Source organism: Pseudomonas sp. 18175, from assembly GCF_050432925.1.
Taxonomy (GTDB): domain Bacteria; phylum Pseudomonadota; class Gammaproteobacteria; order Pseudomonadales; family Pseudomonadaceae; genus Aquipseudomonas.
This window is the reverse complement of sequence record NZ_JBKFTO010000014.1, coordinates 1-114,526: the sequence shown is the minus strand read 5'-3', so window position 1 is coordinate 114,526 and position 114,526 is coordinate 1. Positions and strand designations below refer to the sequence as shown.

Genomic DNA, 114,526 nt, shown 5'->3' with positions numbered 1-114,526 from the left:
TGCTTTTACCGCAGCCGCTGGGGCCGAGGATCACCACCACTTCGCCGCTTTGCACCTTCAGGTCGATGCTCTTGAGCACCTGCTGTTCGCCGAAGAATTTGTTGAAACCCTGAAACTCGATCAATGCGCTCATGCTTGGGCCCAGCGCCGTTCCAGCACCTTGGAGGCGGCCGACAACGGGTAGCAGATAAAGAAGAAAAACAGGAACAGCACGCCGTAAATCAACACGGATTCGTAGGTGCGTTCGATGATTTGCTGGCCGACCTTGATCACATCCACCACACCGATCAGCACCGCCAGCGAGCTGGTCTTGATGATGCGTGTGTAGACGTTGATGGTCGGCGGCGTCATGCGCTTGAGCGCCTGTGGCAGCAGCACGTAGCCGTACAGTTGCGGGTCGGACAGGCCAATCGACAAGCCCGCTTCACGCTGGCCACGGGGCAGCGAATGCAATGCCCCGCGTACCACTTCGCCGACTTCACTGGCGCCCCACAGCGACAGCACCAGCACCGCGCACCAGAAACTTGGGATGCTCAGCCCGAAGAAAATCGGCAGACCAAAAAACAGCAGGTACAACCACACCAACACCGGAATCGCCCGGAACAGCTCCAGATACACCCGCAAAACTGAGTTGATCAGCCGGTTGTTCAACGTGCGCAGCACGCCATACAGCACGCCACCGACGGTGCTGAAGGCGATGCTCAAGAATGAAATCGACAGGGTTTGCGCAGCGCCCTTGCCCAGTTGCGGCAACGACACCCACAACAACTCAAGACCCGAACTGGCCATGCTGGAGCCTCCTTTCCAGGCGGCTGAGCAGCAGCGACAGGGGCAAGAACAGCAGCACGCAGATCAGCGTGAGCACGGCGAGCATTTCGTAGGTCTTGTAGTAGAGGGCGATGTAGCTCTTGGTGGTGTAGAGAATCTCCGGCACCGCCACGGCAGAGACCACGGTGGTCTCCTTGAGCAGAAAAATGAAATTAGCGAACAGCGCCGGCAGGCTAAGGATGCCAGCCTGGGGCAGGATTACATGGCGCAGCAGCTGCCAGTCCGACAGGCCAATGGACTTGCCCGACTCGATCTGCGCCAGCGGCACCGCTTCCACCCCGGCGCGCAACACTTCAGTGAGGTAGGCGCCGCCCAGGAAGGTCATGGTGATGATCGCCGCCCAGAACCCGGAGATATTGAAGCCCAAGGCCGGCAGGGCGAAGTAGACGAAAAACAGTTGGATCAGTAGCGGCGTGTTACGCGCCAGCTCCACGTACAACGCCACCAGGCGCGACAGGTAGGGCGTGCGAAACACCAGCAGTGCCGCGTTGATCAGCGCCACCAACAGCGAGGTGGCAATGGCGATCAGGCCCACTTGCAGCGTCACCCCCACGGCTTTTAAAAACGCCGGCAAGGTGCTGAGGATAAAAGCGAAATCGAAGGTCATCGGCAGTCCAAAACGCCGCAGGGGTAAAGCGGCGTGCGCGGTTCGATCCGGCGTGGGTATCGTCGGGTAGCGCGAACTTTAAAGGTATAAAAAAGAAACTTTAAATACCCATATAGCATATCGATATCACGCAAAAACCTAACCGTTCCGAATCTGCGCAAATCCAATGTGGGAGCGGGCTTGCTCGCGAAGGCGGTGTGTCAGTCAGCTCATTCGGGCCTGACACACCGCCTTCGCGAGCAAGCCCGCTCCCACAGTTTTGACCGTATTCCAACCATAAAAAAACGCCGACGCTAAACAAGCCGCCGGCGTTGAAACCTTGAAGGGGGTTTTGGGTTACATCAGAACGCAGGCACAACCGCGCCGCTGTATTTCTTCTCGATGAAAGCTTTAACTTCCGGGCTGGTCAGGGCCTTGGACAGTTTCTGGATCGCGTCGCTGTCCTTGTTGTCCGGACGGGCGACCAGGAAGTTCACGTACGGTGAGTCCGAGCTTTCCAGAATCAGCGCGTCTTTGGCTGGGTTCAGGCCGGCTTCCAGGGCGTAGTTGGTGTTGATCAGGTCCAGGTCAACTTGGTCCAGCACGCGTGGCAGCAGGGCCGATTCCAGCTCTTTGAATTTCAGGTGTTTCGGGTTGCTGGCGATGTCTTTCGGCGTGGCCAGGGCGTTGGTCGGATCTTTCAGGGTGATCACGCCAGCCTTTTGCAGCAGCAACAGGGCACGGCCGCTGTTGGAGCCTTCGTTGGGGATGGCCACGGTGGCGCCGTCTTTCAGGTCTTCAATTTTCTTGATTTTTTTCGAGTAGCCGCCGAACGGTTCAACGTGAACGCCGACCACGGTCACCAGGTTGGTGCCCTTGCCCTTGTTGAAGTTTTCGAGGTACGGCAGGGTCTGGAAGTAGTTGGCGTCCAGGCGCTTTTCAGCCACTTGTACGTTGGGTTGTACGTAGTCAGTGAAGACCTTGATTTCCAGGTCCACGCCTTCTTTGGCCAGGGTTGGCTTGACCAGTTCGAGGATCTCCGCGTGCGGGATCGGGGTGGCGGCAACCACCAGCTTCTCGTTGGCTTGGGCCAGGCTTGCAGTCAGGGCAGCCGCCAGTGCGGTAAACAACAGAACCTTTTTCATGCAGTGTCCTTATCGGAATTCCGGGGCGTCTGTGACGACCGTTTTTATAGAGTGTGCCAGCGAAATGCTATCGCGGCGTGGGAGTGACAATACCTAGATTTTTTATTCCCGAACAATATCTTTTATTCACGTTGATATTCCATTTTGTTCATGCAGGAATTTTCTTAATGTTTCCTGCTCCGCCGGGCTCGCGCTGTTGAAGATTCGCTGCACTTGCTCCAGTGGCGAGCCAGCCACCGGCAGATTCAGGTGCTCGGGCAAAATCTCGTCGCCACTGCTCACCAGCAACGCAAAGTGAATAACGTTTTCCAGCTCGCGGGTATTCCCCGGCCAGCTGTGGTGCTCCAGCACCTGCTGGGCCGCATCGCTGATCAGCGGCACCGGCAGGTCCAGGCGCTGACTGTAGATACCCAGGAAATATTCGGCCAGGGACAGAATGTCGCCAACCCGCTCGCGCAGCGCGGGCAACTCCAGCTGGCCTTCGCTCAGGTAATGAAACAGCCGCTCATGAAACTTGCCCGCCGCCACGGCCTGGGCCAGGTCGATGCTGGTGGCCGCCACCAGGCGCACATCCACTGGGCTTGGCTGGTGGGCCCCAACGCGCGTGACCTCGTGGTTCTCCAGGGCGGAGAGCAACTTGACCTGGATCGGCAGCGGCAAATCGCCAATCTCATCCAGGTACAAGGTGCCGCCATTGGCCGAACCAAACCACCCGGCACGGCTGCTGGCCGCCCCGCTGTGGCTGCCAGCCGCGTAGCCGAACAACTCGGCATCGGCGTAAGTCGGGCTGATGGCACCGCAGTTGACCGACACAAACAAGCCGCCGCGATCACTGCCACGGTGGATGTGGCGCGCCAGCAGTTCTTTACCGCTGCCGGTCTCGCCACGAATCAACACGGGCAAGGCACGGGGAGCGAGGCTTTCGAGGTCTTCGCGCAGCTGGCGCGAACGCGGGTCGACAAACACCAGCGCCTTGGCGCGGATGCTCAGCGGGCTTTTATCGGCGTCGGGGAAGGTCAGCAATGGCTGGCCGTAGGTTTCATGCAGACTCATGGCAGGCTCCCGCCCCAAATCCACTTAAGGGACGGGGCGTTGAAAAATGTTCAGGCAGTGCGCCGGGCGTGATGCTCAAGGCGGCTTTGCAGGCGATAGAGGTAGGCGAAACCCTGTTCCCAGCGCTGGTGGCCGGACTTCACATTGATATGCCCGGCGCCCGACAAAATGCCGGCTTCGGCGCCCCAATTGCGCGCCAACTCCAAGGCCCGAGGGGCGCTGACGGCGGCGTCGTTGTCGGAACTGACCACTTGGCTGGGGAACGGCAACAGGTGGGTCGGGATCGGTGCGAAGTTACGCAAGGCAGGGGAGCACGCAGGTCGTTCCACATCGGCCGGAGCCACCAACAAGGCGCCGCGCACCTGACGCAGAAACTGCACCGGCGCAGTGGCGGCCCAATGCGCCACGGTGATGCAACCCAGGCTGTGGGCAATCAGAATCACCGGCGTGCTGTCCGCCGCGATAGCCTCGGCCAACGCCGCCACCCAGTCTTCGCGACGCGGCGTCAGCCAATCGGCCTGCTCCACACGGGCGCTGTTGGGCAGGCTGTTCTGCCAATGGGTTTGCCAATGATCTTCTGGCGATCCTTGCCAGCCCGGCACGATCAGGTAACGAATCGACTCGCTGTGCATGGGTGTGCCCTCCTGCAGCGTTTAACGTTGCTGACCAGTATAGGGACGAGGGTTATATTCGTTAAGGAATAAGAAGCTATTTATTAATAACCAAAATCTCAAAGCCAATGAAGATCAAAATGTGGGAGGGGGCTTGCTCCCGATAGCGGTCTATCAGCCAATACAACTGTGACTGAACCACCGCTATCGGGAGCAAGCCCCCTCCCACATTGATCGGATTTCACATTGGAATCGCAGCGTTTGTCAGGTCGTGTGATTGGGCTGCTGCATGCAGTCAATGGTGCGATCCACCACCGTCTTGGCCATTTCCAGCAAATGCCCCACCGCATGGATTTTCGCGCGGTCGTGGGGTTGCAGGTGCTCACAACAGTCCCACACCGTGGCCGAGGCGCTGTGGATCAGGTGAGCGATATAAAGTTGGGCGTCTTCGAAACTGAGGTTTTCGTTGGCGACGAGGCAGTCGAGAGGAGGATCGGGAAGTGCTTTGGTCATGGTGTAACTCCTATTGGGCAAGGGAGCGACCACTAACGCTGCTAAACGATAGGTGGCAGCTGTACGCGGGTTAGCAGACTGGCCAATAGGAACACCAGCGCACCCGAAGGTGCCCCACGCACAGCCGCCATAAACGCGGTTGTGAACCGTGTGCCTATTGAACTCAGGCTGCTAAACCCGATCGCTGAAAACCAGCGACGGGCCGAAGACTAGCCATCCATTCCAACAGCCACAAGGCGGCGGGGATTGTCTCGGAAACGTCCTGCAATTTAAAGGGACGTGACTTGCTGGCCCTTTACAAGCCATGACGGATTTTGATGGCAGCACTGACGAGCTTTCGCTTCTGGCCATCGCACCTGGCTGCGTTAAATAGCCGCCTTCATTTCCCCGCCCGCCTGAGCCCCATGGACAACTCCGACATCGCGATCACCCTCGTTTTGATCTCCGCCTTCATGCACGCCACCTGGAACGCGGTCGTTCGGGCGGGGAGCAGTCGCTTCATGACCTTGGCCATGGTCGATGGTACGGCGCTGCTGATCTGCCTGGCGGCGCTGCCACTGGTCAATGCGCCAAGCCCGCGGGTGTGGGGCTACGTGTTGGTTTCCGTGGTGCTCAACACGGCCTATCGGTTGTTTCTGATCAAGGCGTATGAGACCGGCGACTTTGGGCAGGTCTACCCGGTCATGCGCGGGGTGCCACCGGTTTTAGTCGCGCTGTTTTCCTATTTTCTGCTGCATGAGCAGCTATCGCCCTACGCAATGGCAGGGGTGTTGCTGATTTGTGTCGGCATTATCAGCCTGACATTCGTGCGCAGGATGACCGCGCGTATGTTCAAACCAATCCTGATGGCCGTGTGTGCGGGGGCATTTATCGCGTCGTATACGGTGGTGGATGCCAAAGGGGTAAGAGCCAGTGAGACGGTGCTGCAATACATCCTCTACCTGACGGTATGCCAAAGCATTCCGATTCCCGCGCTGGCATTTTGCAAAAAACGTTCGGCCTTCGCAGAGGCCATTCGCAACCATTGGAAAGTCGGCATCATGGGCGGCGTTTTTTACCTCACTTCCTACGGCCTGGTGTTGTTTGCGTTGTCGCTGGACGCGGTGGCCAAGGTCTCAGCGCTGCGGGAAACCAGTGTTATTATCGGCGCCATTATCGCCGCGCTGTTTTTTCACGAGCGGTTCGGCTGGCGGCGGATGCTTTCGGCGTTCGTCATTGTTTGCGGGATCATCCTGATCAAAGTGAGCACCTGATGGGCCAACGTCCGCCACCTACTCCCATGCTGCAAGCCTTTGTCAGTGCGGCGCAAACAGGAAGCTTTGCGCGCGCGGCCTCCCAGTTGAATCTCACCGCCAGTGCGATAAGCCATCAAATTGCGGGGCTGGAAGAGTGGTGGGGCGTGCAGTTGTTCGAGCGCCACTCAAGGGGCGTGAATCTCACGGCAGCGGGGCACGCTTTGTTGCCGGTTGCAGATGGTTTTTTCAAAGAACTTGAGGCGGTGTTGAACACACTTAACCCGAGCAAGTCACAGCCGCTTTACCTCTCGTGCACCTCTTCCCTGTGTTCCACCTGGCTTATCCCCAGAATGCATGGTTCCCACACCAACGCTTCATTCAACCTCGACCTGGTATTGACCAGTGCGGACATGAACAGCGCCAATCTCGGCGCTCATCAGTTCGATGTCGCCATTGTGATGGGGTACGGCGACTACCCAGATCATCATGCCGAACTACTGATGCGCGATGCTGTATTCCCGGTCTGCTCGCCAGAGTTTCAACGCATTAATGGCGATATTCCGCTGACGGATATCGCGCAGTATCCACTCATTCACCGTGTGGACGACCAGGTGTGTCCGGGATGGGAAAGCTGGTTTGCGTTTCAGGGCCTGGCGGCTGCGCCTTATCACCATGGGCCGCGCTTTCCGGACTCCAGCCTGGCAATCAGCCTGGCGGTGAAGGGTGGCGGGATTGCACTAGCGAGGACCGCGTTGGTGTATGACCAGTTGGAAGATGGCGCGTTGGTCACACTCGGCGGGCCGGTGATGATGTCGCCGGCGGCGTACTACGTTATTTGTCGCAATGGACGGCAATCGGAACCTGATATTGCTCGGTTGATTGACTGGCTTAAGGAGAGCGCTGAAAAATTTCAGCGAGAGGTTGAAATCCGGTATCCGCACATCGCCGGAACTGGTGCACTTTGAACCTCAGGTATTGCCCAAACGCAGGCAAAAAAAAGGCCGCACCCTGCCAAGGAGACGGCCAAAAAATTGTCGAGGCTTGTGCAATTAACGTGCGGTGATCACCGACAGCTTGGTAATGCCCGCCCGTTCGATCGACGCCATGGCTCGCGCCACTTCGCCGTAGTTCACTCCATCGTCAGCCTGCAATTGCACCCGCACATCGGGGTCCTTGGCCTTGGCCGATTGCAGGTTGAATTCCAGCAAGTCCGGCTGGATTTCGTCCTTGTTGATAAACACTTTACCGGCGCCGTCGATGCTCACCACCAGCGGGTCTTTCTGCTCGACCGGGGCTACGGACTCGGTCTTGGGCAGGTTGATCGGGATGGCGTTGGTCAACAGCGGCGCGGTGACGATAAACACCACCAGCAGTACCAGCATCACGTCCACCAGGGGCGTGACGTTGATCTCGCTCAGCACCTCATCGCTGTCTTGCGTGGAGAAGGCCATCTCAGGACGCCTCCTTCACTTTTTGCGGGTTACCGGCAGCGGTTTTGTTCAGCGCGGGGTGCAGCAGCACGCGGAACGAATTTTTCTGCGCCAGGCTGTAGAAGTCGTGGGCGAAGTCGTCCAGGTCGGCTGCGGTGAGCTTGAGACGGCGCAGGAAGTAGTTGTAGACCAGCACCGCAGGCACCGCGACGGCGATACCGACGCCGGTGGCAACCAGTGCGGCACCAATCGGGCCGGCCACGGTTTCGAGGCTGGCGGAGCCGGCGGCGCTAATGCCCTTGAGGGCTTCCATAATGCCCCACACGGTGCCGAACAGGCCGATGAACGGCGAGGTGCTGCCGATACTCGCGACCACGGCCAGGCCGGTTTCCAGGGAACGGCGCTCACGCACGATTTGCTGACGCAGGGCGCGTTCGAGGCGGTCCTGGTGGTTGATCGCCTGGCTCAGGTCGGCGGCGTGCGGAGCGTCACCTACCTGGATCGCGGCGTAACCGGCCTGGGCTACACGGGCGGCGGCGCCGGGTTGGGTTTCAGCCAGTTCGGCGGCAGAGTCGAGACTCGACGCCGCCCAGAACTGTTTGTGGAATTTGCGATCCTGCGCCTTGAGGCGACCGAACTGCACGCCCTTGAGCAGGGCCAGGCCCCAGGTGGCGACCGAAAAGACCACCAGCAGCCAGATCACCGCGCTTTCGATGGATTCAAGTGGAGATGCTAATGCCATGATGTGTTCCCTCTGTGCAGGTCGCGGCGTGTGCAACACACCGCAGCCGAATAGTTAGTGAATCTTGAAATCGATCGGTACGCTGACCCAGCCGTTCTGGGCCACATCACCTTGCTTGGCCGGTACAAAGCTCCAGCGCTTCACCGCAGCCAGTGCAGCGTCGTCGAGTTGCTGGCGACCGCTGCTTTTCTGGATCTGGATCTCACCCGGCTTGCCGCTGGCCAGCACTTGCACCCTGAGCAACACCGTGCCTTCCCAACCCCGGCGCTGAGCCAGTGACGGGTATTCAGGCGCCGGGTTCTTCAAGTACGCGGCGTTGGCTGAAGCCGGTGTGACCGGGGCCGGCGCAGGTGGAGCAGGTGGCGCGGGCGGTGCCGGTGTCGGTGGCGCAGGCGGTTGCTCGACCGGTTTGGGCGCGGGCTCAGGCTTGGGCACCGGCTTTGGCACGGGCTTGGGTTTTGGAATCGGTTTTTTCGGCGCAGGTTTTGCGGCCAACTCATCCACCACTGGCGGCGGCGGTTCGACCACCGGCGGCGGTGGTGGTGGCGGCACAGGCGGTGGAGGCTCAACCACTGGCGGCGCCGGTTGGGAAAACTCGATGGTCATCGGCGGAATTTCCGGCGGCACGATCGGCAGCACCGGGGTCGGCTTCTGGGCCACCCAATAAATCACCGCACCGTGCAGGGCCAACACCAACAAGCCCAGCAGAATCCCTTCGCGACGGCTAGAGAAACGCTTGGGGGTTTTCTGCGTTCGCAGTTGCCCCAACGGCGCGCGATGCGGCCGGCCAAGGTCGACCAACTCACCACTCGGTGCCTGGCGCCATTGCGCCTCTTGTGCACTGGCGGCGGTCTGGACATTGCCCATTGATTCACTCCCTACGGTTTTGAAACAAAAAAACCGACAGGCCTGCGTGGAAGGCCGTCGAGGGCTGAATCATCGGGGCCAGACGCTTATCTCTTAAAGTAATCTTTCCAGTTATACATAGATCTAAATTGAATAAATGAAATATTCAGACACGTCAAAGCCACGGTTTATAAGGGCTGTAGACGCGTCGGGATTTTTCAATGCTTTTCAGGCATACAAAATATTCAGTAAAGGCATGGCTAAACCGGGCTGTTCGCGCACAAATCGAACAACTCGCTGTGCAAACACTGCCCCGCCTCCCCCAAGCCGCTGCGGGCATAGAGCGCCAGCCGCACGCCTTGAACCACCGGCAAACCACTCTCCTCGCCCAGCACCACATGCCCTGCTTGCACCACGCGCAGCGGCAGCAAGCTGATACCCAAGCCCGCGGCCACGGCCGAACACACACTGGCCAGGCTTGCGCTGGAATACCCGATACGCCAACGCCAACCGCCCACTTCCAGGTGTTGCAGCATTTCGTTGCGGTACAACCCGCCCACCGGAAACGCCACCAACGGCAGCGGGTCGCGCTCCATGCACGGCGTGTTGCGGCTGTCGACCCAGCACAGTGGCTCTGGCCACGAGGCCAGGCAGTCGTCGCTGTCGCCCATCTGCTTGACCAGCAGTACATCGAACTCGCCGGCCCGGTACTGGCGCTGCAACTCCGGGCCCAGGCCGCTGGTGACCTCCAGCCGCACCCGTGGATAGGCCAGCACAAACGCCGACAACAACGGCATCAGGCGTTCGGACGCGAAGTCTTCCGGCACGCCCAGGCGCAATACGCCGTCGCTTTGCTGGTTGATCAACACATCGGCGGCTTCTTCATGCAGTGCCAGGATGCGCCGCGCATAGGCCAACAGGCGCTCGCCCTCGGCGGTGGCGACTACCTGGCGTTGGTCGCGGTCGAGCAACTGGCAACCGGCGACATCTTCCAGGCGGCGGATCTGCTGGCTCACCGTGGATTGGGTCAGGTGCAGGCGCTCGGCGGCGCGGGTGAAGTTGCCGCAGTCCACCACGGCGACAAAGCTGCGTAACAACACGGGATCGAACATGGCGCTCACCATTGCGTTTGCCACTGGTTGGCATGGTTATATTTAATTTCAGAATACCTCGGCGGCTACGCATACTTCACCCCTCATCGTGCCCCGGAGGCTTGCATGACCCAGGATCAACAGCACCTGCAACGCGCCATCGCCCTGGCCCACACCAATGTCGCCCAAGGCGGGCGCCCGTTCGGCGCGGTGCTGACACACCACGGTGAAGTGCTGGTGGAGGCCGTGAACGAAATCCACCTGACCCAAGACCCTACCGCGCACGCCGAGCTATTGGCCATTCGCGCAGCGAGCCGACAACTCGGCACACGCCTGGAGGGTTGTGTGATCTACGCCAGCGGCCAGCCCTGCCCGATGTGCCTAAGCGCCATGTACCTGTGCGGCGTGGAGCGGGTGGTGTTTGCCGCCAGCAACGCAATGGCCGAACCCTTCGGGCTCTCGACGGCCGCCATCGGCCAACAGGTCGGCTTGCCCCCAAGCGAACAACGCCTGCCGATCCAGCACCTGCCCGACGCCGCCATGACGGCTTTGTACCGCCAATGGAAAACCCAGCATGACCCTCAATAAATCCCTCGCCGGCTGGGGCCTGCTGGTGGTGCTGGGCCTGAATCTGCGGCCGATCCTCAGCTCCATCAGCCCCTTGCTCGGTGAAATCCGCCTGGCCACCGGCCTGAGCTTCCAGAGCAGTGCATTGCTCACCAGCCTGCCGGTGATTTGCATGGGCCTGGTTGCATTGGTGGGCGTGCGGGTTGAGGCGCAACTGGGCGAACGACGCGGCATCGCCCTGGGCCTGATGATGATTCTGCTGGCATGCCTGGCGCGCTGGCTGATGGGCCAGGGCTCGACACTGCTGATCACCGCCTTGCTGGGGGGCGCTGGCGTGGCGCTGATCCAGGCATTGGTGCCAGCGATGATCAAGCGCGAATTCCATCACCGCGTGCCGGTGGCGATGGGGGTGTACTCGGCTTCGTTGATGGCTGGCGGCGGCTTGGCTGCGTTGCTCAGCCCGGTGGTAGCCACGCATTTCCAGCAGTGGCAGGCAGGGTTGGGGGTGTGGTTGCTGCCCGCGTTAGGGGCGTTGCTGCTGTGGGCCTGGCTGCCGTTGGGCGCGGCCAAAAGCGCGAAAGAGATTCCCGCGTTCAAGGGCCTGCGCAACCGCCGTGCGTGGTTGCTGGCGCTGTACTTTGGTTTGGTGAATTGCGGCTACATGAGCATGGTGGCGTGGTTGCCGGCGTTTTATCAGCAACTAGGCTGGGGCGTATTGCCCAGCGGTTCGTTGCTGGCGTTCATGACTATCTTCCAGGTGATTGCCGCGCTGTTGATGCCGGTACTGGCCCAACGCGGTATCGACCGGCGTCCGCTGCTTGCCATCAGCTTATTGGCGCAGACCGTGGGCTACCTCGGCCTGATCATCGCGCCGTTGCAATTCCCACACCTGTGGGTGGCGTTGTGTGGCTTCGGCTTGGGCGCCTGCTTTGCCCTGAGCCTGCTGCTGACCCTGGACCACCACCGCGACCCGCGACAAGCCGGGCAACTGGCGGCGTTCGTGCAAGGCGTGGGCTTTTTGATCAACGCGGTTTCGCCGTGGATGACCGGCTGGCTGCGCGAACTCACTGGCAGTTTTGTCGGCGCCTGGGTGGTGCTGGCAGTGACCGCAGTGGCGATGCTGGTGGTGACGCGGGTATTCAGCCCGGCCACCTATCGCACGGCTGCGGTACCTACTTAGAAGTCGTAGCGCCCGGTCACGCCCAGGGTGCGCGGCGTGCCCAGCAGGCCTTCGTAGCCGCCGTTGCCGCCGGTCCACAGGGTGGTGTAGTAGGTTTTGTCGAAGGCGTTTTTCAGCCACAGCGACACGTCCCACTGCCCTTGCTGGTAGTTGCCACGCAGGCCGGTAGACAAGTTGACCACCGCGTACGCCGGGATCTGCCCGTAGTCGGAGTCTTCCACCGTACCCACCGCCTTGGAGCGGAACGCATAGCTGGCGGTGACGTAAGGCTCAAAGCCGTTATCCAGGTTCCACTTGTACTCGCCGTTGGCGTTGGCGATCCACTTCGAAGCGCCCACGACTTGATGCCCGGTGAGGTCGCAGGAGGCCGGTGCGCCGGGACGCAAGCTGACTTCCGGCGGGCACGGCGCATCCTTGTAAGACAGATAACTCACGTCGTTGAGCGAGCCATTCAGGTTCAGCGTGAGGCCCTTGATCGGCACCAGGGTGCTTTCCACTTCCACACCCCGTGAACGCACGGAGCCAGCGTTGGTCAGGTATTGCACACGGTTGTTCTGGTCGTAGGCGTTGGTCTGGTAACCGTTGACCTGGGTCCAGAACAGGTTGGCATTGAGTTGCAGGCGGCGGTCCCACAGCGTGCTCTTAAAGCCCAGCTCCGCATTGTTGGCGCGCTCGGTGCCCACCAACAGCGAGTCCGCCCCGGCTGTCGGTGCAGAACCCACCACCAGGTTGACCCCGCCGGACTTCTCGCCGTGGGACACCGTGGCGTAACCCAGCAGGTTGTCGTTGAATCGGTAGCTGAGGTTCAGCAGGCCGGAGGGGCTGGTGCTGTATTGGGTGAGGTCGCCGGAGTCATAGGCCCCGGCACGACCACGCCGGGCTGTGGCGGCGGCGCCGGTAACTGCCGCGCCACCCACTGGCGCATTGCGGGTCACCCAGGCGCTTTTCTCTTCGTAGGTGCCGCGCAGGCCGGCGGTGAAGTCCAGGCGCTCGGTGAGGTGCCAGGTGCCTTGGGCGAACAGCGCAAAGCTGTCGGTGCGGATATGCCCGTTGCCGATGCTGGTGACATTGGCCAACGCGCCGGTGGCCGTACCGTTCCAGATATCGGCCTGGGGCCCGTAATAGGAGAACGATTTGTTGTCCAGGGAGTTGCCGAAGTAATAGGCGCCGAGCACGTAATCGAAGAACCCGCCAGTGGGCGAAGCCAGGCGGAATTCCTGGGACCACTGTTTATCTTCCACCGACACCCCGCCGTTATAGGACGCGGGCACGTTGAGGCCATCGTCGTTGCGCGGGGTGAAGTTCCAGAAGCGGTAGGAGCTGACCGAGGTCAGGGTGAAGTCGCTCGGCAAGGTCCAGTTGGCCTCAAGGGACGTGCCACCCTGGAACACGGTGACGTGCTGGTCGCTGTCCAGGTTGACCTTGCGATGGGTGCCATCCACCAATGTCGCCCCGGCCGCAGCGGCGCGAGATTCGTAGAGGTTGGTGCCATTGATGGTCGGCCCCGTGCTGTAGAGCACACGGGTGCCGGCGCTGGAGTCTTCTTCGTTGTAATCGCCGATCCAGCGCAGGTTGAAGCTGTCGCTCGGCTTGTACAGCAGTTGCCCGCGAAAGCCCTGGCGGGAGCCGCCGTTGAGGTCATGGCCGTTGTATTCATTCTTGATGTCACCGTCGCTGCGCGTGCGGTACGCCGAGAAGCGCCCCGCCAGGTCATCGGTGAGCGGGCCGGAAATCGTGCCCTTGGTCTGGAAGTAACCGTCCTCGCCCAACGAGGTTTCGATGCTGCGCTCCGGGGTAAAGCTCGGCGCGCGGGTGCTGATGTTGATCACCCCGGCCGTGGTGTTCTTGCCGAACAAGGTGCCTTGAGGTCCACGCAATACCTCAAGCTGCTCGATGTCCATCAGGTCGAACACCGCCATCCCCGGCCGCCCGAGGTACACGTTGTCGATGTACAGCCCCACGCTGCCTTCCAGGCCGTCGCTGGCCGGGTTGTTGCCCAGGCCGCGAATCGACACGCTGGACTGGCGCGCATGCATGTAGGCGACGTTGACGCTGGGCACCAGTTGCTGCAAATCCTGAATCCGGTAGACCCGCTGGCTTTCCAGCGCCTGGCCGCCGATCACGCTCATGGGGGTGGGCACATCCTGGGCACTTTCGGTACGGCGGCGCGCCGTCACCGTGACGGTTTCCAGTTGGCCGCTGGCGCTTTCGCCCTCCGGTGCGGGTGGCGTCACCTCGGCCGCTTGGCTGGATGACCAACTGGCACTGCCAGCCAGCAGCAGCGCCAGGGGCAAGCGTTTTAGCCTCCAGGGAGAGCAAGGTACAGCGGGCGTCAACAGACTCATAAGCGGCTCCGGAACCAGGAAATATCCACCAACCCATATTCCCTTAGGTTATTTATTTATGTTTTTACGAACATTTACTGCATAAGAGATAGCCTTTATAAGGAGTCGAGCTAATGCATAGCCAATGCATTTCCCCGATATTTTTGATGTGAAAAATGCATATCGATTTGCGCCAGCTTCGCCACTTCATTGCCCTCGCCGAACAACGCAGTTTTGTCGCCGCAGCGTTGGCCGTGAACCTGTCGCAATCGGCGTTCAGCCGCAGCATCCAGGCGCTGGAACACGCCGCCGGCTGCCAGTTGGTAGACCGGGGCCGCAAGGACCTGGCGCCGACCAAGCAAGGCCAGGTGTTGCTCGAACACGCTCGGCGCCTGGTCAGCGGCGCCCAGCAACTGGCCAACGAGATCAGCCAGTTCAACGGGCTGGAGGCCGGTGAGCTGCGCTTTGGCTGCGGCCCGGCACCGGCGGCCGGGTTAGTGCCACGGGCCATCGGCAGTTTTATCGGGCGCTACCCCAAGGCGCGGGTGCAGTTCCAGGTGGATGACTGGCAGAGCCTGAGCAAGCGCCTGCTCAGCGAAGAGTTCGAGTTTTTCGTCGCCGACACCCGGCATTTCGAAGCGAACCCGGACTACCACACCCACCGCTTGCGCCCGCGTCGCTGGGATTTTTGCTGTCGCGCTGGCCACCCGCTGGCCCGCCGCGACAGCGTGAGCGCCGCCGAGCTGATGAGTTACCCACTGGCCGTGACCATCCGCCCGCCTAACCTGCGCAAGGTCATCGTCGACCTCAGCGGCCGCCCGGACTACCTGCCCAATGTGGAATGCGAGAACGGCTACAGCCTGATGGGCGTGGTGCTGCGTTCGGACGCCATCGGCATCGTCAGCGCCAACAGCGATGTGCTGCACATGGCCCGGGGTGAGTTGGTGTGCTTGAAGATCGACGGCCTGGCCGAGGATTTGGAGGAGCGGTATACCCGTTATGGGATCGTCAGCCGGGCGGGGTATCGGTTGTCACCGTTGGCGGAGGCGATGATCGAGCAGATCAAGCAGATTGATGAAGTGGATGAGGAGGTGTGTGGGCTGGAGAATATCGCCGTCTGAACGGGCGCTATCGCGGGCAAGCCGCTCCCACAGGGGAATACCCATGCATTCACTGCATCAAACCCAGTCCCCAAATGCACTTGCCAGCCCCCCACCCGAACGGCGAAAAAACCCGCCTGTCCTCCGTTCGGTGAAGCCCCATGTCCCAGCCCCAACCTGTGCGCAATGTGCTGTACATCATGTGCGACCAACTGCGCCGCGATTACCTGTCGTGCTATGGCCACGCCCATCTGCACACGCCGAATATCGACCGGCTCGCCGCCGCAGGCGTGCGTTTCAGCCGCGCCTATACCCAGGGCACCATTTGCGGGCCGTCGCGGATGTCGGCCTATACCGGCCGCTATGTGAGTAGCCACCAGGTGGCCTGGAACGGCGTACCGTTGCCCCTGGAAGAACTGACCCTCGGCGACTACCTGCGCCCCCACGGCATCCGCACCGCGCTGGTGGGCAAGACGCACGCCACGCCCAACCTGGATGCGTTGCAGCGTCTTAATATCGACCCCGACAGCGACCAGGCCGAGCCGTTGAACGAGGTCGGCTTCGACGCGTTTTTCCGCCACGACGGCATCTACCCCGACAGCCCGGTGTTCATTGATAAACGCGAGTCCGCACCCTACACCCATTACCTGCGGGGCTTGGGCTACAACGGCACCAACCCCTGGCACGAGTGGGCCAACGCCGCCGAAGGTGAAAACGGCGAGATCCTCAGCGGCTGGCACATGCGCAATGCCGGGCTGCCCGCACGAGTGGCCGAGGAACATTCGGAAACCGTCTACACCACCGACCGCGCCATCGACTTTATCCACGCGCAAGGCGAGCAACCGTGGTGCCTGCACTTGTCCTACATCAAGCCGCACTGGCCCTATATCGCGCCTGCACCGTACCACGCCTTGTATGGCGTCGAGCACATCCAGGCCCCGATCCAACCCGGCAACACCAGTGATCACCCGGTGTACCAGGCGTTTCGCCAACATCAGGAGAGCCTGAACTTTTCCCGGGATGAGGTGCGGCTGACGGTGATCCCCACCTACATGGGCCTGATCAAACAGGTCGATGACCAGTTGGGTCGGCTGTTCGATTTTATGCAAAGCAACGGGCGCTGGGATGACACGCTGATTGTGTTCACCAGCGACCACGGCGACTTCCTGGGCGATCACTTTCTCGGCGAAAAAGAGTTTTTGCTGGAGCCGGCAGTCGGCGTGCCGTTGATCGTGCGTGACCCGCGTACCAGCGCCGATATCACGCGGGGTTCGGTGGATGAACGCCTGGCGGAAACCATCGATGCACTGCCGACGTTTCTCGACGCCCTCGGCTTGCCTGCCGCCGACCATCGCCTGGAAGGCCGTTCGCTGATCCCGCTGCTGCAGGGCCAGGACACCGCTTGGCGCGGCTACGCCATCGCCGAATACGACTACGCCTTCCAGGCCCCGGCCCGCGAACGCCTGGCCCAGCCCATCGACCGTTGCCGCATGACCATGGTGCGCAGCGAGCGCTGGAAATACCTGGCGTATGACGGCTTTCGCCCACAGTTGTTTGACTTGGAAAACGACCCGCAGGAACTGCACGACCTGGGACAAGACCCGGCGTATGCCGGCGTGCGCGAAACCCATCTGGGCTATCTGTTTGACTGGCTGCGCGGCTTGAAGCGGCGCACCACCATCAGCCACACCGAGATCGATCTGCGTGGCCAACGGTTTCGCTACGGTGAGCCGGAAGCGGAGAAGGTGGTGCAGATCGGCGTCTGGTAGAACACCACAAGCCCCCTCCCACCTTCGGATATGTATTGGCTTAGAGGCCCTTGGTGGTCTGGCTACGCTGCCCTTGCACACCCACCGGCACGTCGCCCTTGAGGGTCACCCGGCGCACGATGCGCTCTTGGGTGCCGTAGTCGTCCACCGCGTAATGCTGGGTGGCGCGGTTGTCCCAGATTGCCACGTCGCCGGTGTTCCAGCGCCAGCGCACGGTATTTTCCAGGCGGGTGACGTAGCTTTGCAGCAGGTTGAACAGCTGCGTCGAGTCGGCCTGGGAGTAACCTTTTAGGCGTTTGACGAAGTGCCCGAGCAACAAGGTTTTCTCGCCGCTGACCGGGTGCACGCGCACCACCGGGTGCTCGGTTTCGTAAACGGTGGAGGTGAACACCTTGCGGTACGCCTCCAGCTTCTCTGCCGACACGTCGGGCTTGATGGCGGCGTAATCATATTCGTTGCTGTGCACGGCCCACAGGCTATCCGCCAATGCCCGCAGTTCAACGCTGAGGTCGTTGTAGGCGCTGGAGGTGTTGGCCCACACGGTGTCTCCACCGGACTTGGGCGCCAGCACCGAGCGCAGGATCGAGGCTTTGGGGTAGGCATCCACGAAGGTCACATCGGTGTGCCACGAATTGGCACGCTGGCCACGGCCGCCGTCCAGCTCCATCAAAAAGCGCGTGCCGTCACGTACCGGTACGGTGGGGTGGGCAATTGGTTCGCCGAGCAAGTGGGCGAAGGCTTCTTGGCTCTGGTCGTCGAGGTGGGTTTGCTCGCGAAAGAAGATCACCTTGTACTGCACCAGCGCCTGTTGGATGGCTTCGACGGTGGCGGCGTCCAGTTCGCCGGACAGTTGAATGCCACGGATCTCGGCGCCGATGCGCCCGCCAATAGGGTGGATGTCCAGCGCCTGGGCGATGGGTTGAACAGCTAACGCGGCATTGCTCATTGTGATGACCCTCAAGTGCCTGATGGTGGGGACGCTTTCCAGCAACGCTCTATTCATATGCTATTTAGGTCTAGCAAATGAACAAATGCTTCGTTGACGGAATAAGAGCTTGCATTTAAAACCTCAGCTCCCTCGGTCGCAAATGCCTTCGACCTATTTTTAAGATGCCGGGAAAGCATATGGATCTTCGCCAACTGCGCTACTTCATCGCCCTCAACGAACACCGCAGTTTTGTCCGCGCAGCGGACGCCATGGGCATCACCCAACCGGCCTTCAGCCGCAGTATCCAGGGGCTCGAACAGGAGTTCGGCTGCGTGCTGGTGGACCGGGGCAACAAAGACCTGCGCCCCACGCCCGAGGGCCAGGTGGTGCTGCAACATGCCCTGAGCCTGGTGCACGGCGCGGCGTTGTTGAGCAGTGAAGTCACGCGCATGACCAAGCTCGACGCCGGCGACCTGCGCTTCGGCACCGGCCCTGCGCCAGCGGTGAAACTGGTGCCCGATGCGGTGGCGCGTTTTATCACTGCCCACCCGAAAATCCGCACCAGTTTCCAGGTGGATAACTGGGAAAAACTCAGCCGTGCGCTGAGCCGTGAAGAGATAGAATTTTTTATCGCCGATATCCGCCAGTTCGAAAACGACCCGAACTTCCAGACCCGCGCACTGAGCCCCAAGCGCGGCGTGTTTTTCTGCCGCCCAGGGCACCCGCTGCTGGCCAAGGACAGCCTGTCGACCAACGACATGTTCGACTACCCGCTGGCCTCGCCGCTGATCTCCCAGGGCATTCGCAAATTGCTGGCGAACCTCAGCGGGCGCATGGACTTTTCGCCGAGTATCCAGACCGAGCACTTCCCGGCGCTGGTGAAGATCGTGTTGCAGTCCAACGCCATCGGCGTAGGCACCGAGGAAGCGTTTGCCGATGACATCGCCCAAGGCACGCTGGTGCTGCTGCACTGGCGCAACCTGCCGCAAAACATGGAGACCATGAGCGCGCGGTGCGGGGTGGTCAGCCGCACCGGCTCGCGCCTATCGCCGGCGGCGAAGGCGATGATCGAGACGTTGGTGGAGGTGGACAGGCAGGAAGTGAGTGTGGCGGTCTGAGCGCCCCATCGGCCCCCCCCCCTCCCACATTTGAAATGCGGTTCCCTGTGGGAGGGGGCTTGCCCCCGATAGCAATAGCCCAGACACCAAAGAACTTAAAGCCCCGCCGCCTGCAACCCAGGCGCCACCCAATCACTGACCTTGAACGGCTTGCGAATCAACCGCTCCTTGGCGGCCAGGTCGACCGAGTCCTGCAATTTGCCGAGGAACACCGGGTCGAGGGTCGAAGGGAACAGTTCGCTGAGCTTCTCGTTTTTCAGGTCATTGCCGAGGATTACCGGCGGGTAACTGGCCAGCCCCGACACCAGGTCGACGTAGGCCTGCTTGTTGTTGTCATCGGTCAACCACTGCACCGCCTGCTGCTGGGCCTTGAGCAATTGGGTGATGACTTCGGGGTGTGCATCGACGAACTTGCCGCTGCCCACCAACACTGCTTGGATGCTGCCTGCTCCGCCAAGATCCTTGGTGGTCAAGGGCAAGTCCGCCAGGCCCTTGGCCTGCAAGGCACTGAGGCTGGAGCTGCCCCAGGTGGCATCAATCTGCTTGGCGGCCAGGGCGGCACTCGCAGCGCTGTAGTCGAGGTTGATGACTTTGAAGTCTTTTTCACTCAAACCCTGGCTGGCCAAGGCGCTGTCAAACGAAAGCTGGCTGGCCGTGCCACGGAACACCGCGATGCGTTTGCCCTTGAGGTCCTGCAAGGTCTTGATGCCAGACCCCGGCACCACGCCCAAGTACTGCTTCACACCCCGCGCGGAGGCGCTGAGCAAGCGAGTATCCAGGCCATTGGAGCGACCGATGATCGCCGCCAGATCGCCCAGGTAAGCCAGGTCGACCTGGTCGTTGGCGAAGGCTTCGTTGATGACGGGGCCGGCGCCCTTGAAGTAATTCCACTGGATCTTGATGCCCTGGTCGGCGAAGGCCTTCTCGTAGATCTGCTGGGTGCGCAATACATCAGTGATCCCCCCACCACTGTGCTGGCTGCCCGCACTGAGGTCAGGCACGGCAATGCGGATTTCCTTGAGGTCGCCAGCGTGTACCAACCCGGCCAGCGCGGTCCCCGCGAGCAGGGTGATCAGACGTTTGAAGGGCAGTTTCATAAGCGCAGCTCCGTGTGGGCGAGGGTCGCCTGGGAGGAAGAAATTACGCACAACCCGATCAAAACTTTAAATACTATAAATTCACAATTTAATAGCTTTTAGATCTATGCGGGTTAAAACGCAGGCTCCAGAGGGCTATGCATAAACAGCATCGAAAATATTCTCCGAATGCATTGGATGCGTGCTTGGCAGAGGCTTTAAATGACTTTCCTTATCCCTTAATCATCTTGATTGCGTTTTTGTAAGATCAAAATCACATAACGCCATTGGCGACAACGGAGGTCCACCATGGCCCGAATCTCACTGTTGAGCCTGCCTCTCGCCGCTCCCAGCCAAGGCAGCACGCGCCGCTGGCCTCACCTGGGCGAGCGCCTGCTGCCGTGGCTGTTGCCGCTGGGGTTGTTCGCGCTGTGGTGGCTGGCCAGTCGCAATCAGTGGATGAGCGAGCAGATTCTGCCGCCGCCTTCGCTGGTATGGAGCAGCGCCGTGGAATTGGCCGGCGGCGAGTTGTGGAGCCACCTGGCGATCAGCTTGCAGCGCCTGTTCTGGGGGTTGCTGGCGGGCATCGGCGCCGGGGCGTTGTTGGGCGCGCTGCTGGGGTTCAGTGCGCAGGCCGAGCGCCTGGTGTTCCCGACATTCAGCGCGCTGTCGCAAGTGCCGACCCTGGCGTGGATCCCGCTGTTCATGGTGTTTTTCGGCATCGGCGAAACCCTGAAACTGGTGGTGCTGGTCAAGGCCATCGTGGTGCCCGTCACCCTGCATACCCTGGTGGGCGTGCGCGACGCCCAGCCCAACCTGCGCGAGGCCGCCCGCGTGCTGCGTTTGCCCACTCACCTGCTGGTTCGACGCTTGATCCTGCCCGCAGCACTCCCTGCATTCATGGCTGGAGTACGCTTGGCCCTGGCGGCGGGTTGGACATCGTTGCTCGCCGTTGAACTGTTGGCGTCCAGCGAAGGCATCGGCTACCTGATGGTGTGGGCTCGCCAGTTGTTCATGCTCGATATCGTCTTTGTGTGCATCGTGGTCATTGGCGTGCTGGGCGTGGTGATGGATCGCGGCATTGGTTGGCTGGACCGCAAGTGGGTGCACTGGCCGCACCCGGCCACCGCGCAGATTCGCCGTGGCCCGCGCTATGAAGGCTGGCAACGCCTGCAACCCTGGCTACTGCCACTGCTGTTGCTGGCGCTGTGGCAAGTGGCGACGCAACAGGCCTGGGTGGACGCCAACATTCTGATAAGCCCATGGGAAGTATTGCAGACCACCGTGGCAGGCGTGCTCGACGGCAGTCTGTCCGGCGCCCTGGGCAAGAGCCTGGGACGCACCTTGGGCGGCTTGATGCTTGGTGGCAGCCTGGGGTTTGCCATGGGCCTGTGGCTGGGTTTGTCCCACCGCAGTGAGCGGGTGCTCGGCCCAACGTTGTCGGCGCTGCGCCAGATCGCGATCTTCGCCTGGGTGCCACTGCTCACCGCCTGGTTTGGCCTGGGTGAGTTGGCCAAGTGGGTCTTTATCGGGCTCGCCGCATTCTTCCCGTTGTTTATCGCCACCCAACGCAGCGTGCTGAACCTGTCGCCCCAGCTGCGTGAGGCGGCGCAAGTGCTGCGCCTTAGCCTGTTCCAACGCCTGCGCCGGCTGATCTTGCCCGGTGCAGCGGCGGGGATTTTCGCCGGCCTGCGCCTGAGCCTGATCTACGCCTGGCTGGGCACCATCGGCGCGGAATATTTCATGCCGTCCAACGGCGGCATCGGCAGCCTGATGATCGGCGCCCAACAGCTGCTGCGCATGGACCTGATCATGAGCGGCATGCTCCTGGTCGGCCTCACCGGCGCGGCCCTCAACCTTATCGGCCAGCGCATCGAAACCCGCGCCACCCGCTGGAGACACGCATGAACGCCCCCCTCGTCAGCTTCAACCATGTGGGCAAGACCTTCGATGTGGACGGCTTCGAACTGGAAGCCATCCGCGAATTCAACCTGGACATTGCCGAAGGTGAATTCGTCGCGATTGTCGGCTCCAGCGGCTGTGGCAAATCCACGCTGCTGCGCCTGCTGATCGGGCTGGATACCCAGTTTCGCGGCGAGATCCAGGTAGACGGCAAGGCCGTGAGCGGCATCGGCAGCGAGCGCGGCATTGTGTTCCAGGAACACCGCTTGTTCCCCTGGCTGACCGTGGCCGAAAACATCGGCCTGGGCCTGGTCAACGAGCCGTTGAGCGAGACCGAGCGCAACCGGCGTATCCATGACTTCATTGAACTGGTAGGCCTTGGGGACTTCACCCGTGCCTACCCGCACCAACTGTCTGGCGGCATGGCGCAACGAGTGGCGATTGCCCGAGGCCTGGTGGCCAGCCCTCGCATCCTGTTGTTGGACGAACCCTTCGGCGCCCTCGATGCCCTGACCCGCCAGCAAATGCAGGACGAACTGTTGGCGATTCGCGCCCGCGCCAAGATCACCACGGTGCTGGTGACCCACGACGTGGAAGAGGCGATTTTCCTCGCCGACCGCGTGGTAGTCATGGAGCCAAGGCCGGGGCGGATCAAGCAGGTGGTCGATGTCGCCCTGCCCCACCCGCGCCAGCGCAGCAGTTTCGAGTTCCATCAACTGCGCGAAGAGCTGCTGCACGAATTGACCAACGACGACCATTACCAACCGCCGCTGCGCGAACAGATCCGCGACCTGCCCCTGGCGTTTATTGCCTGTTGAAAACGACCGTGAGCATCAGCGCAGCGCCGATTCAGCCGGGTTGAGCCCAGGGTTGTCGCGCGCCGGGGGCTCCAGCCGATTGGCCCGCGCAAACGTGCCGAAATCATTGAAACGCACGCCCATTTCAGCCATCACCTTATGCGCCACTTTGGCCGTCATCTGGCGGATGTAGAACGGCTCCTTCACCACAAAATGGTGGATACCGTGGGTGCTGCCGAAGTTGAAGCAGAACGCCTGCAACGGCCACATCCACCAAGGGTTCAGCACTTGGGTTTGCTGGATCACATTGCCCAGTTCCACATCGCCGTAGTAGTGCATGTTGGAGCTGACAAAGTGCAGGCAAAAGGTGCGCAGCACGTTGGGACCAATGATCACCACAGCGGCGATATCGATCACCTGCATCACCTGCAACGTCGTCGCTGACCATTCAATCGGCGCGCCCAACAGGCTGGCGATGCCATTGGCGGCATGAAAGCCGAGGAACACATACCATGCGCCCCAATGCAGCAGCGCCAGCGGTGCGTACACCAGCAGCGAGCGCTTGAGGATGGTCAGTTTGTGCTTCCAGGTCTTGGCCCGCAGCATGCGGATAAACGCCGACATCACGTTGTCGCCGACCATCAACAACCGCGCAAAGCCCCAGGGTTCGCCGTTGGTGATGGCGCGTTCTTCCATATCGGTTTCGGTGCCGGACACCTTGTGATGGTTGAGGTGCAGATGGCGGCGAATCCACGGGTTGATGGTGCTCGGCCGCGCCAGCCACACCAGGCCCATCATCAGGTTGTGGGGCAGGCGTTGCTTGCGAAAGTACATGCTGTGGATCAGGTCGTGTTCCAGCTCGTGGGTCAGCGAGGCGAGGAACGCGTTGAGCAAAAGGCACACCCACCAGGCCAGATGACCGCTGATGTAGAGCGCCGCCGAGCCCACCATACCCACCAGGGCAAAGGCCAGGATGCCCGCCCCCAGCGCGTCCTGATGCAACAGCCACGGGTGCTGCTGGCGCAAGCGCACGCCTTCGGCCAGTACCACTTCGCGGATCTTTGCCGAGCGTTGCTGTGCGTTCATCTGTTGGGGACTTGCAGAAGTACCGTCCATGCTCCCATCCTCTTGTGTATTGATGCGCCCATCCTGCCCCAAGCGATCTGGCAGGACGCTAGCCCCGGACGCCAACCTGTTGACCGCAAGCGCCAATCGTCATGACCGAACCCACCTCCCTCGCCAGTTGGACCCGCGCCCTGCGCAAGCAGCTCGACGCCCTGGGCCTGGACAGCGCCGCGCTGTGTGTGGCCGCAGGGCTCGACCCGCTGCAGATGGACGATCCCAACGCACGCTACCCGCTGTCGGCCACCACCCGTTTGTGGGAACTGGCGGTACAGGCCAGCGGCGACCCAGCGATTGGCTTGCGGGTGTCGCGGTTTGTCAGCCCCACTACCTTCCACGCGCTGGGGTATGCGCTGGTGGCCAGCGGCAGCCTGCGCGAAGTGTTCGAACGCATCGTGCGCTATCACCAAGTGGTCAGCGATGCCCTGACGCTTGAGCTCAGCGGCGATGGCGAACGCTACCGCTTTCGCCTGCTGCAACTGCCGGGCAGCCCGGCGCCGGCGTTTGAAGCCATCGATGCCTTTGCGGCGATCTATGTGCGCACTTGCCGCAATCGCCTGGGCCGTGAGTACGCGCCATTGGCGGTGTACCTGCGCAGGCCCGAGCCCGCCGACCCCAAGCCCTGGCACACGGTGTTTCGCGCGCCGGTGTTTTTCGGCGCCGAGGAAGACCGCCTGGAGTTCGCCGCCCAGGACTTCGACAGCCACCTGGACGACGCCAACCCGGAATTGGCTGAACACAACGAAACCGTGCTCAAACGCACCCTCGCCCAACTGCAACCGCTGACGTGGGAGCGCAAGGTACGCCGGGTGATCGAAGCGCAACTGCCCGATGGCGAGCCCAGTGCCGAACGCGTGGCGCAGGCGCTGCACTTGAGTTTGCGCAGCTTGCAGCGGCATTTGGCGGACGAGGGCTGCCGCTTTGATGCGCTACTCAATGAATGCCGGGAGAACCTGGCGTTGCTGCATTTGCGCGACCCGCAGTGCTCATTGGCCGAGATCAGTCATTTATTGGGGTTTGCCGATACCAGCAGTTTCAACCGGGCGTTCAAGCGGTGGACGGGGATGACGCCGGGGCAGTTTCGGGAGGGGTTGAGGTAGGAAGGCTTGTGGTGTTTTTGAGGGCCCTTTCGCGAGCAAGCCCGCTCCCACATTAGATCGAGTTCCAACTTTGGAATGCAGTTTAATGTGGGAGGGGGCTTGCCCCCGATGAGGCCCTACCAGTCCCGCCCACGCCGAAGCAGTTTCCTCACCCGCGCCACCAACGCCTTGTCCTCAAACGGCTTGAGCAAATAGTCGTCCTCGTGCAGCTCCAACCCCCGTAGCCGGTCTTCAATCCCATCCGGCGTGGTTAAAAACAACACCGGCATGTCGCCCTTTTGCCGAATCGCCTGCTGCAATTTCCAGGCGTTCAAACCAGGCAACATCACATCAAGGATCACCAGGTCGTAATCAGCGCTTTCAACAAAGCGCAACGCCGCCATGCCATTGGCTGCGAGTTCTACCGTGAAGCCGGCCTCACTCAGGCCCTGGGCCATGCGCTGCGCCAGTTGGGGCTGGTCTTCCACTAACAACACCTGCATGCCGTACCTCGTGGTTTGATTACAACTTTGTCATCAAATTGTGCGGATTCTGACCCCATGCGCTGACTAACGTGACGGCCTGCTTTATGGAGCCATCACCATGTATCGCACTGCCCTGTTCTTGAGCCTGGCCGTCTGCACCGCCGCCCAGGCTACGCCGCAACTGCCGCGCCATGCCGAGCTTGATCTGCGCACCGCGCGCCAACTGGCCGATGCCAGCCTGGCCCACTGCACCGCAGCCCTGACCGTGCTCGACCGCGGCGGCAACCTGCTGCTGGGCCTGCGAGCCGATGGCGTCGGCCCGCACAACAGTGTCGCCAGCCAACGCAAGGCGTACACCGCGCTGTCGACCAAAACCCCGACCCGCTTGTTTGCCGAGCGCGCCCGCAACAACCCCGAAGCGGCCAACCTTAACAGCTTGCCCGAGTTGCTGTTGCTCGGTGGCGGCGTGCCGCTGTTTGCCGATGCCGAATTGGTCGGCGCACTGGGCATCGCCGGTGCCGGCGGCGCTGCGCAGGATGAAGCCTGTGCCATGCAGGCAGCCGAGCAATTGGGCTTGAAAACCACCCGCTGAACCCTCCTCGAAAGGACCTCTGAATGAAAACCTTAAGCATGACCCTTGCCGCCCTCAGCCTGAGCGGCCTGTGCAACCTGGCACTGGCAGACGGTAACCCCCTGAGCGTCCACGTGCTCAACCTGGAGAACGGCCTGCCGTCTGCCGGTGTGAGTGTCACGCTCGAACAGCAGGTGGGCGATCAATGGCAATCGCTGTCTAAAGGCGTTACCAATCAGCAAGGGCGCATCGCCGAGCTGTTCCCCGCCAACCGCAGCATGCAGCCGGGTGAGTATCGCGTGGTGTTCAAGACCGGCGATTACTACAAAAAAGCGGGCCGCGAGACGTTCTTCCCAGAAGTGCCGGTGATTTTCCAGGTCAAGCAGGCCGACCAGCATTACCACATCCCACTGTTGCTCAGCCCTTATGGGTTTTCCACGTATCGCGGTTCATAGTTCAACCGCCGACGCCTGCGGCCTGCCGCAGGCGTTGCAGGTCCAGCACCTCAATCGCGGCGTAACTCAAGCCGATGATGCCCAGCTGTTCCAGCGCCTTGAGCAGACTGTTGGTGGTCTGGCGGGACAGCCCCAACATCGCCGCCAGGTCTTCCTGCGGCAACTGCAGGACGCGGCGCGCCTGGGCAATTTCCCCGTATCCTTCAGCGATCATCAGCAGCCGGTGGGCCAGGCGCTGCGACGTGCTCATCAGGCTGATCTGCTCGATATTGATCAACGACAAGCGCAGCTTGTGGCTCATCAACAGTGCCATGTCCCGCCAATACACCGGGTGCTCAGCCAGGATTTCAAGCATCTGCGCCTGCGCCACCTGCAATAGCGTACAAGGCCCCATCGCCAGCGCGTCGTGGGTGCGCGGCAGGTTGTCGAACAGGCAGATTTCACCGAACCAATAGGGTGCTTCGACCAGGCTCAATACCGCTTCCTTGCCCTGGGCGTTCACCGCGCTGACCCGCACCGCACCTTCCAGCACGGCATACAGGCCGCAAGGCGGGTCGCCGCGCTTGAACAGGTACTCCCCAGCCGTCAGCGAGCGCAACCGCGCCGCCGCCAACAGACTACGCTGTAGCTCGATGGGCAAGTGGCTGAACCAGTGGCCGGCGACCAACTGGGCGTGCCATTTCGACGCGATCATGAGAACTCCAAAGAGTGTCGCCCAGTTGACAGTTAGTCGAAGGCTGACAGGGCATGATCAAACATCCTACAGGAGGAATAACAATGAAAAGCCTCGTCGACCACCTTAGCCAATATGCTGCCTACCACCGTGACCCACGCAATATTGCCAGCCACTTTATCGGCATCCCGTTGATTGTCGTCGCGGTGGCGGTGTTGCTGTCGCGTCCCGAATGGGCGGTGGGCGGGTTGTGGCTATCGCCAGCGGTGTTGCTTGCGCTGTTTTCCGCGTGGTTTTACCTGCGTCTTGAACTGGCACTGGGCGCACTGATGACGCTGTTGATGGGTTTGTCGGTGTGGGCTGGGCATGTGTTGGCAGCACAGAGCACGCTGGTGTGGCTCAGCAGCGGCATCGGGATGTTTGTGGTGGGCTGGGTGATTCAGTTTGTCGGGCACTACTACGAAGGCAGGAAACCCGCGTTTGTGGATGATGTGTCGGGGTTGATCGTGGGGCCGTTGTTTGTGGTGGCGGAGTTGGCGTTTCTCGTAGGGCTGCGGCATGACCTCAAGCAGCAGATCGAAGATCGCTCGGGCCCGGTGGCGCGCCGTGATCTAAAGCCTAGAGGGATTTAAATGTGGGAGCGGGCTTGCTCGCGAATGCGGTGTATCAGTCGGTAAATCTGCTGACTGACACTCCGTATTCGCGAGCAAGCCCGCTCCCACAGTTTGATCCCATTCCACATTTGGCCTGGTGGTGGGTTCTTAAGCTTTTTGCCAAACCTTGGGCTTGAAGAACAAGGTCTCGCCACGGGCCAAACCGGTCAGGCTGTCGTGGTCTTTCACCACTTCGGCTTCGATCAGTTCGTTCTGGCCTTCGACCTTCAAGGTCACGCGGGTGGTCGCGCCCAACGGACGAATATCACGCACTTCGGCCGCATGGTGGTCTTCCAGTTCATGGCGCGACAGCGACACTTCGTGGGGACGGAACAGCACATGGTTGTCTTCACCCAGGTGCAGGCGGTTCGAGTCACCGAGGAAGTGGTAGACGAAATCGCTGGCCGGGTTTTCGTAGACTTCACCCGGTGAGCCGATCTGCTCGATCACGCCCTTGTTCATCACCACGATACGGTCGGCGACTTCCATGGCCTCTTCCTGGTCGTGGGTCACAAACACCGAGGTCAGGTTGATGTCTTCGTGCAGGCGTGCGAGCCAACGGCGCAGTTCTTTACGCACCTTGGCGTCAAGGGCGCCGAACGGTTCGTCGAGCAGCAGCACTTTCGGTTCCACCGCCAGGGCGCGGGCCAGGGCGATCCGTTGGCGCTGGCCACCGGAGAGTTGTTCCGGGTAGCGGTCGGACAGCCAATCGAGTTGCACCATGTTCAGCAGCTCGTGGACTTTGCTGGCGATCTGGCTTTCGTTCGGACGCTGGTTCTTGGGCTTCATGCGCAGGCCGAACGCGACGTTGTCGAACACGGTCATGTGGCGGAACAACGCGTAGTGCTGGAACACAAACCCGACGTTGCGATCACGTACATCGTGGCCGGAGACGTCTTCACCGTGGAACACGATGCTGCCGTCATCCGGGGTTTCCAGGCCTGCGATGATGCGCAGCAAGGTGGTCTTGCCACAGCCGGACGGGCCCAACAACGCCACCAGCTCGCCACTCTGGATATCCAGATTGATGCTGTTCAGGGCCTTGAAGGCGTTGAAGTTCTTGCTGACATTACGGACTTCGATCGACATGACTTATTCCTCACCGGCACTTTTGCGCAGGCGGTTGATACGGTTCTCGCTCCACTGCTTGAGCAGCAGGATAAAGAGCGCCAGGATCAGCAGCAGGCTGGCCACCGCAAACGCGGCGACGTGGTTATATTCGTTGTAGAGAATCTCGACGTGCAGCGGCAGGGTGTTGGTGACGCCACGGATGTGGCCGGACACCACCGACACCGCGCCGAACTCACCCATGGCCCGTGCGGTACACAGCACCACGCCGTAGATCAGGCCCCATTTGATATTCGGCACGGTCACATGCCAGAACATCTGCCAGCCATTGGCACCCAGCAGGCGTGCGGCTTCTTCTTCCTGGGTGCCCTGCTCTTGCATCAGCGGGATCAGCTCACGGGCCACGAACGGCACGGTGACGAAGATGGTCGCCAGCACGATGCCGGGCAAGGCGAACACGATCTGGATGTCATGGTCCTGCAACCACGGGCCAAAAAAACCCTGGGCGCCGAACATCAACACGTAGACCAGGCCTGCGATCACCGGCGATACCGAGAACGGCAGGTCGATCAGCGTCACCAGGATGCTCTTGCCACGGAACGAGTATTTGCTCACGCACCAGGCGGCGCTGACGCCGAACACCACGTTGAGCGGCACCGAAATCGCCACGGCGATTACCGTGAGTTTCAGCGCCGACAGTGCATCGGGTTCGAGGATCGCGGTGAAGAACGCGCCGAGGCCGTTCTTCAAGCCCTGGGTCACCACGATCAGCAGCGGCAACAGCAGGAACAGCACGAACACCAGCCAGCCGAGGCCGATCAGAATACGTCGCGAGGTCGCGCTGCCACGGCGGGCAGCGTTGGCCGAGGACGCGGCGGAAATAGACGATTGGGACATGTTCCGCGCCTCCTTATGGACGTTCGATGCGCCGCTGCAACAAGTTGATCAGCAGCAGCAAGACAAAGGAAACCACCAGCATCAGCACACCAATGGAGGTGGCGCCGCGGTAGTCGTATTGGTCGAGCTTGACCATGATCAGCAGCGGCAGGATCTCGGTTTTCATCGGCATGTTGCCGGCGATGAAAATCACCGAGCCGTACTCACCCACGCCTCGGGCAAACGCCAGGGCAAAACCGGTCAGCCAGGCTGGCAGCAACGCCGGCACCAGGATGTAGCGGAACACCTGCAGTGGCTTGGCCCCCAGGCAGGCGGCGGCCTCTTCAATTTCCCGGGGGATATCGGCCAATACCGGCTGCACCGTGCGCACCACGAACGGCAGCGTGACGAACGTCAGCGCCAGGGTGATGCCCAGCGGGGTGTAGGCGATCTTGAAGCCCAGGTCAGCGGCGAACTGGCCGACAAAACCGTTGGGCGTGTACAAGGCGGTCAGCGCGATACCGGCCACGGCGGTGGGCAGGGCGAAGGGCAGGTCGATCATCGCATCGATGACCTTGCGGCCGGGGAAGGTGTAGCGCACCAGCACCCAGGCCAGCAGCGTGCCGATCACGCCGTTGATCAGTGCCGCGTACAGCGCGGTGCTGAAGCTCAGCTTCAAGGCCGCCAGCACGCGCGGTGCGGAGATGATGTTCCAGAACTGATCCCAGGTGAGTTGAGCGGCGTGTACAAACATCGCCGCCAGCGGGATGAGTACGATCAGGCTGAGGTACACCACGGTGTAGCCCAGCGTCAGCCCGAAGCCGGGTATGACGGGGGAGATACGACGCGACATAAGAGTCCTTGGTTAGGGGAGCAGACATGCAAAACCCGCAAACGAATGCGGGCTCCTAATCCCTGTAGGAGCGGGCTTTATGTGGTGAGCGAGCTTGCTCGCGCTGGAGTGCGAAGCGCTCCCAAGCTTCTGGGCTGCTTCGCAGCCCAGCGGGAGCAAGCTCCCTCGCCACAACAAGCCGCTCTTACTGGGCGGTGTAGATCTGGTCGAACACGCCACCGTCGTTAAAGAATTTCGGTTGGGCAGTTTTCCAGCCGCCGAAGTCTTTGTCGATAGTCACCAGGTCCAGTTTCGGGAACTGCGGGGCGTATTTGGCGGCCACTTTTGCATCACGTGGGCGGTAGAAGTTTTTCGCCGCGATCTCTTGGCCAGCTGGGCTGTACAGGTGCTTCAGGTATTCGGTGGCGATTTCGGTGTTGCCCTTTTTCTCGGCGTTCTTGTCGACGACGGCCACTGGCGGCTCGGCCAGGATCGACAGGGAAGGCACGACGATATCGAACTTGTCGGCGCCGCCGTCTTCTTTCAGGGCCAGGAACGCCTCGTTTTCCCAGGCCAGCAACACATCACCCTGACCGTTGTTGACGAAGGTGATGGTCGAACCGCGAGCGCCGGTGTCCAGCACAGGCACGTGCTTGAACAGCTCTTTCACGTATTCCTGGGCCTTGGCTTCGCTGCCACCGGCTTTGAGGCCGTAGGCCCAGGCGGCGAGGAAGTTCCAGCGCGCACCGCCGGAGGTTTTCGGGTTCGGGGTGATCACGGAGACGTCTTTCTTGATCAGGTCGCCCCAGTCCTTGATGCCTTTAGGGTTGCCCTTGCGCACCAGGAACACGATGGTCGAGGTGTACGGGGTGCTGGCGTCCGGCAGGCGGGTCTGCCAGTTTTCCGGGAGGGTTTTGCCCAGCTTGGCGATTTCGTCGATGTCGCCGGCCAGGGCCAGGGTCACCACGTCGGCGCGCAGGCCGTCGATCACGGCGCGGCCTTGTTTGCCCGAACCACCGTGGGATTGCTGGATTTTTACGTTGTCACCGGGGTGGGACTGTTTCCAGAAGGTGGTGAACTCTGCGTTGTAGTCCTGGTACAGCTCACGGGTCGGGTCGTACGAGACGTTGAGCAACTCGTAGTCCTTGGCAACAGCGGAACCTGCAAACACGGCGCTGGCCAGGGCGGCCAGGGCGTAACGGCGAATCGACGACATAGAAGCTCCTGAAAATTCTGGGTGTTGGCTTTTTCTTATAAGTGCGGGTCTAGCATGCGAATCGCCGTTGCTGCTTACGCCGGTTTGTTGCCCGGGTTCTGCAGACGGAATTTTTCTTTGCGTTCAATCTGTACCACTTGGGCGTTATGCACAGTGATTTCCACCGCGCCAAACCGCAGATCGCGCAATGCGCTCTGGATCTCACGCAAAATGGCTGCTTCGTCCTGGCCGTCGACGCTACGTAGAGATGCGCTCATGGTCTCGCTCCTGAAATGAAATGTGCGTGCCGTGCAGTGGCGGCACTGCGTGTGGCGTGAGGGCGATAGTAGATAAGCGCGGATATTCTTAAAAATACTATTTAAGAATGTTTATATAACCAGAAAGAATTTTCTGGTGGGACGTGGGGTTGCGCGCGGGTTTAAGGCGATGACGCTGCAATTAAGCGTTGCATAGATTCAAATGTGGGAGCGGGCTTGCTCGCGAATGCGGTGGGTCAGTCGCCAAATGTGCTGACTGAACCACCCCATTCGCGAGCAAGCCCGCTCCCACATTTTGGCCACATTTCAATTCTGGATTGGGGGGGCTCGGTTCCAATCGATTTCACTCTCTGGCACCGGCCGCCCAAACCAATACCCCTGCCCCAGATCGCATTCCTGCTCCAACAGGAACCGCGCCTGCTCCACCTGCTCGATCCCTTCGGCGTGCACCTGCATACCCATGCTTTTGGCTAGGGCGATGACCACGCGCACAATCGCCGCATCGTCCTCATCCCACGGCAACCCGGCGACAAAGCCCTGGTCGATCTTGAGCTTCTGCACCGGCAGACGCTTGAGGCGCAGCAGTGAGGAATAGCCGGTGCCGAAGTCATCGATAGCCAGGCGCAAGCCCAGTTCGCGCAGGCGGTGCAGTTGCTCCAAGGCTTCCTCGGGGTCGTCCATCACTGCGCTTTCGGTGACTTCCAATTCAAGGTAGGCCGGGTCCAGGCCGGTGTTGTGCAGCACCTGGGCGACTTGCCCGTACAGCTCGCGCCGGGCGAACAGGCGGCTGGAGACATTCACCGCGATAAAACTCAGCGGCGCGCCCTGCGCCAGCCATTGGCACATCTGGCGGCACGCCTGGTCCAGCACCCAAGCGTCGATATCGGCGATCAAGCCGGTGCGCTCGGCGATGGGGATAAATTCCCCCGGCGGCACCAGCCCGCGCTCCGGGTGCTGCCAACGTACCAGCGCTTCGACGCCGACCAGGCGGCTGCCATGCAGGTCGTGCACCGGCTGGTAGTAGACACGCAGCTCTTGCTGCTCCAGGGCGCGACGCAGTTCGCTGGCGATCTCCACGCGGTTCTGGGCGTGGGCGGTGAGTTCTTCGGTGTACAAGGCGTAACCTTCGCGCCCGACGCTCTTGGCCTTGAACAGCGCAGAGTCGGCATTGCGCAGCAGTTGTTCGGCGCTCAGGGCATCGCTGGGGAACAGGCTGATGCCGATGCTGGCACTGATAAACAACTGATGGCCGTCAAAGATGAACGGCTGCTTCATCGCCTCCAATATCCGATGGGCCAACGCGGCGGCCTGCACCACCTGTGGACAACTTTCCGCCAGCACCGCGAACTCATCGCCCCCCAGGCGAGCCAGGGTCACTCCAGGGCCGAACAGAGCCTGGAGCCGCTCGCCCACCAACTTGAGCAACTGGTCGCCCACGTTATGGCCGAGGCTGTCGTTGATGATCTTGAAGTGGTCCAGGTCCAGCAACAGCAGGGCGCAACCGCGCTTGTGGGTTTGCGCAGAGGCCAGCGCCTGCTCGGCACGGTCGGTGAACAGCAGGCGGTTGGGTAGGTCGGTGAGCGGATCGTGGTGCGCCAGGTGGGCCAGTTCGTGCTCGGAATCCTTGATGGCGCTGATATCGGAAAAGACTGCAACGTAGTGGCTGACCTGGCCCTGGTCATCGTGAATCACGCGGATGGTTTGCCACTGTGGATAAATTTCGCCGCTTTTGCGTCGATTCCAGATTTCACCGCTCCATTCGCCGGTGCGCGCCAGGCTCTGGAACATCTGCTGGTAAAAATTCGACGAATGGCGCCCTGATTTGAACAGGCTGGGTAGCTGGCCCATGACATCTTCGCGACGGTAGCCGGTGATCTCCATAAAAGCCCGGTTCACATGCACGATCAGCCCCTTGGCGTCGGTGACCAGCACGCCTTCACGGGTGCAATCAAACACGGCGGCGGCTTGGCGCAGGCGTTCGCGGTTCTCCTTCAAGGGCTGTTGCAGCAGGTTGGCGCGGGCAAACCGCGCGCACAGCAGGTAAATGGCCAGGGCGCTCAGGGCCACCCATACGTAACCGCGCACCTGTAACCAGTGCCCCAACTCGCGCGGCTCATCGAGAAAGTTGATCAATACGTGGTTGCTGAGCTGGAGCCACACAATGGAAACCAGCAGGTATACCAGCCCCGCACGCAGGGCACCTCGGTATGAAAACAGCATATGGTCAGTAATCCTTACCAAAAAAACAGCATCGCCCTACAAAGGCTGCGGATTATAGAATAAGAAACATCCAGTCACTCCTATCTGAAAGGGCGGCTGGTTTTCTGTGCAGGCTTAGTGATAATGCGTGAGCTGTTTTTTTCTTTATCTGAGGGCCATACAGCCTATGTGGTACAACGGTTTTCTTGACCTGTCAGCCTGGCAACTGGTGGCGGTCACTCTGTTGATGACCCACGTGACCATCGTTGGGGTCACCGTCTATCTGCACCGCTATTCAGCCCATCGCTCCCTGGAGCTCAATGCCGGCCTGAAACACTTCTTCCGCTTCTGGCTGTGGCTGACCACGGCGCAGAACACCCGCGAGTGGACCGCTATCCACCGCAAACACCACGCTAAATGCGAAACCGTCGACGACCCCCACAGCCCAGTGATCAAGGGCCTGTCCACGGTACTGCGCAAAGGCGCCGAACTGTACCGCGCCGAAGCGGAAAACCCCGAGACCCTGCGCATCTACGGCAAAAACTGCCCGGACGACTGGATCGAGCGCAAAATCTACACCCCCTACCCGCTGCTGGGCGTGGCGATCATGGGCGTGATCGACCTGCTGCTGTTCGGCACCATTGGCATCACCATCTGGGCGATCCAGATGATGTGGATCCCGTTCTGGGCCGCCGGTGTGATCAACGGCCTGGGCCATGCCGTGGGCTATCGCAACTTCGAATGCCGTGATGCGGCGACCAACCTGGTGCCGTGGGGCATCATCGTCGGTGGCGAAGAGCTGCACAACAACCACCACACCTACCCGAACTCGGCCAAGCTGTCGGTGAAGAAGTGGGAATTCGACCTGGGCTGGGCCTGGATCAAGGTGTTCAGCTGGCTGCGCCTGGCCAAGGTGCAGCGTGTGGCGCCGATTGCCCACCGCGTCGAAGGCAAGGGCCACCTGGACATGGACACCGCCATGGCGATCCTCAACAACCGCTTCCAGATCATGGCCCAGTACCGCAAGTTGGTGATTGGCCCACTGGTCAAGCAAGAGCTGGAAAAGGTTGATCATTCGGTGCGCCACCAGTTCCATCGTGCCAAGCGCCTGCTGTCGCGGGAAACCAGCCTGCTGGATGACCGCCACCACCTGCGCATCCAGAGCATGCTGGAGCACAGCCATGCGCTGAAAGTGATCTACGAAAAGCGCCTGGCACTGCAACAGATCTGGCTCAAGACCAGTACCAATGGCCACGATATGCTGGCAGCCATCAAGGAATGGGTGCATGAAGCCGAGGCCAGCGGCATCCAGTCCCTGCGGGACTTTGCCCATCAACTGAAGACCTATTCGCTGCGTCCGGCAGCGGTCTGACGGTGCGGCGGGAGGGCTTGCCTTCCCGCCCATCAGCTTTTTGACGTCATTTCTCGGACATCGGCAATCGGTCCCGTTGACGGAACTTCACCGCAATTCCCCTCTCTCAATGAACACTTCGCCATCATGGTGGCCCTTGTAGTGACCGCTGCTCCATCCTGCGGCGCGCCCAGAGAGAGTTGTGCCGATGGCTTCCGAACAGCCCTACTTGACCGATCCCCCTACCGCCGAACATCCACGACCGGCAGCAGCTGCAACCCTGCTGGCGTTGATGCATGCCCAAGGTGAAGTCGAACGGCTAAGCGAGCGCGAACAGCTGCTCAGTTCGCTGCTGGTGAGTGTCAACGCGGTGCTGTGGGCCATTGATTGGGAAACCCGGCGCGTGCTGTACGTAAGCCCGGCCTATGAGCGCGTGTTCGGGCGGTCTGCCGGCCTGTTGCTGGCCGATCATCGGGAATGGCGCAACAGCATCCACCCCGAAGACCTCGACTACGCCGAACACAGTCTGGCCCGTGTGCTGGAGTACGGCAGCGTGGAAGACCGCGAATACCGCATCATTACCGCCGACGGGCAGATCCGCTGGCTGAGCGACAAGTGCTACGTCAACCAGCAAGTGGTGCCCGGCGAGCCAGTGATCGTCGTCGGCATGGCCGAGGACATCACCGAGAAGAAACAGCTGGAGCTCGAACTGCATCGCCTGGCCACCACTGACGTGCTGACCCAGACCAGCAACCGGCGACACTTCTTCGAATGCGCCAACCAAGCCTTCGACACAGCTTGCGTCCAAGGCACCCCGCTGGCCTTCCTGCTGCTGGATATTGATGACTTCAAGGACGTCAACGACACCTACGGCCACTTGGAGGGCGATCAGGTGCTGCGACGTATCGCCGAGAGCGGGCGCGGCGTATTGCGCCGTGGCGATCTGTTCGGGCGCATCGGCGGCGAAGAGTTCGCCGCCGTCTTGCCCGGTTGTGCACCGGAGATGGCATTGCAGGTCGCCGAGCGCCTGGGCAGGGAGATTCAGGACCTGCATTTCAGCTATGAGGGGCAGGACTTTACCGTGACCATCAGCCAGGGCCTGGCGAGCCTGCGCGAAGAAGACTCGACGCTGGACAGCTTGTTCGCCCGCGCCGATGCGGCCATGTACGAGGCTAAGCGCCAGGGCAAGAACCGGGTGGTTGCGGGCTAGGGCCGGTCACGTCCCGTTGGTTCAGCGCATATCCCATGTGGGAGCGGGCTTGCTCGCGAAAGCGGAGGGTCAGTTAGAACATCTTTGACTGACAGACCGCATTCGCGAGCAAGCCCGCTCCCACATTTGGATCTCTGCACCTTCCTAGGATTTTCGCACCCGAGTGAGCTCCGACAACCCCACTTTGAGCAGTCGCGCGGTCTTACCGGCGGCCAGTGTTTCAAGCCCCTCATGCTCGGTAAGTCGCGCCATCTGCGCCGCCAGGTTCACCACCAGCGCATCCCGGGCATACACCCCACCTTCCAACGAATAGATCGCCGCGATCAACTGACGCAACTCCAACGGCAAGCGCCAACGCGCCCGCAACGCCGAACCATAGGCCGCGCCGAAGGTGTAGAGCGACTCACCAATTACCTCGTCATCCAACGCCCCGCCGCCCTGGCGCCAGCCTTCAAGGCAGCGCAACAACGCCAGGTCCCCCAGCCTGTGCAGGATACCGGCGCTGTAGCAACGTTCATGGTCCAGCTCCAGCATGCGCGCCAAGCGCCGCGCGTAGTCGGCCGTGTCCTGGGACAACTGCCAATGCCGCTCGGCGTAGGCCACCAGCGCCGGATCACCCAGCACCACGTTGTGCTTGAGGGCCAGGCCCAGGATCAGGTTCATGCTCTGCCCGGCAGCCAGCTTGTGCAACGCCGCTGGCAAAGTTTGCACCGGCGTACCGTGATGACCGGCACTGTTGGCGGCGGCGATCAGCACTGCGGTGATCTGCGGGTCCATGCGTACCTGGTCTTCCAGGCGCTTGAGGTCCAGGCCTTCCGGCCCGAGGCTGCGTTGTACGGCGGCCTTCACGTCGACCCGCAGCGGCGCGCCATCAGAGGCCTCGCGGCGGCGCTCAAGGAACACCGGCAGGGTCGTGCCGGGCGCAAGCGGCGGTATCTCGCAGTACACGCTCTCGCCTTCGTTCAGCAGCAGGTCTTGCAGGCGCTGGGTCAGGCTTTCCATGTTCAGGGGTTTGGTCAGGTACGCCGTAGGCGCCAGGGGCAAGGCTTCACGCACGCTGGCGCTGTCATTGCGACTGCTCAGCAGAATGAACGGCAACGCGGGCGAGCGGCGCTTCTGGCGCACAGTGCGCAGCAGGTTCAGGCCATCGATGCCCGGCAGCTCCCAATCGGCCAGGATCAAATCGTAGGCCTTGTCCCGCAGCAACGTCGCCGCTTGTTGGCCGTCGGCACACACATCCAGCCGCGCATCGCAGCGCACGTTCAACAACACTTGCTTGAGCAGATCCCGCGACCAAGGGTCCGCCTCGGCAATCAGCACTCGGGGTACAGCGGGTAAATCAACAGCAGTCATCCAGCACGCTCCATCGGCAATGCTTGCACCTTAGTCAATGGAGCGGCCTACGTACAATGAACAGGGCCTGAATGTGCTGCATCGGGCACAAAAAAACCCGCCGAAGCGGGTTTTTTCTGTCGACCAGGTCAGCTTCGGCTTACAGCTCCGAGAAGCACTCTTCGATGATCGCCAAACCTTTGTCCAACTGCTCGTCCGGCGAGGTCAGCGGCACCAGTACGCGCAACACGTTGCCGTAGGTACCGCAGCTCAACAGGATCAGGCCCTTGTCACGCGCCTTGGCCACCACGGAGGCGACGGCAGCAGCGTTTGGCTTGTGGGTGTCGCCATCGTCGAACAGCTCGACCGCGATCATCGCGCCCAGGGCACGTACTTCGCCGATGATCGGGTACTTGGCCTGGATGGCTTTCAGGCCGGTGACCAGACGCTCGCCGACTGCCTTGCAGCGGTCCAGCAGGTGCTCTTCTTCGAACACTTCCATCACCGCCAGCGCCGCCGCACAGGCGATCGGGCTACCGGCGTAGGTGCCGCCCAGGCCACCTGGGGCGATGGCGTCCATGTATTCAGCCTTGCCGCACACACCGGCCAGCGGGAAGCCGCCAGCGATGGATTTGGCGAAGGTGGTCAGGTCGGCGGCAACGCCCATCTGTTCCATGGCGAAGAAGGTGCCGGTACGGCCGGCACCGGTTTGCACTTCGTCGGCGATCAGCAGGATGCCGTGCTTGTCGCACAGTTCGCGCAGGCGCTTCATGAACGGTTTAGGCGCGACGTAGAAACCGCCTTCGCCCTGCACGGGCTCGATGATGATCGCCGCGATATCACGGGGTTCGGCATCGTTTTTGAAGATGCGTTCGATGCTGGCGATGGAGTCGTCGTCGCTCACACCGTGCAGTTCGTTCGGGTACAGCGCGCGGAACACACCGCCTGGCATCAGGCCCATGCCTGCCGAGTACGGCACGACTTTACCGGTGAGGCCCAGGGTCATCATGGTACGGCCGTGGTAAGCGCCGGTGAAGGCGATTACGCCGGCACGGCCAGTGGCGGCACGGGCGATTTTCACGGCGTTTTCTACCGCTTCGGAACCGGTGGTGACCAGCAGGGTTTTCTTGGCGAAGTCGCCTGGCACCTTGGCGTTCACTTTTTCGCACACTTCAACGTAAGGCTCGTAGGCCAGTACCTGGAAGCAGGTGTGGGTCAGCTTGTTCAGCTGCTCGGTCACGGCCGCGATGATTTTCGGGTGCACGTGGCCGGTGTTCAGCACGGCGATGCCGCCGGCGAAGTCGATGAACTCGCGACCTTCAACGTCGGTCACGGTGGCGTTTTTTGCCGATTCAGCGAAGATCGGGTGGATCTGGCCAACACCGCGCGGTACAGCGGCTTCGCGGCGTTTCATCAGGGATGCGTTGGTCTTGCTCATAAAGTCCTCATTCGCCACTCATCGGGTGGCGTGGTCCAAGGCATACGTGGGGGGAGGAGGCGGCGGCAGCATGCGATGATCGACTGCCACGGCTTTCCCGGCCACTACGAATAACGGGGTGAAACACGCAAAGGGTCAGCGCTCTCGTGCCCTTTGCGTTTGTTGCAATCTCTTACAGAGCTTAGATGCCCAGGCAGAGGTATTTGATTTCCAGATAGTCCTCGATCCCGTACTTGGAACCTTCACGGCCCAGGCCCGAGGCCTTGATACCGCCGAACGGCGCCACTTCGTTGGAGATCAACCCCGTGTTAACGCCGACCATGCCGTATTCCAGGGCTTCAGCCACACGGAACACACGGCCCAGGTCGCGAGCATAGAAGTACGATGCCAGGCCGAACTCGGTGTCGTTGGACATCGCGATCACTTCGGCTTCGTCTTTGAAGCGGAACAGCGGCGCCAGTGGGCCGAAGGTTTCTTCCTTGGCAACGGCGGCGTTTTTCGGCACGTTGGTGAGGATGGTCGGTTCGAAGAAGTTGCCTTCCATGACCTTGCCGCCAGCCAGCAACGTGGCACCTTTGCTCAGGGCGTCGGCGATGTGTTCCTGCACCTTGGCCACGGCTTTTTCGTCGATCAGCGGGCCAGTGGTGGTGCCGTCTTCCAGACCGTTGCCGATCTTCAACTTGGCCACGGCCACTTTGAGTTTTTCGGCGAAGGCGTCGTACACCGAATCCTGGATGTACAGGCGGTTGGCGCAGACGCAGGTTTGGCCGTTGTTGCGGTACTTGGAGATGATCGCGCCTTCGACGGCCTTATCCAGGTCGGCATCGTCGAACACGATGAACGGTGCGTTACCGCCCAGTTCCAGGGAAACCTTCTTGATGTCCTTGGCGCATTCGGCCATCAGTTGGCGACCGATTTCGGTGGAGCCGGTGAAGGACAATTTACGCACGATCGGGTTGCTGGTCAGCTCGCCACCGATGTCGCCGGCGCTGCCGGTCACAACGCTCAGCACGCCCTTAGGGATGCCGGCGCGGTGCGCCAGTTCAACCAGGGCCAGGGCCGAGAATGGGGTTTGCGAAGCTGGCTTGATCACCATGGTGCAACCAGCGGCCAGGGCCGGGCCGGCTTTACGGGTGATCATCGCGGCCGGGAAGTTCCACGGAGTGATGGCAGCGGTCACACCGATTGGCTGCTTGATCACGATCAGGCGCTTGTCGGGTTGATGGCCAGGAATAACGTCGCCATAGATGCGCTTGGCTTCTTCGGCAAACCACTCGATAAAGGACGCGGCGTAGACAATTTCGCCCTTGGCTTCGGCCAGCGGCTTGCCTTGTTCGAGGGTCATCAGGCGCGCGAGGTCGTCCTGGTTTTCGATCAGCAGTTCGAACCAACGGCGCAACTTGTTGGCGCGCTCCTTGGCGGTCAGTGCACGCCAGGCCGGCAGGGCCTTGTCGGCGGCTTCGATGGCGCGGCGGGTTTCAGCGGCGCCCATCTTTGGCACGGTGCCGAGAATTTCGCCCGTGGCAGGGTTGTTGACCTTGATGGTTTGACCGTTGTCCGCGTCGACCCAAGCGCCATCGATAAAGGCTTGCTGGCGGAACAACTGGGCATCTTTAAGCTGCATGTCGGCTTTCCTTAACAGCACCGCGCGCACGCGGAGCGAATTAGAGTTGTTGAAAGGCGCCTTGTGGGCTGCCGTCAGGGAAATCAGCCCCAGCGCGCGAAGGAAGGAAATGGCGCACGGGACACGGAGCGTTTGAAATCTCAAACGAATCCTAGGATCAATGGGGGTACAGGGCAATAGTCTGTTCGAAAAAAAGAACGAAAACGCGACTTTCACCGAAACTTTCTGATCAACGCGTCTAAGCCCGGTTCCACCGCATTGACCAACGGCCCCCGACGCAGGGCCTTGGCGTGGCAAATTCCTACGTTGGAAGGCCCAAAGACCGGCATGGACGCCCAAGGTCGACATGGGTATGATGTCGCCCGCACAAGCATCCGTAGCTCAGCTGGATAGAGTACTGCCCTCCGAAGGCAGGGGTCGTGGGTTCGAATCCCGCCGGGTGCACCAGATACAGATGAAAAAGCCCCAGGTCGAAAGGCCTGGGGCTTTTTTGCGTTTGGATTAAGGCATCTTTGTCTCTGAATGCTTCCAATAAGGGTGAGGACCAACCCAACGAGGTACATTGCCCGCCGGTGGCGAGAGCAAAGATAGCGACCAAAAATTGAGGGTTACTAGCTCAACCTCAATAAAAAAATAATAAAATCTGCCATTCGGCAGCCAAGGTGATTTATCAATGGCACAGGGTTATCCAAAACCTTGGCAGAGCTATCGAGAACAACTCGATCTGGTCATCGCGCGCGGCATGTATGTTACTGACCAAGCGAAGGCCCTTGAGTACCTGGAACGTATCGGCTACTACCGTCTCAGCGGTTACTGGTTCGCCTTTCGCGAGCGCACAGAACTCTGCTGTCCGCTACTGCAGTACAAAAACCAAAAGCCTGCTAAAACGAAACCTGCGCGTATCCCCCTCGATACCTTCAAGGCGGGTACTACCTTCCAAAATGCAATCGATCTTTATGTCTTTGACAAAAAGCTTCGTCTCTTGACCCTGGATGCGCTGGAACGCATAGAGATAGCTCTACGAGTGGATATCTCCCATGCATTGGGCAAACACAACAAATTCGCTTACCTGATGCCAGAGCTATTCCATGAGAGTTTTTCCGTAGAACTGGATGGAAAGACCGGCCTAACAAAGCACCACGTATGGGTCGGTAAACACGCAGCATTGATCAACCGCTCGAACGAAGATTTCATCAGACATAACAAAGAAAAATACGGCTTACCTTTGGCAGTTTGGGTCGCGTGCGAAGTTTGGGACTTTGGAACTCTATCGACCCTTTACTCAGGCATGAGTGAAAACGATCAGGATCAGATTTCCAAGGCGTACGGGATCACAAATGGAAGAGTTTTCGCCACCTGGTTGCGCAGCCTGAACTACTTGCGAAATGTGTGCGCTCACCATAGTCGCCTCTGGAATCGCAACATCATCGACCAACCAAAACTACCGCCAGTAGAGCAAGTGCCTTCGCTGTCAGCGTTCCATGATGATGCGCACCGACGCGCTCGACCATTTATGTTGCTGTGCATGACTCACCATCTAATGCGAGCCATAAACCCATCGTGCACCTGGGGAAAGCGCTTACAGTTACTGATGGAAAAGGATTTCCCCGACTTGCACCATCTTGATTTGAATTTGGAAGGCATGGGCGCCGATCGTGATTGGCAGGAGCGCGACTGGTAAATGATAAATCACAGGCAATAAAAAACCCCTGAGCAGTCTCAGCGCCGAAGCGCATCAACCGACAGGGGCCGTGTTGCGTGGAATTATAAAGATTGATAAGCGCTCGTCAACTGACGCCGGAGAGCCTAATGATTACGCGCCTCTTCCAGCCGCGCGGGCAAATCTTCACCGGGAAAGCGCTCATGCAACGCCAGCAGTTTCTCATCCGCCGCCTTGGTCTCCCCTGCCTCACGCAACCTCAAAATCTCCTGCAACCCCTCCTCCAACGTAGGCAATACCACCGGCGCACGCTTATTCAGCTTGGCGCTCGACTCATCCGCCATCGATCCCATGACCTGTGCACGCTCGACCTTGGGCGCAGCCGCCATCCGGGCCACTGGCGCAGGAGCGGACATCACCGGAGGTGGCGGGCTGGCGGCCTCTTCGTGGAGGGCGGAGAAGGTCGCTGTGGATATCTCCTGTTGCGGTACAGGCTCGCGCATCACCACGCCAATCATCAACGCCACACCCGCCACCGTGGCAAATGCCATTTGCCACCGTGGCCGTTGGCAGGCGTGCAGCCAGCGTTGCCACAGGCTCGGTTGCGGGGCCGGGGCTTCCCGGCGGGCGGTGGTGAGGATGAAGGCGTCGAGGGACGCGGGCGGCTCGCCGCTGCTGTTTTGACGAAAGTGCTGTAGGAGCAGGTCGTCGGGGTCTGGGGTATGTCGAGAGTCGGTCATGCGGGTATCTCCTCGGCCAGCAGGCGGCGCAGTTTCTGCTGGGCGTAACGCAGGCGGCTTTTTACGGTTTCCAGCGGGGCGCCGGTAAGCGTGGCGATTTGCGGCACTTCGAGGTCGCCGTGCAGGCGCAGCAGGAAAACTTCGCGCTGGTCTTCGGGCAAGTCTTGCAGCGCGGCGTCGAGGCGAGCCTGGTCGCGGCTCAGGCTCAGTTGCTGCTCAGGCCCGGCGCTGTCGTCGGGCTGGGCGTGCAGTTGTTCGTCGTAGCTGTCATGCAAGGGGTTGTGGATACCATGCTTGCGCCAGTAATCGATCAAACGGTTGCGGGCAATCTGGAACAACCAAGTACGAAAACTCGCCCGACCCTGTGGCTGGGTGGCGCTGCGGATCAGGCTGAGCCAGGTTTCCTGGTAGATCTCCTCGGCCAGTTCGGCTTTGTTGCTCAGGGACACAAGGAAACGGTACAGGCCCTGGCGGTGCCGGGCGTACAGGGCTTCGAACGCGGCAGTGTCGCCGGTTCGGTAGCGAGCCAGCAGCGATTCGTCGCTGGATAGGTCGTCTGGAGCGGGCATATCGTTGGCTAACTCCCTTTATTCACGGTTTGGCCGCAGCCTTGAGGCTCTGGGCCAGCTCTACCAGTTGCACAAACTCATTGCGCAACCCGAACGGGTCATCACCCCGGGCCGAGCGGGCCAGTGCAGCGGTGTCCTGCAGGCTCATGTTGCCAGTGTAGCGGCCATCACCTTTGAGCTGTTGGGCGAAGGCAGCCACGGCGGCGGCAAAGCGCAGGTCTTCGCTGGGTTGGGCGGATGCGTTGCTGATCGGCCGCTCAATCAACTTGCTGCCGCCGCCCGCCGCAGGCTTGTAGCGCACCCGCAGCATCGCCAGCTCCGTAGATTTACTTTCCGCAGCGGGCGCAGCGGCATAACGCAACGGCTCCAGCCAACCCTTCTCTCCCTTAGGCACAATTTCGTACAGCGCGGTCACCGTATGCCCTGCGCCGACTTCGCCGGCATCGACCTTGTCGTTGTTGAAATCCTCACGCTTCAACGCGCGGTTTTCATAGCCAAGCAGGCGATACTCGCTGACCCGCGCCGGGTTGAACTCCACTTGCAACTTCACGTCCCGCGCCACCACCGCCAAGGTCGAGCTAAGTTGGTCCACCAGCACCTTGCGGGCTTCGCGCAGGTTGTCGATGTAGGCGTAGTTGCCGTCTCCAGCATCGGCCAGTTGCTCCATCAGGTGTTCGTTGTAGTTATCCACACCAAAGCCCAGGGTGGTCAGGGATACGCCACTTTTGCGCTGCTCGACGGCCATTTGCTTGAGGCTATCGAAGTCGCTGACACCCACGTTGAAGTCACCATCGGTGGCCAGCAAGATGCGGTTGATGCCCTTGTCGATAAAGCCTTCGCGGGCCATCTGGTAAGCCAGTTCGATACCGGACGCGCCTGCCGTGGAGCCGCCGGCGGTGAGTTGCTCGATGGCATTACGGATCTTGGCCTTGTCGCGGCCCGAGGTGGGCTTGAGTACCACACGGGATTCACCGGCGTAGACCACCAGGGACACACGGTCCTGGTCGCGCAGCTGGTCCACCAGCAATTTCAGGGTGCTTTTCACCAGCGGCAAACCTTCGCGGCGGTCCATGGAACCGGACACATCCACCAGGAACACCAGATTGGCTGGTGCCAGATCCGCTACGGCACGGTCGGAGGCCTTGATGCCGATACGCAGCAGTTGGGTGCGTGGGTTCCAGGGTGTGGCGGCGACTTCGGTGGTGACGCCAAACGGCGAGCCATCGGTGGGCAACGGGTAACTGTAGGGAAAGTAGTTGACCATTTCCTCCAGTCGCACAGCTCCCTCAGGCGGCAGGCTGCCCTGATTGAGGAAACGTCTTACGTTGGCGTAGCTGCCGGTGTCGACGTCGGCGCTGAAGGTGGACACCGGCGTCTCAACCACGCGATGCACCGGGTTGTCCGGCAGGTTTTCGTACTGTTCGCGGGGCTCGCTGCGGTAGTCCATCGCCGCCGACTCCTGCATCCTCATCGGCGCGGGCATTGCCATGCGTTTAGCCAAGGCCCCTTGTACCGGCGCGCTGTGCAGCTCGGTTGCCGGTACAACCACGGAAGGCGGCTTGGCCTCCTCATGGGAAGAAGGCAGCCCACAGCCGGCCAGCGTTACCAGCAAGGTGACGGTAAAGCCCTGGACGGCAGGACGCAGGAAGAGCAGAGGACGGGACATGGGCTGAACCTCGTGAATGAATGATCCGTTCACAAGGTCAGACGCAAGGTAGCCAGGATTCGGGTTAACCCCAATTCCGATAACACCACATTTGATGGGTGGTGTTGATCAGTCAGTGCCGTATTTCGGGTTGCGCGGGCCGTACAGAATGCCCGTGCGTTGCCCCGGCGACAGCAGGCGTGCACTGGTGATGCCGGCAATCGGGTGAGCCGCATCGGTGGAGCTGTTGATCACTTGCTTGACCGCTGCGGTGATCAGCATGCCCACCAGGCCGCCGCCGTTGTTGTTGCCTTCCTCGCTGGAGGCGCGGGCCGAACCGGTCCACAGGGTGGTGCCGGTGCGCAGGTCCACCAGTTTGGCCGAGGCCGTCACGGCGGTGTCGCTGGCGATCAGCATGTACTTGGTGCCGTACTCGGTCACAGTGATATACAGCGCCGCGTCCGCACCAAAAATGTCATGCAGCTTGGTCGGTGGCAGGGCCTGGATATCGTTGGCGGTGGTCAGACCGTTCTGGCGGAAGGTTTCGTCCACCAGGGCGATAGGCAGCACGTAGTAGCCGGCTTCGGCCAACGGGTAGGTGACTTGCGAGACCAGGCTGTAGGACGCCTGCACTTCCGGCGACTCATTGAGCGGCGGCAGTACCAGGATCGACTTGGGCCGTGCCTGTTTGTACGCCGTGTAGTCAACGGTCTTGGGTGCGGCGCAACCGCCAAGCAACGCCAGGGCCAGCAAGGCGCCGGTGATTTTCAACAGGCTCATTTAGTGGCGACTCCGGTCTTGGCGTTTTTCAGCAAAAAGTCCATGTACGCAGTGGACTCGGGGAACAACGCCTTCTCGGTGCGAAACTCCTGCACCATCTGGTCATCCTTGCCCATGCTCAGGTACAGCATGCCCAGGTGGGCGTGGTAGCCCGGCGGGGCCTTGCGGCCACTGGCGTTGATCTTTTGCAGATCCCGCTCCAGCGCCTCGACCTGCGCTTCCTTGGGCTCGCCCTTGAAGTACTCGTAAACCTGCGGCTGGTAGCTTTCCCACTGATACAGGGGTTGGGGCGCCGTATGGCACCCGGCGACTACTGCGCTTGCTGTCAGCATCAGCGCCAACTTGACTGCCTTGCTCATCCTTGTACTGCTCCTTGAGGTGCTGCTGATCAGTTGCGCGGGTTCCAGGCGCCGGCGTTGATGCCGTCGACGAGGCGGTTGATGGCTTCGCGCATGGCCAGGTCCAAGACCTTGCCATTGAGGGTGGAGTCGTAGCTGGCGGTGCCGCCGAAGCCGACCACTTCACGGTTGGACAGGGCGTACTCACCGGCGCCTTGGGTGGAATACACCACTTCGGAGGTGCTGATGTTGACGATATTCAACGCGACTTTGGCGTAAGCCACCTGGGTCTTGCCACGGCCGAGGATGCCGAACAGCTGGCGGTCGCCGGTTTCTTTGCGACCGAACTCGGTCACGTCGCCCGTCACCACATAGTCAGCGCCCTTGAGCTTCTGCGCGGTGCCTTTGATCGCAGCTTCCTGGGAGATTTCGCCCATGTTGTCGCGGTCCAGCACGCTGAAGCGGTTGGTCTGTTGCAGGTGGGTGATCAGGATGGTCTTGGCCTGGCCGCCGAGGCGGTCAACGCCGTCGGAGAAGATGCCGCGCATGTAGCTGGAGCGGTTATCGAACTTACCCACGGCAATCGGCACGCGCACGCCCGAATAGGCGACGCTGGCGCTGGCCACTTGCTCAACCGGCAGTGCGCGATTGCTCTCCGTGGCGCAACCGGCCACGGTCAACAGCGCGGCGCCGGTAAGGCCCGACAGCAGGATTTTGGACAGTGTTTTCACATGAAGCTCCTGGAGTGAAAGATCTGGTGCGGCCAATCAAACTGGCGGGATGACGTATGGCATGGAGGGTCGAGGATAAACGAAGAGAAATATGGCGGGCCCGCGCATATCTGGTGTCATCCCTGAGAAGTATCGTGTTTTAAACAATCGCGGCATTTTACGGAGTTGAGAGGGCTTCTCAAGCTGTTTTACACAGGCCCATGCGCTGGCGCACATTCCTCAAGTTCTGCACAACCCGGTCGAGACAGTAATTTGGTTCGTTCATTTATAGGGAAATAGTGTGTTGAAAACCCTCTTCCGGGCGACGGCGCTCGCCGCTGCATTGTCCATGACCGGCTGTGTGTCCTACACCGTCACCGGCCCCATCGGCGCCCCGTCCCACCCCGCTGCCACCACCAGCGCGCGCAGTGCGCAAATCGCCGATGTGGCGGTGACCGACACCGACGTTAACGACGCCAACAAGACCGCAATCAGCCGCTCTCTTACCGTGCAGCTCAATCAATACGTGCGCAGCGCCGGCTACTTCAAGCAGGTCACCGAATACCCCACGCGCCTGGGTGAAGACGATGTACTGCTCAAATTCAACATGACTTCCCTCAAGGGCCACCGTGGGCCGCACCCAGGCTACTTCCCCGGTGCGTTGCTGACGCTGACCATCTGGATCTGGGTCAACGGCCCGATCTACGTCGACACCTTCGACGTGGCCGGCAACCTGGTGATCGTCGACCGTAACGGCAAGGAACTGGCCAGCGCCAAGGAAGAGGTGAAGTTCGAACGCAACGTGGGCCTGTACGGCCGCGAATATTGGGCGCCGACCATGGGTGCCAAACAGCTCAATGAGCTGGTGACCCAATTGCTCGATTCCGCCACCGCCAAATTACCCAAGGAGTAACCCATGAAAGGATTGATCAAGCACAGCCTGGTGCTCGCCGCGGTCTTGCTGACCGGCTGCGTGTCCTACTCGCAACACGAATTGCCGGCCGTGCAAACCTGGCCGCCAACCGCCAACACAGCGGCGCAAAAACCGACGGCGTACGTACGCACCACCACGCTGAACCAAGCCAACGGCGGCCCGGCCAATGCTGCAGCCGGCAAACCGGCGGCGCTGTGGGAAAAAGCCGTGGCCGATTCGTTTCGCCAGTCCGAGCGCTTTTCGCGGGTAAGCACAGACAAGGTCGATTCGGACATCTACGCCGATGCCACCCTGTACAACAACGAACAGTTCAGCGTGGCCTCGGCGATCATCACCGGCGCGACGTTCTTCATCATCCCGACCACGGCGAAGAACGTCTTCACCCTGGAAACGGTGTTCAAAGACAAAGACGGCAAAGAGCTGGGCCGGGTCAAGAAGAGTGAATCGGTGCGCACCTGGATGCACCTGGTGCTGATCGTCGGCATCCCGTTCCAGACTGACGGCCGGGAAGTGGTGGAAGCGCTTACGCGCAGTACGCTGGATGAGGCCGTACAGCGCAAGCTCTTGTAAACCTGTGATGAGCGGGCCAAGCCCGCTCATCACAATCAGGGAAAGCGGGTGCCAATGCGCGGCCGCTCTTCGGAAAACCAGATCCCCGTTACCTTGCCCACCACATCCTCAACCGCTACCTGCCCCATGAAGCGGCTGTCATTGCTGTTGTAGCGGTTATCGCCCAACAGATAGACGTTCCCCGGCTCGACCTTGACCGGTGCCAGCGTCATCGACGCCGGGCCTTCGACCCGATCTGCCGGGGCATGGAACAAGCCGAGGTTGTCGCCGTTGTGAATCAACTCGCCGTTGACGATCGCCAAGGTGTCGCCGCCCACACCGGCCACGCGCTTGACCGCTTCGGTGCCGTTCCAGCGGTACACCACGATATCGCCGACCTTGGGTGCGCCCATCTTGAGATCGACCACGATGTAGTCACCCACTGACACTGTCGGCGCCATCGAACCGCTTGGGATGTAGTAGGTCTTGAACCCCATCAACGGCACCCGAAACACCTCCATCAACATGAAGGTGATCACGATCAGCACGCCCACATACAGCGCATGGAAACGCTTGCGCGGCACATCCGCTGGGCCGTTATAGCGACGGGCCAACCTCGCCGACACGATCGCCGAAGCGAGCTTGACCGCAACAATGAAGCCGAACAGCACATACAGCCCGACAGGTGAAGCACTCAGGCCAAACACACCGAGCAACACCACACCGGTGTACATAAATGCCGCGACCCAAATGGCCCATTTGATACGGCCGACGTAGACCAGCCCCCAGCCCGCCACCAGGCAAGACATCAGGAAGGCTAGAAGGGGAAATTTCCCAGGTTTCATGGATCATCCTTGTAAAGCGATTGGAAAAAACTGTGCATCGACGCAGCACGCTCAGATCAGCTGCTTTTCGATCTCTTGCCTTAAAAAACGTGGCTCCGGCGTCGTTGCATAACGCTGCGCTATTTCAAAGGGGTCAATGACTTCAGTGTTTGCCCCCTCACATGAAAAGTCGCCGACCACGTACCTGGCGAAGGATGGGGACAAGGGATCTAGATCCACCAGCCAGTAGCCGCCCAGCAGGGAAATCAGATACTCGCCGATGTAATAGCCGATACGGGTCACCAACCATGCCCGGTTTTCTTCGCTGATCACCGCGTGTTGAAGACCACGGTCCAGCAGCGGCAAAAACTTGTTGGGTTCAATCAAGACCTCGTGCGGCTGATCAAACCCGAGCGCTTTACAGAACTCATGCAGCACCGGCAAACGCTCGGCCCTGAAGGTCTCAAACTCAGTCATCCGTCGAGCCAGTAGCTCGTCTGCCTTTTCCACACCACACCTCGCCACTTATTTTTGAGCGCTCTGGTTAACCGCGCGACACTTCCACACAATCGCATAAGGCGGCTCATCGTCCACGTCGTCACGCGAACGAAAATGATAGGTCGCGTCGGCGTTTTCCAGGCTTCGATGAATAAAATCGCCGTCGGACATCACACGGTAGGAGGCGTGCTCCATCACCATCCCCACAGCCGCCAAGGCACGTTTTATTTGACCGTAGGTGGGCGCAGCGCCATTTGGCAGTAACTCAACCGGGGGCGCGCCGAGCGCCAAATCGTCAGCTTCGACGTCGAACGAATAGGCTCGTCGAAATGCCGCCTCACTGACCGCCCAAACACATGACACCAATACCAGCCGCTTTTGCCCGCTCTCGATATGGACATCAGCCAGGCAATATTGAGTCTCTGAAACTTTGTAGACGCCCTCGTCGATGAGGGATAGCGCCTGCTCGGACACGTCAACGTCACTGCCCGCTATAAGTGCACGCAACACAGACCATTGAATCATCATCCGCCCCCTGCGCCCGGCCTCATGGAATGCCCTTGATCAATTGCATCCAGTAATCGTAAGTCTGTCTAAGTCGACCGGCGGCCTTCGAGCCGTCGGCAATGCCGCTGGCAAAGGCCTGCGCAACCCGCACGGGATTGGTGGGCAGGTTGCCCGCGCTGGACACCACGGGCTGACCGTAATCGGCTTGCCGCTTGCTGCCGTTCAACGCGTGCCAACCCAGTGGCGGGTTATTTCTGACCGCCACTTCGCCGTAGTACATGCCCACTGCGACAGCCAAGGACGCTACGTCTTCGAACCCCGTTTCAACAGCAGGTGAGCGCTGCGCGCGCTCACGAACCCGCGCAGCAAACCATTCGCCCAAGGCATCCAGGGATTCTGGAGAAAAGTCCGCGCCCCACTGCTCATACCCGAGGGTTTGCCAAACCGACTGAATCAACTCGTCGAGGCAGTAGGGTTTATTGAGCATGAATGCATCAAAGAAAACCTTGAGTTCATTGGGCGTCGCCGCGGCAAACGCTGAAGTCAGCGGCGAATAGGCCGTAGGGTCCAATTGCCCATCTGTCAGGTCATTTTTCATAGGCGCTAGCAGTCCCTGCGCCCGGCCAAAAAATCTTTTACGTAGCTCCATTGGCTGACAGTCCAGTAGAGGGTCAACACCACAGACAGCGGCGCACCGATCCAGAAATACACCCAAGCGTCGGAGGTCTTTAACAGCACGCCGACAAAGCCGGAAACCAGCACGGCCACAAATAAACTAACGCCGTAAACAACGCTAAAAAGGCCTAACGCCAAAGCAAACTTTCGCAAGGGAATAACGCTCATCACGGTTTAGTACCCCCCCGCACTGACATCTGCCACCGACAACCAATAAGCCACAACCGCATCGAATCCTCGGTCGTCAGCCCGTGCCTGCAACGCGACTAGCGCTTGGCGTGCATCGGTGATCGACCAGCCGGTGGAGTTCAAGGTCAGCCACGCATAATCCAGGCGGCCGGCGCTCAGGTAGTCGTCGAACAGCGGCTTTTTCTCGCGATCCGGATCAAACCACGCAGGCAACTGCCCATGGGCGGCCATGGGCATCGGCCGGTCGAGGATTTCGAAGGAGCAACTGGTTTCCCACCAGTCCCGGCCTGAGTCGAGCGGGTTGGGGAAGTCGCCGGTGTAAGGCGCCGCGCCGTCGACGATGCTTTCCAGCGATGTCTTCTGGCTGAACAACGCAACGTTGGCAAAGCCCTGGGGGTCGTCGCCGGTTTTCAGCGACTGCGCCTCCAGCGCTGGCAGGCAATCAAGCCCTACCGCTTGGGCAAATTGCTCTAGCTCTGGGGTGACGCCGTCTTCCACGCCGATGGACATCATGGCCAGAACGCCCATCAATTGCGCAGGGGTGCGCGCGATCTCGACCGTCATGTGCTCGCAGGCCACGTACATCTTCACGAAGCAGGGCTCACGATCAATAAACCAGTGCTTCCAGTACCCGATATAGAACGGGCGAGATCCGCTACTCCATAACGCAATCAATGCAGGCGGGAAGCCGTACCACTGGGCAGGCGTATCCAGTGTGAAAATCGGCGGGCTGATGCGCCCTTCTGCACAAGCCAGCAGCGTATCGGGTAACGCCAGTGCTTCGAGTGCGGCTTTAACATTCATGGGGTTACCTGTGCACCTGGTCTTTCAACCACTAATTGGCAGCGCGCCATTCAACCAAGGCGTTGATATACGTCAACTTCTCCAGGATGAAGTCAGAGAAATTCGAGGCGACGGGTTCGATTTCGTCCAGTTCACAACTGATTTGCACCACCTGCCAACCCTTTTTTGAATTGAACGCGTAGAGCAGATCGCTCTGGTTACCGCCGAAAACATAAAGCCCGTCGCCACCTGCTATTTCACGACCCGAGAGCGTCGAATAGTGCTCGGGGCCGTCATCCAGATGAAAAGCGGCGTCCAGCTCACCAAAGCCGAAGGCTGAAAGAAAAGCCAAATAGTCGCTGGGGACAGCGGTGTGGTCTGGCTCATCAACGCGGCTTAACACAGCACTCGCATCGCCAATGGCGTAACCGAAGTTGCCCTCATACTGTTCAGAGGACTGGATAGCCTTAATCAAGGCTTCGAACACGTGCTTATTCTTCATCTTGACTGATTCAATTTGATGACTTAACTCAGAAGGTCTTTCAATCGTTCGCCCGCACGCATCAGTTCATCACTGGACAGTGGTCTGTCGCCAATAATGATCAAGACGCCCCGCTCGAATTCGGCAACGTTATCCACATGCCCGTCCAGGCATTCAACGATCTGCTGAGGCGTTTTCGCGAACGCGCGGGCGCACAACTCCTGATCGAAATAGTTAGCAGCGTCTATACGAAAAACGCCATCGCGCCCGTTCACGTCTTTACCTGTGGCGTCACACGCCTCAACGACCATGGGCCAGTCACGTCGGGTGACGCTCCAATCATGCAATGTCGCGCGGTAGGCGCCAAACGCTTTGATATAAGCGGGAAACACCCGCGCCAACAGGTCTGAGTAATCGAGTTTATTACCGAAAAACTCAATGAACAGCGTGTCATCAAACTGGGCATCGTCTTGCAGGTATTGCTGATTTCGCAAGGCGTAGGTCACTCGACCTTTAACGCCCGCAGGCAGTTGCTTGTCCAACGACACCGAGACCACCAGCTCGCCTCCAATATCCGGCACTTGCGGCGTACCCGCCAGATCCCACGGCGCCCCCAGACCAGACAACTGCGTGAGGAAATGGGTGTGTTTTTCTTGTATAGGTTCTGCACAGTTGGGCCTGTGTCGAAACCCCAGCCTGTAATGAGTCATGAATGCGCCACCTTTACTTCAATGCCTCTTCAAGCATTGAACTTATCGTCCGTTCACCCTAGAGCGGATCGCCCCAACGCTTATTTCCCGCTCAATTTAAATTCATCTAACGTCTTGTGTGCTTTTCGCAAAAAATCGCTGGCGAATTCGTGATCCACCTTGAGCAAAAGATTCAAAACATCATAAATCTTCCACCCATGCACACTGGGTGCTTGCGCGATCAAGCACAAATGCTCACGCAAGGCCGGAACATACTCAAAGAACTTCTTGTCCTCTACCAGCCAGAAAAACCCGGAGATTTCAAACGGACGACTATTCGATAACTGAATGATCTTTTTAATCGGTTCAACCATCTCGGCTCTTGCGGCCTCTCCCGCTCCCCTGTCCGATAAGCGAGCAAAGTACCCAACAAGCGCGGCCAATCCAAACTTGAATGTTTCGTCATAGCCATGCAGCCTATGGACTTCAATCCCCTCGAATTCGTGCGGAACGCAGAATGCTTCCGAGAGTGACTTCAACCCCTCTCTGTATCCCCAACTGGTCAGCAACCTTGATGCAGAAAATTTTATGTTGGGGTCGTCGCAACTCAATAACTCAAGGACACCTTCCACTCTACTAGCCGGTATATCCTCAGGGTCTAAATCCGTGGCATCAACCGCATAATCTGCATGCACAGGGACAAAATGCAGTCGTTCGTATACGTCCTTGTTCATTCCAGACACCTATCTCTTTTCAGGACCTAACCCTGCCTGACACTCCCGAGCCTTTACGTTTGCTTCACTGCGCGTTGAGCATTGAATTAATCGCCCCCTCAACATCACCGCCGCAAGAACCAGACATCAAACTCGCCAGCACGAACCCTATCTTTTCAAAAATTTGCTCACTCGATGAGACTTCGCCATAAGCAGCGTAAACCATCTCTAAACGGTCAACTTCTATTTCAACTCCGTTATTTGAAGCGCGTGTAAAACCAGCTCTCGCGGCCTCTTCATACAGTTTGGGCAAACCCACACAGACAGAATCAAAACCTGCAACCAAAAAATTTTCATCCATTAAAAAACGACGGGCGTTCTCTGTTAATGCATCAACGCCACACGTCACAGGCTCAGCAGCAGAATAATGTACGCCGAGCAATCCGTATAAAACGCGCGCACCACGAGGAATCATCACTTCCAGTACCAAGCCGTTAACGCCCGTGACGTCATCACCTGATACTTTGCAACCTGTGGTCTGGCACACATTGCGCCATAATCGAAACTTTCCGTATTTTCCAATGCTGCCACTGATCATTGTCGCTCGCTCCAAAACTTCAACCAGCTTCCATTGAACGACCCAGGCTCAGCCGTGTTGACGGCTTTAATCACTTCCGGATGATAAACACTAAAGGGTGACACTTGGTACTTTGAAAGCGCTCCTTGGTGGGCAGCGTCGTACTCTAATCCTATTTTCATCATCGTCGACTCTGAAACTTCATGAATATAGAAACTCGCATCTGCGCCACTCACGGGCTTGCCCTCGGTCAACGCGGTGCGAAGTCGTGTAATCATAAGATCATTTTCGGGAACATATCCGAATTGTTGTAAGTGGGTTTCGACAATATCCAGTCCTTTTGCCGAGACCTTGACCTGCCGATCTGCCAACTTACCAAACCCAGAACCTCCTTCTGCCCCCTCAAGAAACGCACCCGTGCCTTTCACACTGCCAGCCAGTGTTCCTGCTTGTGGGATCAATCGCCCCGCCACCCACTCAAGTGTCTTTCCTCCAATCGCACCGGTCACCGTGCCCAGCGTCGTATCAAACGCCATCTCACCCAATTGCTCAGGGGTGGAGAACACCAGCTTGTCTTCCGCTCGGGCAATGGCCTGCCCCGGAATCGGGCTGGTGAACCAATCGACGCCATCTTTGGCCGACTGCGCAATAGCACCCGGGATTTTGTCGTAGTTGTTGATCAGCCCCTCAAGCCCCGCCGTGAATCGCGACGGCAACTCGGAGGCGTAGTCCACCACATGACCACCGAGGGCATTGGCTTGGTAACCCAGTTCATTGGCAGGCGCATAGCCGGTGAACACCAAGTCCCTTGGGTCAACGCCATTGAAGTAGCCGACCAACCCCGCGCGGTACTCGTCCTGCGTCATGCCTTCACGGTAGGCCGTGGCCTGCAGTGAGCGCTCATAGTCGAACATCTCGAGGTTTCGGGACTTATCCAGCTCGTCCATGGCCTTGATGATTTTTTTCTCGCACTCACCCGCTCCCCCGCCGAGCGCACCACAACCGGCCCTGGCCTTGTCGGCGTCTTGGATTTCGCGGTGAGTCAGCCAGTTGAAGGTCGAGGCTTTAAGCGCGATTTGCGACCCCTTTTCCAGGTCTCCGTCGACGGCTGCCGCAGCAACCAAACCGGTCAACTGGGAGAGCATCAACGTCATGTCGTCATTGCCCCGTGCGGCCCAATCAAGCTGGTTGATCAGGGCCTCGTTCAGCCCTGCGGCCGCTGCGCCGGTCTTGAAGTCACTGCCGGTGGCTTCGGCCAACAAGCCTCCCATCAAGGCATGCGCGACGATTTTCTGAACGCTGCCATCCGGGAACTTGACGGTATCGCCCACCCAGTTAAAGCCCGTGGCCATTGCCACGTTGCCGGCTTCCCCGAGTAACGCGGCATTGAAGTTGTCGCCGAAGCTGCCGCCCTGGATGGATGTCGAAATGCCGCTGGAAATAACCGCCCGAGTGCCGGTGCGCAGGGCGATATCACCGGCAGCCGTCCAGGTGAAGATATCTTTGGAGGAGTTGGACACCGCCACGGTAGACCCCGCGCTCGGGCTCACACCCTGGACGGTGCTCGCACTGGCGCTGTCTGTGCCACCGAACCAGTTGGTGTCGGCGTATTCCAGGGCGCCTGCCGTAAAGCCTGCGACCGCCGCATTTTTTAGGCTATTGGCGCTGACCGTTTCTTTAAACGCCTTACCCAGGTTGCCTTTGTTGTTGATGGTGCTGGTGACGGCTGTCGTACTCAGGCTGGTCGATACCGCCAGCATGGGCCCCTGCAAGCCGAAACCCACCGGCCCCATAATCGCCGCCATCATGATCGCAATTGCAATCTTGGCACCGGCACCCAGCCCGGAGTTGTCGTACTTGAAGCTGTCGTGAATCTCCTTCACTTGGCGCCAATCAATATCCCCGCGCGCCTCGGCTTGTTTGAGCCACGCCAGGTTCGGATCAGCCTTGACCATCGCCTCCACGGTCTGGCTGACCGTCTGCTGGTCAACCTGTTTCACATCGATGCGAATGCCTTCGGCCGCCTTGATAACCAGTTGCCCTTGGGCAACAAGTTCGCTCTGGCGCAGGGTTTCATCGGTGTTGCCTTTGCCTTTGGCGCTGAACCACGAAAGGTCACTCTTGCTCTTGGTGTGACTCTCGTCGTGCAGGTCCTTGACCCCGGCGAAGGTAATCGCACCACCACTGTCGAGGATGATGTCGTTGCCACTGTTTAGCTTGGCGACTTCATACCGCTGATCACCGCCACTCTTGAGCGTCAGGTTGCCGCCGGTCTTGATCTCGGTGCCGATCTGGGTGGTGCGGGTAACGTCATCGGTCTGCGCTTTTTTCGCGCCCCAGCTGCCTTTCTGTTTCATGTCATACAGCGTGTGCGTGCTGTTCTCGGCCGCCAGCAGGTTCGTCTGCCCAGCGCTGTACAGATACGCCTCGTTGCCCGCGCTGATCTTGCTCGCGATCAGCGTGGTATCACGCCCAGCCTGGCTGGTGAAATTCGCACCGGCGGTCAACACGCTGGCGACTTGGGTGGTTTGCTCATCCTCGGTCTTGATGCGTTTTTTGCCGTGTTTTTCCTTGCCTTCGACGTTGTGGATATCGCTGACCGACGTCACGTTGAAATCGCGCCCGGCCTCGATGTTCAGGTCTTTTCCGGCAGTGGCGGTGCTGCCGATGACGGTGACGTCTTGCCCGGCCTTCATGTTGATATTGCCGCCCGCCGTAACCGTGGCAGCGATGTTTTTCACGTCGGTGGTGATGCTGGATTTATGCCCGCCGTCGCTGAACTCATGCTTGACGCTCGTATCGCTGACGGCCATCAAGTTGAGGTCACGGCCCGCCGTGAGATTGGCGTCATTGCCCGCCGCGAGCGCCCCCCGGTTGATCAGGTCGCGACCGGCTTCCATCGTGAGGTCTTGGCGCGCGCTGATGGTGCTGGTGCTGGCATCGGTAAGGGTGCGCATGCCGGCACCGTCACGCACTTGAATCGCGGTGCTGTCGTTGGTGATATCGCCCTCGACGGCGGCAAGATGAACCTGGGTGCCGCGAATCTCGCCAGCCATGGCATTGCGGATGCTGTCCTGGGCCAACAGGCCGAGGTTGTTGCCCGCCTCGACCAGGCCGCCGTTGTAAATATTGGCGTTGCTGACGGCCGTGAGGTTGTTGCTGGCCCGCAGGGTGCCGACGTTGAGCAAGTCGCCGCCGGTGACGAGGTTGAGGTCGCGCCCCTGGATCAGGCTGCTGCCACGCACGTTGCGCGATTCGGCTTGGGCCAGGTACAGCACCGGCACCAGTACGCTCTGGCCGTCGACCACGCGGTTTTCCATCCACACGATGTCGTGGGTCAACGCGCCCACTTGCTCGCCGGTGAGGGATACGCCGACGCTCAGGCTCAGGGCGTCTTTGCTGGCGAGGGCGTTGTCCATCAGGTAACGGAACTGGTCGGCGTCGCTTTGCAGGTCGCTGTCGAGGAAACGCTGGCCGGTTCGCGCCAGTACGGCGTCGCGAATCAGGCGGGTTTCGTATTGCCCGTCACCTAGGCGGCGCCAAGCGGTGTCCGCGCTGTAGCCGAGCTTGTCGAGCATGTAGTTGGAGCTGAAAAAGCCCGCCGCGCTGGCGAATGCCGGGTTGGTCTCGATCAGGTAATGGCTGGTGGGGTCGACGTTTTTGACGAACATCCCGTAATCGCCCTTGGGCAATTGGAAGTAGGGCGAGGTGGTGGGGTCGACCGCGGTGAACGCTGCGCCGGTGTCGTCGGCATGCTTGTTGAGGTTGATATCGATGCCGCCGGCGGGGATGCCGGTCTGGTCGTTGTCGAGGCTGCCAGTCAGTTGTTCTTTCTGGTTTTCCAGCAGCGTGCCGTTTTGCACCTTGTTGGCGACTTTGGAGAGGTCAACGGTGCCACCGGCTTGCAGGGTGGCGCTGTAGGCGAGGCCATCGTTGACGGTCCATGCCGTGACATTGCTTTGCTCTTCGAAACGGCTGTCGGAGGACCTGGCCTTGAGGGCGGCAAACTTCGCCGCATCGAACGCGCCGAGGGCATTGAAGGCCGGGATGTCGACGGACTCCATCTGGTCCCATTCCGTGCGCGCGATCTTGCCGGGTGTGCCGATAACGATGCTGTTTTGCCCGGTGCGAGTGCCGGCGCCCTGGTTGAGCAGGTTATTGGCGACAATGGCAAGGTTGCCGTTGGCCGCCAGCAGGCTGTAGCGGTTCTGCACGGTGTCGCCCTGGATCAACAGGTCTTTGCCCGCGAGAAGACGCGCCGGTGCCGAGTCCTTGATCGCGGATTCCAGGAACGTCTGGTGGATATTCACCTGCCCACGCTTGAACCAGTCATGGCCGCCGCAATGCTGGCCGCAGCGCCATTCCACGGTGCCGGCGGTCACGGTTTTCACCAGCTCGAACTCGGCCTTGCCGTTCTCCACAAAGGCGGCGTTGATGCCGATAGCGCCTTCGGCTTCGACCGTACCGGACAGGTTGCTGAACACCGCCGCCTGCCCGCCGTCCTGCGCAGCAAACGTCAGGTTGCCTTGGGTGTAGACGTCGCCATAAGCGTTACTGAAACTGTTGCCGCGCAGGGTCAGGTCGCCACCGCTGAACAGCAGCGAATCGGCGCCATTGGTGATGCCTTGGGTGGCGGTGAGGTTCACCGGCCCCAGGGCGCCCAGGGTGCCGCGGTTGTTGATCTGCGCCGCGGCGATGTCCAACTGCTGGCGCGCCGTGAGGAAGCCGAGGTTGTCGAGGGTGCCGCTCAGGTTGAGCTGAGTGTTGATGGCCGCCATGCGCCCGCCATTCTGGCTGACGTTATTGGCTACCACCGAGAGCTTCTGCAGGGCCGACACATGACCACTGTTGGTCATGTCGCCACTCAGGGTGATGTCCAGGTCGCCACCGCTGACCACTTCACCGCCGTTATCGAGGCGGGTGGCGTTGATGCTATTGCCCGTCGCGCCCAGGCCGCGCAATTGCCCGCCCGCGCTGTTATCCACATGGCCACCGGCAAGGGCAAAACGCTCGCTGGCTTCAACCAGGCCGCCTTGGTTGGTGAAGGTGTCGCGGGCGGTCAGGTTTAGGCGCTTGCCGCTGATCTGGCCGTCGGCGCTGTTATCGAGGGTATTGCCGGTGAGGGTCAGTTGTTCCTGGCCGTGCAAGGCGCCGCCACGGTTGTTGATCGCGTCGGCAGTGACGGTCAGGTCGCTGGCGACGATTTGCCCGCCACGGTTATCCACCGACACGCTGTCGAGGGTGGCGACCTGGCCTTCACCGAAACGAATCAACCCGCCCATATTGACGATGGCCGGCGCGTTGATCGTCAGGTTTTGCAGGCCGTACAACCGGGCGGTCTCGCCCTGATTGATCAGCTTGGCGGTATTCACACTGACGGTCGTGCCCTGGATCACCGCGCCTTGGTTGGTCAGCGCCTGCGCGGCGGTGATCGCCAGGTTGCGGCTGGCCAGGAGGTTGCAACGGGTATTCACCGTTTGCGCATTCACCACCAGATCGCCGCTGGCGTTGCGGCTGTTGTCCGCCTGTACACCCGCCTCGATGATGCCCGCGTTGGTGACCGTGGCCGCGTTGAGTTCAATGCGCTGGCCAGCCGCCACGCTCTTCTGGTTGACCAGGGTTTGGGCGCTGGTCAGCTCTACATTGCGGGCGGCGTAGACCTTGTCGGTCAGCTCGATATGCTGCGCGGTGGCGTTGATATTCCCGGTGGTGGTGGTGGCCTGCGCCATGCTCAGGCGGCCGTTGGCGTCGAGTTGAATATCACCGCCACTGGCTGCCAGCGTGCCGTCGAGTTTCACGCCAACGCCCGCCTCGGTGCCAACCAGTTTGATCGCGCCAGCGTACATGCCGCCCAGCGCCGAGGAGTCAATGGCCAGTTCAGGTTTGGTGCTGCCGTCATCGGCGCGCACAGTGGTTTTCAGGCTTTGGGCATCGACGTCGTTGCGCCCGGCGATCACCGTCAGTTCCCGCGCATTGATCTGCGCATTGATCTTGGCCGAACGGGTGATGATCTCGAAGCGGTCGACGTTGCTGGCGTTCAAGCCCTGGCCGTCGATGGTCACCACGCCGCCATCCACTTGGTAGTGGTCCAGGCGACCCACCTTGTCGATAACCGGCTTGCCGGTGGTCAACGTGGCGCTTGGCGTATTGATGAACCCGCAGCCGTTGCAGGTCACGCCATAGGGGTTGGCGACGATGACTTTGGCTGACTGCCCGGCCACTTCGGTGAAGCCGCGCAACTGGCTGGGGCTGCCGCCGTTGACTTCGTTGAGGATGACGTTGGCGGCGCCGCCCTTGAGGTTGGGGTTGCCGATGATGTAGCCGCCCAACTGCGTGTTGGTCGCCGCACCGGTGGCGTTGTTGAGGATCACGCCATTGGGGCCGACGTTGTAGTCCTTGAACTGGTTATGGGACAGCCCGCTGCCGTTGGGGGTCGCGATGTTCACCACCGGCACGCCGTTGCCCGCCTGGCCCACCGTGGTGCCTGGGGCGCTGACCACAATGCCTTCGGCCTGGGCCAGCAGCGGCTGCCAGAACAGCGCGTTGGCCAGGATCAGCGCGATGCCGCGCCGGCATAGGGTTTTCAGGGCAACTACGGGGCGAACGTCCATATTCAAACTCTCAAGGCGGGGCGTTGAATTACAGGTAGAAATCCATGCGGAAATAGATCGGCGCTTCGCGCTCACTCATCACGGCCGGGCGCTCCAGGGAGTGGGCAAAGGTCACGCTGGTGCTGACGTGCTTGCCGCGGGCGAACAGCTCCAGGGAGTTGCTCGATACCCGCCCATGCACTTCGTCGTTGTAGCGGCCATGGCTGATCACGCCCTGGTCATAGCCGACGCTTGCGCCGTACTCGAAAAACGCCGGGCGCAACCAGTCCACGGTGACCGGGCGGGCCCAGCGCAGGTCATTGCGCCAGTAGCCACCGCTGTCGCCTGTCAGTTGCTGGTCCTTGAACCCGCGCACCGACGCCGAGCCACCCAGGCTCATGCGTTGCGGGCTGAACAGGATGTCTTCACTGCGTTGGCCGGTGGCCAGGCTGGTGAAACTGAATGACTCACCCCACAGGGTGAATGGCTGCAAGTAGCTGACGGTGGCGGTGTATTTGCGGTAGCGCGAATTTGCCTGGCGGTTGCCGTACTGGTCGCGTTCGTCCTGGGCTTGGGCATCCAGCAAGCCGATACCGTTCTGCATGCCCAAGTCGAGGTTGACGAACGCATTGGCGATGCGACGGCCATGGTTGATGCCCACCTGGAACTCACTCAGCCGGTTGCTGCTCACTTCGGTGCGCGTATCCAGGATGTAGTTGTTGGTGCGCAGGTGCGTGACGCCGACGTTCACCGATGTCTTGCTGAGGTCGTCGCGATGAATCACCCGCTCGGCGCGCAGTTGGTGGGTCTGGTTGTCACCGTTCTGCTTGTATTTGAAGTCGTCGGTCACACCGAAGGTGCGGTAATCGCTCTCGCTGTAGAGGTAACTGAAGTTCCACCAGCCCCACGGCACGTTGTAGTAGAACATGCTGTTTTTCGAGGTTTTCTGGTGGTCGCTGACGGCGTCGTGGCCACCGCGCAGTATCAGTTGATCGGCCAGGCCCAAGGGGCTGTCCCACTCCAGGCCCGCGCCCCATTGTTGTTCGCCGGTGCTTTTCTGGCCGTCGTTGTTACGCGACAGGCTGGCGCGCCAGGGCTTTTGCGGCACGTTCTTGACCACCACCTCACTGCCGCCGATCTGGCTGCCGGGAGTCAGCGCCATCTGGGCCTGACGGGACGGCAAACGGCTCAGCTGATCCACCAATTGCTCGACTTCCCGCAGGTTCAGCGCCTCGCCCACCTTGCCGGGAAACGCCATGGCCAACTCGCGGTCGGTGACCGTGCTGCCCTCGGCGCCTTTCAAGCCTTCGAGCTTGCCCTCTACCACCAGCACCTGAAGGTGGCCGCTGGACAGGTCTTGTTGCGGCAAGTACGCACGGCTGGTCACGCGACCGTTGTCGATGTAGTCATCAGTGATGGCCTTGAGCAGTTGATTGAGCTGCACAACGCCCAGGCACTGGCCGATATAGGGTTTGAGCAGGCGCGCACGGTCGGCGGCAGACAGGCTGTCGGCGCCCTTGAGCTCGATGTCTTGGATGGGAAAGCAACGGGTGTCCACGGGGGCCGCAGGGGCCTGGGGCTTGGCGCCTTTGCCGGGCAGGTCTTGCAGCTCTTCGAGGCGCCGACGCTGTTCTTCGAGCAGGCGGTTCTGGCGGTCGCGAATCAGGTCTTGATCCCCCGGCGTAGGGGCCGCCGCGGCACTGTTCAAGCTCAAGTAAGCGAGCAGCAAAGTGCACAGAAAATACCGAGTCCGTGGCAATAACAAAGACATGTTCGATCCATCGAAAATCAAGGGGCGGCAAACTAACATCGAACTTCCCACAACCCAAGCAACTGAGTTAGTTGGACTTTCGTGCTAGCTACTCACGTAAATACCTGATTAATAACAATAAAAAATTATCAAAAAGGTACGCAGCCTGTCAGCTGGAATATTATTCCGACAAGCGGCAAGTCTTTTGATAGCGATTCGTCGGAGAACTTAAAAGTTGCCATTAGTTGGCCATCAAGTTCGTGCCGAGATAAGTTAGTACCGGAAAATGCAGAAAAGTTCGCGGGGGTTTTGTGAATTGGATCCCATTTATGGAATCACAAACGGTGGTGAGCGGGCTTGTTGTGGTGAGCGGGCTTGCCCCGCGCTGGAGTGCGAAGCGCTCCCAAGATTTTTGGGGCTGCTTCGCAACCCAGCGCGGGGCAAGCCCGCTCACCACAGACAACAGCAGACCAGATCAACTGGCGTCTTTGTTTTGATCCTTGCCGGGCACCAACGTCAGCCCCGGCTTCTCCACATCACGGGAGACGTGGGACTTCACTTCGGCCACGCCGCCGTCCTCGTCGTTGTGGATCACCAACACGCCAGGCCGGCGCAGCTGCTCAAGATCGCCTTCGCCCAAGCTGAAACTCTCGCTCAGGTTCTTGTCACTCAATGCATTGGCTTGCGCACGGCGCTGGGCAAACTTGCGCCCTTTACGTTGCTGGTAACGTGCCCAGCTGACGAGGATTACGGCGTTGAACAACGCGATCCACATGTAGACCTGCAAGGTGTTGAGCGCAGCAAAGATCGGCGCCTCGATGCGCGGCCCACCATGGGTTTCCAGCATCGAGGTGATTCCGCGCACCAACAGCCAGACCAACCCGGCCCAGGCCAGCAAGGTCAACAGCACATCGATGATCCACATGATGGAACGTTGGCGAGTTCTGACCAGTTTCATGATCACGCCTCCTCTTCAACAGGTTTGATACCACGATCCGGGCTGACCCAGCGCGCACGCTTCTGATGCTGGTTGAACAGCACCTTGGGGAAACTGACCAGGGTGGTAAAGAGGCTGACCAGCCAGAACACCATCGGGTACCACACGGTCCAGAACAGGGTTTTCCACAGGTCCTTCTCGTAGCGCCGGTCGATCAGGATGCTCACGGCAAACTGCACCAGGCACACCATCGCGAGAACCAGGCCAGTAAACGCTGGCGGTACCAGAGAGTCCACGGCAATGGCCGGTGGCAGCACCATGAATTTACCCAGGCCCCAAAAGATCACCGACAGCAAGAAGGTAAACGCCCAACCGGTGGACAGGCAGTATTCGAACAGCAGCGGCCACAGGTAGCGGTGACGCCATTGCCAGATGCCGCGGATGTTCTTGAACAGCACCTCGGCACCGCCTTGGGCCCAGCGCAGGCGTTGTTTCCACAGGCCGCCGACGGTTTCCGGCATCAGGATCCAGCACAGGGCACGGGGCTCGTAGAAGATGCTCCAGTGATCGAGCTGCAGCTTCCAACTGACATCGATGTCCTCGGTGATCATGTCGGTGCTCCAGTAGTCGATGCGGTCCAGCGCCTTTTTACGGAACGCTACCACCACACCCGACACCGTGAAGATCCGGCCGAACACCCGTTGCGTACGCTTGATCAAACCGATGATCGAGGAGAACTCGCCCACCTGCACCCGGCCGATCAACGTCGAGCGTGTGCGGATGCGTGGGTTGCCGGTAACGGCGCCCAGACGCGGGTTGTCGAGCATCGGCGCGACCATGTAGGCCGCCGCGTTTTTGTCCAGCAATGCATCACCATCGATGCACACCAGGTATTCGCTGCGCGCTGCCACCGCACCCATGCGCAAGGCCACGGCCTTGCCTTGGTTCTGCGCCAGGTGCAGCACCCGCAGGCGTGGGTGTTCCAGGGCCAAGGCATCGAGAACGGCAGCGGTGTTGTCTTTGGAGCCGTCGTTGACCGCGATCACTTCGATGTTGGTGTACACCTGGTCCAACGCCGCATGAATGGTGTCGGCAGCGTTATCGCCTTCGTTGTAGCAAGGGATGATGATCGAGATCAGCGGGTTGCCGGCCAGGGTCGGCGCCGGGGTGTCCTCTTCCCAAGGCCAATGGCGCTCCCAGTGCAGCCAGAAGTACAGGCCGCCAGCGATCCACAGCGCCGACATGAACAGCGGGTAGAAAAACACGAAGTCCATCAGGAACTGCCCGGTGACCAGGAAGATCAGGCCCAGGGGCACACCCAATACCAATGCCAGCACGAATAAAGCCAGGATTCTATCGAACATGGTCAAGGGTTCCATTGGTTGGAAAGGGCCGGACGCACTGTCTTCAAGTCCGGGGAGTTTTCCAGGAAGTTATCCGGGTAGTAGCCAAAGCTCGTGACCCCCTGGCGTTTGAGCACACCCATCCATTCGGCCATTTGCTTGCCGTTGATATCGGGGGCCTCTTTGGTGCGCCAGTCTTTGGCTTGCAGTTCAAACACGGTTTTTTGCAGCGCGCCGGGGCGTGCCTTGACCGTGGCCACCAGTTTTTCCAGCCAGGCGTTGGAGGTCTTGTACTCCTGCCCTTCCATCAATGGCATGGCCATGGGTGCGGTCCAGTCGTAGGTCTGGAGGAAGTCATCGAGGTTCTGCGCAAACCAGGCTTCGCTTTGCGGGTTGAGCATCGGCTCGGCGAAGATATTGCGCGCGGTCAGCAGCTGGGGCCCGGCAATGGCACGGACCTTGGCGGTCAACTCGTTGGTGAAGTCGATCAGGTAGCGGCTTTTGAAACGGGTCCAGCGCTGCATCACCGCCGGGTCCGCACGCAACGCTTCGATGCTGCCGGGCAAGCCATTGGCGGCGTAGGCCTTGAGCGCTGCCGGGCTGGCGTCTTCGAAATCGTTGAACACCGCATCGTCGTGATACAGCACGCCATCGATAGCACTGTTGCGCGCCAGGTCCTCATAGATCTCGCCGATGATCTTGCGCACTTGCGGGTCAAACGGCGACAGGCGCTTGTATTGATCCGGGTCGAGGCCGACCTGGCCGGTTTTCGGGTCCCAGCGCGTCACGCGCGGCAGCTTTGGATCGAGGGCGAAACTGAGCACCGGCATCCACGCATACACAGCGGCATGGGCACGGGTGTGCAACTGCCAGGCGACGCGGTTGAACAGGTCTTCGCGCACCGGCAAGTGGCGGTTGGGGAAGTACACCGAGTGCACCAGGCCGTCACCCTTGGGGTCGGCGAAGGCTTGCAGGAATACCGTGCCCGCGCCCATGTCCACCACGCGCTGTACCAACTGGTCGAGGTTGCGCGCCTGTTGGGCGGCGTCCGGGTCATAGACGTTGTCCAGGTCCACATGCAGCACCCGCATCGGTGCCGGGGTTTGCACCGCGACCATACTGTTGGCGAAGTGCTCGCCATCCGGGTCGGACGCCACCAGGAAGCGCGGGCTGTTTCTCAGGTCGCCGAGGTTGTCGAGGCCGTCCTCCAGAGTCAGGGCCATCTGGTAGCCCTGCTCTTCGACAATCGACAAGGTGGTGCCTTTGGCTGCACCGTATGGCCACACCCAGACCCGTGGTTTTTTGCCGGTCACTTTCTGGATCTTGTTGGAGATCGCCGTGACGTCCGCACGCATCCGTGCCTGGAACTGCGCGTCGGTTTCATAGCGCCCGGTGGCCGGGTCATAACGCAGCGAGGCCGCCGCCGGCTCCAGGTTGCCTTGGGGGTTGGCCAGGATCCCGGTGTGACTGGCGTCGGTGTGGGCAGCGATTTCCACCAGGCCGGACTGGGACACTTCGCGGATCTGCTGCCAGGTCAGGAATTCACCCCGTGGGCGTGGCGCGCCGGCAAAATCCACCGGCTTGTCCAGCGGCGTATCGATCCAGTAGCCGACCGGCGCCAGCACGGCATGCCAGTTATAAGCGCGCAGAATCGGCATCACGCGGGTGTAGAAGCTGGAGTAACCGTCATCGAAGCTGAGCATGATGGCTTTGGGCGGCAGCGGCGGCCCACCCCGGCGTGCGGCTAGGATCTGGTCGACGCTGACCGCCTGGTAGCCGTTCTCACGCAGCCAGGCCAATTGTTCGATCAAACGCTCGGTACGCACTGCCACCACGGCCTGGTCGGGGTCGCGGTCCTCGACGTCGTGGTAGGCAATGCCCAGGAAATGGTTCTTCGGCCACGGCACTTCGTTGGCCGGAACAGGCCGCTCGGCGGGTGGAGTAAATGGCGCGGGTTGCTGGGCACAGGCACTGGCCAGCATAACGCCCAGGATCAACAAACAACGGCTGAGGACGGTCATGGTCAGGCTCTTCTAGAAACGGTAAGTGAGGTCGACGAGCAGACGCAGATCGCGTTCGCGATCGCCGTCATAAGGTCGGCTGATCAGGCTCAGGTTGGCGCCGGCTTCCAGCACGTCATTCCAGCGATAGCGCTGGCCATAACCCACCAGGCCGATGCCGCCGGTGGAATAATCCTGCTGGCTATAGGTACCCGCACCGACCTGGAACTGCTGACTCCACTGAGTCTCGTAGCGGTGATAGAGCACATGGTTGATGTTGAGGACGGGCAACACGGTGAAGTCCGACTTCGGGTTGAAGTAGATCGTGTCTTCCTTGCTGTTGCGGCTGGCGCCCACTTCCAGACCCAGGTCCACCTGCACCCGCGACGAGCTGTAGAGGCCTTCGCGGCCGCTGAGCAACGCTTCGAAGCGGTCGTTGCCGTCGCTGAAGTGGGAGGGGCTGAGGGTCAGTTTCCACTCGCGGCTTTCGTTGGCGCGCCAGCGGATAAAACCGCTGCCGCCGTTGGCCGTGATGCCGGCGTTCAACGCCCGCAGTGGCGTGGTGGACAGGAGGTAGCCCAGGCTGCCGCCGTATTGCCAGTTGTCGTTGATATCGCGGGCAATCGACACCGCAGCACCTTGCTTGGTGCCATCGCCGTAGGAGTGGTTGGAGACTTCGGCTTCCAGCGTCATATCGCGGGTGCGCCGCTCTACCCCCACCGTCTGCCAACGGTGCTGGCCGGTGCCCTCTTCGAAATCGGCGCGGGCATAGCCGGCACCGGCGAACAGGCGCCAGTCTTCGTCGATGGGTGGCGTGTAAATGCGGCTTTCAATACCCCAGTCACGGTTACCGGCCACTGCGCCGGCCTCGTTGTCGTTGCCGCCACCGAAGCTTTTGCCGGTGTAGGCTTCGACCCGCAGCTCGGCCATATCGTGCACATCCCGCAGGCGGCTGAGGCGCTGCACCTGGCGGTTATCCGGGTTGCGGGCGAGCACGTCATCGGTGAGTAGGTCGAGTTGACGCCATTCCTGCAGGTCCATCGCGGTGTAGGCTTGGCTCACTTCCAGGCCGATATCGCGTGGGGCCTGGGCTTCGGTTTCCTTGAGTACGCCTTCGGCGCGGCGTGGCAGGTCGCGGGCGCGGTACATATCCGCCTGGGCCAGGCGCAGGCCGACATTGCCTGGGGCCTTGGCCACCAAGGCTTCCAGGCCGGCTTCGCTGCCCGGCAGGTCGCCACCGTACACACCGGCCTGGGCCGACAGTTGTTGCGCGTCCATCCAGGCGTCGTTGGGGTTGCCAATGGGCAAGCCCTTGAGTTCGACCCGAGGCTTTTGGCTGCTGGCCAGGCCTTTGGCAACCTCGCTGGCGTCTTCGCCCTTGTTGCTTTCTTGCAGGGCGTAGAACAACGCGGTGGTGTCCTCGACCCGGTCATCAGGCTCTGCGTCTGGAGCGCTCAACGCCTGGCGATACAACGGCTCGGCCTTTTCCGGCTGGCGCTGGTCGAGGTAAGAGGCGGCCACCCAGCGCACGGCGTAGGTGGGCAGTTGCACACCTTCGTCCTTGAGGGTTTCGTATTCGCGGATCACGTCAGCGGTGCGCGCCCGTGCCTTCAACGCGCCAAGGCGGTCGATGCGCCAGCGCACCACGTCGTCGTGGGCGGTGGCGTCTGGGGTCCAGCGGGCGAGCAGTTTGTCGTAGTCGGCCAGGGCGCGGTCGGCCACCACATAGCGTTCTTTTTCGGAACGGGTGGCGAACTCGGCCATGCGCACGCGCTCGGCGGCGAGGTCCCCTTCCAGGCGGCGCTGGGTGATGGGGTCCAGCAGGCCAGGGCGCTTGGCTGACAGGCGCAACGCGGGTTCCGGCAAGCGCGCCTTTTGCAGGGCGACGATGTATTCGCGGGCAACGTCCGGCTTGTCGCCGGCACGGGTAAAGGCCTGGTCGAATTCAAACAGGGCGTCGTAGTTCAAGCCGGCGCGGGTCAGTGCGTAGCCTAGGGCCATGCGGCGGTTGGGATCATCGGGCTTGGCTGCCACCAACGCACGGGTGCGCTTCACGGCATCGTTGGCCTGGCCGCCATCGGCCTCGGTCAGGGCCTGGCCCAGTTGCAGGTCGATATTGTTCGGTTCACGCAACAGCGCCTGGCGATACACCGCCGAGGCCTGTGCCCACTGCTTCTGGTTGCGATACGTACGTGCCACCGTAGCCAGTGCCTGGGTCGTCAAGTTGCGATTCTTGCCCTGGGCCTCGTACACCTTCAACACTTCGGCGTCCTGCCCAGCCCAGCCGGCGATCACCAAGTGGTCACTGATCTGGCCAGGGGTTTGGCGCTCGGCAGGCAGTTGGCGAAGTTGGGTCAGGGCGGGAGTGAAATTGCCATTGCGCGCCTGAATAATCAGCGCGTCATAGGCCGGGTCGGCCATGGCGAAGGCGGGCATCAGCAACTGGCTGCACAAGGCGGCACCGATGAGCAGTCGCAACCGGCCTGAGGCACTTAATGGTAGGTTTCGCAGCATATCGTGAGCTTCCTTACACACGGAAAGCTGTAACGATAGGTGGTCCTGAGCAATTTGCATCAGGGTGTCGGCGTCTAGTGACCCGACCTAGCTTTCCTGTAGGAACTATCCCCGAGCCATGTATCAAAAAGGAGAATTCAGAACAATTGTTCAGAATTGGCCGCAAATCTGAAAAATGAACGGGGGAGCGGACTTGCCTGCGATAACCGGGTAACCGTCGACGCGAATGTCGATTGTTTGACCCTTATCGCGGGCAACTCCACTCCCCCATTATTTATTTCTGGGCGGTGACGAAACCTTTACTGCGCGCGGCCCACACCACCGATCTTGGACATGACAAACCCAATGAATTGCTCAACGGTCATCTTCTGGCCGTTAAAGGTCACTTCATTGTTGGCGTAATGCAGCTTGGACACCACATCAGTACCCACCAGGGTCGCCAACTGAGTGCCGACCGCCATGCCGCTGACCATCTCGGCCGCCATCTGGGATTGCTGCTCGATGGCTTTAGGGTCGGTGAGGCCACCGATCTGCGCCTGCAGGGCGGAAACGTCGGCGATCATCGGCTTGGACAAGGTCAGGTTGGCGTCCAGCAGCGTAATCATCTGCTTGGCCAGCTCAACCGGCGGCAACTCCATGGACGATGGCTTGGCCAGGTCCACGATCAGGTTGAACTTGCTTTCGCCGTGGGTGGTTTTGAGCGACAGGTTTTCCAGGGCCACTTGCGGCTTGGCCGCCAGCAACTGGTTGACGTTGGCTTCAGCCAGGGTTTGCTCGGCCTCGGTCAGTTGCAGCTCCGGCACCGGTTGGCCAGCGGCGGCAGCGGCTTGGACCGGCTGCATCTTGTCCTGGTACAGCTTGGTCAGCAGCAGGCCCGACGGCACGTCGATGTTCTTGACACTCAGGCCCATGGCGGCCGAGCCCACGGCTTTGCCCTGGTAACCGATCTCGTCGATCTTGTAGTCGACACGGCCAGCCAGGTTGTTGTCCTTGATTTCGCTGGTGTCTTTCTGCTCGAAGCCCTTGAGGGTCAGCACGGACTTTTGCGTGCCGAAGGTGACCTTGGTGTCGGTCAGCTCAACGGTGTTCTGCCCGGTGTAGAAGCCGAAAGTGGATTTTTCCAAGTTGCTGGCCACGGTCAGGCCGGCCAGTTCTATGTCGAACGGCGCGCCGTTAGCGTCGATGACCGACAGCTTGAAGCTGTTCGTATAGGTGTTGACCTTGACCTTCTTGCCTTCGGCAGTGCTGTCGAAGTCCAGGTTGGCGCCGGAGAAGCTCGCCGAGGACGTGCCGTCCTTGTACTCCAGGGGCAGGAATTCAAGGTTGCCGCTGACCGAGCGGTTATAGCCAATATTGGCCACGCCCTTGAGCGGCGACACGTCCTTGGCGGCGGCGAACCATTTTTCGGTGGTGGCGTTCTTTTCCAACGTGTAGTGACTGGTGGCCATGACCGGCAGCCACTTGAGCGAGACCAGACGCGAGAACGGCAACGGGCCGTGTTCGATGTGGTCGACAAACAGCAGTTCCGGGTTCGGGTTCTGTTCACCAAAGAACGAGCCCTGGCCCTTGAGGCGATAGCGCGCAGTGCTGCTGAACAGGCCACGGTCCAGGGACACCAGCTCAAGGTTCAGGGTGCCATCGACACCGGCCATGGAGCGTTGCAGTTCCTTGTTGGCGTCCTGCACCGCCGTTTGCAACACCGGCTCCAACTGCTTGCCGGTGTACCAGGCGCCGCCTGCACTGACGACGCCAACGGCGACAACGAAACCCAAAAGAACAACTGCTGGCTTATTCATGAAGTGACCTGATCAAATCCTATGAGAAGTGGGCTGTCTTCCTTGAACCCGTGTGGGTTGGCTCAAGCCCGCCGAAAACGGGGGAAGATTAGCACTGGCGGCCGCGAACGGCCCAGCTTTTCAGAGGGGTCAGGCGTGCGGTTGGTTCACCCGCAGGTTCAGGAATACTCCAAGTCGATCTCATCGAGTTGGTGATCAAAACTCTTCAAACGCGCCGTCCAGGTGTACACCAGCACCTCAAACTCGCGGTGTATCACCGCGTTGCTCGGGGTGTCGGCCTTGGGGTCGCAGAAGTCCAGTTGGTAACGCTCACGGGCCATTTGCGTGGCAACGTCAGACAGTTCCCGCGCGTTATTGAGCCAATGCCTACCGTCAGCCACTTGCTGGTCCAGGGCGACGCACTGTTTTTTCAGGGCGTCGAGGCTTTTTTCCAGGGGCGTGCCGGTGAGTTCGCCCATGACTTCCTGGAAGGTACGCCCCGGCTGCCAGTAGCTGCCCCAGAAATAGCGGTCGAACACGGTCTCGACGCGGCGCAGGGCGACCTTGGTGTCCCAGATCGCCACGCGGGTCTTACCCTGTTCGAGGAGTTTTCGTTTGACCCGGTGGTTTTGGTAGGAGGCCCAGGCAACCACGCCAATGGACAGGGTGCCGATCACCAGGCAGGCACTGTCGAGAAACACCATGGCCTTGTCGATTTGGTGGGCGAGCATCACGCCATAGAAGTAGGCGGCCGATAACAGCACCAGTGCGAAGAACACGCACCAGAAAGCGGGAGCATAAGGGTTTTTCATTATTGGAATCCCCATGAGCAAACGCGAGCAGTGTCAGGCAGGCCTTCACGGCGGCCTGCCTGTCAAAGCATAGCTATTCGCTCAGGGTTTGCTGGCTGGCGCCGCTTGCGTTCGTCCGCTTTCCCAACCGCCGCCCAGGGCCAGGAACAGATCGATCTGGCTCATGGCAACCTGGGTGTTGGCCGCCGCCAGTTGCGCCCGAACATCGGTGTAAGTGCGGGTGGCTTGCAGGTCGGCCAGGAACGACGCGCGGCCGGCCTGGAAGAAGCGATGGGTCTGGTCTGCCGCTTCCTTGGCTGACTCGCCGGCTTCGTCCAGGGCATCGCGGCGTTGCAGTTGCGCGGTGTACTGCGCCAGGCCCGTCTGGGTTTCGCGGATAGCGTTGAGCACCACCCCATCGAAGTGCGCCAGGGCGCCCTGGGTGGCGGCTTCCGCTTCGTGGATGCGGGCACGCGCGCCGTTGGTCGGGACCGACCAGCTGATCAGCGGGCCAAAGCCCCAGCGGTTGGTCGGCGCGGTGCCCAGGTCATCGAGGATACCGACGGTGCCCACGGTGGCGCCGATGCTGATATCTGGGTACAACGCGCCGATGGCCACGCCAATGCGGGCGGTGGCGGCCGCCAATTGGCGCTCAGCCTGACGCACATCAGGGCGGCGCTTGAGCAGCGCGGCGCCGTCGCCCACCGGCAACAACTTGGCAATGTGCGGTAGCTCGGCACACGTGCCGGTGCCCGTCGGCAGTTGGTCCACCGGCTTGGCCAACAACATCGACAGGCGGAACAACCCGGCCTGGCGCGCCGCTTCGTAGCGCGGCATGTCGGCGCGCAAGGATTTGTATTGGGTTTGCGAGCGCGTCACCTGGGTCTCATCGCCACGCCCGGCATCGCGCAGGCGTTGGGTGAGCGTGGTGCTTTGGGCTTGCAGCGCCAGGGACTCGTTGGCAATCGCCAGTTCTTCGTTGGCTGCGCACACCTGGGTGTAGGAACGCACTACATCCGCCACCAGGGTGATACGGGCGATATCGGCAGCGGCTTGGGCGGCGTCGGCGCTGGCCTGGGCGCTCTCGATGCCGCGCTGCAAGGTGCCCCACAGGTCGAACTGGTACGAGGTGCTGATGCCGACGCTGCCAATATTGGCCACTGGCACTTTATCTTCGAGCAAAAACGCTTCGCCGGACTCTTGCAGACGCTGGGCTTCGGCCTTCACTCCGGCGTTCCAACCGCCAGCAGATTCAGCCTGTTGCACCTGATAACGCGAGCGCTGCAGGTTGGCAGCGGCCACCCGCAGGTCGGTGTTGGAGGCCATGGCCTGGCGCACCAGTTCATCCAGGCGCGGGTCGTTGTAGAGCTTCCACCAATCCGCCGGCACCGGCGCCGACACCACGTTGTTGCCCTCGCCTGCCAGCTGGCCTTGCAGGTCGCCGCGCTTGACGGCGGCCTGGTCCGGCAGCGTGTAATCGGGCCCCACCATTTGGCAGGCCGACAGCAACAACCCCAGCGCAGCGGTGGCCAGCAGTTGCTTCATGGTTTGTCTCCGTCTTTCACCTTGTCGGCAATGATCGACACGGTGGCCGTACGTCCGGCGATCATGCGGAAGTCCGCCGGCACATCGTCAAACGCGATGCGCACCGGAATCCGCTGGGCCAAGCGCACCCAGCTGAACGCCGGGTTGACGTTGGGCAGCAGGTTGGAGCCGCTGGTGCGGTCACGGTCTTCGATACCGGCGACGATGCTCTGCACATGCCCGTGCAGGCGGGCGTTGTCGCCGATCACGCGGATATCCACGCCCATGCCGACGTGGATGCCGTCGAGCTTGGTCTCTTCGAAATAGCCATCGATGTGGAAGGAATTGCTGTCCACCACCGACAACACTGGGCGCCCGGCGGTGACGAATTCCTGGGTGCGCGGCGCTCGGTCGTTGACGTAGCCGTCCACCGGGCTGCGGATCACCGAGCGGTCGAGGTTGAGTTGGGCCGAGTCCACCGTTACCTGCGCTTCGGCGAGGGCCGATTGGGCACGGGCCACGCGAGACTGGCTTTCTTCCAGTTGCTCGCTGGGCACCAGGTTGCCCAGGCCACGGTTACGCTTGTACTCGCGGCTGGCCTGGGCCAGGGTTTCCTGGCGGTCGGCCACGGCGGCCTGGGCTTGGCGCAGCGCCAGCTTGAAGCGGTCCTGGTCCACGGCAAACAGCACCTGGCCCTTGGTCACCAACTGGTTGTCGCGCACGTCCACCCGCTGGATCAGCCCGGACACATCCGGGGCGATTTGCACGATATCGGCACGGATATGCCCGTCACGGGTCCAGGGCGCAAACATGTAGTACATGACCATGCGCCATACAACGACGACCGCAAAACTCACGATCAACAACGTCAGGACTACACGGCCGATGGTCAAAAAAGGTTTTTTCATGTCATCAGGTATCGACTGAGTGAGTCCACGGCGCCCAGTAACAGCGCGTAGAGCCCCACATTGAACAATGCCCGGTGCCAGACCAGGCGATAGAAGTGGAGGCGCGTCAACAACCCGTGCACCACCAGAAACAACAGGTACGTAATGCCCATCAGCACCAACAGCGTGGGCAGGAACACCCCGCTGATATCCAGATCACCGATCATAAAGGCGCTCCATCGGGTAGCGGCGCTTCCATCTCGGTGCCGCCAATGAATTCCACCCCCGGCAACAACGCCAGGCGCAGGCCGGCCAGCGCGTGCAACAGGTGCACGCGGGTGTCGTCTTCGTCTTGCAGGCCCTGGCCGTTGAGGGCGCGGCGCGTGCGGTCCAGGGTCATCAGCAGACCGCTGGGCGCCGGCAAGCGTTCACCGGCCTTCAGGCACGCCTTGAAATAACCGCCCACGCCTTCGACCACTTGGTTGAGCAACACCCGTGGCACACCAAGGATGCGCGGCGAGTAGGCCAGCAGGTCGAGCAGGTTCAGCGCCACACGCAAATCGCGCAGGGCAATGCCGGTGTCTTGGTTGGTGAGGGCCAGGCGCGGCAGGTGCTGCATCAGGCGGTCGAGCATCTGCGCGGCCATGTGCCGGTGTTCGGCGAGGGTCGCAGGCTCGGTCATGCCGACGATGTCGCGCCAGCTGAAACGGGTCAGGCGCTTGGCCGCCAGTTCGGCGCCGAAGGGCCGTGCGATCAGCGTCCATACAAATGCGAACAACAGGCCCACGGGCCCCGCCAGGTTGACGTTGGCGAAGTTGAGGAAGTCGGCGTCATACGCCCCCTGGATGCTGATGAATGACGAGGTGTTCACCAGCGTCAGCAACATGCCCAGGTAGAAACGCGGCTGCACCGTAAGCGTACCGATGCAGATAAACGGCACGGCAAACGCCAGCACCAGCATCGGGAAATCGTGCAGGTTGGGCAGCACGAGGAATAGATAGAGGCTGGCGAACAACACCGACATCGCCGTCCAGAAAAAGAACCGGTAGATCTGCGGCGCCGGGTCGTCCATCGAGGCAAAGAAGCTGCAGGCCACGGCGGCCAGGATCACCGCGCTACCGCCGTCGGTCCAGCCCAGCAAGATCCACAGCACCGAGGCGACGATGATCGCGGTGACGGTGGAAAACGCCGAGTAGAACATCAAGCCACGGTCGAGGAACGGCGTGAGCCGGCCCAGGCGCCAGTGACGGTAGACGGCGCGCCAGGTGTCCTGGCTTTCGCATTCGATGGCCGCTTGCAGGCTGCGGCAGTCTTGCCACAGGTCGATCCATTCGGCCAGGCGGTACAGTGCGTTGGAGAACAGCAGGGTGTGACGGTCATCCAGTGCCTCGCCTGTGGGCTGCAGGGCATCGACCTGGTCCCGCAGGGCGCGCCAGCTTTCAAGCGAGGCGTCTTTTTGGCTGCTTTCCAGCCATTGGTTGGTCGCGTCCAGCAGCGGCGTGAGCTTTTCCATAAACTGCGGCGCACGCTGTTCGACGGCGTACAGCGCATCGTCGAGTTCTTCCACCACCGGCAGCAGGTGGATCATGCGCCCGCGCAGTTCCTTGGTGTTGCGTACCGTCTGGGGCCGCGCGCCTTCGTGGGGCAGTTGGCCGATCATCAATTCCAGGGTGTTAAAGGTGGCGACCATGCCGCCGCGCAACGTGCTGACTTCTTCGGGCGATACGTTGCGACTGAGAAAACGTTGGCTGTAGACCTGGGCATCGGCAAACCACTTGGCTACCGAGCCGTCGAATACCGGCATCAAGCGACGCGGCCAGAACATCGCGCCGACCACTGCGGCAACGGCAATACCGAGGAAGATTTCTTCGGTACGCGCCTCGGCCACATCCCATACCGCCAAGGGGTTATCCACCACCGGCAAGGCGATGAGCGGCAAGGTGTAGCCAGCCAACATCAGTGCGTAATTGTTGGCCGTGCGCAGGTGCATGGAGAGGAACAACAAGGTGCCCGTCCACAAGGCAATCACCACCACCAACAGATACGGCGACTGCACAAACATCGGCACAAAAAACACCGCCGCCGCCGCGCCCATAAACGTACCGATAGCGCGGTACAACGCCTTGGAACTGGTGGGGCCGACAAACGGGCTGGAGACGATATACACCGTGGCCATCGCCCAATACGGACGCGGCATTTGCATCAACATGGCGATGTACAGCGCGATCATCGAGGCGGCGAAAGTACGCACGCCGTAGAACCAGTCTCGGGCGGGTGGAAAACCGGTAAAAAATCCGTTCAAAGCGTGGCCGCCTCAAAGGCCCGCAGCACTCGCAACGCGGCCTCCATATCGGTAGACGGAATGTCCGCCAAGACCTCCTTGCGCAGGCGCACTAGTTGCACTTCCACCGCTTGCACCAGCTCACGGCCGCGCTCGGTGAGGCTCAGCGCCTTGGCGCGACGGTCGTGGATGTCTTCGGTACGGCACACGTAGCCGCCGTTGCACAACTGGTCGAGCAGGCGCACCAGCGACGGGCTTTCCATACCGGAAGCCTGGGCCACCTTGACCTGATGCACACCGTCGCCCAGGCGGCCGATCATCAGCAACGGCACCGCGCAGGCTTCGGAAATACCGTAGCTCACCAGCGTGGTCTGGCAGATTTTGCGCCAATTACGGGCGCCCACCACCATGCTGCTGCTGAGGTTCATCTGGAGTTGTTCGAGGGATTGAGGCACTGGAATGTTCGCATACAGTTAGTTTGCTAACTATCAATATGGTGGATGACGCCGGGGCCGTCAAGTTTTGAAACAAATTTGCGGATGGGTGGTGGTAGTTAAGCGGACTGAGGGATTGCTGCAACACCGCAGGGTGAATGTGGGCAGTGCGTGTGTGGGAGCGGGCTTGCTCGCGAAGGCGGTGGGTCAGTCGCCCGATGTGTTGGCTGATACTCCGTATTCGCGAGCAAGCCCGCTCCCACATTTAGATCAGTGTCGGCTTCAAACCTGCGGTTCGGCCTGGCCGTCCAGGCGACGCTGGATTTCGCCCATCATGTCCAGGCCGTCGCGCAGGGAAACGAGGGCTGCGGTGACAAGGTGATGGAGGTTCTGGCTGTCCGTCTTGGCGGTCAGGGCTTCCAGCAGTTCAGTGCCAATGCGGATGCCACTGCGGGCCGTTTCGTGGAGCAGATGGGAGGGCGCGAAGGTATTGAAGGCCAGGACTGGGACGCTGGTGGGGTTGGTTTGAAACGGTTTGTATTGATCCATTGAAAACCTCACAGATAAGGATTTGAACCACCCGCTCTCGTCGCCAAACAAAAAAGGGTGGCAGCTGTACGCAGGTTGGCGAACCGGTTATCTGTGAAACCCGGCAGATCCGAAGATCTCCCGCGTACAGCCGCCATAGAACCCAATACTTTCATCCAACGAAAGAAAGCATGGGTTATGAACGCTGTAGCGCGTCACAGAAGCTCGGATCGCCAAATCCGGTCGCCGATGTCCGGCGACGGTGCGAACTACAGGGACGCTACCGGGGCAAATCAAGTGAGCACATAAATTCTGATCTTCGAATCTTAATCCTTCAGAGACGAATTTTCCTGGCATTTATTCTATTTTAGAATAAGCAAATGATACCATATGGCTTTTTGATACCACATAATGCGCAACGTTTATCAGCAACATGACCGTAACTTCAGAAAAGGAATTCAGCAATTGTTAAGCTCGATCAAAGTCGCAATTTTAAATGAAAATCAAAACATCTGGCTAATCCGGTCGACAGGAGGGCAATTTGCACGACATTTTAGAAGTGCAAATTTAATCGCTATCAAACATCTGCAATCCGCTTATAAAGGAGACTGTCCAGATATCATACCTTCAAATGAAAAAATAAAAGACAGACTGCTGAATAATGATGACTTTTCTGAGTTCAGAAGAGATAGCAATGGAAAAGAAACAAAATTCCTGACACGCTCAGGGAGTGTCTTACTAGGTCAAATCGACAAATTTGTAAACAACATCATGCAGGGTGATTTAATTCTCACCAAAAATGAATTCGGCGATTATAGCGTTGGAATTTGCAATTCAGACCTCGCCTACATCGACCATACATTGGTGAAATTTGATGTCGCTGATTCAGAGCAGGAAAGACCTTCTTTAAATTACAAGCTTAGAAAAGAAGTGACCTGGGGACCAAATATAAAGTCTTCAGACCTTCCAAGCACTGTTAGAAAAGCGACAAGCGGTCAACAAACGGTTACATGCTTAAACGATAGCCGTGAGAAAATATTCCATCTAATATATCCTTTCTTTACAGATGGAGAACATTTATTTTTCTCCAATAAAATTAAAACTAACGACGAAATCAACGCACTCGTTATAGGCAAGCTTTTTCAGAACGTGTCGCTCTCAGAGCATTTAATACACCTACTGCTTAATGGAAACACCATTAATGCATCTGACTTCACAAAACTCATTGACGAAAGCTTTCTAAATAATTTTCTATCCTCGACCTGTAAAGCAGAGTTCATGTCTCCTGGCGATATGTGGAGCAAAATCCCTTTAGACAAGACTGTGATGCCCGCAGCCCAAATTTTAGCGGGCGTGCTAGCTTGCTTGATAATGACGGGACAAATTACAGCAGAAAGTCTTGACAAACTAAACGAAAAAGACAACTCATCAATTATAAATCTAAAAAGAGCAGAAAGCGCCCCGGAAAGCATGTTTAACGATAAATACAAGCCAGCGGAGACGTTACCAATATTTAAGACCTTGACGACAAACGCTAAGAAACAGAAAGAACAACTCGAAGAACTGGATAAAGAGCGATCAATATCTGAAATCAATGATCGTCTCAAGCTCAAAGTAACAGAGACAAAAACAGATAAGCTTGAAAATTTTGAATACGGAATAAATGTATTTCAAATTGGCGCCGCCCAATGAAAATAATCGACCCCATCAGCAGCGCGCTATTACTAACAGGGTGCATATACGCCGCAGGAACAAGTCAAAACAACTCATTTATGCGCGCATTTGGTATTAATCCAGAATTTAGCCAGCCATCTATTGAAAAAACGTTGTACGACGGTGGGCTAATAGCTTTTGAGATTGCTTATCGCCATCTAACATATACACTCTACGCACTCGCAATTCTAACAATCACCTTAATAACATTTCACATACTAAAACAACACAAAATAGTCGATACAAAATCAAAAATATTAAATGCAAAAAACGTGGCACTGACTGTTTTTGAACGTGTACCGCTAGGACTGTGCCTCCTGAGCTATATGATGTTTTTATCTTTTAGCTCATTCCAAAAAGGTCAGGAAGACGGAATTAAACTTGCATATACGTTTATAGAGCGCTGCCACTGGGTATTACTTACCGAGAATAATGAAACAACTAAAGCGTGTGCGTTCCGCAAGGACAAAGATTCAATTTGGTACTATCAAATTGAGGCCGACGGCCCGAAGAAAAACTCCAAACTTTTGTCTTCAAGCACGCACATAACTTATCTGGAGCCGGAAATAACGAGCACCAAGCAAGTAATTGATGAGTAATCAAATCACCTACAACGTAGCATGCAAATTTAGCTTAATAATTTTGAGACTTCATACTCAATAAACTCAAACACCTCCTCTGCCACGCAGTACTGAAACTGCTTCCTGCGATGCTTAGACACCTTACCCTCGTTGTCCAGGCACATCATCACTAGCTTCGATAAGTCACTGCCACGCACGTCAAACCGCTGGTTCACAGCCTTGATTACCCGGTCATAGTTTTCAAGGAACTGGGTTTCTTCGCGCAGTTCCACTTCCAGCGCGCGACGAGCCATTTGCAGGGTGAATTCGACGCAGCGGGTGGCATCCCAGTAGCGGTAGATCGAGGGGTGGCCGATGAAGTCGAAGGCCATTTGCTCGCCGTCCAGCCAGGTGACGTTCCAAAAGTCCCGGGTGGGTTGGGAGAAGACTTTGAGCGCTTCCAGATAGGCTTGTTCTTCGTGTTTCATCGCGACGGACACCGGCAGTAGCAGGCCGTTTTCCAGCGCGCCATAGTGGCAGAGGGTCTGGTGGATAAGGAACCGAGACAGGCGCCCGTTGCCATCCATGAACGGGTGCAGGAACACAAAGCCAAAAGCCGTGACCGCGGCGGCCACGAGAGGGTCGACATCGCGCACAGGCTGATTGGCAAAAGCCATCAACTCTTCCATCAGTTCCTGGCACAGCTCAGGCGCGGGCGGCACGTAGCTGACGCCCGCCGCACCACGCAGGCCGTTATGCAGATGGTTTTGCTCATGGCGGAAGGCGACGGCTTTGTCGAACGGGTTGGAGACCGTGCTGTTTTGCAGTTCGACCAAGTAGTCCTCGGTCAACAGCCGCCCTTCATGGGCTTGGCGTAGCAGTTGAACGAAACGACGGGATTTTTCTTCGCTGGGCTGCTCTTTTTCGATGGCGAAGGAGTCACGGGTTTCGTGCAGGTAGGCCCACTGGGTCGCGCGGTCCATCATTTCTGGAGGGAGTGTGGCCATGAAGGATTTGGCGCGGGCCAGGATGTCGAGCGCGAGCAACTCCTCCAATGCAGGTGTTCGCTCAACGGTCGCGCAGTAATGCAGAGAGCCCAAGCCATTAAAATCGATTCGCCAACGACTGTTACGAATGCTGGGACCCGTCACATAACGAGCAGGATCGAATAAGGCAACAACGCGCCCCCGAACAGGCATTGCGTAGTCAAGCGCCTGCCCCGTCAGGCCTTCCCATAAAAAACAGGCTTTTCGAATGAACGCTCCATTAGGCGAGCCCGCCAGCCCAGCCAGAAACGGCTCCGGGCCAATCCGCTCGAAAACCTGTGCAAGCACGGCCAGGTTTACACCTTCATGCTTGAGCGCGAACAGCACATGATCAAACAAAGCGTGTTGCGCGGGCGCGACAGCAGGGGGAACGGCCAGGCAGTTGCCGATCGGGGTGATTCGGGTCACGGGCTTGATCATTGCAATGCGATGCGGGGCGATGACTTTTAAATCCAGCGCCTCGCAGAGATGGGCGTATCCGACTGTGGCCAAGGTGAGCGTCCCCAGAAAAAATTCACTTAGCCGATTAAAGCCCAGATTTTTTTACCACTCACCATTTTTTTTTACATTCGAGCACTTCTGAAAAGATTTTTTTACACCCCCCGCCCCTTCCTCAACAACACATCCAACTCATCCACCCACTCCGCCCAATCCGCATCCTTGCGCTTCTCTTCGCGTAAAAACTCACTCTGGCTGGGCGTCCAAAAAAACGCATCGGCCAATTCCAGGTCCGCCTCGAGCGGCGAATGCACTGCCACAAACTTATCGATACTGACCGGGTCGTCTGCCAGCCCCAGTTGTTTGAACAAGGACGGCAAGCTATGCACAGGCGGTTCCATGGGTGTCGCTCCTGACAAGTGAGGGTTCAACCGAGTCTAGCGGCAACCCTGGGGCTGCGCCGACGGCACATTGCACAACACAAACAACCGTGCCCGGGCACCGCCGCCGTCCTGGCGACTGAGTTCACGCCAGCCTTCGGGCAGGGGCGCAAAATCATCCGGCGCTTCGTTGCTGCTGATCAGCCACACGCGGCGGGTTTCGGCGGGCAGGGCCGACAGGTGGTCGAGGTAGATGCGCCCGCCGTCCTGGTCCACCAAGGTGCCGAAGCCGTAAGCGTTGGGCCGGGTTGGCGTGCCGTCGGGCTTGGGCGGGGTGTAAAGCTGTAGTTGGGCGTCGGTCTGGTCGTAATACACGTAGCTCAAGTACCACATCATGTCGCTGAGGACGATGCGGTCGTCTTCCTGGTAATTACGGTTAACGAACTCTACGGGCACGTTGAACTGGTCGTGTTCATCGACAGTGAAGTTATTCTTGAGCCCTACCAGTTCGATCCCAACGAACAGCACGAACAGCGCGGCGCCCAGCCATGGCCGACGATCAACCGCGATGGCGATCAGGATCGGCAGGCCCAGTGCATACACCGTCAGGTAGCGCTCGATAAACACCGGCGAAATAAACGACACCCCGTACACCAGCACCAGCGGCAGCATAAAAAACAGCGCCAGCAGCATGCCTGGGCGATAGCGCTCGCGCTCGCGCCAAGCGGTCACCACTGAGACCGCAACCAGCAGCAGCGGCACCAGCCAGAACAATGGCGGCCAGAAATCCGTACCCTCATCCTGGATCACAAACTGCCAGATCATCGACGGCAGGGACGGCAGGCCCACTGGTTCTTCCCAGCCGATATCACCGCCCACCTTGAGCTGCTCGACGTGTTGCACCAGGTCCAACAGGTTCGGCAGCCAAGGCAGGTACAACAGTACAATCGCCACGTTGGTCGCCCACCACGCCGGACGCGCCAGCAGGCGTTCGCGCCACAGCACACCCAGGTACGCCCAATGCACCAGCACGCAAAACGCGGTGAAGTAATGGGTGTAGAACCCGGCGCTCATCAGCACGATGTACGCCGCCAAGTAACGCGTACGCTCGGGTCGTTTTACCCAGTACACCAGCGCCAGCGTGGCCCCCAGCAGCCACACCGCCAGCAGTGAGTACATGCGCACTTCCTGGCTGTAGCGCACCGCCGTCGGCAACAGCGCCAACAGGATGCCCGCCAGCACCGCAGCGCGACGGGTGGACAGTTGCCGCGTCAGCCACACACCCAGGCCCACGGCGACCACGCCGGGGATGGCGCTCATGCCGCGAATCGACCAGATGCTATCGCCGAACAGCTCGATCCAGCCGCGCAGCAGGAAAAAATACAGCGGTGGGTGCACGTCGTGCGCCGCGTGAAACCACAAGTCGTCCACAGCGTATTCGCTGAGCAGCAGGCTTGAGCCTTCGTCGCCCCAGATCGCCGCCGACGTCAGGTTGTAAAAGCGCAAGGCCATGGCCACTGCCAGGATCGGCACCCACCACAGCCGGCTGATCCAACCGGCGCCGTCCCAGGTCGCAGTGAGACGATTGAAAGCAGGCAACGCCTCGACCTTTTCGTTTTGCTCTACCACAGACCGACGCACCTCGATTCCCCTGCCACTACGCAAACATCGCCACTCTAGGCCAAAACCCCTAGATTCGCTGCTGTAATCAGATGAATCAGCAATTTGTGTAGGGCTTCACCGAAGCAGCCGTAGGAACAAGCTATGATTGCCGCCCTCCAAGGACTCAGGATCAAGGACACGTCATGCGCATCGGTTTTCTGTCACCCCTGGCGCTGGCTTTGCTGGCCAGTGTTTCCCTGCCGGCCCTGGCCAGCTCTGACGACTTTTGCTACCCCGACTGGCGGGTTTCGCGGGACCGCCTTGATGCGTGCAACAACCTGCCCTTCCTGAGCCCGGGCAATGACAGCCGCGCCAACCTGCGCCTGCTGCTGGCCGACAAAAAGGCCGTGGCGCTGACGCCCGATGCGTTGCAGGAGGATGACCTGTCCCAGGGTTTCGGCCCCGTGCCGTTCCCGGTGTATCGCCTCACACCACGGGCCGACGAGCATGCCGAGCCCGACAACAAACCCGACGATTCACGCACCGCCGAACTCGACACCTTGCTCCAACCCCTGGGCATCAAGCGTGAGGAGTACACCACGGCAGGTCAGGCCTTCCTCAGTGGCGAAGGCAGCCGCTGCCGCAGTAACGACGATGACAGCGCCACGGCGTTCATCAGCCAGGTGGTCAAGGCCGACATGCCCGCCGCCGAACGCGAGGCGCTGGCCAAGGCGCGCCTGCAACTGCTCACCACGTGCGAGTGGGACGGCCCGGTAGTCGACGAGCCGCAGCAGATCCAGTCTGCCGACGGGCAACTGTTTCGTACTTACCTGCAAGGCGCCGCCGACTTCTACAGCGGGCATTTTGCCGAGGCCGAACGCGGCTTTGCGGCCCTCGCCGGTGCCAGCTCGCCGTGGCTGAAGGAAACCGCGCTGTACATGAGCGCCCGCACCGCGCTGAACCAGGCCCAGGCCAACATCTACGACACTTACGGCGTGCCGCAACTTGAGCGTGTGGATAAACCCGCGCTGGCTAATGCCGAACAGGGCTTCGATGCCTACCTGAAGACTTATCCACAAGGCCAGTACCTCGCCTCCGCACGCGGCTTGTTGCGCCGGGTGTACTGGCTGGCGGACGACAGCGACAAGCTCGCCGCGGCGTACGCCTGGGAACTGACCCAGACCACCGATGCGCAGCGCAATGTGTCCGTGGATGAACTGGTGGAAGAGGCTGACCAAAAGCTGCTGATGGTCACCGGCGGGACGTTCAATGCGCCGATCATCCAGATGGTCAGTGACCTGATGATGATGCGCGCCCACACCCCGCCTACCCTGACCCGCGAAGACCTCGACCAACAAAAGGCCGTGTTTGCCAACGACCCCGCGCAGTACGACTACGTGCTCGCCGCGTATGCGCTGTATGTGGAGCACCAACCCGACAGCGCCTTGAAACACTTGCCCGAGGACGTGCCGTCGAACCTGGACTACTTCGCCTTCAGCCAACAGACCCTGCGCGCCTTGGCCCTGGAAGACAAAAAGGACTTTAAAAGCGCCGAGACGCTGTGGCTGAAACTGCTGCCCCTGGCCAAGCTGCCCCTGCAACGCGACCAGCTCGAACTGGCCCTGGCCTTGAACTACGAGCGTAGCGGCCAGCTGGCCAAGGTGTTCGCCGCCGACTCACCGATCGGTGCCAAACAGGTTCGCTACATTTTGCTGCGCAACGTGGCCGGGCCCGAGCTGCTGCGCCAGCAGATCGCCCAGGCCAGCGACCCAGTGGAGCGCGAGACCGCGCAATTTGTGCTGCTGTATAAAAACCTGCTGCGCGGCCAGTTCGAAAGCTTCCTCGATGACCTCAAGCTACTGCCCTCGCCCGCGTCCCAAGACAAGCTCGGCACCAGCCTGGGTTACGTCTACAGCACCAGCCAAAGCTTGCAGTTGTTCCAGTGGAACGGCGACGAAGCCGAATCCGGCTATGAATGCCCGAGCATCGCGCAAACCGCCGAGACCTTGCAGGCCGCCCCCAAAAACCCCCAGGGCCTGAACTGCCTTGGTGAGTTCATCCTGCGCAACAACCTCGACGGCATGCCCCTGGAACAAGCCCGCGCCGCCGGCAGCCTGGGCAGCACCGCGTCGGACTTCAAGGGCGAAACCTTCTCGCGCCTGGAAGGCTACAAACGCGTGATCGCCGATCCCAAGGCTCCGAAAAACGACAAGGCCTACGCCCTGTTCCGCGCCATCAACTGCTACGCCCCGGCCGGCTACAACAGCTGCGGCGGCCAGGACGTCGCGCCTGCCGCCCGCAAGGCCTGGTTTCGCCAGTTGAAAAGCGGCTTTGCCGACACCGAATGGGGCAAATCCTTGCAGTACTACTGGTGAAAACCCTATGGCTAGGCGTGCTGTTGCTGGCAAGCCCGGCGTTCGGCGCCGTCGACGCCCGCGACTATGACGCCTTCTGGCTGTGGAGCGGCGTCACGCCCCAGCCGGTACTGCAGCAGGCCAAGACCCTGTACATCCTACAGGGCCAGATCAACGCCACCCGCCGCGCGCCCAAGCGTGGCGTGCAGATGATCGCCCAAGGCATCGGCGTGCCGCGCCTCACCCAGGGTGAAGTCTGGGTGGTGTACCGCGCCCACACCCTCAAATGGCCCGAAGCGGTCTACACCCAGTTGCTCGGTCAGGTGCAACGCTGGCGCGACGCTGGCAACCCGGTGGTGGGTATCCAGATCGACTTCGATGCCCGCACCCAATACCTGCACGAATACGCGACCTTTCTGCGCGACCTGCGCCAACGCCTCCCAGCTGACCTGAAACTGAGCATCACCGGCCTGATGGACTGGAGCAGCAACGCCGACCCGGCCGCCATCGCCCAACTCAAGGGTGTGGTGGATGAAGTGGTGGTGCAGACGTACCAGGGGCGGCACAGCATCCCGGATTACGCCGCCTATTTGCCGCGCATGAACCGCATGGGGCTGCCGTTCAAGATCGGGTTGATTCAGGGCGGGGTGTGGGAGGAGCCAGGGTATTTGCGGGAGAGTGAGTGGTTTCGGGGGTATGTGGTGTTTTTGCAGAACCCGTGACTGCAGATTTTGCCCTCACGCCCACGCAATCACCACTGCCCACCCCATCAGCCCTGCCGCTACCCCAACCCAATCGGCGTCCGTCAGCCGTGCATTGCCCTGCCCCTGCGGGTCGCATTCCAGAAAGTTGATCGCGTCTTGAAGTTGCAACGCCAGCACCACTTGGAGCGCTGCGATACCGGCAGCCACAACCAATGCAGTGAACGGCGACAACAACCACAGCACAGTAAGCGGCAAGCACCCTCCCACGAACACCGCCACCGCCAGGCAGCGGGGCCACCAGTGGTAGTCCGACTCACCCTGTTCCAGCTCGTGCATCACGCGGCTGATCAGCGAGCAGAAGTAGCACCCTGCAAACATCACCCGCACCCACGGCCATAGCCGCGTGCCGCTGGCCTGGCGGTATAGCGACCATTGCCGGTACAACCAGTAGACGAAGTAAGCGCCCAGCGTCAGCAGGACCATGAGGAGAAGTTTGCGCGGTGCCACAACAAAAAAAACCGGCTCACGAACCGGCCTCCAGCTCAGGGTAGAACGCGGTGTGGCGTAGGGATTCTCGGGGATGGACATAGGTAAGTGCTCGCGAGGTTAGCCAGCCGAAAGCTAACGCCCGCGAGACACAAAAGATTCACACTCGGCTAAATCAGGAGCACTCCTACAAAGGATTACTTACCAGTCGTAAGTCAGGCTCGACACCGCCGTGCGCCCTTCGCCGTAGTAGCAATCCAAGTCACTGGTGCACTGCGATACGTAGGTCTTGTTGGTGAGGTTTTGCACGTTCAGCGCAAGCTTCACGCCCTTGAGTTTGAGCGGCGAGCGGCTCAGGTCGTAGCTCAGGCTGGCGTCGTAGACGCTGTAAGACGGCACCGTAAAAGCGCCTTCGTAGTAATCGCCCAGGCTTTGGCGTGCGTAGCGTACGCCCAGGCCTGCGCCAAGGCCGGCCAGCGGGGTGTCGCCAAGCACGCTGTAGTTGACCCACATCGACGCGGTGAGCGGCGAGATACCAGCAGGGTGGCGACCTTGGCGGCCGTCGTTGTCCTGGGTGTATTTGATGTCGTTGCGCGAAGCCGAGGCGATGATGTCCCAGGCATCGCTCAGGGCAGCCTTGGCTTCCAGCTCTACGCCCCGTGAGCGCATGGCGCCGCTTTGGGTGCTGTACAGCGGGTTCTGCGGGTTGGTGGTCAGCACGTTTTCCTGGTCGAGTTGGTAGACCGACACCTGCACAAAGCTTTTCTGGCCCGGCGGTTGGTACTTCATGCCGACTTCGTATTGCTTGCCGGTAGAAGGGTCGAACGGCTTGCTGTTGGCGTCAGTGCCGGTCAGCGGCAGGAACGATTCGGAGTAGCTCACAAACGGCGCCAGGCCGTTATCGAACAGGTACACCAGGCCTGCCCGGCCAGTGAAGGCTTCGTCCTTGCTGGCGAAACGCGTGTCTTGCACCGGGTCTTTGTTCACCACGCTGGCCCAGTCGTAGCGTCCACCGAGGACCAAGGCCCATTTGTCCAGCTTGATCTGGTCCTGCACGTACAGCCCGGTCTGGCTCAGGGTACGGTCCCAGCGAGCAACCGGGCCGAAGTTCAGGCGCTGGCCATAGACCGGGTTGAACAAGTCGATCAACGGCGGATTGTTATCCCGGCGCCCGCTGAACAGCGAGCCGGAGTGGTAGTAATCAAGGCCGACGATGACGGTATGAGACAGCGCGCCGGTGTCGAATTCGGCCTGGGCGATGTTGTCCACGCCAAACACTTTATTGTTCTGCTGCCAGTCCACCCCGAAGCGCTCCTGATAGCGCTGATCCAGCGCGCCAGTGACAGGGTTGGCGGCAAACCTGTAGCCGTGCAACGGCGCGATGTAATGGTCATCGACCTCGGCATAGCGGGCGTTTTGCTTGAGGGTCCAGGTGTCATTGAGACGATGGGAAACCTCGTAGCCGAGCACGTACTGCTCACGGTTGTATTGGTTTACGCCGGGCTCGCCGAGAAACAGGTCGCGCTTGATCTTGCCGTTGGGGTTGGACCACAACGTGCCCGACGCCGGCAAACCTTGGGCCTCGGGCACGCCTTTGTCTTTCTGGTACTGCGCGAACAAGGTCACGCTGGTGTCATCGTTGGGTCGCCAGGTGAGGCTGGGGGCGATGAACTGGCGCTTGTTTTCGACGTAGTTGATTTCGTCCTGCCCATCGTTGGCCAGGGCGGTCAGGCGGTAGAGAAACTGACCCTGCTCATCCAAAGGCCCGCCCAGGTCGATGGCCGCGCTTTTGTGTTCGTAGGTGCCGGCCTCCAGCACCACCTGGTGCACCGGGGTTTCGCTGGGGCGCTTGCTGACCATGTTGACGATACCGCCCGGCTGGTTTTGCCCGTACAACACCGAGGCAGGGCCCTTGAGCACTTCGATACGCTCCAGGGAATAGGGCTCGATCTGCAAGGCGCCACCGGTGCTGCCACCACCGTACGGCAGGTGCAAACCGTCGAGATACAGCGGTGTAGGCGAGAAGCCACGCGAGGTCGGTTCATCGAATAATTTAACCCGATCGGCAAAACCGCCAGCCGCCATCCCAGGCGTGTAGAGCAGCGCTTGGGTGACGCTTTGGGCGCCCCGCGCCTTGACCTCGGCGGCGGTGATCACGTTGATGGTCTGGGGAATTTCCACCAGCGCCGAATCGGTCTTGCTGCCGGATGCGCTGCGTGTAGCGACGATGCCATCCACCGGGCCCCAGGCGCTTTCCTGGGTTTGCTGGCCGCTGATTTGCGTTGCGCCCAATTGCAAGGTGTCGCCCTGCGCAACCGCCTGCAACGACCAACCGCCCTGGGACTGCATCGCCACCAACCCGCTGCCCGCCAATAACCGCTCCAACCCCTCGCCCACCGCGTAACGCCCTTGCAGGCCAGCACTACGCTTGCCTTCGGTGAGCGTGGCGTCCACCGACAGCAAGATGCCCGAGGCGCTGGCGAAGCGGTTCAACGCCTGGTCGAGGCCGCCCGCCGGGATGTTGTAGGTGCGCAGGGCTGCGGCGCTTTGCTCGGCATAAGCCAGGGTCGGCACTAGCGGCACCGTCGCCAGCAGGCTGACAAACAGGCCACGGCGCAGGGCGCGGGCCAAGGGTTGGATTGGGTGGTGCGGCATTGCAGGACTCCCCGTGAGATCGCTTCTTGATTGGCTTTCAAGAGGTATCCCGAGCGGGCTACAAAAACCGACAAGCCTTTTAGAAAATTTTTTCAGACCCGCGCTTTGATCGTCACCCAGTAGCGCGTGACCGCCTGCACCTGTACCGGCAACGAGCGCTCCAGGGCGGCCAGAATTGCATCGGTGTCGTTCAGCGGGAACACCCCGGTGAGCAAAAAACCGGACACCGCCTGATCACAGCGCAACAGCCCCGAGCGGTAGCGGCTCAGTTGCGCCACGAACTCACCCAGCGGCTGACGCTCGGCGATCAGGCGGTGCTCGGTCCAACTGCTGGCATTGGCGTCCACCGCAGGCAGCGCCGAGCTTTGCTGCGCGTTGAACCACAGGCTGTCCCCGGCGTGCATCTGCACCGCAGCGCCATGCACCGGGGTTACGCGCACGCGGCCTTCGTAAAGATCGACTCGACTGCCATCGGCCAGTTCACGCACGGCAAAACGGGTGCCCAGCGCCTGCACATCACCGGCCGGGGTTTGGACGATCAGCGGGCGCAGCGGGTCGTGGCCGCTGGTGAGCAGGACTTCGCCACGGATCAGGCGGATGCGCCGCTCACTGGCGCTGAAACGCAGGTCCACGGCGCTGTCGCTGTTGAGGTCCAGGCGCGTGCCGTCGCTGAGGGTAACGTGGCGGATCTCGCCGGTGGCGGTGCGGTGTTCGGCGAATGCCGCTTGCCAGGGCTCGCTGCGCTGCACCAGGTAGCCGCTGCCGCCAGCGATCAACAGCACGCCAAGCAACTTGAGGGCCGCGCGGCGTTGGGTGTCCGGGGTGTCGCGCAGCACGGCGCGAGCGCTGTCGGCGGGTACGCCACCGAGGGTTTGCTGCAGGTGCTGCAAGCGTTGCCAGGCGCGGCGGTGCTCCGGGTCAGCGGCCTGCCACTGGGCAAAGGCCTCGTGTTGCTCGCCATGCAGGTCACCACCCCATTGCAGCATGAGCCATTCGCTGGCTTGCTCGACAACCGCCGGGGCGATGGGCGCGTCGTGTCTCATTCGTCGTAGGCCACGTGGTAGCAGGCGACGATGGCGCGGGTCATGTACTTTTGCACCGAACTGACGGTGACGCCCAGGCGCTCGGCGATCTGTGCATAACTCAAGCCTTCGAACTGCGACAGCATGAAGGCGCGCCGCACGTTGTCGGGCATGCGGTCGAGCATGGCGTCGATTTGCATCAGGGTTTCAAGGATCAGCGCACGGGTTTCCAGGGACGGCGACTCAGGCTCCGGCATGTGCGCGATGCTTTCCAGATAAGCGCGCTCGATGCGCAAGCGCCGCCACTGGTCGATCACCAGGTTGCGGGCGATCTGCGCCAGGTAGCTGCGGCTTTCCTTGTCACCGGGGAAACGCCCGGACACCAGCAAACGCAGGAAGGTGTCCTGGGCCACGTCGGCGGCATGCTCACGGTCGCCCAGGCGTTTGCGCAGCCAGCCTTGCAGCCAGCCATGATGGTCGCGGTACAGGAGATGAAGGTGCTGCTGGCCGTCAGTCGCGGTGTCCATGAAAAGCTCAGATACACTATTGAGAGCAATTATCATTACAGCTTATTTCGCGACTGACAAAAGATCTTTGCGAGTTAGCGCCCGGCCGTTTGCAGCGGATACACCGATTCCCAGCCGCCGCCCAAGGCTTTGTACAGCCCAACCATGGCCAGTGACACGCCGGTGGAGCTTTCCACCCACTGCTCTTGGGTGGCCAGCAGCGCGCTTTGCACAGTGAGCACGTTGACGAAATCCGCCACGCCTTCCACGTACTGGTGTTGCGCCGTCGTCAGGGCAATCTGGTTCTGGCGCACCGCTTCGGCCAGGCTGTCGCGGCGCAGTTGGCTGGCGTTGTAGCGGGTCAATTGGTCGTCGATCTCATGCCAGGCGCGCAGCACGGTTTGCTGGTAGGCCAGCGCCGCTTCCTGCTGCTGGGCTTCGCGCAAATTCAACATGCCTTCCAGGCGCCCGCCATTGAACAGCGGCAGGCTGAACTGCGGGCCGAAGGCAAAGGCGCGCGAGCCCCACGAGCCGAAATCCGATAGTTGCATGGCTTGGGAGCCCAGGCTGCCGGACAAGGTGATGCGTGGGTAGAAATCGCCCTTGGCCACGCCGATGTTGGCTGTGGCCGCATGCAAGCGGGCTTCGGCCTGGCGGATATCCGGGCGGCGTTCGGCCAGTTCAGACGGCAGGCCGATGGCGACCTGACGCTGGGTTTGCGGCACCGCGGCATCCTTGGACAACTGCGTGTGCAGGGCTTGGGGCGGTTCGCCCATCAGCAGGCTCAGGGCGTTGATCAATTGGTCCTGGCGTTGCTGCAGATCCGGCAGGCGCGCTTCGATGGCGGCGACCTGGGCGGCGGCTTCGGCCACGTCCAGGTCGGTGGCTACACCGTCGGCCAGGCGCAGTTGCGAGAGCTTGAGGCTGTGGCGCGCAACGTCGAGGTTTTGCTCGGTAACGGCGCGGGTGTTTTGTACGCCGCGCAGTTGGATGTAGTCCTGGGCGGTTTCGGCAAGCACCGACAGCAGCACGGCGCGGCGATCGTTTTCGGCGACTTGCAGGGTGGCGTCGGCGGCTTCGGTTTCGCGTTTTACGCGGCCCCAAAAGTCCAGTTCCCAGGACGCGGAAAAACCCGCGTCCCACTGGCTGAACGCCGCACGGCCGTTCTCGCCGGACGGGTCGCTGAGGCCTTTGGCACTGTTGCGTTTGCGCTGGTAAACGCCGGTGGCATCAACGTTGGGATAGCGCTCGGCAGTTGTCACCTGGCGTACGGCGCGGCTTTGTTCCAGGCGGCTGCTGGCCAGTTTCAGGTCAAGGTTATCGCTGAGCGCCCGACGCGTGAGGGCCGAGAGTTGCTCGTCGTGGAACACGTCCCACCAACGTTCCTGCAAAGGGTCGCTGACCGCTCGGCTGGACGCCTGGCGGCCCTGGGGTTCGTTCCATTGCGTTACTTGCGGGCCTTGGGGTTTGTGGAAGTCCGGGCCGACGGTGCAAGCGCTCAGGCTGATGAGGCTCAGGGTGAGCCAAACAACATTTTTCATTGCTGGGCCACCTCACGCTGCTTGGCCACCGATTGGGTGTCGACGCTGGCTTCTACCGACATGCCAACCCGCAGACGTTCAGTAAGCGCCTGGTTGGGTTCGAGCACGATTTTCACCGGGATGCGCTGCACCACCTTGGTGAAATTGCCGGTGGCGTTGTCTGGCTTGACCGACGCAAAGGTCACGCCGGTTGCGGGCGCCAGGCTTTCCAGGTGGCCGTTGAGCAACTCGCCGTCGAGGCTGTCGACACGCACCTGCACGGCTTGGCCGGCGTGCATGTGGGACAGCTGGGTTTCCTGGAAATTAGCCACCACGTAGGCCTCCTCCAGCGGCACTACCGCGAGGATCTTGCTGCCCGGCGTCACATAGGCACCCACCCGCACGGCGCGCTCGCCAACCATGCCGTCCACCGGCGCGACGATGCGCGTGTAGGACAGTTGATAACTGGCCAGTTCCAGAGCGGCCTGGGCGCGCTTGAGCCCACCTGCGGCGGCATCGCGTTGGGCGGTGAGGATTTCTACCTGCTTGCGCTCGGCCGCCAGCACCGCCGTGGCATTGGCCAGGCGTGCGGTGGCCTGGTCGATGCGGGTCTTGGCTTGCTGGGCGTTCTGCACCGTGCCCGCGCCGACACCGGCCAGGTGGTTGTAGCGGTTCAGTTCGTGTTCGGCGAAGGCCATCTCGGCGCGGTCTGCCGACACGGTAGCCTGGGCCTGGGCGATCACCGAGCTTTGGCGCTCCAGGGTCGCGGTGGCGTTTTTCAGCTGGGCTTGGGCGACCAAAGTGTCGGCGTCGGCGGCCTGGGCGGCGGCGCGGAAGTCGCGGTCGTCGATCAGCGCCAGCAGTTGCCCGGCTTTGACGCGCTGGTTGTCTTCCACCAGCACCTCTTTGATAAAGCCGGCCACACGCGGCGCCACCAGGGTGAAGTCGGCGGCAACGAAGGCGTCGTTGGTGGTTTGGCGCTGGTTGCCCAACACACCCGGCGCGACCAGGTACACCAGCACGCCCACGGCGAATACGGCGATAACGGAGACGGCGATTTTATCTTTGCGTTTCATGAACAGTCCTTTAATCAAGTCGGTGCACGAGGCGGGAAGATCCGCGTGGGCATCCAGAAAATCAGCAGGATCAACGCCACCGCGACCGCGGCCATGACGTAGTAGAGATCCGAAGAAGTCAGCACCACGGCTTGCTCGTGCAGGCGGTGCGCCAGGCCCGGCGTATCGCCATCGGCCAGGGGCGAGTTGCCCAGGTGGTCCACCAACATCGTTGAGTGAAAGTGCAGGCGCTGGGTGGTCAGCGTGTCGATCACACCGGTGGCGATCACAGCGGCCAGGCCTTTGACGGTGTTGAACCAGGCCGAGGCGAACGGGCCATCCATGGGTTGGATGCTGCCGGTGGAGAGCATCAGCAGCGGCAACACCGCCATGGGTTGCCCGAAGATTTGCAGCAGGTACAGGCCATAGAAATCGTCGCGAATCCATTCGGACGTCAGGTGCGAACTGCCCACGCAGCACAGCACCAACATGCCCAGGCCGATGCCCAGCACCCAGCGGCAATCAACCCAGCGCAGGTTGCACAGCGCCGCCACTAACGGCAGCGCGATCAACTGCGGCAGCGCCATCAGCAGCATCACCGGTGCGGTTTGCAGCGGGCGATAACCCTGGACTTGGGCGAGGAAGCTGGACGGAATGATGATCACCGAGGTCAGCACCATCAGCACGCCTGCCAGCACGATCAAGGCAAACGCGAGGTTGCGCAGGCCGAGCATCTGCAACTTGAAGAACGGCATCGGGTGCGACCATTCATTGAGCATGAACAGCACCAGCAGCACCGTACCGCCGCAGAGCAGGAAGGTGATCAGGCCCGACTCGAACCAGTCCAGCCGGTTGCCTTGCAGGATGCCGATCACCAGCATGCAGATCGCCGGGAAGCCCAGCAGCAGGCCGCGCCAGTTGAACTGTTTGAAGCGCTCCAGGCGCAGCGGGTCTTGGGGCAAGCCGTAGGCCACAGCGGCCATCGCCAGCAGGCACGGGCCGACGATTTGCCAGAACGCCCATTGCCAGCCGACGTATTCGGTCCACAACGCCGCCAGCGGCGTGCCCAGGCTCGGCCCGAAGGTAGCCGTGAGCGCGTAGCCTGCCAGGCCGTACAGCTTGACGTTGGCCGGCAGGAAACGCAGCGCCACCGTCATCAACATCGGCGGCAGCGCCCCACCGGCCAGGCCTTGCACGGTGCGTAGCACCAGCAGGCTTTCGTAGTTCGGGGCGAACGGGCACAGGATGCCCAGCACGGTAAATAGGCCGATGGCGCACAGGGTGAAGCGGCGCAGGGAGAAGGTCACCGAACACCACGGCGCAAAGGCCATGGCCGATACGGAGGTGGCGGTGTAGGCAGCGACCAGCCAGGTGCCTTCGTCGAAACCGATATACAACGCACCCCGAATATCGGCGAGGGCGACTTTGGTGACCATCTCATTGAGACCAGAGACCAGCACCGCCAGCAATACACCGACCAGGCCGATGATGATGCGCGGGCCGAACACGGGTGGGCTGATGGCAACGGGTTTGGCTGCGGCCTGGAGTGCGGGGGCAGCGAGGGAAGTCATGAACGGATAACTCGGAATGGTAAATACCCGAGCAGTTTAATCAGGCGTACACATGACAAAAAGTTACATGTCGGCAGGTTATAAGTGCGCTGGACGCAACGTTCGAACCTAGCGCTGATCCCTGTGGGAGCGGGCTTGCTCGCGAAAGCGGTGGGTCATTCAAATAATGTGTTTCTGACACTCCGCTTTCGCGAGCAAGCCCGCTCCCACATTTTGAACCGCGTTCACTTTAGGTGGGCTGGGCTTCGAGCCACGTGGCATGGCAGCTCTCGCGCATGGTCTCGCGCAGCCATTTGTGCGCTGGGTCTTTGTCGTAGCGCGGGTGCCAGCTTTGGGCCAGGACCAGTGTCGGCAACGAGATCGGCAACGGGAACGCCCGCAGCGGCAGTTTCAGGCGCTTGGCGCTCAGTAGCGCTTCCTTGGGCACCGGCAGGATCAGGTCGGAGTCGGGCAACATGAACATCGCGCCGTGGAAACCGGGTGCGATCATCGCCACGCGGCGTTCCAACCCTTGGGCATTCAGTGCAGTGTCGATGGGCCCTCGTGCAATGCCGCGCCGCGAGATGCTGATGTGGGAGTAGCTGGCAAACCGCGCCGCGGTGATTTCGTCGTCGAACAACGGGTGGTCTTGCCGCGCCAGGCCGACGAAGGTGGTGGAGAACAGGTTCTGCACCTTCACTTCTGGGCTGGTGGGCATGGTGTTGCTCACCCGCAGGTCCAGGCGACCTTCGCGCAGTGCTTCATCGTCGGTGTCGGCTTCGGGTACGAAGCACAACTCGCACAATGGTGCCATGCGCTCCATGGTGTCGAACAGGCGACCGCCGTACACGCCGATAAAAAAGTCATTGGCGCGCACGCTGAAGCGACGGCGAAGGGTGCTCAAGTCCACTTCGTCCGCCGAGCGAAACACCAGCGCTGCCTGCTCCACCACGTTGCGCACCTGGCCCTGCAACTGCAACGCCTTGGGCGTCGGCACCAGGCCGCGACCGGCGCGCACCAGGATCGGATCGCCGACCGCCTCGCGAATGCGTGTGAGGGTGCGGCTCATGGCGGCCGGGCTGAGGTTCATGCGGCGGGCGGCGCCGACGACGCTGCCCTCGTCGAGCAAGGCGTCGAGGGCGACCAGCAGGTTCATGTCCGGTAGTTGCATGCCAAACACTCGTTATCAGTGGAGAGTGAATTTGGCGCAATCGTAACAGGTGATTAGCGCTGCATGCCCCAGCGCTTCACGGTCAGCCGCTCGAAGGTGTCAAACACCAGGTTCTCCACCAACAGGCCGATCAGGATCACCACAGCCAGCCCGGCAAATACCTTGTCGGTGTACAGCTCGTTGCGGTTCTGGAAGATGTACCAGCCCAGGCCGCCCTTGCCGCTGGTTGCACCGAAGACCAGTTCGGCAGCGATCAGTGTGCGCCAGGCAAACGCCCAGCCAATCTTGAGGCCGGCGAGAATCGACGGCAGTGCTGCCGGGATCAGGATGAACAGCACAAAGCGCATGCCCTTGAGGCCGTAGTTGCGACCGGCCATGCGCAGGGTTTCGGACACGCCCAGAAAGCCTGAATAGGTATTGAGCGCCAACGCCCACAGCACCGAATGCACCAGTACGAAAATCAGGCTGTTCTGCCCCAGGCCGAACCACAGCAGCGCCAGTGGCAGCAAGGCGATGGCGGGCAATGGGTTGAACATCGAGGTCAACGTGCTGAGCAGATCACGGCCCAGTTGGGTCGACACCGCCAGGGTGGTCAGGGCAAATGCCAGCACGATGCCGATCAGGTAGCCCTTGATCAGCACCACCAGCGAGATGCTCACCTTGCTTAGCAATTCACCGCTGAGTAGGCCGTCGTAGAGCGCGTGGAAAGTCTGCAAGAAACTCGGCAGCAGCAGGTCATTGTTCTGGTAGCGTGCGACGGCTTCCCAGAGGATCGCGAGCACGATCAGGATCAAGCCCTTGCGCAGCCAGCCTTGTTGCCACAGGCGTTGGCGCAGGGGCAGCTCGCGTTCCACGGGCACGCTGAGCAGCGGTTCGAGTTGTATTTCGTATTCCTGGCGCATGGAGTGTCCCCTTAATACGCGATGCGGATGTCGGCAAAACCCAGTTCGGGTTCCGCTTCGGTGGCTTCATCGAACAACAAGCGATGAATCCGCCGCGCCGAGGCTTGGAACGCCACACCGCCGAGGCTGTGCAGATCGTATTGATGGCTGTGGATTTCGGCACGCACGCGCCCCGGATGGGGCGACAGCAACAGGATGCGATTGCCCACCACCAGCGCTTCTTCGATGGAATGGGTGACGAACAGCAGGGTGAAGCGCACTTCTTCCCACAGCAGCAGCAACTCTTCCTGCATCTTGCGCCGGGTCAGGGCGTCGAGGGCGGCGAAAGGCTCGTCCATCAGCAGGATTTTCGGTTGCATGGCCAGGGCGCGGGCGATGGCTACGCGGGCTTTCATGCCGCCGGAAAGGGTATGGGGGTAGGCGTCGGCAAAGGCGCTCAAACCCACCTTGTCGAGGTAGTGCAGCGCACGTTCTTCGGCTTCGCGGCGCTTGAGGGTTTTGGAGGCCAGCAGCGGGAACATCACGTTCTGTTTAACGGTTTTCCACGGCGGCAGCTGGTCGAACTCCTGGAACACCACGATGCGGTCCGGGCCCGGTTGCTCGACCTTTTGCCCGAGCAGACGGATCTCGCCTTCGCAGGGTTTGATAAACCCGGCGATGGACTTGAGCAAGGTGGACTTACCGCAGCCCGACGGGCCGAGCAGCACGTAGCGGTCGGCAGGGTCGATTTCGAAACTGACCTGGTGAGTGGCCCGCACCACGCGCTCAGGGGTGCGGTATTCCAGGCTGACTTGATCCACCGCCAGCAACGGGGCGGCGGTGTGCAGGTTGCTGGCCTCGTGGCCTTGCAAAGGGGCGTTCATCTTAACTTCCTTGCAGGGGCTTGGCGTCTTGGAAGAAGTAGTCCTTCCACGATTGCGGCTTGTTCTTGATGGCGCCGACGCGGTAGAGGAACTCCGCCAGCGGGTAGGTGTTTTTCGGCGTGACGCTGAATTCGAACTGCGGGTTGTCGATGATTTTCAGCAGCGCGGCGCGGTCGATCTTGGCCTTGGTCACGCGGATGTAGGTGTCGGCAGCCGCGCCTTTGTCGTTCTGGGCAAACTGGGCCGCTTCGGTCAGGGCTTCGACGAACGCCTTGTAGGTTTTTGGGTTGTCGTTGCGGAATTTTTCGGTGGCGAACAGCACGGTGGGTGAGTTCGGGCCGAACAGGTCGTAGGTGTTGAGCACCACGTGCACGTTGGGATTGGCCAGGGCCTGGTCCTGGAACGGCGGGTTGGAAAAGTGCCCGGTCAGTTCGGTGCCGCCAGCGATCAGCGCAGCGGTGGCGTCGGGGTGTGGGACGGCCACGGTGTACTTGTCGAGGCGGTTGAATTCCTTGTCGCCCCACTGCTTGGCGGCGGCGTATTGCAGGAAGCGCGACTGTACGGACACGCCAACGGCCGGTACGGCGATGCGGTCCTGGTCGGTGAAATCGGCGATGGTCTTGACCTTCGGATTGTTGCTCACCAGGTAGTACGGGAAGTTACCCAAGGACGCCACGGCCTTGACGTTCTGCTTGCCGTGGGTGCGGTCCCAGATGGTCAGCAGTGGGCCGGTGCCGGCGCCGGCGATATCGATGGAGCCGGACAGCAGTGCGTCGTTGACCGCTGCGCCACCGGACAATTGGGTCCAGTCGACCTTGATGTCAATGCCTTCCTGCTTGCCGTATTTTTCGATCAGGTTCTGGTCGCGCACCACGTTAAGCAACAGGTAGACGATGCCGAACTGCTCGGCGATGCGGATCTGGCCTTCGGCATGGGCGACGGCCGGTGCAGCAAGGCTGCCCGCCAGCAGGCTGACGCCCAGGCCAACGGTGGCAGCCAAGCGCGCGAATGGGATTTTCCTGGACATGGTCATGCTCCGAATCAGAAAGGCGCGTCGCCCTGGATGGTGGTGCGAAAGAGTTTGCGGCGCAGGTGGCTCGGGCAACCGGCGGCCAGGTGGATCAGTGAGCGGTTGTCCCAGAACACCAGGTCGTGGGGCTGCCATGTGTGGCGATAGATGTTGTGCGGCAACACGCTGTGGGCGTAGAGCTGGGCCAGCAGGTCGCGGCTTTCGTCTTCCGGCAGGCCGACGATACGGGTGGTGAACCCTTCGCTGACGAACAGCGCTTTGCGGCCGTTTTCCGGGTGGGTGCGCACCACCGGGTGTACCACTTCGGCCACTTGCGCGAGTTGCTCGGGGGTCAGCGTGGGGCGCCAGTTGCCTTCGAATTTGGTCTCGCTGTAACGCGCGGTGTAGGAATGCGCGGCGCTGCGACCTTCGACGGCTTTGCGCAGGTGCTCGGGGAGTTGGTCCCAGGCTTTGTGCATGTCGGCGAACAGCGTGTCACCGCCTTCGGACGGCAACTCCTGGGCGTGCAGCATCGAGCCCAGGCTCGGCAGTTCTTTGTAGGACAGGTCCGAGTGCCAGAACTTGCCCGCATCGCCCAGGCCGATGGATTGGCCGTTTTCAATGATGTTGGAAACGATCAGGATTTCGGGGTGGTTGGCCAGCAGGAACTGCTTGAGTACGTGGATCTGCAACACGCCGAAGCGGCGGCTGAAGGCGATTTGTTGTTCGGGGGTGATGCGTTGGTCGCGAAACACCACCACGTGGTGGTCCAGGTGCGCGCGGTGGATGCGGGCGAAGTCTTCGTCGTTGACTGGTCGAGACAAGTCCAGGCCGATGATCTCGGCGCCGACGCTGCCGGGCAGTGGGCGAATCTCAAACGCTTGGGCGGTGGGGGTCGCTGTTGGAACAGTAGAGGTGGCGGACATGAGGTCACTCCCGGTCAGACAGGGTAGTGACTTTATAGGTATAAGAACTTCATTTTAAATACCGATAGTGAATATCGATAGACGTGAATGTAAGACACTGGAAAAACGCTATGTGGGCATCAGAACCGCCTTGTTGAACCGCTTACAAGCCGAAACCGTGCCCGTTTGACAAGCTTAGGGGCAGCCTCTAGTGTGCATTGGATCCAATTAGCCACCCCATACCAATAAGGAGGATAGCGTAACCGTGACGCAGAAGCCGAACCCTTTGAACAGCATCAAGATCAGCGGTCCTATTCCCGCCCATCTTGCTCGCTCCGTGATTGAAGAAACCTTGCGCAATGCCATCCTTGACGGCCGATTGCCCTGCGGTACGGCCATGCGCCAACAGGAATTGGCCAGCCTGTTCGGTGTCAGCCGTATGCCGGTGCGTGAAGCGCTGCGCCAGTTGGAAGCCCAGTCACTGTTGCATGTGGTGACACACAAGGGCGCCGTGGTTGCACCACTGATAGAAGACAACTCGGCCGAGACCTACGCATTGCGCATGCTGCTGGAGTCCGAGGCGCTGCGCTTGTCGATTCCCTTGCTCACCGAAGCCGATATCGCCGAAGCGGATGCCCTGATCTGTGCCCTGGAGCAGGAAAAAGACTACAGCGAAATTGGCCGCCTCAACCGCCTGTTTCACATGGCGCTCTACGGCAAGGCCCCGAACCAACGGCTGCTCAAATTGGTGGAGCACGGCCTGAACGAGGAGGAGCGCTTTCTGCGGTTCAACCTTGAGGCCATGGGGTTGGGCGAGACGTCCCAGGAAGATCACCGCGAGCTGCTCAACCTGGTGGCGCAAAAGAAAACCGAGGAAAGCATCCTGACATTGCGTAATCACTTGATGCGCGGCATGGAAGTGATCACCACCTACCTCAAGGGTTTAGAGGCAGGCGCCAAGAAAGACACGCAATAGAGGCTTCTCTAACCCTCCTGCCGTTAAACGCCAAGGGGCACTCTACCCATCGGGTAGTGCCCCGCGCCGAAGAAACTTCCCACTTACAACACAGCTACTTCCTGACATTTAATATTATTTAGCAAAACATCTAACACATTCATATGCTCGCCAAACTGTTTAACCCGCTTATTATCTTTTATTACTAAACCAGACACTTTACTCGAAGGCGCCGTATCACACCCGTGAGCGGCATTGCATACCCGCGCCGGTTTACACCCACTTATTTCTTGCCGACCACAAACAGCTCATCGCTATTTGCGCAGCAGACGTAACAACTTACAGGCATCAACCATGCACCAACCATTACTTGAAACAGCAAAACTACAGTTATGCAGCCACTCGTTATTTTCTGAAATAACTTCACTCCATAAGTTACAACTTTTTATGCAAAGCCATGTGTTTGCAGTGTGGGACTTCATGACCCTCACCAAGCGCCTGCAACAAGACCTGACGTGCACTCGCCTGCCCTGGCTGCCACCTGCCGACCCACACGCGGCACGCCTGATCAACGAGATCGTGCTGGGCGAAGAATCCGATGAGCATCCCAGGCATGGCTATTGCAGCCACTTCGAACTGTACCTGGAGGCCATGACGGAGGTGGGCGCCGACACATCGCCGATCCAGCGTTTTATCACGTTGCAACGCCAAGGCATGGATGCCATTGCCGCCTTGAACGCAATCGAGGTGCTTCCTGGCGTGGCGGGCTTTGTCAGGGACACGCTGCACCTTGCGTCCAACGCTCCCACCCACTGCGTGGCGGCAGCCTTTCTGCACGGTCGTGAACGTGTCATCCCGGCGATGTTCGAGCGCATCCTGCAGTCGGATGAGTTCGTTCATCGCCAGGCGCCACTCTTCTGCAGCTATCTCAGGCGCCACATCGAGCTGGACGCCGAGGATCATGCCCCGGCCGCTGAGCAGTTGCTAGAACGCCTGGTCAGCGCCGATCCGACCTATCCACAACAAGCCAACGCTGCCGCCCTCGCTGCCGTCGAAAGCCGCATTGCGTTCCTGGACGAGGTACAGGCCTCGCTGCGGGAGGTGTGCCCATGAATATCGCCGACTACCCCACCATTGCCGATGACTGGGAGCGCCGTGCGACCATCCGCACCCGCCCCCGCCGCTTGCTGGAGAACGATGACAAGCTGATCTACCCACTCTGTCGCCAGCCCCTGGTGCTCAGCGCGACCTTTCTTGAACACTGCCCACTGTGGCGCGACTTCGTGCTGGTGCAAAGCTTCTATAAATTCATCAACGACGTGGTGATTTTCGAAACCGAGATCGTCGACAAAACCGCACGCAGCATTGCCAAGAATCGCTTCGCGGTGCCCTTCCCGTTGGCCTGCCGAATTGACGCAATGACGGTCGTGGTCGACGAGGACTATCACGCGCTGGTCGCGCTGGACTTCTTGCAACAAACCGTCGCCATGACCGGCATACAACCGCTGGACCTGCCCGTACACATTGAGTTGAGCCGTGCGCTGCCGGCGGCAAAGGCACAGGCGCCAGCCCACCTGCACGATGCCATCGAGCTGATTGGCGTGGCCATCGCCGAAAATACCGTGACCCACGATGTGGCGGCGTTCTCCAAGGACAACAGCATCAAGGCTTCCATCCGCGGCTTGATGGCCGACCACCTGTTTGACGAAGGGCGCCACGCGCAATTCTGGACACGACTGGTGCGCCTGTATTGGCAAGATGCAAGCCCAACCGACCGCGACAGCATCGCCCACGTGCTGCCGACGTTCCTGGCGCACTACCTGACGAACGACCTGCAAAAAGACTTCGACCTGCGCCTTATCGAACACCTGGACGTCAGCGCCCGTTTGCGCAGCGCATTGCGTGATGAGGTCCTGGCGCTGGCGTTTCCCATCACCCACCGGCACCCGTTGATGGGCAACATCCTGGGCTTCCTGCAACACAGCGGCCTGCTGAACACCGCAAGCGTGGCCCAAGCGTTGAGCGACTACTTGCCGGTATCCGGGAGGGCGGCATGAGGCGCCTGACCCTCGGATGGTCCGGCACCAGCAACGCCTTGCAGGCCATCAGACAAGAGGTGGAACAGTACGGGCATGTCTCAGGTGATAAGGACATTGACCTGTGGATTGATGACGGTAACCCGTCACCGAATCTCCCTGCGGATCGAACCCCGGTGCTCAGCCTTCGCCTGGGTGTTGGCCCGACAGCCCACAGCGGGCTGCCAGCACTGCAACTGCGCGCTTATGGGGCTGGAGAGCGGTTATTGGCCGTACTGGATATTGCCGATGAGCCCAGCGGCAACGGCCAGCGGCTGCGTCATCAGGTGACGAATACGCTGGTGGAATGGGCCGCGTTGCATGTCAGCGGGTTCTCACGTGACACCCAGTATTTTTCAGGGAGTGCGGTCGCCAATGACGGGGTGGAACAGAGCTTGGACGGGCTTGAGGCGCTGGCATTCATCCATCGTTTCAACCGTACCGCAAACGCTGCGGTGATGCAGGAGGCCCAGGTACCGGTAATAGAGCGGCTGCAGGCCAGCCTTCACACCTTCGCCGATCGGCCGGCGCTGAATATCGGCGGCAGTTCAGTGACCTACCGCCAACTGCACATCCGCGCCCTGGCGATCCAACGGCGGTTGCGCCCCTTGCTGGAGACCACGCAGACGCCATCGGTAGTCGGGGTGTGCCTGGAAAAATCCACCGAGCTGTACGCCAGCATGCTTGCAGTGATGGGCTGCGGGGCCGTGTATTTACCGCTGGGCCGGGACCTACCGTCTCAACGCCATCAGGTCATGCTCGAAAGCGCCCAGGCTTGTGTGTTGCTGGACGATGGCCACCATCCGTTGCGCGAGCGTTTCACGTCACTGAATGTTGGCGAGGCTGCCCAATGGGGCGCCGACCTCTCGTACCCGTTGGTACTTCGTCGCTTCGAGCCCGACACTCCCTGCATGATGTTCTCGACATCGGGCACCACCGGCCACCCCAAGGGGGTATTGCTCAGCCAGGGTAACCTGGCGCACTTCACGGCGTGGTTCAGGTCCCGCATGAACCTGGATGAACAAAGCCGCGTCCTGCAGTTTTCACCGCTGGGCTTCGACTCGTGCCTGATCGATATCTTCCCTTCCCTGATTGCAGGCGCCGAGTTGATCGTCCCTGGCACAGAGCAACGACGCGACCCCCAGCAATTGCTTTGCCTGCTTCGCCAGCAGCGCATCACCCACGCCTTCCTGCCTCCCGCGCTGCTCAACATCCTGCCCCTTGATCAACCGTTGGGCCTGATGCACTTACTGACCGGCGGCGATGCCTGCGAGCCCCACGTCATTGAGCGCCTGGCGGGGCAATGCCAGTTTCACAACCTCTACGGCCCCACAGAGGCCACGGTGCTGGTGACCCATCGGACGTTTCAGCCCGCAGACAACCACCGCAACATCGGCCAGCCTATCGCCAACAGCCAGGTGCTGATCCTTGATGACAACCTGCAACCGGTGGATGAACAGGTAATGGGCGAGGTGTATATCGTCGGCCCGGGAGTAAGCCTGGGGTATGTGAATACGCCGCAACAGTCGGCCGATTCGTTCGTGGAACTGGCCATGCCTGGAGGCCAGGCCCTGCGGGCGTATCGCAGTGGTGACCTGGCACAGTGGACTGCCGACGGGATCGTATTGGGCGGGCGCCGCGATGATCAGGTGAAGATCCGTGGCTTTAGGGTCGAGCCCCAGGAAATCGAGGAGTGTTTGCGCAACAGCCGGCTGTATCGCCAAGTGGCAGTAGTGATCGACCCTGACAGCAGGGTCCGCGGCTATGTCGCCCAGCCCGAACCAGGCGCTTCGATAAGCGCCTTGCAGCAGCACGTACAGCAGTGGTTGCCAGACTATATGCAGCCCGGTTATTGGGGCGAGCTTCCGAACATGCCGCACTCGTGCAACGGCAAAGTCGACCGGCAGGCACTCTTGGCGCTGCCATTTGGGCCGCCTGTGCCGTCAGCGCGCAACGCCGCACACACGGCCGTTCAAATGCAGTTGACCCGTTTGTGGAGCGAACTGTTGGCGTTACCCGTGGAGCAGATGTGTATCGACAGAGGCTTTTTCGATCTTGGCGGCCACTCGATTTTACTGTCGACTTTGTTACTGCGTGTTCGCGAGCAATTCGGCCGCAGTTTTGCGCTGAGCCACTTTATCGAAACCCCGACGATTCGCACGCTTGCAACACTCTTGGAGGAACGCGAACGTCCCGAAGCGCTCTTCAGCCAGGCGGTCAGGGATGCCCAGCAGGGGTGGGTGATCGACATGTTGCCCGAGGACTGCGCGGGCGACCCGCACAAAGTGATCGTGACGGGGGCCAATAGCTTTGTCGGTGTGCATATCGTCGAGGCGCTGCTGGCCGGCGGTACAACCGAGGTAGCGTGCCTGGTGCGCGAGGAGCCGGGGCTGGCGGCGATGACGCGGTTCACCCAGGCGCTGCGTGAGTACCGTCTGGAGCATCTGGACCTGACCCGGGTGCGGGTCTACGCGGCCGATATCAGCCGGCCTCGACTGGGCTTGGCCAACGCCGTGTATGACGCCCTGGCCAACGACTTTGGTGTGCTGGTACACAACGCCGCGCGGGTGAATCACGTGATGGACTACGCCTTGCTGGCCCGTGACAACGTCGACCCGCTCCTCGAATGCCTGCGCCTGTGTGAAACCGGCAGCAAGAAGGTCCTGAATTTTGTTTCGACGCTGTCGGCTTCGAGCAGCACCGACACCTTGGGCCATGTGCTCGAAGCGCCCGCCGCACCCACGCTGCCGCTGTACCTCAAGAACGGCTACAACCTGTCCAAGTGGGTCGCCGAGCGGCAGTTGGGCCATGCCGTGAAGCGCGGGGCCTGGGTGAATATCCATCGCCCCGGCAATATCAGTTTCAACAGCCACAACGGTATCTGCCAGCCGCAAAAAAATCGCCTGATGCTGATGCTCAAAGGGTCACTGCAATTGGGCTTGCTACCTCGGCTCGAACTGAACTTCGATCTGATGCCAGTGGACTTCCTGGCTCGCTTCATCGCCTTCCAATGCACCCGCTTTCAGCCCGATCACTGGGTGTTCAACCTGCATAACCCACGGCCCTTGAGCTGGGAGCAGTACCTGGATGCGTTCAGCCAGGCCGGCCACGTATTCGACCGAGTGAGCGTTGCGCAATGGCAACAGGCGCTGCACAGGGTAGGCGAGGAAAACGCTCTGTTTGGCGTGCTCGGGTTCTACCTGGGGCGTCTGGACGAAGACATCGGCGATACCTCAATGATCCGTCATGACAACGCGCGCCAGGGTGTATTGCTGATGGGCGAACGCTACCCCCAAAAAGACCCGGCGCTGCTGCGCAAAGGCTGCAACTACCTCAAGGCCATCGGCTTTCTCTGAACGCTTCAGGACAACTCATGAAACCGCTGCATCCCGATACGTTGATTCGCAACCCCAATGGTCTGCCGATAGTGGCGTCTGTCGTGCTCGACTGCCAGGCTGCTCGCCTGTGGAGCCTGGTGGGCAAATTTGAAGGCTTTGATGCGTTCATTCCCGCCCTGACACATATCGAAATGACGGGCACCGGTGTGGGCGCCTTGCGCACAAAATTTTTCCGCGATGGCAACTGTGTAGTGGAGCAACTCAATAGCCGGGACGAACAGGCCATGCACATGACCTGGACCATGATCTACAACACACTGGGCATCGCCAGGTTGTGGGCGGCGATTCAGGTACAAGCGCTCGGAACGGAGTGCTCCAGGGTGACATGGACGATCATTGCCGAACCTATGGATACCGCGCAGGCCGGGTTTGAAGCGTTTGTACAAGCCTTCATCGACAGCGCCCTGAAGAATGCGCGGCAACTGCTTGGCTAAGTGGCAGGCGCGAAGCCACTCGCGCCTGCACGCTTAATCAACGGATCAAATTTTGAAACTATCGACCAATTGCTTCAAGCGATTAGCCTGCTGCGACAGTGCATCGCAGTCTTTCAGGGTTTCGTTGAGGTTGGCCACGCCCTGCTGGTTCAACAGGTTGATCTGGTTGATGTCCACGTTGAGTGTTTCGACTACCGCCGTCTGCTCTTCGGTGGCGGCGGCAACGGACTGGTTCATACCGTCGATCTCGACGATGCGTTGAGTCACGCTGACCAGGCGCTCACCGGCCTGGTTGGCAACCTGGACGCTTTCTTCGCTGGAGGTCTGGCTGGCATTCATGGTGGTCACTGCCTCGCGCGAGCCCACTTGCAGCGAAGTGATCATCTTGTGGATCTCTTCGGCGGACTCCTGGGTGCGGTGAGCCAGGTTGCGCACCTCATCGGCGACCACTGCGAACCCACGCCCGGCCTCGCCGGCACGGGCCGCTTCGATCGCAGCGTTGAGCGCCAACAGGTTGGTTTGCTGGGAGATGCCTTTGATCACATCAAGAATGTGACCGATGTTGTCGGTGCTGGCATTCAGGGTTTCGATCTGGGTGCAAGACAGGCTGATCTTCTGCGACAGCGCCGACATGGCCAGGATGGTTTGCTCCACCACTTTGCGCCCATCGTCAGCCTGTTCACTGGCGCCGCTGGCGTGCTGTGACGCATCGGCAGCGTTACGTGCGATTTCCTGGGTGGCGGCACCCAGTTCGTTGATGGCTGCAGCCACGCTGTTGGTGCGCGCACTTTGTTCGTCAGAGCCAATGATCGAGGCATTCGACGAAGCCATCACGCGCTGGGACAGGTCATGTACATGCCGGGTTGCAGAAGACACTTCAGAAATGGAAGCGTGGATGCGCTCTACGAACTGATTGAATGCACTGCCGACTTCGCCGAACTCATCCTTGCTGGTAACGGCCAGGCGACGGGTCAGGTCGCCTTCGCCCTGGGCAATGTCTTGCATGGCAACGCCCATGGTGGTCAGCGGACGCAGCAACACTTGGATCAGCACGCTCAGGAGGACGGCAATCGCGACCACTGCAATCAGCATGGCTATCAGCGCAGAAGTGCGGAACTTACCCAGCGGTGCGTAGGCCTTGTCTTTATCAATCGACAGGCCGATGTACCAATCTGCGCCAGGCAAACCGCTGATCGGGGTGAAAGACAGGATGCGATCCTGACCATTGAGGACGACGTCCTGGTTGATCTTCTCGATGCGGACCGGGGTGCCTGGGTAGATGTCCTTGAGGTTTTTCATCACCTGATCCTGGTCAGGGCTGACGATGACCTGGCCATCGCCGCTGACCAAGAACGCATGGCCGATACCGCCAAAGTCCACGGAGTTGATGATCTTCACCAGGGTTTGCAGGCTCAGGTCACCACCGACCACACCGAGCAATTCGCCGTTCTTTTTCACCGGCATGGCGATGGTCACGATTTGCCCGCCGACTGCGGCCATGTAAGGCGGCGTCAACATGGGTTTGTCAGCGGCCACAGCTTGCTTATACCAAGGGCGTTGGCGAGGGTCGTAACCGTCGGGCATTTTCGCGTCTGGGCGCTGGGTGAACACGCCGTTGGTTTGCCCGACATAGGTGAACTGAAAGTTCGAGGTAAACGCAGGCTGATCGACCAGCCCTGGGAGGTCTGCGCCACTGCCCTGATGGGCAACGTTTTGCGTGAGGCTTTCGAGTACCAGAATTCGGCCACTGAGCCAGTTCTGCACACTACTGGCCGTTAGTTCACCGGACTGTTGGATCGACGACTCCAGATTTTGCTTGATGGTGCTGCGTTGCAGGTAGTCGTTGTAAAGCGTGAATAACGCGAAGGCTAGAACCACGACGCCTGACGCGGCCAACAGAATTTTATGACTGAACTTTAGATTCATTTCATCGACTTCTTTTTGCCAAAAGGGGGGTTAGCGTGCCGAGTGGAACGTCCCATGTTTGGGTATAGGCAGCTTCTTTGGCCGCTCTATTTCGGTGCACGCATGGCTCGTCAGGCTTTCGGCCAAGCCAAGGCAAAACTGAGCGATTTGTAGGATTCATCCTTGTTTTATGTAGGAAACCGACCAGCGGTTGTCGTACAAGGATGAGAGTTGCAAAAAATTCCTGCCTACCAAACAATGCGACTAATTATCATTTGTGACTTTTGGCCAGGTTTGCGTGAATGCCATCTTCTGAATACATCCTGGGTGAAAGCGCTGTACAGACGCTGTATCTCACCCATCACAACTGGCTTAACACGTGGCTACGCAGCCGCCTGGGCAACGCCTGTGATGCGGCAGACCTGGCGCAAGACACCTTTGTGCGTTTGCTGCAAAAAACCGAGCGCTTTGAACTCAAGGCTCCTCGGGCTTTTTTGCGCACCATTGCCCGCGGGTTGGTGATCGATCACTGGCGCCGTGAAGAAATCGAACGAGCGTACTTCGAATCCATCGCCCATTTGCCCGAAGCGTTGGCACCGAGCGCGGAGGCACGTGCGCTTGTACTGGAATTGCTGGAAGGCATCGCCCGCCTTCTGGAAGGATTGAAGCCCAAGGTACGTAGGGCATTTCTGTTGGCTCAGTGCGATGGGCTGACGTACAAGCAAATCGCAGAGCAAATGAACGTGTCGTTGCGCACGGTGGAGCGCTACGTCGCCGAGGCGCTCTATCACTGCTATGTCCTGCGGTATGAGACATGACGTCGATGGGTAACGCCGCACGGCCCGGGCCAGATCCCCAAGTGGTGAAGCAGGCCATCAGTTGGGCGCTGCGCCTGCGCAATAACCGCAGCAATGTGCGTCTGCATGCGCAATGCGAGCAATGGCGTGAAGCTCATCAGGATCACGAGTTGGCCTGGCAACGTGTACAAGCGCTGCAACAGGAGTTGAGCAGTCAGCTCACCTCGATCCCAGGGGCGCATAGGGCGCTGGAGACCAGCGCGCAGGGGTTGGGAAGGCGTCAGGCGCTGAAAATGTTGTCCGGCGTGCTGATAGCAAGCTCGGCAGCCTGGGTAAGCCGGGACCTGACAGGTTGGCAGCGTTGGACGTCCGACCTCGCAACAGCTACCGGCGAACGGCGCAGCATTCAATTGCCGGATGGCACGCGCTTGCAACTGAATACCGACAGTGCAGTAGACCTGGACTTCAACCCGCAGCAGCGCCTGATCAAGCTTGTGCGCGGGGAAATCCTGGTGACCTGCGGTACTTCAACGTCAGCCCCTTTGCTGGTTCAAACACGCCATGGTTTGCTCGAAGGCATTGATGGGCGTTTTTCCGTGCGCCAGGACGCAGAGTGCACATTACTGAGTGTAGTGAGTGGCAACGTAGCCATTCATTCACCCCATCAGGCAGATGGGCTTTCGACCCAGGTTCATGCAGGGGAAAGCTACCTTGTGCGTCAGACCGAAGTGGTCCCTGCTCCGCCCATCAACATGGATGTGGGTGCCTGGGCTGATGGGCTGATCGTTACTCGGGGTATGCGCCTTGCAGACTTTCTTGCCGAAGTCGGGCGCTATCGCCATGGCTATCTGGGATGTTCCTCGGAGATCGCCGACTTACGGCTTTCGGGGGTTTTCCGCCTGGAAGATACCGATAAGTTGCTGGCGGTCCTGCCGCAAACGCTGCCGGTTCAACTGCGCTATCGCACCCGCTGGTGGGTGAGCCTGGAACGCGCCGTTTAATTTCCGGTTTTTTTGGCGGCTTTTTTCCGTGAGTCCGGCTTAGACAGTAAGCCATTCACTCTGCCTTCACCGGCCTCTACGGATCTTGATCATGACTGTGCGTTTTTTCCACGACTCTTCCCACCCACTATTGAGAAAAGCCATACGGGCTGCATTGCTATCGACAGCGATGGGCATTGGCATGGTGCCGCTCACTGGCACGGCTGCCGAAACAAGCCCCGAGCAGGCCCATCAGCGTTACCAGATCCCGGCCGGCCCTTTGAGTGAGACCCTCAATCAATTTGCCCGACAGGCAGGCATCACCCTTTCCAGCACACCCGCGCAAACGCAGGGCAGGCAATCGGATGGGCTGCACGGTGAATACTCGGTCGTGCACGGTTTGAGTCATTTGTTGGTCGGCTCAGGATTACAGGCGGTTTCCGAGGACGGCGTCAGTTTCGTCTTGCTGGCGCTGCCGGAAAGTAATGCACTTACCCTACCCACGACTGACATCAAGGGCTTTGCCTTGGGCAATGCGCTGGGCAGCATGGACGGCTACAACGCGACGCACAGCCAGATCGCCACCAAGACCAGTACGGCTCTGCTGGAAACCTCGCAGACGGTCTCCGTGGTAACGCGCGAACAAATGGACGACCAGGGCTCTCAGACCGTTGCCCAGGCCATGCGCTACACGCCAGGGGTGCTGACCAACCCCTACGGCGCAACGCATCGCTATGACTATGTGGCGATGCGCGGCTTCAATGATGGTTCAGTGGATAACATCTACTTGGACGGGCTGAAGTCCATGGGGGACAGCGGCACCTACAGTACGATGCAAGTTGATCCGTATTTCCTGGAGCGCGTGGATATTCTCAAGGGGCCCTCTTCGGTGCTGTATGGGCGTAGTTCACCGGGCGGCTTGGTTGCGCTCACCAGCAAAAAGGCGTTGTTCGAGCCCTATCATCAGATCCAAGCGACTGTGGGGACCAACGGGCAGCGAGGAATGGGTTTTGACTTCAGCGGGCCTGTGGATGACGACAAGCGTATTGCCTATCGCCTCACAGGGCTGGCGGATAAATCCGATACTCAATTCGACCATGCCAAAGAAAAACGCTACGCCCTGGCGCCTACCCTAAGTATCGACTTCACCGAAGACACCTCACTGACCCTGCAAGCCTATCTGCAGCATGACCCTGATGGTGGCTATCACGGCGGCATGCCGGCGGATGGCGCATTGCATCAGCGCAATGGTCAGCGGATCTCCAGTCATTTCTTTGAAGGTGAGCCAGGCGTTGATGGTTACAAGCGGGATCAGCAGTCGTTTGGTTACCAGTTTGAGCACCGCTTTAATGATGTCTTCACCGCACGGCAGAACTTTCGTTACCTGGACTCAAAGGTGAAGCTCGACCAGGTGTATGCCTATGGCTGGACCACACCGACCAGTAACGAGCTCAATCGCTATTACTCGGGAGGTGATGAAAAACTGCATGCGTTCATCATCGACAATGTGCTGCAAGCTGAGTTTTTTACGGGTGCGACCAAACATACGTTGCTGATGGGCGCCGATTATCAGCGACGTAAGACGGTGGTGGACTGGACGAACGGGGCGTTGCAGCCGATCAACGCATTCAACCCGGTCTACGGTAATTCCGCTATCACCTACGGCAGTCCCACCAGCTATCTGCGCCGTCTGGAACAGACCGGGGTTTATCTGCAAGACCTGATCGAACTGGATAAATGGCGATTTTCCCTTGGGGTACGCCAAGATTGGGTAGAGACATCAGATGAAAATCGAATCGCGGAGGCGAGCCGGCCGGTAGGCACTGAGATCAGTGATAGACGGACCAAGCTCACTGGGCGGGCAGGCGCGTTGTATCTGTTTGATAACGGACTCGCGCCTTATGTGAGTTACTCGGAATCCTTCAATCCCAACTCTTATTCAGACAGCGCGGGCAACCCACTGGCCCCTACTGATGGGACGCAATGGGAAGTAGGGGTGAAGTACCAACCACCGGGGACCGACAACCTGTTTACCGCGTCATGGTTTCGTATCGACCAGGAAAACCTGGCAACCAAACTACCGCAGGAGAACTTCTATCGCGCGGTGGGCGCCGTCCGCTCTCAGGGCCTGGAGCTGGAAGCGCATATGCAGTTGACCGACAACCTCAAACTCTTGGGCAGCTATACGCTTACCGATATCGAGTATTCCAAGTCCATGGTGAGCACTTTGAGCACCCCCGACAATTTGATCGAAAACAAGGGAAACTCCCCGACGCAGGCGCCTCGGCATATGGCCTCTGTGTGGGCAGATTACCAGTTTGATAACGGCGCCCTGGACGGGTTGAGGCTGGGCGGCGGCGTTCGATACGTGGGCTACAGCTGGGCGGATGCGGAGAACACACTGAAGGTGCCGTCTTATACCTTGCTCGATGCCTCGTTAGGGTATGACTTGGGTAAGGTTGGGCTGAAAGGGATGGACGTAAGGCTTAATGCCAACAACCTGGCCAATGAGACGTATGTGGCGTCTTGTGCCAGTCTCAACTTTTGCTATCTGGGGGAAGAACGTAACGTGAGCGCGACGGTGAGCTACCAGTTCTGATCTATTGTTCAAGACAAGCCAGTGTCTGCTGTCAGGCGCTGGCTTTTTTGTGACTGTCGCAAAGTGATACGTTGAATGCTCCCGAGGTTCACCGGGGCGTTACGCTGCCTCTAAACGACAAAACCCCTGTCTGCGTTAGCAGACAGGGGTTTCGGAATTTAATCTTGACGATGACCTACTCTCACATGGGGAAACCCCACACTACCATCGGCGATGCATCGTTTCACTGCTGAGTTCGGGATGGGATCAGGTGGTTCCAATGCTCTATGGTCGTCAAGAAATTCTGTGTACCGGCACGTTGCGCTAGCAACGTGCCGATGAAATTCATGGACTTCTACATAAACAAAACCCCTGACTGCGTTAGCAATCAGGGGTTTTGGAATTTAATCTTGACGATGACCTACTCTCACATGGGGAAACCCCACACTACCATCGGCGATGCATC

At 60.2% G+C, this 114,526-nt stretch carries 102 protein-coding genes, 1 tRNA gene and 1 rRNA gene (1 of these 104 cut by a window edge); 31 read left to right on the top strand and 73 right to left on the bottom strand.

Translation table 11 applies throughout. The features are described from left to right. From ACLD1Y_RS20100 to ACLD1Y_RS20070, 7 genes are all read right to left on the bottom strand, one after another. On the bottom strand, positions 1-133 hold the 5' portion of the coding sequence (locus ACLD1Y_RS20100; protein ID WP_429479573.1) for an amino acid ABC transporter ATP-binding protein. It extends 644 nt beyond the left edge of the window; only the first 133 of its 777 coding nucleotides appear in the window; its start codon is at positions 131-133; its stop codon lies off the left edge, out of view. Further along, positions 130-789 (bottom strand): amino acid ABC transporter permease, encoded by a 660-nt coding sequence (locus tag ACLD1Y_RS20095; RefSeq protein ID WP_426219015.1) that lies wholly within the window; start codon positions 787-789, stop codon positions 130-132. The genes ACLD1Y_RS20100 and ACLD1Y_RS20095 overlap by 4 nt, the downstream gene beginning before the upstream one ends. Beyond that, complete coding sequence (locus ACLD1Y_RS20090; RefSeq protein ID WP_003187615.1) at positions 770-1,435, bottom strand: amino acid ABC transporter permease; 666 nt, start codon at positions 1,433-1,435, stop codon at positions 770-772. The genes ACLD1Y_RS20095 and ACLD1Y_RS20090 overlap by 20 nt, the downstream gene beginning before the upstream one ends. A gap of 341 nt (positions 1,436-1,776) precedes the next feature. Next, complete coding sequence (locus ACLD1Y_RS20085; protein ID WP_429479572.1) at positions 1,777-2,559, bottom strand: MetQ/NlpA family ABC transporter substrate-binding protein; 783 nt, start codon at positions 2,557-2,559, stop codon at positions 1,777-1,779. Between the two features lie 126 nt (positions 2,560-2,685). Further along, positions 2,686-3,612: a sigma 54-interacting transcriptional regulator gene (locus ACLD1Y_RS20080; protein ID WP_135307874.1), complete on the bottom strand. Its 927-nt coding sequence runs from the start codon at positions 3,610-3,612 to the stop codon at positions 2,686-2,688. 50 nt (positions 3,613-3,662) lie between these two features. Continuing rightward, positions 3,663-4,244, bottom strand: a complete 582-nt coding sequence (locus tag ACLD1Y_RS20075) for an alpha/beta hydrolase (RefSeq protein ID WP_429479571.1) — start codon at positions 4,242-4,244, stop codon at positions 3,663-3,665. 243 nt (positions 4,245-4,487) lie between these two features. Beyond that, positions 4,488-4,736, bottom strand: a complete 249-nt coding sequence (locus tag ACLD1Y_RS20070) for a hypothetical protein (protein ID WP_429479570.1) — start codon at positions 4,734-4,736, stop codon at positions 4,488-4,490. A 404-nt stretch (positions 4,737-5,140) separates the two neighbouring features. Here ACLD1Y_RS20070 and ACLD1Y_RS20065 point away from each other — a divergent pair, with 404 nt between their 5' ends. Beyond that, positions 5,141-5,989 (top strand): EamA family transporter, encoded by an 849-nt coding sequence (locus tag ACLD1Y_RS20065; RefSeq protein WP_429479641.1) that lies wholly within the window; start codon positions 5,141-5,143, stop codon positions 5,987-5,989. Further along, the gene (locus ACLD1Y_RS20060; RefSeq protein WP_429479569.1) at positions 5,989-6,936 is read left to right on the top strand and encodes a LysR substrate-binding domain-containing protein; all 948 of its coding nucleotides are present in this window, start codon (positions 5,989-5,991) and stop codon (positions 6,934-6,936) included. The genes ACLD1Y_RS20065 and ACLD1Y_RS20060 overlap by 1 nt, the downstream gene beginning before the upstream one ends. Before the next feature lie 84 nt (positions 6,937-7,020). Here the strand turns inward: ACLD1Y_RS20060 and ACLD1Y_RS20055 are convergent, their stop codons facing one another. From ACLD1Y_RS20055 to ACLD1Y_RS20040, 4 genes are all read right to left on the bottom strand, one after another. Continuing rightward, on the bottom strand, positions 7,021-7,422 hold the full coding sequence (locus ACLD1Y_RS20055) for an ExbD/TolR family protein (protein WP_429479568.1): 402 nt from the start codon (positions 7,420-7,422) through the stop codon (positions 7,021-7,023). Position 7,423: 1 nt separating this feature from the next. Next, positions 7,424-8,146 (bottom strand): MotA/TolQ/ExbB proton channel family protein, encoded by a 723-nt coding sequence (locus ACLD1Y_RS20050; RefSeq protein WP_429479640.1) that lies wholly within the window; start codon positions 8,144-8,146, stop codon positions 7,424-7,426. 51 nt (positions 8,147-8,197) lie between these two features. Next, the gene (locus ACLD1Y_RS20045) at positions 8,198-9,010 is read right to left on the bottom strand and encodes an energy transducer TonB (protein ID WP_429479567.1); all 813 of its coding nucleotides are present in this window, start codon (positions 9,008-9,010) and stop codon (positions 8,198-8,200) included. 239 nt (positions 9,011-9,249) lie between these two features. Next, positions 9,250-10,101, bottom strand: coding sequence for a LysR family transcriptional regulator (locus ACLD1Y_RS20040; RefSeq protein WP_429479566.1), 852 nt, complete (start codon positions 10,099-10,101; stop codon positions 9,250-9,252). Positions 10,102-10,206: 105 nt separating this feature from the next. Here ACLD1Y_RS20040 and ACLD1Y_RS20035 point away from each other — a divergent pair, with 105 nt between their 5' ends. Both ACLD1Y_RS20035 and ACLD1Y_RS20030 read left to right on the top strand, forming a co-directional pair. Further along, positions 10,207-10,668: a nucleoside deaminase gene (locus tag ACLD1Y_RS20035; protein ID WP_429479565.1), complete on the top strand. Its 462-nt coding sequence runs from the start codon at positions 10,207-10,209 to the stop codon at positions 10,666-10,668. Then, positions 10,655-11,827, top strand: a complete 1,173-nt coding sequence (locus tag ACLD1Y_RS20030) for a CynX/NimT family MFS transporter (protein WP_429479564.1) — start codon at positions 10,655-10,657, stop codon at positions 11,825-11,827. Before ACLD1Y_RS20035 ends, ACLD1Y_RS20030 begins: the two co-directional genes overlap by 14 nt. Here ACLD1Y_RS20030 and ACLD1Y_RS20025 read toward each other — a convergent pair. Next, on the bottom strand, positions 11,824-14,172 hold the full coding sequence (locus ACLD1Y_RS20025) for a TonB-dependent receptor (RefSeq protein ID WP_429479563.1): 2,349 nt from the start codon (positions 14,170-14,172) through the stop codon (positions 11,824-11,826). The two genes, ACLD1Y_RS20030 and ACLD1Y_RS20025, sit on opposite strands and share 4 nt — an antisense overlap. A gap of 155 nt (positions 14,173-14,327) precedes the next feature. Here ACLD1Y_RS20025 and ACLD1Y_RS20020 point away from each other — a divergent pair, with 155 nt between their 5' ends. Together ACLD1Y_RS20020 and ACLD1Y_RS20015 are read left to right on the top strand one after the other, a co-directional pair. After that, complete coding sequence (locus ACLD1Y_RS20020) at positions 14,328-15,272, top strand: LysR family transcriptional regulator (RefSeq protein WP_429479562.1); 945 nt, start codon at positions 14,328-14,330, stop codon at positions 15,270-15,272. 140 nt (positions 15,273-15,412) lie between these two features. After that, on the top strand, positions 15,413-17,020 hold the full coding sequence (locus ACLD1Y_RS20015) for an alkaline phosphatase family protein (RefSeq protein ID WP_429479561.1): 1,608 nt from the start codon (positions 15,413-15,415) through the stop codon (positions 17,018-17,020). Between the two features lie 40 nt (positions 17,021-17,060). Here ACLD1Y_RS20015 and ACLD1Y_RS20010 read toward each other — a convergent pair whose 3' ends face one another. Beyond that, complete coding sequence (locus tag ACLD1Y_RS20010) at positions 17,061-17,966, bottom strand: TauD/TfdA dioxygenase family protein (RefSeq protein WP_429479560.1); 906 nt, start codon at positions 17,964-17,966, stop codon at positions 17,061-17,063. Positions 17,967-18,145: 179 nt separating this feature from the next. Here ACLD1Y_RS20010 and ACLD1Y_RS20005 point away from each other — a divergent pair, with 179 nt between their 5' ends. Continuing rightward, positions 18,146-19,066, top strand: a complete 921-nt coding sequence (locus ACLD1Y_RS20005) for a LysR family transcriptional regulator (protein WP_429479559.1) — start codon at positions 18,146-18,148, stop codon at positions 19,064-19,066. Positions 19,067-19,161: 95 nt separating this feature from the next. Here the strand turns inward: ACLD1Y_RS20005 and ACLD1Y_RS20000 are convergent, their stop codons facing one another. Then, positions 19,162-20,163, bottom strand: coding sequence for an ABC transporter substrate-binding protein (locus tag ACLD1Y_RS20000; protein WP_429479558.1), 1,002 nt, complete (start codon positions 20,161-20,163; stop codon positions 19,162-19,164). Between the two features lie 288 nt (positions 20,164-20,451). Here ACLD1Y_RS20000 and ACLD1Y_RS19995 point away from each other — a divergent pair, with 288 nt between their 5' ends. Both ACLD1Y_RS19995 and ACLD1Y_RS19990 read left to right on the top strand, forming a co-directional pair. Next, positions 20,452-22,050, top strand: a complete 1,599-nt coding sequence (locus tag ACLD1Y_RS19995) for an ABC transporter permease (RefSeq protein WP_429479557.1) — start codon at positions 20,452-20,454, stop codon at positions 22,048-22,050. Further along, positions 22,047-22,862, top strand: coding sequence for an ABC transporter ATP-binding protein (locus ACLD1Y_RS19990; RefSeq protein ID WP_429479556.1), 816 nt, complete (start codon positions 22,047-22,049; stop codon positions 22,860-22,862). Before ACLD1Y_RS19995 ends, ACLD1Y_RS19990 begins: the two co-directional genes overlap by 4 nt. 15 nt (positions 22,863-22,877) lie before the next feature. Here the strand turns inward: ACLD1Y_RS19990 and ACLD1Y_RS19985 are convergent, their stop codons facing one another. Beyond that, positions 22,878-23,957 carry a fatty acid desaturase gene (locus ACLD1Y_RS19985; RefSeq protein WP_429479555.1) on the bottom strand — a complete coding sequence of 360 codons (1,080 nt, stop codon included), beginning with the start codon at positions 23,955-23,957 and terminating at the stop codon, positions 22,878-22,880. Positions 23,958-24,058: 101 nt separating this feature from the next. Between ACLD1Y_RS19985 and ACLD1Y_RS19980 the strand changes: the two genes are divergently transcribed. Continuing rightward, on the top strand, positions 24,059-25,063 hold the full coding sequence (locus tag ACLD1Y_RS19980; RefSeq protein WP_429479554.1) for an AraC family transcriptional regulator: 1,005 nt from the start codon (positions 24,059-24,061) through the stop codon (positions 25,061-25,063). A gap of 116 nt (positions 25,064-25,179) precedes the next feature. Here the strand turns inward: ACLD1Y_RS19980 and ACLD1Y_RS19975 are convergent, their stop codons facing one another. Then, positions 25,180-25,545 carry a response regulator gene (locus tag ACLD1Y_RS19975; protein ID WP_429479553.1) on the bottom strand — a complete coding sequence of 122 codons (366 nt, stop codon included), beginning with the start codon at positions 25,543-25,545 and terminating at the stop codon, positions 25,180-25,182. A 100-nt stretch (positions 25,546-25,645) separates the two neighbouring features. Between ACLD1Y_RS19975 and ACLD1Y_RS19970 the strand changes: the two genes are divergently transcribed. Both ACLD1Y_RS19970 and uraH read left to right on the top strand, forming a co-directional pair. Further along, positions 25,646-26,119 carry a GlcG/HbpS family heme-binding protein gene (locus tag ACLD1Y_RS19970; protein ID WP_429479552.1) on the top strand — a complete coding sequence of 158 codons (474 nt, stop codon included), beginning with the start codon at positions 25,646-25,648 and terminating at the stop codon, positions 26,117-26,119. A gap of 23 nt (positions 26,120-26,142) precedes the next feature. Continuing rightward, positions 26,143-26,553: a hydroxyisourate hydrolase gene (uraH, locus tag ACLD1Y_RS19965; protein ID WP_159932380.1), complete on the top strand. Its 411-nt coding sequence runs from the start codon at positions 26,143-26,145 to the stop codon at positions 26,551-26,553. A 1-nt stretch (position 26,554) separates the two neighbouring features. Here the strand turns inward: uraH and ACLD1Y_RS19960 are convergent, their stop codons facing one another. Continuing rightward, positions 26,555-27,247 carry a Crp/Fnr family transcriptional regulator gene (locus tag ACLD1Y_RS19960; protein WP_429479551.1) on the bottom strand — a complete coding sequence of 231 codons (693 nt, stop codon included), beginning with the start codon at positions 27,245-27,247 and terminating at the stop codon, positions 26,555-26,557. A gap of 83 nt (positions 27,248-27,330) precedes the next feature. On the opposite strand from ACLD1Y_RS19960, the gene ACLD1Y_RS19955 reads away from it, so the two are divergent. Continuing rightward, positions 27,331-27,858, top strand: a complete 528-nt coding sequence (locus ACLD1Y_RS19955) for a DUF962 domain-containing protein (protein ID WP_429479550.1) — start codon at positions 27,331-27,333, stop codon at positions 27,856-27,858. A 129-nt stretch (positions 27,859-27,987) separates the two neighbouring features. Here the strand turns inward: ACLD1Y_RS19955 and ACLD1Y_RS19950 are convergent, their stop codons facing one another. The 6 genes from ACLD1Y_RS19950 to dibA form a co-directional block, all read right to left on the bottom strand. Beyond that, a complete protein-coding gene (locus ACLD1Y_RS19950; RefSeq protein ID WP_429479549.1) occupies positions 27,988-28,968 on the bottom strand; it encodes a sulfate/molybdate ABC transporter ATP-binding protein in 981 nt (326 codons plus the stop codon). Positions 28,969-28,971: 3 nt separating this feature from the next. Next, complete coding sequence (gene cysW / locus ACLD1Y_RS19945) at positions 28,972-29,844, bottom strand: sulfate ABC transporter permease subunit CysW (RefSeq protein WP_429479548.1); 873 nt, start codon at positions 29,842-29,844, stop codon at positions 28,972-28,974. A 13-nt stretch (positions 29,845-29,857) separates the two neighbouring features. Further along, positions 29,858-30,676, bottom strand: a complete 819-nt coding sequence (cysT, locus tag ACLD1Y_RS19940; RefSeq protein WP_429479547.1) for a sulfate ABC transporter permease subunit CysT — start codon at positions 30,674-30,676, stop codon at positions 29,858-29,860. A 184-nt stretch (positions 30,677-30,860) separates the two neighbouring features. Continuing rightward, the gene (locus tag ACLD1Y_RS19935; protein ID WP_429479546.1) at positions 30,861-31,871 is read right to left on the bottom strand and encodes a sulfate ABC transporter substrate-binding protein; all 1,011 of its coding nucleotides are present in this window, start codon (positions 31,869-31,871) and stop codon (positions 30,861-30,863) included. A 74-nt stretch (positions 31,872-31,945) separates the two neighbouring features. Next, positions 31,946-32,128 (bottom strand): sulfur starvation response protein OscA, encoded by a 183-nt coding sequence (gene oscA / locus ACLD1Y_RS19930; protein WP_010565387.1) that lies wholly within the window; start codon positions 32,126-32,128, stop codon positions 31,946-31,948. Between the two features lie 306 nt (positions 32,129-32,434). Beyond that, complete coding sequence (dibA, locus tag ACLD1Y_RS19925) at positions 32,435-34,348, bottom strand: phosphodiesterase DibA (RefSeq protein ID WP_429479545.1); 1,914 nt, start codon at positions 34,346-34,348, stop codon at positions 32,435-32,437. A 166-nt stretch (positions 34,349-34,514) separates the two neighbouring features. Here dibA and desA point away from each other — a divergent pair, with 166 nt between their 5' ends. Next, positions 34,515-35,699: a delta-9 fatty acid desaturase DesA gene (gene desA, locus ACLD1Y_RS19920; RefSeq protein ID WP_429479543.1), complete on the top strand. Its 1,185-nt coding sequence runs from the start codon at positions 34,515-34,517 to the stop codon at positions 35,697-35,699. A 187-nt stretch (positions 35,700-35,886) separates the two neighbouring features. Continuing rightward, on the top strand, positions 35,887-36,888 hold the full coding sequence (locus tag ACLD1Y_RS19915) for a sensor domain-containing diguanylate cyclase (protein ID WP_429479542.1): 1,002 nt from the start codon (positions 35,887-35,889) through the stop codon (positions 36,886-36,888). 144 nt (positions 36,889-37,032) lie between these two features. Here ACLD1Y_RS19915 and ACLD1Y_RS19910 read toward each other — a convergent pair whose 3' ends face one another. From ACLD1Y_RS19910 to gabD, 3 genes are all read right to left on the bottom strand, one after another. Further along, a complete protein-coding gene (locus ACLD1Y_RS19910; protein ID WP_429479541.1) occupies positions 37,033-38,241 on the bottom strand; it encodes an HDOD domain-containing protein in 1,209 nt (402 codons plus the stop codon). A gap of 139 nt (positions 38,242-38,380) precedes the next feature. Then, positions 38,381-39,658 carry a 4-aminobutyrate--2-oxoglutarate transaminase gene (gabT, locus tag ACLD1Y_RS19905; RefSeq protein ID WP_429479540.1) on the bottom strand — a complete coding sequence of 426 codons (1,278 nt, stop codon included), beginning with the start codon at positions 39,656-39,658 and terminating at the stop codon, positions 38,381-38,383. A 181-nt stretch (positions 39,659-39,839) separates the two neighbouring features. Continuing rightward, complete coding sequence (gene gabD / locus ACLD1Y_RS19900) at positions 39,840-41,282, bottom strand: NADP-dependent succinate-semialdehyde dehydrogenase (protein WP_194937528.1); 1,443 nt, start codon at positions 41,280-41,282, stop codon at positions 39,840-39,842. A 370-nt stretch (positions 41,283-41,652) separates the two neighbouring features. Between gabD and ACLD1Y_RS19895 the strand changes: the two genes are divergently transcribed. After that, a tRNA-Arg gene (locus ACLD1Y_RS19895) sits at positions 41,653-41,729 on the top strand. Between the two features lie 226 nt (positions 41,730-41,955). Beyond that, the gene (locus tag ACLD1Y_RS19890; protein WP_429479539.1) at positions 41,956-42,963 is read left to right on the top strand and encodes an Abi family protein; all 1,008 of its coding nucleotides are present in this window, start codon (positions 41,956-41,958) and stop codon (positions 42,961-42,963) included. Positions 42,964-43,088: 125 nt separating this feature from the next. Here the strand turns inward: ACLD1Y_RS19890 and ACLD1Y_RS19885 are convergent, their stop codons facing one another. From ACLD1Y_RS19885 to ACLD1Y_RS19860, 6 genes are all read right to left on the bottom strand, one after another. Beyond that, positions 43,089-43,682 (bottom strand): hypothetical protein, encoded by a 594-nt coding sequence (locus tag ACLD1Y_RS19885; protein WP_429479538.1) that lies wholly within the window; start codon positions 43,680-43,682, stop codon positions 43,089-43,091. After that, entirely contained in the window at positions 43,679-44,251 is a 573-nt protein-coding gene (locus ACLD1Y_RS19880; protein ID WP_429479537.1) for an RNA polymerase sigma factor, read from the bottom strand. Before ACLD1Y_RS19880 ends, ACLD1Y_RS19885 begins: the two co-directional genes overlap by 4 nt. Before the next feature lie 22 nt (positions 44,252-44,273). Beyond that, positions 44,274-45,917 carry a vWA domain-containing protein gene (locus ACLD1Y_RS19875; protein WP_429479536.1) on the bottom strand — a complete coding sequence of 548 codons (1,644 nt, stop codon included), beginning with the start codon at positions 45,915-45,917 and terminating at the stop codon, positions 44,274-44,276. A 108-nt stretch (positions 45,918-46,025) separates the two neighbouring features. Next, a complete protein-coding gene (locus tag ACLD1Y_RS19870) occupies positions 46,026-46,676 on the bottom strand; it encodes a DUF799 domain-containing protein (RefSeq protein WP_429479535.1) in 651 nt (216 codons plus the stop codon). Further along, positions 46,673-47,035: a DUF4810 domain-containing protein gene (locus ACLD1Y_RS19865; RefSeq protein WP_429479534.1), complete on the bottom strand. Its 363-nt coding sequence runs from the start codon at positions 47,033-47,035 to the stop codon at positions 46,673-46,675. The genes ACLD1Y_RS19870 and ACLD1Y_RS19865 overlap by 4 nt, the downstream gene beginning before the upstream one ends. A gap of 29 nt (positions 47,036-47,064) precedes the next feature. Next, complete coding sequence (locus ACLD1Y_RS19860; protein WP_429479533.1) at positions 47,065-47,745, bottom strand: CsgG/HfaB family protein; 681 nt, start codon at positions 47,743-47,745, stop codon at positions 47,065-47,067. 280 nt (positions 47,746-48,025) lie between these two features. Between ACLD1Y_RS19860 and ACLD1Y_RS19855 the strand changes: the two genes are divergently transcribed. Beyond that, positions 48,026-48,637, top strand: coding sequence for a hypothetical protein (locus tag ACLD1Y_RS19855; protein ID WP_429479532.1), 612 nt, complete (start codon positions 48,026-48,028; stop codon positions 48,635-48,637). Positions 48,638-48,640: 3 nt separating this feature from the next. Beyond that, positions 48,641-49,228: a hypothetical protein gene (locus ACLD1Y_RS19850; protein WP_429479531.1), complete on the top strand. Its 588-nt coding sequence runs from the start codon at positions 48,641-48,643 to the stop codon at positions 49,226-49,228. A 35-nt stretch (positions 49,229-49,263) separates the two neighbouring features. On the opposite strand, the gene lepB is transcribed toward ACLD1Y_RS19850, so the two are convergent. From lepB to ACLD1Y_RS19730, 24 genes are all read right to left on the bottom strand, one after another. Beyond that, positions 49,264-50,052: a signal peptidase I gene (gene lepB / locus ACLD1Y_RS19845; RefSeq protein WP_429479530.1), complete on the bottom strand. Its 789-nt coding sequence runs from the start codon at positions 50,050-50,052 to the stop codon at positions 49,264-49,266. 51 nt (positions 50,053-50,103) lie between these two features. After that, positions 50,104-50,508, bottom strand: a complete 405-nt coding sequence (locus ACLD1Y_RS19840; protein WP_429479529.1) for a hypothetical protein — start codon at positions 50,506-50,508, stop codon at positions 50,104-50,106. Positions 50,509-50,556: 48 nt separating this feature from the next. Next, on the bottom strand, positions 50,557-51,054 hold the full coding sequence (locus ACLD1Y_RS19835) for a hypothetical protein (RefSeq protein WP_429479528.1): 498 nt from the start codon (positions 51,052-51,054) through the stop codon (positions 50,557-50,559). Positions 51,055-51,076: 22 nt separating this feature from the next. Continuing rightward, entirely contained in the window at positions 51,077-51,634 is a 558-nt protein-coding gene (locus ACLD1Y_RS19830) for a hypothetical protein (RefSeq protein ID WP_429479527.1), read from the bottom strand. Positions 51,635-51,639: 5 nt separating this feature from the next. Continuing rightward, on the bottom strand, positions 51,640-51,879 hold the full coding sequence (locus ACLD1Y_RS19825; protein ID WP_429479526.1) for a hypothetical protein: 240 nt from the start codon (positions 51,877-51,879) through the stop codon (positions 51,640-51,642). 6 nt (positions 51,880-51,885) lie between these two features. Continuing rightward, positions 51,886-52,704: a hypothetical protein gene (locus tag ACLD1Y_RS19820; protein WP_429479525.1), complete on the bottom strand. Its 819-nt coding sequence runs from the start codon at positions 52,702-52,704 to the stop codon at positions 51,886-51,888. Positions 52,705-52,735: 31 nt separating this feature from the next. Continuing rightward, positions 52,736-53,170, bottom strand: a complete 435-nt coding sequence (locus ACLD1Y_RS19815) for an SMI1/KNR4 family protein (protein ID WP_429479524.1) — start codon at positions 53,168-53,170, stop codon at positions 52,736-52,738. Between the two features lie 38 nt (positions 53,171-53,208). Continuing rightward, entirely contained in the window at positions 53,209-53,874 is a 666-nt protein-coding gene (locus ACLD1Y_RS19810) for a hypothetical protein (protein WP_429479523.1), read from the bottom strand. Positions 53,875-53,954: 80 nt separating this feature from the next. Beyond that, positions 53,955-54,587: a hypothetical protein gene (locus ACLD1Y_RS19805; protein WP_429479522.1), complete on the bottom strand. Its 633-nt coding sequence runs from the start codon at positions 54,585-54,587 to the stop codon at positions 53,955-53,957. Between the two features lie 64 nt (positions 54,588-54,651). After that, positions 54,652-55,164, bottom strand: a complete 513-nt coding sequence (locus tag ACLD1Y_RS19800) for a hypothetical protein (RefSeq protein WP_429479521.1) — start codon at positions 55,162-55,164, stop codon at positions 54,652-54,654. Then, on the bottom strand, positions 55,161-61,754 hold the full coding sequence (locus ACLD1Y_RS19795; RefSeq protein WP_429479520.1) for a DUF637 domain-containing protein: 6,594 nt from the start codon (positions 61,752-61,754) through the stop codon (positions 55,161-55,163). The genes ACLD1Y_RS19800 and ACLD1Y_RS19795 overlap by 4 nt, the downstream gene beginning before the upstream one ends. Before the next feature lie 28 nt (positions 61,755-61,782). Then, the gene (locus ACLD1Y_RS19790) at positions 61,783-63,504 is read right to left on the bottom strand and encodes a ShlB/FhaC/HecB family hemolysin secretion/activation protein (protein WP_429479519.1); all 1,722 of its coding nucleotides are present in this window, start codon (positions 63,502-63,504) and stop codon (positions 61,783-61,785) included. Positions 63,505-63,958: 454 nt separating this feature from the next. Next, the gene (gene pgaD / locus ACLD1Y_RS19785; RefSeq protein ID WP_429479518.1) at positions 63,959-64,441 is read right to left on the bottom strand and encodes a poly-beta-1,6-N-acetyl-D-glucosamine biosynthesis protein PgaD; all 483 of its coding nucleotides are present in this window, start codon (positions 64,439-64,441) and stop codon (positions 63,959-63,961) included. A gap of 2 nt (positions 64,442-64,443) precedes the next feature. Further along, positions 64,444-65,784: a poly-beta-1,6-N-acetyl-D-glucosamine synthase gene (gene pgaC, locus ACLD1Y_RS19780; RefSeq protein WP_429479517.1), complete on the bottom strand. Its 1,341-nt coding sequence runs from the start codon at positions 65,782-65,784 to the stop codon at positions 64,444-64,446. 2 nt (positions 65,785-65,786) lie between these two features. Beyond that, complete coding sequence (pgaB, locus tag ACLD1Y_RS19775; protein WP_429479516.1) at positions 65,787-67,784, bottom strand: poly-beta-1,6-N-acetyl-D-glucosamine N-deacetylase PgaB; 1,998 nt, start codon at positions 67,782-67,784, stop codon at positions 65,787-65,789. A gap of 12 nt (positions 67,785-67,796) precedes the next feature. Further along, the gene (pgaA, locus tag ACLD1Y_RS19770; RefSeq protein WP_429479515.1) at positions 67,797-70,277 is read right to left on the bottom strand and encodes a poly-beta-1,6 N-acetyl-D-glucosamine export porin PgaA; all 2,481 of its coding nucleotides are present in this window, start codon (positions 70,275-70,277) and stop codon (positions 67,797-67,799) included. A gap of 299 nt (positions 70,278-70,576) precedes the next feature. Beyond that, positions 70,577-72,073: a YdgA family protein gene (locus tag ACLD1Y_RS19765; RefSeq protein ID WP_429479514.1), complete on the bottom strand. Its 1,497-nt coding sequence runs from the start codon at positions 72,071-72,073 to the stop codon at positions 70,577-70,579. A gap of 158 nt (positions 72,074-72,231) precedes the next feature. Continuing rightward, on the bottom strand, positions 72,232-72,864 hold the full coding sequence (locus ACLD1Y_RS19760; RefSeq protein WP_429479513.1) for an NADH:ubiquinone oxidoreductase subunit N: 633 nt from the start codon (positions 72,862-72,864) through the stop codon (positions 72,232-72,234). 81 nt (positions 72,865-72,945) lie between these two features. After that, positions 72,946-74,388 carry an efflux transporter outer membrane subunit gene (locus tag ACLD1Y_RS19755; RefSeq protein WP_429479512.1) on the bottom strand — a complete coding sequence of 481 codons (1,443 nt, stop codon included), beginning with the start codon at positions 74,386-74,388 and terminating at the stop codon, positions 72,946-72,948. Further along, a complete protein-coding gene (locus ACLD1Y_RS19750) occupies positions 74,385-75,275 on the bottom strand; it encodes an efflux RND transporter periplasmic adaptor subunit (protein ID WP_429479511.1) in 891 nt (296 codons plus the stop codon). The genes ACLD1Y_RS19755 and ACLD1Y_RS19750 overlap by 4 nt, the downstream gene beginning before the upstream one ends. After that, positions 75,272-75,481 carry a DUF1656 domain-containing protein gene (locus ACLD1Y_RS19745; RefSeq protein WP_312495841.1) on the bottom strand — a complete coding sequence of 70 codons (210 nt, stop codon included), beginning with the start codon at positions 75,479-75,481 and terminating at the stop codon, positions 75,272-75,274. Before ACLD1Y_RS19745 ends, ACLD1Y_RS19750 begins: the two co-directional genes overlap by 4 nt. Continuing rightward, positions 75,478-77,556 (bottom strand): FUSC family protein, encoded by a 2,079-nt coding sequence (locus ACLD1Y_RS19740; protein ID WP_429479510.1) that lies wholly within the window; start codon positions 77,554-77,556, stop codon positions 75,478-75,480. Before ACLD1Y_RS19740 ends, ACLD1Y_RS19745 begins: the two co-directional genes overlap by 4 nt. After that, a complete protein-coding gene (locus tag ACLD1Y_RS19735) occupies positions 77,553-77,963 on the bottom strand; it encodes a MarR family winged helix-turn-helix transcriptional regulator (RefSeq protein WP_429479509.1) in 411 nt (136 codons plus the stop codon). The genes ACLD1Y_RS19740 and ACLD1Y_RS19735 overlap by 4 nt, the downstream gene beginning before the upstream one ends. A gap of 288 nt (positions 77,964-78,251) precedes the next feature. Next, entirely contained in the window at positions 78,252-78,518 is a 267-nt protein-coding gene (locus ACLD1Y_RS19730) for a hypothetical protein (RefSeq protein WP_429479508.1), read from the bottom strand. 390 nt (positions 78,519-78,908) lie between these two features. Between ACLD1Y_RS19730 and ACLD1Y_RS19725 the strand changes: the two genes are divergently transcribed. Together ACLD1Y_RS19725 and ACLD1Y_RS19720 are read left to right on the top strand one after the other, a co-directional pair. Continuing rightward, positions 78,909-80,189: a hypothetical protein gene (locus ACLD1Y_RS19725; protein ID WP_429479507.1), complete on the top strand. Its 1,281-nt coding sequence runs from the start codon at positions 78,909-78,911 to the stop codon at positions 80,187-80,189. Further along, positions 80,186-80,809 (top strand): hypothetical protein, encoded by a 624-nt coding sequence (locus ACLD1Y_RS19720; protein ID WP_429479506.1) that lies wholly within the window; start codon positions 80,186-80,188, stop codon positions 80,807-80,809. The genes ACLD1Y_RS19725 and ACLD1Y_RS19720 overlap by 4 nt, the downstream gene beginning before the upstream one ends. Positions 80,810-80,838: 29 nt before the next feature. Here ACLD1Y_RS19720 and ACLD1Y_RS19715 read toward each other — a convergent pair whose 3' ends face one another. From ACLD1Y_RS19715 to ACLD1Y_RS19705, 3 genes are all read right to left on the bottom strand, one after another. Then, positions 80,839-82,308, bottom strand: a complete 1,470-nt coding sequence (locus ACLD1Y_RS19715; protein ID WP_429479505.1) for a Fic family protein — start codon at positions 82,306-82,308, stop codon at positions 80,839-80,841. A gap of 101 nt (positions 82,309-82,409) precedes the next feature. Further along, positions 82,410-82,655 carry a DUF2789 domain-containing protein gene (locus tag ACLD1Y_RS19710; protein ID WP_429479504.1) on the bottom strand — a complete coding sequence of 82 codons (246 nt, stop codon included), beginning with the start codon at positions 82,653-82,655 and terminating at the stop codon, positions 82,410-82,412. A gap of 36 nt (positions 82,656-82,691) precedes the next feature. Beyond that, positions 82,692-84,275 (bottom strand): glycosyltransferase family 39 protein, encoded by a 1,584-nt coding sequence (locus ACLD1Y_RS19705; RefSeq protein ID WP_429479503.1) that lies wholly within the window; start codon positions 84,273-84,275, stop codon positions 82,692-82,694. A gap of 164 nt (positions 84,276-84,439) precedes the next feature. On the opposite strand from ACLD1Y_RS19705, the gene ACLD1Y_RS19700 reads away from it, so the two are divergent. Together ACLD1Y_RS19700 and ACLD1Y_RS19695 are read left to right on the top strand one after the other, a co-directional pair. After that, positions 84,440-86,611, top strand: coding sequence for an outer membrane assembly lipoprotein YfiO (locus tag ACLD1Y_RS19700; protein WP_429479502.1), 2,172 nt, complete (start codon positions 84,440-84,442; stop codon positions 86,609-86,611). Further along, positions 86,608-87,312, top strand: a complete 705-nt coding sequence (locus tag ACLD1Y_RS19695; RefSeq protein ID WP_429479501.1) for a DUF3142 domain-containing protein — start codon at positions 86,608-86,610, stop codon at positions 87,310-87,312. Before ACLD1Y_RS19700 ends, ACLD1Y_RS19695 begins: the two co-directional genes overlap by 4 nt. 15 nt (positions 87,313-87,327) lie before the next feature. Here ACLD1Y_RS19695 and ACLD1Y_RS19690 read toward each other — a convergent pair whose 3' ends face one another. The 12 genes from ACLD1Y_RS19690 to ACLD1Y_RS19635 all read right to left on the bottom strand — a co-directional run bounded on the left by ACLD1Y_RS19690 (position 87,328) and on the right by ACLD1Y_RS19635 (position 100,959). Next, positions 87,328-87,777, bottom strand: a complete 450-nt coding sequence (locus ACLD1Y_RS19690) for a hypothetical protein (RefSeq protein WP_429479500.1) — start codon at positions 87,775-87,777, stop codon at positions 87,328-87,330. Positions 87,778-87,981: 204 nt separating this feature from the next. Next, positions 87,982-90,435 (bottom strand): TonB-dependent siderophore receptor, encoded by a 2,454-nt coding sequence (locus ACLD1Y_RS19685; protein WP_429479499.1) that lies wholly within the window; start codon positions 90,433-90,435, stop codon positions 87,982-87,984. Positions 90,436-90,527: 92 nt separating this feature from the next. After that, complete coding sequence (locus tag ACLD1Y_RS19680; RefSeq protein WP_429479498.1) at positions 90,528-91,478, bottom strand: FecR domain-containing protein; 951 nt, start codon at positions 91,476-91,478, stop codon at positions 90,528-90,530. Continuing rightward, entirely contained in the window at positions 91,475-91,984 is a 510-nt protein-coding gene (locus tag ACLD1Y_RS19675; protein WP_429479497.1) for a sigma-70 family RNA polymerase sigma factor, read from the bottom strand. The genes ACLD1Y_RS19680 and ACLD1Y_RS19675 overlap by 4 nt, the downstream gene beginning before the upstream one ends. 74 nt (positions 91,985-92,058) lie before the next feature. Further along, positions 92,059-93,504, bottom strand: a complete 1,446-nt coding sequence (locus tag ACLD1Y_RS19670; protein ID WP_429479496.1) for an efflux transporter outer membrane subunit — start codon at positions 93,502-93,504, stop codon at positions 92,059-92,061. Beyond that, positions 93,501-94,559, bottom strand: a complete 1,059-nt coding sequence (locus ACLD1Y_RS19665; RefSeq protein WP_429479495.1) for an HlyD family secretion protein — start codon at positions 94,557-94,559, stop codon at positions 93,501-93,503. Before ACLD1Y_RS19665 ends, ACLD1Y_RS19670 begins: the two co-directional genes overlap by 4 nt. 14 nt (positions 94,560-94,573) lie before the next feature. Then, on the bottom strand, positions 94,574-96,109 hold the full coding sequence (locus ACLD1Y_RS19660; RefSeq protein ID WP_429479494.1) for an MFS transporter: 1,536 nt from the start codon (positions 96,107-96,109) through the stop codon (positions 94,574-94,576). Positions 96,110-96,338: 229 nt separating this feature from the next. After that, positions 96,339-97,259 (bottom strand): LysR family transcriptional regulator, encoded by a 921-nt coding sequence (locus tag ACLD1Y_RS19655; RefSeq protein WP_429479493.1) that lies wholly within the window; start codon positions 97,257-97,259, stop codon positions 96,339-96,341. A 53-nt stretch (positions 97,260-97,312) separates the two neighbouring features. After that, positions 97,313-98,161: an ABC transporter permease gene (locus tag ACLD1Y_RS19650; protein ID WP_105698297.1), complete on the bottom strand. Its 849-nt coding sequence runs from the start codon at positions 98,159-98,161 to the stop codon at positions 97,313-97,315. Between the two features lie 11 nt (positions 98,162-98,172). Further along, on the bottom strand, positions 98,173-99,024 hold the full coding sequence (locus tag ACLD1Y_RS19645; protein WP_429479492.1) for an ABC transporter ATP-binding protein: 852 nt from the start codon (positions 99,022-99,024) through the stop codon (positions 98,173-98,175). A gap of 1 nt (position 99,025) precedes the next feature. Beyond that, positions 99,026-100,051, bottom strand: a complete 1,026-nt coding sequence (locus ACLD1Y_RS19640; protein ID WP_429479491.1) for an ABC transporter substrate-binding protein — start codon at positions 100,049-100,051, stop codon at positions 99,026-99,028. A gap of 14 nt (positions 100,052-100,065) precedes the next feature. Continuing rightward, positions 100,066-100,959, bottom strand: a complete 894-nt coding sequence (locus ACLD1Y_RS19635; protein WP_429479489.1) for a TauD/TfdA dioxygenase family protein — start codon at positions 100,957-100,959, stop codon at positions 100,066-100,068. 244 nt (positions 100,960-101,203) lie between these two features. On the opposite strand from ACLD1Y_RS19635, the gene ACLD1Y_RS19630 reads away from it, so the two are divergent. The 5 genes from ACLD1Y_RS19630 to ACLD1Y_RS19610 all read left to right on the top strand — a co-directional run bounded on the left by ACLD1Y_RS19630 (position 101,204) and on the right by ACLD1Y_RS19610 (position 107,800). After that, the gene (locus ACLD1Y_RS19630; RefSeq protein ID WP_429479488.1) at positions 101,204-101,914 is read left to right on the top strand and encodes a GntR family transcriptional regulator; all 711 of its coding nucleotides are present in this window, start codon (positions 101,204-101,206) and stop codon (positions 101,912-101,914) included. Between the two features lie 333 nt (positions 101,915-102,247). Then, positions 102,248-103,006 carry a DUF3050 domain-containing protein gene (locus ACLD1Y_RS19625; protein WP_429479487.1) on the top strand — a complete coding sequence of 253 codons (759 nt, stop codon included), beginning with the start codon at positions 102,248-102,250 and terminating at the stop codon, positions 103,004-103,006. Next, positions 103,003-103,950, top strand: a complete 948-nt coding sequence (locus ACLD1Y_RS19620; RefSeq protein WP_429479486.1) for a diiron oxygenase — start codon at positions 103,003-103,005, stop codon at positions 103,948-103,950. The genes ACLD1Y_RS19625 and ACLD1Y_RS19620 overlap by 4 nt, the downstream gene beginning before the upstream one ends. After that, positions 103,947-107,324: an amino acid adenylation domain-containing protein gene (locus ACLD1Y_RS19615; protein ID WP_429479485.1), complete on the top strand. Its 3,378-nt coding sequence runs from the start codon at positions 103,947-103,949 to the stop codon at positions 107,322-107,324. Before ACLD1Y_RS19620 ends, ACLD1Y_RS19615 begins: the two co-directional genes overlap by 4 nt. A gap of 17 nt (positions 107,325-107,341) precedes the next feature. Continuing rightward, positions 107,342-107,800, top strand: coding sequence for an SRPBCC family protein (locus ACLD1Y_RS19610; RefSeq protein ID WP_429479483.1), 459 nt, complete (start codon positions 107,342-107,344; stop codon positions 107,798-107,800). A 45-nt stretch (positions 107,801-107,845) separates the two neighbouring features. Here ACLD1Y_RS19610 and ACLD1Y_RS19605 read toward each other — a convergent pair whose 3' ends face one another. Further along, on the bottom strand, positions 107,846-109,726 hold the full coding sequence (locus ACLD1Y_RS19605; protein WP_429479482.1) for a methyl-accepting chemotaxis protein: 1,881 nt from the start codon (positions 109,724-109,726) through the stop codon (positions 107,846-107,848). A 281-nt stretch (positions 109,727-110,007) separates the two neighbouring features. Here ACLD1Y_RS19605 and ACLD1Y_RS19600 point away from each other — a divergent pair, with 281 nt between their 5' ends. The 3 genes from ACLD1Y_RS19600 (at position 110,008) to ACLD1Y_RS19590 (ending at position 114,081) form a co-directional block, all read left to right on the top strand. Beyond that, complete coding sequence (locus ACLD1Y_RS19600; RefSeq protein WP_429479481.1) at positions 110,008-110,523, top strand: sigma-70 family RNA polymerase sigma factor; 516 nt, start codon at positions 110,008-110,010, stop codon at positions 110,521-110,523. After that, on the top strand, positions 110,520-111,503 hold the full coding sequence (locus ACLD1Y_RS19595; RefSeq protein ID WP_429479480.1) for a FecR domain-containing protein: 984 nt from the start codon (positions 110,520-110,522) through the stop codon (positions 111,501-111,503). Before ACLD1Y_RS19600 ends, ACLD1Y_RS19595 begins: the two co-directional genes overlap by 4 nt. Positions 111,504-111,594: 91 nt before the next feature. Beyond that, positions 111,595-114,081 (top strand): TonB-dependent siderophore receptor, encoded by a 2,487-nt coding sequence (locus ACLD1Y_RS19590; RefSeq protein ID WP_429479479.1) that lies wholly within the window; start codon positions 111,595-111,597, stop codon positions 114,079-114,081. Between the two features lie 162 nt (positions 114,082-114,243). Here the strand turns inward: ACLD1Y_RS19590 and rrf are convergent. Then, positions 114,244-114,359 (bottom strand): 5S ribosomal RNA (gene rrf / locus ACLD1Y_RS19585). Positions 114,360-114,526 lie beyond the last annotated feature (167 nt).

Coding starts and splice junctions, on each gene's coding strand:
- ACLD1Y_RS20095 (WP_426219015.1), bottom strand. CDS start 789: ATGGCCAGTTCGGGTCTTGAGTTGTTGTGGGTGTCGTTGCCGCAACTG.
- ACLD1Y_RS20090 (WP_003187615.1), bottom strand. CDS start 1,435: ATGACCTTCGATTTCGCTTTTATCCTCAGCACCTTGCCGGCGTTTTTA.
- ACLD1Y_RS20085 (WP_429479572.1), bottom strand. CDS start 2,559: ATGAAAAAGGTTCTGTTGTTTACCGCACTGGCGGCTGCCCTGACTGCA.
- ACLD1Y_RS20080 (WP_135307874.1), bottom strand. CDS start 3,612: ATGAGTCTGCATGAAACCTACGGCCAGCCATTGCTGACCTTCCCCGAC.
- ACLD1Y_RS20075 (WP_429479571.1), bottom strand. CDS start 4,244: ATGCACAGCGAGTCGATTCGTTACCTGATCGTGCCGGGCTGGCAAGGA.
- ACLD1Y_RS20070 (WP_429479570.1), bottom strand. CDS start 4,736: ATGACCAAAGCACTTCCCGATCCTCCTCTCGACTGCCTCGTCGCCAAC.
- ACLD1Y_RS20065 (WP_429479641.1), top strand. CDS start 5,141: ATGGACAACTCCGACATCGCGATCACCCTCGTTTTGATCTCCGCCTTC.
- ACLD1Y_RS20060 (WP_429479569.1), top strand. CDS start 5,989: ATGGGCCAACGTCCGCCACCTACTCCCATGCTGCAAGCCTTTGTCAGT.
- ACLD1Y_RS20055 (WP_429479568.1), bottom strand. CDS start 7,422: ATGGCCTTCTCCACGCAAGACAGCGATGAGGTGCTGAGCGAGATCAAC.
- ACLD1Y_RS20045 (WP_429479567.1), bottom strand. CDS start 9,010: ATGGGCAATGTCCAGACCGCCGCCAGTGCACAAGAGGCGCAATGGCGC.
- ACLD1Y_RS20040 (WP_429479566.1), bottom strand. CDS start 10,101: ATGTTCGATCCCGTGTTGTTACGCAGCTTTGTCGCCGTGGTGGACTGC.
- ACLD1Y_RS20035 (WP_429479565.1), top strand. CDS start 10,207: ATGACCCAGGATCAACAGCACCTGCAACGCGCCATCGCCCTGGCCCAC.
- ACLD1Y_RS20030 (WP_429479564.1), top strand. CDS start 10,655: ATGACCCTCAATAAATCCCTCGCCGGCTGGGGCCTGCTGGTGGTGCTG.
- ACLD1Y_RS20025 (WP_429479563.1), bottom strand. CDS start 14,172: ATGAGTCTGTTGACGCCCGCTGTACCTTGCTCTCCCTGGAGGCTAAAA.
- ACLD1Y_RS20020 (WP_429479562.1), top strand. CDS start 14,328: ATGCATATCGATTTGCGCCAGCTTCGCCACTTCATTGCCCTCGCCGAA.
- ACLD1Y_RS20015 (WP_429479561.1), top strand. CDS start 15,413: ATGTCCCAGCCCCAACCTGTGCGCAATGTGCTGTACATCATGTGCGAC.
- ACLD1Y_RS20010 (WP_429479560.1), bottom strand. CDS start 17,966: ATGAGCAATGCCGCGTTAGCTGTTCAACCCATCGCCCAGGCGCTGGAC.
- ACLD1Y_RS20005 (WP_429479559.1), top strand. CDS start 18,146: ATGGATCTTCGCCAACTGCGCTACTTCATCGCCCTCAACGAACACCGC.
- ACLD1Y_RS20000 (WP_429479558.1), bottom strand. CDS start 20,163: ATGAAACTGCCCTTCAAACGTCTGATCACCCTGCTCGCGGGGACCGCG.
- ACLD1Y_RS19995 (WP_429479557.1), top strand. CDS start 20,452: ATGGCCCGAATCTCACTGTTGAGCCTGCCTCTCGCCGCTCCCAGCCAA.
- ACLD1Y_RS19990 (WP_429479556.1), top strand. CDS start 22,047: ATGAACGCCCCCCTCGTCAGCTTCAACCATGTGGGCAAGACCTTCGAT.
- ACLD1Y_RS19985 (WP_429479555.1), bottom strand. CDS start 23,957: ATGGACGGTACTTCTGCAAGTCCCCAACAGATGAACGCACAGCAACGC.
- ACLD1Y_RS19980 (WP_429479554.1), top strand. CDS start 24,059: ATGACCGAACCCACCTCCCTCGCCAGTTGGACCCGCGCCCTGCGCAAG.
- ACLD1Y_RS19975 (WP_429479553.1), bottom strand. CDS start 25,545: ATGCAGGTGTTGTTAGTGGAAGACCAGCCCCAACTGGCGCAGCGCATG.
- ACLD1Y_RS19970 (WP_429479552.1), top strand. CDS start 25,646: ATGTATCGCACTGCCCTGTTCTTGAGCCTGGCCGTCTGCACCGCCGCC.
- uraH (WP_159932380.1), top strand. CDS start 26,143: ATGAAAACCTTAAGCATGACCCTTGCCGCCCTCAGCCTGAGCGGCCTG.
- ACLD1Y_RS19960 (WP_429479551.1), bottom strand. CDS start 27,247: ATGATCGCGTCGAAATGGCACGCCCAGTTGGTCGCCGGCCACTGGTTC.
- ACLD1Y_RS19955 (WP_429479550.1), top strand. CDS start 27,331: ATGAAAAGCCTCGTCGACCACCTTAGCCAATATGCTGCCTACCACCGT.
- ACLD1Y_RS19950 (WP_429479549.1), bottom strand. CDS start 28,968: ATGTCGATCGAAGTCCGTAATGTCAGCAAGAACTTCAACGCCTTCAAG.
- cysW (WP_429479548.1), bottom strand. CDS start 29,844: ATGTCCCAATCGTCTATTTCCGCCGCGTCCTCGGCCAACGCTGCCCGC.
- cysT (WP_429479547.1), bottom strand. CDS start 30,676: ATGTCGCGTCGTATCTCCCCCGTCATACCCGGCTTCGGGCTGACGCTG.
- ACLD1Y_RS19935 (WP_429479546.1), bottom strand. CDS start 31,871: ATGTCGTCGATTCGCCGTTACGCCCTGGCCGCCCTGGCCAGCGCCGTG.
- oscA (WP_010565387.1), bottom strand. CDS start 32,128: ATGAGCGCATCTCTACGTAGCGTCGACGGCCAGGACGAAGCAGCCATT.
- dibA (WP_429479545.1), bottom strand. CDS start 34,348: ATGCTGTTTTCATACCGAGGTGCCCTGCGTGCGGGGCTGGTATACCTG.
- desA (WP_429479543.1), top strand. CDS start 34,515: ATGTGGTACAACGGTTTTCTTGACCTGTCAGCCTGGCAACTGGTGGCG.
- ACLD1Y_RS19915 (WP_429479542.1), top strand. CDS start 35,887: ATGGCTTCCGAACAGCCCTACTTGACCGATCCCCCTACCGCCGAACAT.
- ACLD1Y_RS19910 (WP_429479541.1), bottom strand. CDS start 38,241: ATGACTGCTGTTGATTTACCCGCTGTACCCCGAGTGCTGATTGCCGAG.
- gabT (WP_429479540.1), bottom strand. CDS start 39,658: ATGAGCAAGACCAACGCATCCCTGATGAAACGCCGCGAAGCCGCTGTA.
- gabD (WP_194937528.1), bottom strand. CDS start 41,282: ATGCAGCTTAAAGATGCCCAGTTGTTCCGCCAGCAAGCCTTTATCGAT.
- ACLD1Y_RS19890 (WP_429479539.1), top strand. CDS start 41,956: ATGGCACAGGGTTATCCAAAACCTTGGCAGAGCTATCGAGAACAACTC.
- ACLD1Y_RS19885 (WP_429479538.1), bottom strand. CDS start 43,682: ATGACCGACTCTCGACATACCCCAGACCCCGACGACCTGCTCCTACAG.
- ACLD1Y_RS19880 (WP_429479537.1), bottom strand. CDS start 44,251: ATGCCCGCTCCAGACGACCTATCCAGCGACGAATCGCTGCTGGCTCGC.
- ACLD1Y_RS19875 (WP_429479536.1), bottom strand. CDS start 45,917: ATGTCCCGTCCTCTGCTCTTCCTGCGTCCTGCCGTCCAGGGCTTTACC.
- ACLD1Y_RS19870 (WP_429479535.1), bottom strand. CDS start 46,676: ATGAGCCTGTTGAAAATCACCGGCGCCTTGCTGGCCCTGGCGTTGCTT.
- ACLD1Y_RS19865 (WP_429479534.1), bottom strand. CDS start 47,035: ATGAGCAAGGCAGTCAAGTTGGCGCTGATGCTGACAGCAAGCGCAGTA.
- ACLD1Y_RS19850 (WP_429479531.1), top strand. CDS start 48,641: ATGAAAGGATTGATCAAGCACAGCCTGGTGCTCGCCGCGGTCTTGCTG.
- lepB (WP_429479530.1), bottom strand. CDS start 50,052: ATGAAACCTGGGAAATTTCCCCTTCTAGCCTTCCTGATGTCTTGCCTG.
- ACLD1Y_RS19840 (WP_429479529.1), bottom strand. CDS start 50,508: ATGACTGAGTTTGAGACCTTCAGGGCCGAGCGTTTGCCGGTGCTGCAT.
- ACLD1Y_RS19835 (WP_429479528.1), bottom strand. CDS start 51,054: ATGATTCAATGGTCTGTGTTGCGTGCACTTATAGCGGGCAGTGACGTT.
- ACLD1Y_RS19830 (WP_429479527.1), bottom strand. CDS start 51,634: ATGAAAAATGACCTGACAGATGGGCAATTGGACCCTACGGCCTATTCG.
- ACLD1Y_RS19825 (WP_429479526.1), bottom strand. CDS start 51,879: ATGAGCGTTATTCCCTTGCGAAAGTTTGCTTTGGCGTTAGGCCTTTTT.
- ACLD1Y_RS19820 (WP_429479525.1), bottom strand. CDS start 52,704: ATGAATGTTAAAGCCGCACTCGAAGCACTGGCGTTACCCGATACGCTG.
- ACLD1Y_RS19810 (WP_429479523.1), bottom strand. CDS start 53,874: ATGACTCATTACAGGCTGGGGTTTCGACACAGGCCCAACTGTGCAGAA.
- ACLD1Y_RS19805 (WP_429479522.1), bottom strand. CDS start 54,587: ATGAACAAGGACGTATACGAACGACTGCATTTTGTCCCTGTGCATGCA.
- ACLD1Y_RS19800 (WP_429479521.1), bottom strand. CDS start 55,164: ATGATCAGTGGCAGCATTGGAAAATACGGAAAGTTTCGATTATGGCGC.
- ACLD1Y_RS19795 (WP_429479520.1), bottom strand. CDS start 61,754: ATGGACGTTCGCCCCGTAGTTGCCCTGAAAACCCTATGCCGGCGCGGC.
- ACLD1Y_RS19790 (WP_429479519.1), bottom strand. CDS start 63,504: ATGTCTTTGTTATTGCCACGGACTCGGTATTTTCTGTGCACTTTGCTG.
- pgaD (WP_429479518.1), bottom strand. CDS start 64,441: ATGAAACTGGTCAGAACTCGCCAACGTTCCATCATGTGGATCATCGAT.
- pgaC (WP_429479517.1), bottom strand. CDS start 65,784: ATGTTCGATAGAATCCTGGCTTTATTCGTGCTGGCATTGGTATTGGGT.
- pgaB (WP_429479516.1), bottom strand. CDS start 67,784: ATGACCGTCCTCAGCCGTTGTTTGTTGATCCTGGGCGTTATGCTGGCC.
- pgaA (WP_429479515.1), bottom strand. CDS start 70,277: ATGCTGCGAAACCTACCATTAAGTGCCTCAGGCCGGTTGCGACTGCTC.
- ACLD1Y_RS19765 (WP_429479514.1), bottom strand. CDS start 72,073: ATGAATAAGCCAGCAGTTGTTCTTTTGGGTTTCGTTGTCGCCGTTGGC.
- ACLD1Y_RS19760 (WP_429479513.1), bottom strand. CDS start 72,864: ATGAAAAACCCTTATGCTCCCGCTTTCTGGTGCGTGTTCTTCGCACTG.
- ACLD1Y_RS19755 (WP_429479512.1), bottom strand. CDS start 74,388: ATGAAGCAACTGCTGGCCACCGCTGCGCTGGGGTTGTTGCTGTCGGCC.
- ACLD1Y_RS19750 (WP_429479511.1), bottom strand. CDS start 75,275: ATGAAAAAACCTTTTTTGACCATCGGCCGTGTAGTCCTGACGTTGTTG.
- ACLD1Y_RS19745 (WP_312495841.1), bottom strand. CDS start 75,481: ATGATCGGTGATCTGGATATCAGCGGGGTGTTCCTGCCCACGCTGTTG.
- ACLD1Y_RS19735 (WP_429479509.1), bottom strand. CDS start 77,963: ATGAACCTCAGCAGCAGCATGGTGGTGGGCGCCCGTAATTGGCGCAAA.
- ACLD1Y_RS19730 (WP_429479508.1), bottom strand. CDS start 78,518: ATGGATCAATACAAACCGTTTCAAACCAACCCCACCAGCGTCCCAGTC.
- ACLD1Y_RS19725 (WP_429479507.1), top strand. CDS start 78,909: ATGCGCAACGTTTATCAGCAACATGACCGTAACTTCAGAAAAGGAATT.
- ACLD1Y_RS19720 (WP_429479506.1), top strand. CDS start 80,186: ATGAAAATAATCGACCCCATCAGCAGCGCGCTATTACTAACAGGGTGC.
- ACLD1Y_RS19710 (WP_429479504.1), bottom strand. CDS start 82,655: ATGGAACCGCCTGTGCATAGCTTGCCGTCCTTGTTCAAACAACTGGGG.
- ACLD1Y_RS19700 (WP_429479502.1), top strand. CDS start 84,440: ATGCGCATCGGTTTTCTGTCACCCCTGGCGCTGGCTTTGCTGGCCAGT.
- ACLD1Y_RS19690 (WP_429479500.1), bottom strand. CDS start 87,777: ATGGTCCTGCTGACGCTGGGCGCTTACTTCGTCTACTGGTTGTACCGG.
- ACLD1Y_RS19685 (WP_429479499.1), bottom strand. CDS start 90,435: ATGCCGCACCACCCAATCCAACCCTTGGCCCGCGCCCTGCGCCGTGGC.
- ACLD1Y_RS19680 (WP_429479498.1), bottom strand. CDS start 91,478: ATGAGACACGACGCGCCCATCGCCCCGGCGGTTGTCGAGCAAGCCAGC.
- ACLD1Y_RS19675 (WP_429479497.1), bottom strand. CDS start 91,984: ATGGACACCGCGACTGACGGCCAGCAGCACCTTCATCTCCTGTACCGC.
- ACLD1Y_RS19670 (WP_429479496.1), bottom strand. CDS start 93,504: ATGAAAAATGTTGTTTGGCTCACCCTGAGCCTCATCAGCCTGAGCGCT.
- ACLD1Y_RS19665 (WP_429479495.1), bottom strand. CDS start 94,559: ATGAAACGCAAAGATAAAATCGCCGTCTCCGTTATCGCCGTATTCGCC.
- ACLD1Y_RS19660 (WP_429479494.1), bottom strand. CDS start 96,109: ATGACTTCCCTCGCTGCCCCCGCACTCCAGGCCGCAGCCAAACCCGTT.
- ACLD1Y_RS19655 (WP_429479493.1), bottom strand. CDS start 97,259: ATGCAACTACCGGACATGAACCTGCTGGTCGCCCTCGACGCCTTGCTC.
- ACLD1Y_RS19650 (WP_105698297.1), bottom strand. CDS start 98,161: ATGCGCCAGGAATACGAAATACAACTCGAACCGCTGCTCAGCGTGCCC.
- ACLD1Y_RS19645 (WP_429479492.1), bottom strand. CDS start 99,024: ATGAACGCCCCTTTGCAAGGCCACGAGGCCAGCAACCTGCACACCGCC.
- ACLD1Y_RS19640 (WP_429479491.1), bottom strand. CDS start 100,051: ATGTCCAGGAAAATCCCATTCGCGCGCTTGGCTGCCACCGTTGGCCTG.
- ACLD1Y_RS19635 (WP_429479489.1), bottom strand. CDS start 100,959: ATGTCCGCCACCTCTACTGTTCCAACAGCGACCCCCACCGCCCAAGCG.
- ACLD1Y_RS19625 (WP_429479487.1), top strand. CDS start 102,248: ATGCACCAACCATTACTTGAAACAGCAAAACTACAGTTATGCAGCCAC.
- ACLD1Y_RS19620 (WP_429479486.1), top strand. CDS start 103,003: ATGAATATCGCCGACTACCCCACCATTGCCGATGACTGGGAGCGCCGT.
- ACLD1Y_RS19615 (WP_429479485.1), top strand. CDS start 103,947: ATGAGGCGCCTGACCCTCGGATGGTCCGGCACCAGCAACGCCTTGCAG.
- ACLD1Y_RS19610 (WP_429479483.1), top strand. CDS start 107,342: ATGAAACCGCTGCATCCCGATACGTTGATTCGCAACCCCAATGGTCTG.
- ACLD1Y_RS19605 (WP_429479482.1), bottom strand. CDS start 109,726: ATGAATCTAAAGTTCAGTCATAAAATTCTGTTGGCCGCGTCAGGCGTC.
- ACLD1Y_RS19600 (WP_429479481.1), top strand. CDS start 110,008: ATGCCATCTTCTGAATACATCCTGGGTGAAAGCGCTGTACAGACGCTG.
- ACLD1Y_RS19595 (WP_429479480.1), top strand. CDS start 110,520: ATGACGTCGATGGGTAACGCCGCACGGCCCGGGCCAGATCCCCAAGTG.
- ACLD1Y_RS19590 (WP_429479479.1), top strand. CDS start 111,595: ATGACTGTGCGTTTTTTCCACGACTCTTCCCACCCACTATTGAGAAAA.